This is a genomic window from Streptomyces sp. NPDC031111, assembly GCF_055570675.1.
Genome location: NZ_JBVIGS010000012.1, coordinates 146,711 through 260,019, shown reverse-complemented (window position 1 = coordinate 260,019; position 113,309 = coordinate 146,711). Strand labels below are relative to the sequence as shown.

General features: G+C 73.6%; 94 protein-coding genes and 1 pseudogene (1 of these 95 cut by a window edge). 28 read left to right on the top strand and 67 right to left on the bottom strand.

Annotated elements, in window-relative coordinates:
- The 5 genes from ACZ470_RS25185 to ACZ470_RS25165 form a co-directional block, all read right to left on the bottom strand.
- On the bottom strand, positions 1-1,132 hold the 5' portion of the coding sequence (locus ACZ470_RS25185; RefSeq protein WP_468430652.1) for a xanthine dehydrogenase family protein molybdopterin-binding subunit. It extends 968 nt beyond the left edge of the window; 1,132 of the gene's 2,100 nt are visible here — the first part of the coding sequence; it begins with the start codon at positions 1,130-1,132; the stop codon falls past the left edge of the window.
- A gap of 29 nt (positions 1,133-1,161) precedes the next feature.
- On the bottom strand, positions 1,162-2,157 hold the full coding sequence (locus ACZ470_RS25180; protein WP_468430650.1) for an FAD binding domain-containing protein: 996 nt from the start codon (positions 2,155-2,157) through the stop codon (positions 1,162-1,164).
- Complete coding sequence (locus ACZ470_RS25175; protein ID WP_468430648.1) at positions 2,154-2,693, bottom strand: (2Fe-2S)-binding protein; 540 nt, start codon at positions 2,691-2,693, stop codon at positions 2,154-2,156. Before ACZ470_RS25175 ends, ACZ470_RS25180 begins: the two co-directional genes overlap by 4 nt.
- Before the next feature lie 31 nt (positions 2,694-2,724).
- Positions 2,725-3,138, bottom strand: coding sequence for an SRPBCC family protein (locus ACZ470_RS25170; protein WP_468430646.1), 414 nt, complete (start codon positions 3,136-3,138; stop codon positions 2,725-2,727).
- Between the two features lie 71 nt (positions 3,139-3,209).
- Positions 3,210-3,404: a DUF2795 domain-containing protein gene (locus tag ACZ470_RS25165; protein ID WP_468430644.1), complete on the bottom strand. Its 195-nt coding sequence runs from the start codon at positions 3,402-3,404 to the stop codon at positions 3,210-3,212.
- Positions 3,405-3,608: 204 nt separating this feature from the next.
- Here ACZ470_RS25165 and ACZ470_RS25160 point away from each other — a divergent pair, with 204 nt between their 5' ends.
- The gene (locus tag ACZ470_RS25160; protein ID WP_468430642.1) at positions 3,609-4,268 is read left to right on the top strand and encodes a lysophospholipid acyltransferase family protein; all 660 of its coding nucleotides are present in this window, start codon (positions 3,609-3,611) and stop codon (positions 4,266-4,268) included.
- Positions 4,269-4,426: 158 nt separating this feature from the next.
- Here ACZ470_RS25160 and ACZ470_RS25155 read toward each other — a convergent pair whose 3' ends face one another.
- Complete coding sequence (locus ACZ470_RS25155; RefSeq protein WP_468430640.1) at positions 4,427-4,870, bottom strand: DNA-binding protein; 444 nt, start codon at positions 4,868-4,870, stop codon at positions 4,427-4,429.
- A 163-nt stretch (positions 4,871-5,033) separates the two neighbouring features.
- On the opposite strand from ACZ470_RS25155, the gene ACZ470_RS25150 reads away from it, so the two are divergent.
- Both ACZ470_RS25150 and ACZ470_RS25145 read left to right on the top strand, forming a co-directional pair.
- Positions 5,034-5,483 (top strand): SRPBCC family protein, encoded by a 450-nt coding sequence (locus ACZ470_RS25150; protein WP_468430638.1) that lies wholly within the window; start codon positions 5,034-5,036, stop codon positions 5,481-5,483.
- A gap of 82 nt (positions 5,484-5,565) precedes the next feature.
- Complete coding sequence (locus ACZ470_RS25145; protein ID WP_468430636.1) at positions 5,566-7,044, top strand: glutamate-cysteine ligase family protein; 1,479 nt, start codon at positions 5,566-5,568, stop codon at positions 7,042-7,044.
- Positions 7,045-7,050: 6 nt separating this feature from the next.
- Here the strand turns inward: ACZ470_RS25145 and ACZ470_RS25140 are convergent, their stop codons facing one another.
- Positions 7,051-7,335, bottom strand: a complete 285-nt coding sequence (locus ACZ470_RS25140) for a hypothetical protein (protein ID WP_468430635.1) — start codon at positions 7,333-7,335, stop codon at positions 7,051-7,053.
- Positions 7,336-7,497: 162 nt separating this feature from the next.
- Between ACZ470_RS25140 and ACZ470_RS25135 the strand changes: the two genes are divergently transcribed.
- Complete coding sequence (locus ACZ470_RS25135; protein ID WP_468430633.1) at positions 7,498-7,950, top strand: universal stress protein; 453 nt, start codon at positions 7,498-7,500, stop codon at positions 7,948-7,950.
- Positions 7,951-8,015: 65 nt separating this feature from the next.
- On the opposite strand, the gene ACZ470_RS25130 is transcribed toward ACZ470_RS25135, so the two are convergent.
- Complete coding sequence (locus ACZ470_RS25130) at positions 8,016-8,738, bottom strand: FAD binding domain-containing protein (protein ID WP_468430631.1); 723 nt, start codon at positions 8,736-8,738, stop codon at positions 8,016-8,018.
- Between the two features lie 253 nt (positions 8,739-8,991).
- Positions 8,992-10,443 carry a WGR domain-containing protein gene (locus tag ACZ470_RS25125; protein WP_468430629.1) on the bottom strand — a complete coding sequence of 484 codons (1,452 nt, stop codon included), beginning with the start codon at positions 10,441-10,443 and terminating at the stop codon, positions 8,992-8,994.
- Positions 10,444-10,574: 131 nt separating this feature from the next.
- Here ACZ470_RS25125 and ACZ470_RS25120 point away from each other — a divergent pair, with 131 nt between their 5' ends.
- Positions 10,575-22,388, top strand: coding sequence for an amino acid adenylation domain-containing protein (locus ACZ470_RS25120; protein ID WP_468430627.1), 11,814 nt, complete (start codon positions 10,575-10,577; stop codon positions 22,386-22,388).
- On the opposite strand, the gene ACZ470_RS25115 is transcribed toward ACZ470_RS25120, so the two are convergent.
- Positions 22,365-22,919, bottom strand: coding sequence for a tellurite resistance TerB family protein (locus tag ACZ470_RS25115; RefSeq protein WP_468430625.1), 555 nt, complete (start codon positions 22,917-22,919; stop codon positions 22,365-22,367). The genes ACZ470_RS25120 and ACZ470_RS25115 overlap by 24 nt on opposite strands.
- Before the next feature lie 158 nt (positions 22,920-23,077).
- On the opposite strand from ACZ470_RS25115, the gene ACZ470_RS25110 reads away from it, so the two are divergent.
- The gene (locus ACZ470_RS25110) at positions 23,078-24,208 is read left to right on the top strand and encodes an acyltransferase family protein (RefSeq protein WP_468430623.1); all 1,131 of its coding nucleotides are present in this window, start codon (positions 23,078-23,080) and stop codon (positions 24,206-24,208) included.
- A gap of 18 nt (positions 24,209-24,226) precedes the next feature.
- On the opposite strand, the gene ACZ470_RS25105 is transcribed toward ACZ470_RS25110, so the two are convergent.
- The 3 genes from ACZ470_RS25105 to ACZ470_RS25095 form a co-directional block, all read right to left on the bottom strand.
- Positions 24,227-24,607: a hypothetical protein gene (locus ACZ470_RS25105; protein WP_468430736.1), complete on the bottom strand. Its 381-nt coding sequence runs from the start codon at positions 24,605-24,607 to the stop codon at positions 24,227-24,229.
- 37 nt (positions 24,608-24,644) lie between these two features.
- Positions 24,645-25,877, bottom strand: a complete 1,233-nt coding sequence (locus ACZ470_RS25100) for a ricin-type beta-trefoil lectin domain protein (RefSeq protein WP_468430621.1) — start codon at positions 25,875-25,877, stop codon at positions 24,645-24,647.
- A gap of 165 nt (positions 25,878-26,042) precedes the next feature.
- Entirely contained in the window at positions 26,043-26,399 is a 357-nt protein-coding gene (locus tag ACZ470_RS25095; protein ID WP_468430619.1) for a hypothetical protein, read from the bottom strand.
- A gap of 161 nt (positions 26,400-26,560) precedes the next feature.
- On the opposite strand from ACZ470_RS25095, the gene ACZ470_RS25090 reads away from it, so the two are divergent.
- Positions 26,561-26,983: a DUF350 domain-containing protein gene (locus ACZ470_RS25090; RefSeq protein WP_468430617.1), complete on the top strand. Its 423-nt coding sequence runs from the start codon at positions 26,561-26,563 to the stop codon at positions 26,981-26,983.
- A 61-nt stretch (positions 26,984-27,044) separates the two neighbouring features.
- Here ACZ470_RS25090 and ACZ470_RS25085 read toward each other — a convergent pair.
- The 5 genes and pseudogenes from ACZ470_RS25085 to ACZ470_RS25065 all read right to left on the bottom strand — a co-directional run.
- A pseudogene (locus tag ACZ470_RS25085) lies at positions 27,045-27,329 on the bottom strand (cellulose binding domain-containing protein); the annotation flags it as partial.
- 232 nt (positions 27,330-27,561) lie between these two features.
- Positions 27,562-27,984 carry a hypothetical protein gene (locus ACZ470_RS25080; protein WP_468430615.1) on the bottom strand — a complete coding sequence of 141 codons (423 nt, stop codon included), beginning with the start codon at positions 27,982-27,984 and terminating at the stop codon, positions 27,562-27,564.
- Positions 27,985-28,157: 173 nt separating this feature from the next.
- Positions 28,158-30,389, bottom strand: coding sequence for a catalase/peroxidase HPI (gene katG / locus ACZ470_RS25075; RefSeq protein ID WP_468430613.1), 2,232 nt, complete (start codon positions 30,387-30,389; stop codon positions 28,158-28,160).
- A gap of 33 nt (positions 30,390-30,422) precedes the next feature.
- Positions 30,423-30,860: a Fur family transcriptional regulator gene (locus tag ACZ470_RS25070; protein ID WP_468430611.1), complete on the bottom strand. Its 438-nt coding sequence runs from the start codon at positions 30,858-30,860 to the stop codon at positions 30,423-30,425.
- Positions 30,861-31,043: 183 nt separating this feature from the next.
- Complete coding sequence (locus tag ACZ470_RS25065) at positions 31,044-31,727, bottom strand: helix-turn-helix transcriptional regulator (protein WP_468430734.1); 684 nt, start codon at positions 31,725-31,727, stop codon at positions 31,044-31,046.
- Between the two features lie 87 nt (positions 31,728-31,814).
- Here ACZ470_RS25065 and ACZ470_RS25060 point away from each other — a divergent pair, with 87 nt between their 5' ends.
- Positions 31,815-32,246 (top strand): hypothetical protein, encoded by a 432-nt coding sequence (locus ACZ470_RS25060; RefSeq protein WP_468430609.1) that lies wholly within the window; start codon positions 31,815-31,817, stop codon positions 32,244-32,246.
- 7 nt (positions 32,247-32,253) lie between these two features.
- Here ACZ470_RS25060 and ACZ470_RS25055 read toward each other — a convergent pair whose 3' ends face one another.
- Both ACZ470_RS25055 and ACZ470_RS25050 read right to left on the bottom strand, forming a co-directional pair.
- Complete coding sequence (locus ACZ470_RS25055) at positions 32,254-33,135, bottom strand: YegS/Rv2252/BmrU family lipid kinase (protein WP_468430606.1); 882 nt, start codon at positions 33,133-33,135, stop codon at positions 32,254-32,256.
- A gap of 56 nt (positions 33,136-33,191) precedes the next feature.
- Positions 33,192-34,784, bottom strand: a complete 1,593-nt coding sequence (locus tag ACZ470_RS25050; RefSeq protein ID WP_468430604.1) for an FAD-binding oxidoreductase — start codon at positions 34,782-34,784, stop codon at positions 33,192-33,194.
- A 73-nt stretch (positions 34,785-34,857) separates the two neighbouring features.
- Between ACZ470_RS25050 and ACZ470_RS25045 the strand changes: the two genes are divergently transcribed.
- Together ACZ470_RS25045 and ACZ470_RS25040 are read left to right on the top strand one after the other, a co-directional pair.
- Entirely contained in the window at positions 34,858-35,466 is a 609-nt protein-coding gene (locus ACZ470_RS25045) for a TetR/AcrR family transcriptional regulator (RefSeq protein ID WP_468430602.1), read from the top strand.
- Positions 35,463-37,037, top strand: coding sequence for a glycerol-3-phosphate dehydrogenase/oxidase (locus tag ACZ470_RS25040; RefSeq protein WP_468430600.1), 1,575 nt, complete (start codon positions 35,463-35,465; stop codon positions 37,035-37,037). Before ACZ470_RS25045 ends, ACZ470_RS25040 begins: the two co-directional genes overlap by 4 nt.
- A 4-nt stretch (positions 37,038-37,041) precedes the next feature.
- On the opposite strand, the gene ACZ470_RS25035 is transcribed toward ACZ470_RS25040, so the two are convergent.
- Together ACZ470_RS25035 and ACZ470_RS25030 are read right to left on the bottom strand one after the other, a co-directional pair.
- Positions 37,042-39,093 carry a galactose-binding domain-containing protein gene (locus tag ACZ470_RS25035; RefSeq protein ID WP_468430598.1) on the bottom strand — a complete coding sequence of 684 codons (2,052 nt, stop codon included), beginning with the start codon at positions 39,091-39,093 and terminating at the stop codon, positions 37,042-37,044.
- Between the two features lie 109 nt (positions 39,094-39,202).
- Positions 39,203-39,553: a hypothetical protein gene (locus ACZ470_RS25030; protein ID WP_468430596.1), complete on the bottom strand. Its 351-nt coding sequence runs from the start codon at positions 39,551-39,553 to the stop codon at positions 39,203-39,205.
- A 129-nt stretch (positions 39,554-39,682) separates the two neighbouring features.
- Between ACZ470_RS25030 and ACZ470_RS25025 the strand changes: the two genes are divergently transcribed.
- From ACZ470_RS25025 to ACZ470_RS25015, 3 genes are all read left to right on the top strand, one after another.
- Complete coding sequence (locus ACZ470_RS25025) at positions 39,683-40,513, top strand: PP2C family protein-serine/threonine phosphatase (RefSeq protein ID WP_468430594.1); 831 nt, start codon at positions 39,683-39,685, stop codon at positions 40,511-40,513.
- A 51-nt stretch (positions 40,514-40,564) separates the two neighbouring features.
- Positions 40,565-41,551 carry an MASE1 domain-containing protein gene (locus tag ACZ470_RS25020; RefSeq protein ID WP_468430592.1) on the top strand — a complete coding sequence of 329 codons (987 nt, stop codon included), beginning with the start codon at positions 40,565-40,567 and terminating at the stop codon, positions 41,549-41,551.
- A gap of 227 nt (positions 41,552-41,778) precedes the next feature.
- Positions 41,779-43,233 carry an alpha/beta hydrolase gene (locus tag ACZ470_RS25015; RefSeq protein WP_468430590.1) on the top strand — a complete coding sequence of 485 codons (1,455 nt, stop codon included), beginning with the start codon at positions 41,779-41,781 and terminating at the stop codon, positions 43,231-43,233.
- Between the two features lie 22 nt (positions 43,234-43,255).
- Here ACZ470_RS25015 and ACZ470_RS25010 read toward each other — a convergent pair whose 3' ends face one another.
- Complete coding sequence (locus ACZ470_RS25010; protein ID WP_468430588.1) at positions 43,256-44,131, bottom strand: L,D-transpeptidase family protein; 876 nt, start codon at positions 44,129-44,131, stop codon at positions 43,256-43,258.
- A 173-nt stretch (positions 44,132-44,304) separates the two neighbouring features.
- Positions 44,305-47,688, bottom strand: a complete 3,384-nt coding sequence (locus ACZ470_RS25005) for a CARDB domain-containing protein (protein ID WP_468430586.1) — start codon at positions 47,686-47,688, stop codon at positions 44,305-44,307.
- Positions 47,689-48,007: 319 nt separating this feature from the next.
- On the opposite strand from ACZ470_RS25005, the gene ACZ470_RS25000 reads away from it, so the two are divergent.
- Positions 48,008-48,763: a hypothetical protein gene (locus ACZ470_RS25000; RefSeq protein ID WP_468430584.1), complete on the top strand. Its 756-nt coding sequence runs from the start codon at positions 48,008-48,010 to the stop codon at positions 48,761-48,763.
- 14 nt (positions 48,764-48,777) lie between these two features.
- Here the strand turns inward: ACZ470_RS25000 and ACZ470_RS24995 are convergent, their stop codons facing one another.
- The 18 genes from ACZ470_RS24995 to ACZ470_RS24910 form a co-directional block, all read right to left on the bottom strand.
- A complete protein-coding gene (locus ACZ470_RS24995; protein ID WP_468430582.1) occupies positions 48,778-50,676 on the bottom strand; it encodes a DUF2264 domain-containing protein in 1,899 nt (632 codons plus the stop codon).
- Entirely contained in the window at positions 50,673-51,698 is a 1,026-nt protein-coding gene (locus tag ACZ470_RS24990; RefSeq protein WP_468430580.1) for a hydroxyacid dehydrogenase, read from the bottom strand. The genes ACZ470_RS24995 and ACZ470_RS24990 overlap by 4 nt, the downstream gene beginning before the upstream one ends.
- 31 nt (positions 51,699-51,729) lie before the next feature.
- A complete protein-coding gene (locus ACZ470_RS24985) occupies positions 51,730-52,593 on the bottom strand; it encodes a carbohydrate ABC transporter permease (RefSeq protein WP_468430578.1) in 864 nt (287 codons plus the stop codon).
- Positions 52,590-53,564 (bottom strand): carbohydrate ABC transporter permease, encoded by a 975-nt coding sequence (locus ACZ470_RS24980; RefSeq protein ID WP_468430576.1) that lies wholly within the window; start codon positions 53,562-53,564, stop codon positions 52,590-52,592. Before ACZ470_RS24980 ends, ACZ470_RS24985 begins: the two co-directional genes overlap by 4 nt.
- Before the next feature lie 27 nt (positions 53,565-53,591).
- Positions 53,592-54,932: an ABC transporter substrate-binding protein gene (locus ACZ470_RS24975; protein ID WP_468430574.1), complete on the bottom strand. Its 1,341-nt coding sequence runs from the start codon at positions 54,930-54,932 to the stop codon at positions 53,592-53,594.
- A 119-nt stretch (positions 54,933-55,051) separates the two neighbouring features.
- On the bottom strand, positions 55,052-56,161 hold the full coding sequence (locus tag ACZ470_RS24970) for a substrate-binding domain-containing protein (RefSeq protein ID WP_468430572.1): 1,110 nt from the start codon (positions 56,159-56,161) through the stop codon (positions 55,052-55,054).
- 97 nt (positions 56,162-56,258) lie between these two features.
- Positions 56,259-57,614: an NAD(P)/FAD-dependent oxidoreductase gene (locus ACZ470_RS24965; protein WP_468430570.1), complete on the bottom strand. Its 1,356-nt coding sequence runs from the start codon at positions 57,612-57,614 to the stop codon at positions 56,259-56,261.
- 118 nt (positions 57,615-57,732) lie between these two features.
- Positions 57,733-58,731, bottom strand: a complete 999-nt coding sequence (locus ACZ470_RS24960; protein ID WP_468430568.1) for a twin-arginine translocation signal domain-containing protein — start codon at positions 58,729-58,731, stop codon at positions 57,733-57,735.
- Positions 58,732-58,760: 29 nt separating this feature from the next.
- The gene (locus ACZ470_RS24955) at positions 58,761-60,041 is read right to left on the bottom strand and encodes a TRAP transporter large permease (protein WP_468430566.1); all 1,281 of its coding nucleotides are present in this window, start codon (positions 60,039-60,041) and stop codon (positions 58,761-58,763) included.
- A gap of 3 nt (positions 60,042-60,044) precedes the next feature.
- On the bottom strand, positions 60,045-60,632 hold the full coding sequence (locus ACZ470_RS24950) for a hypothetical protein (protein WP_468430564.1): 588 nt from the start codon (positions 60,630-60,632) through the stop codon (positions 60,045-60,047).
- Positions 60,629-62,758: a hydantoinase/oxoprolinase family protein gene (locus ACZ470_RS24945; RefSeq protein ID WP_468430562.1), complete on the bottom strand. Its 2,130-nt coding sequence runs from the start codon at positions 62,756-62,758 to the stop codon at positions 60,629-60,631. Before ACZ470_RS24945 ends, ACZ470_RS24950 begins: the two co-directional genes overlap by 4 nt.
- A gap of 100 nt (positions 62,759-62,858) precedes the next feature.
- Positions 62,859-64,457, bottom strand: a complete 1,599-nt coding sequence (locus ACZ470_RS24940; RefSeq protein ID WP_468430560.1) for an FAD-dependent oxidoreductase — start codon at positions 64,455-64,457, stop codon at positions 62,859-62,861.
- A 61-nt stretch (positions 64,458-64,518) separates the two neighbouring features.
- The gene (locus tag ACZ470_RS24935) at positions 64,519-65,640 is read right to left on the bottom strand and encodes a LacI family DNA-binding transcriptional regulator (protein ID WP_468430558.1); all 1,122 of its coding nucleotides are present in this window, start codon (positions 65,638-65,640) and stop codon (positions 64,519-64,521) included.
- A 132-nt stretch (positions 65,641-65,772) separates the two neighbouring features.
- A complete protein-coding gene (locus ACZ470_RS24930; RefSeq protein WP_468430556.1) occupies positions 65,773-66,570 on the bottom strand; it encodes a transferase in 798 nt (265 codons plus the stop codon).
- The gene (locus ACZ470_RS24925; protein ID WP_468430554.1) at positions 66,567-67,832 is read right to left on the bottom strand and encodes a glycosyltransferase family 4 protein; all 1,266 of its coding nucleotides are present in this window, start codon (positions 67,830-67,832) and stop codon (positions 66,567-66,569) included. Before ACZ470_RS24925 ends, ACZ470_RS24930 begins: the two co-directional genes overlap by 4 nt.
- Positions 67,833-67,896: 64 nt before the next feature.
- On the bottom strand, positions 67,897-68,307 hold the full coding sequence (locus ACZ470_RS24920; protein ID WP_468430552.1) for a hypothetical protein: 411 nt from the start codon (positions 68,305-68,307) through the stop codon (positions 67,897-67,899).
- Positions 68,308-68,400: 93 nt separating this feature from the next.
- On the bottom strand, positions 68,401-68,916 hold the full coding sequence (locus ACZ470_RS24915) for a MarR family winged helix-turn-helix transcriptional regulator (RefSeq protein WP_468430550.1): 516 nt from the start codon (positions 68,914-68,916) through the stop codon (positions 68,401-68,403).
- A gap of 34 nt (positions 68,917-68,950) precedes the next feature.
- Positions 68,951-70,039: a PP2C family protein-serine/threonine phosphatase gene (locus tag ACZ470_RS24910; RefSeq protein WP_468430548.1), complete on the bottom strand. Its 1,089-nt coding sequence runs from the start codon at positions 70,037-70,039 to the stop codon at positions 68,951-68,953.
- Positions 70,040-70,282: 243 nt separating this feature from the next.
- Here ACZ470_RS24910 and ACZ470_RS24905 point away from each other — a divergent pair, with 243 nt between their 5' ends.
- Entirely contained in the window at positions 70,283-70,780 is a 498-nt protein-coding gene (locus tag ACZ470_RS24905) for a hypothetical protein (protein WP_468430546.1), read from the top strand.
- Between the two features lie 56 nt (positions 70,781-70,836).
- Here the strand turns inward: ACZ470_RS24905 and pgm are convergent, their stop codons facing one another.
- From pgm to ACZ470_RS24865, 8 genes are all read right to left on the bottom strand, one after another.
- Positions 70,837-72,477: a phosphoglucomutase (alpha-D-glucose-1,6-bisphosphate-dependent) gene (gene pgm / locus ACZ470_RS24900; protein ID WP_468430544.1), complete on the bottom strand. Its 1,641-nt coding sequence runs from the start codon at positions 72,475-72,477 to the stop codon at positions 70,837-70,839.
- A gap of 105 nt (positions 72,478-72,582) precedes the next feature.
- Positions 72,583-73,017: a hypothetical protein gene (locus tag ACZ470_RS24895; RefSeq protein WP_468430542.1), complete on the bottom strand. Its 435-nt coding sequence runs from the start codon at positions 73,015-73,017 to the stop codon at positions 72,583-72,585.
- Positions 73,008-73,913, bottom strand: coding sequence for an STM4011 family radical SAM protein (locus ACZ470_RS24890; RefSeq protein WP_468430540.1), 906 nt, complete (start codon positions 73,911-73,913; stop codon positions 73,008-73,010). The genes ACZ470_RS24895 and ACZ470_RS24890 overlap by 10 nt, the downstream gene beginning before the upstream one ends.
- A gap of 11 nt (positions 73,914-73,924) precedes the next feature.
- A complete protein-coding gene (locus ACZ470_RS24885; protein ID WP_468430538.1) occupies positions 73,925-75,304 on the bottom strand; it encodes an STM4012 family radical SAM protein in 1,380 nt (459 codons plus the stop codon).
- Positions 75,301-76,119: an STM4013/SEN3800 family hydrolase gene (locus tag ACZ470_RS24880; protein WP_468430732.1), complete on the bottom strand. Its 819-nt coding sequence runs from the start codon at positions 76,117-76,119 to the stop codon at positions 75,301-75,303. The genes ACZ470_RS24885 and ACZ470_RS24880 overlap by 4 nt, the downstream gene beginning before the upstream one ends.
- Positions 76,120-76,180: 61 nt before the next feature.
- Complete coding sequence (locus ACZ470_RS24875; RefSeq protein ID WP_468430536.1) at positions 76,181-77,365, bottom strand: STM4014 family protein; 1,185 nt, start codon at positions 77,363-77,365, stop codon at positions 76,181-76,183.
- Positions 77,346-78,302, bottom strand: coding sequence for an STM4015 family protein (locus tag ACZ470_RS24870; RefSeq protein ID WP_468430534.1), 957 nt, complete (start codon positions 78,300-78,302; stop codon positions 77,346-77,348). The genes ACZ470_RS24875 and ACZ470_RS24870 overlap by 20 nt, the downstream gene beginning before the upstream one ends.
- A gap of 7 nt (positions 78,303-78,309) precedes the next feature.
- Complete coding sequence (locus ACZ470_RS24865) at positions 78,310-79,266, bottom strand: STM4015 family protein (RefSeq protein ID WP_468430532.1); 957 nt, start codon at positions 79,264-79,266, stop codon at positions 78,310-78,312.
- Positions 79,267-79,441: 175 nt separating this feature from the next.
- Here ACZ470_RS24865 and ACZ470_RS24860 point away from each other — a divergent pair, with 175 nt between their 5' ends.
- From ACZ470_RS24860 to ACZ470_RS24850, 3 genes are all read left to right on the top strand, one after another.
- Entirely contained in the window at positions 79,442-79,768 is a 327-nt protein-coding gene (locus ACZ470_RS24860; RefSeq protein WP_030228836.1) for a hypothetical protein, read from the top strand.
- 58 nt (positions 79,769-79,826) lie between these two features.
- Complete coding sequence (locus tag ACZ470_RS24855) at positions 79,827-80,891, top strand: DUF6745 domain-containing protein (RefSeq protein ID WP_468430530.1); 1,065 nt, start codon at positions 79,827-79,829, stop codon at positions 80,889-80,891.
- A gap of 94 nt (positions 80,892-80,985) precedes the next feature.
- The gene (locus ACZ470_RS24850) at positions 80,986-81,138 is read left to right on the top strand and encodes a hypothetical protein (protein ID WP_361033552.1); all 153 of its coding nucleotides are present in this window, start codon (positions 80,986-80,988) and stop codon (positions 81,136-81,138) included.
- Between the two features lie 58 nt (positions 81,139-81,196).
- Here ACZ470_RS24850 and ACZ470_RS24845 read toward each other — a convergent pair whose 3' ends face one another.
- The 6 genes from ACZ470_RS24845 to ACZ470_RS24820 all read right to left on the bottom strand — a co-directional run bounded on the left by ACZ470_RS24845 (position 81,197) and on the right by ACZ470_RS24820 (position 86,205).
- The gene (locus tag ACZ470_RS24845; protein ID WP_468430529.1) at positions 81,197-82,078 is read right to left on the bottom strand and encodes an SDR family oxidoreductase; all 882 of its coding nucleotides are present in this window, start codon (positions 82,076-82,078) and stop codon (positions 81,197-81,199) included.
- The gene (locus tag ACZ470_RS24840) at positions 82,075-82,548 is read right to left on the bottom strand and encodes a hypothetical protein (RefSeq protein ID WP_468430527.1); all 474 of its coding nucleotides are present in this window, start codon (positions 82,546-82,548) and stop codon (positions 82,075-82,077) included. The genes ACZ470_RS24845 and ACZ470_RS24840 overlap by 4 nt, the downstream gene beginning before the upstream one ends.
- 43 nt (positions 82,549-82,591) lie before the next feature.
- Positions 82,592-84,241: a phytoene desaturase family protein gene (locus ACZ470_RS24835; RefSeq protein WP_468430525.1), complete on the bottom strand. Its 1,650-nt coding sequence runs from the start codon at positions 84,239-84,241 to the stop codon at positions 82,592-82,594.
- Positions 84,234-84,746, bottom strand: coding sequence for an SRPBCC family protein (locus ACZ470_RS24830; protein WP_468430523.1), 513 nt, complete (start codon positions 84,744-84,746; stop codon positions 84,234-84,236). The genes ACZ470_RS24835 and ACZ470_RS24830 overlap by 8 nt, the downstream gene beginning before the upstream one ends.
- Before the next feature lie 215 nt (positions 84,747-84,961).
- The gene (locus ACZ470_RS24825; protein ID WP_468430521.1) at positions 84,962-85,834 is read right to left on the bottom strand and encodes an oxygenase MpaB family protein; all 873 of its coding nucleotides are present in this window, start codon (positions 85,832-85,834) and stop codon (positions 84,962-84,964) included.
- Between the two features lie 104 nt (positions 85,835-85,938).
- Positions 85,939-86,205, bottom strand: a complete 267-nt coding sequence (locus tag ACZ470_RS24820; protein ID WP_468430519.1) for a hypothetical protein — start codon at positions 86,203-86,205, stop codon at positions 85,939-85,941.
- Between the two features lie 155 nt (positions 86,206-86,360).
- Here ACZ470_RS24820 and ACZ470_RS24815 point away from each other — a divergent pair, with 155 nt between their 5' ends.
- Positions 86,361-87,035 carry a GAF and ANTAR domain-containing protein gene (locus ACZ470_RS24815; protein WP_468430730.1) on the top strand — a complete coding sequence of 225 codons (675 nt, stop codon included), beginning with the start codon at positions 86,361-86,363 and terminating at the stop codon, positions 87,033-87,035.
- Positions 87,036-87,053: 18 nt separating this feature from the next.
- On the opposite strand, the gene ACZ470_RS24810 is transcribed toward ACZ470_RS24815, so the two are convergent.
- Positions 87,054-87,653 (bottom strand): AMIN-like domain-containing (lipo)protein, encoded by a 600-nt coding sequence (locus ACZ470_RS24810; protein ID WP_468430517.1) that lies wholly within the window; start codon positions 87,651-87,653, stop codon positions 87,054-87,056.
- A gap of 152 nt (positions 87,654-87,805) precedes the next feature.
- Between ACZ470_RS24810 and ACZ470_RS24805 the strand changes: the two genes are divergently transcribed.
- Positions 87,806-90,406, top strand: coding sequence for a SpoIIE family protein phosphatase (locus ACZ470_RS24805; RefSeq protein ID WP_468430515.1), 2,601 nt, complete (start codon positions 87,806-87,808; stop codon positions 90,404-90,406).
- Between the two features lie 15 nt (positions 90,407-90,421).
- On the opposite strand, the gene ACZ470_RS24800 is transcribed toward ACZ470_RS24805, so the two are convergent.
- Positions 90,422-92,551, bottom strand: a complete 2,130-nt coding sequence (locus tag ACZ470_RS24800; RefSeq protein WP_468430513.1) for a SpoIIE family protein phosphatase — start codon at positions 92,549-92,551, stop codon at positions 90,422-90,424.
- Positions 92,552-92,729: 178 nt separating this feature from the next.
- Positions 92,730-92,918, bottom strand: coding sequence for a hypothetical protein (locus ACZ470_RS24795; protein ID WP_468430511.1), 189 nt, complete (start codon positions 92,916-92,918; stop codon positions 92,730-92,732).
- 122 nt (positions 92,919-93,040) lie between these two features.
- Between ACZ470_RS24795 and ACZ470_RS24790 the strand changes: the two genes are divergently transcribed.
- Positions 93,041-93,901, top strand: coding sequence for a DUF4232 domain-containing protein (locus ACZ470_RS24790; RefSeq protein WP_468430509.1), 861 nt, complete (start codon positions 93,041-93,043; stop codon positions 93,899-93,901).
- Between the two features lie 181 nt (positions 93,902-94,082).
- On the opposite strand, the gene ACZ470_RS24785 is transcribed toward ACZ470_RS24790, so the two are convergent.
- The 3 genes from ACZ470_RS24785 to ACZ470_RS24775 all read right to left on the bottom strand — a co-directional run bounded on the left by ACZ470_RS24785 (position 94,083) and on the right by ACZ470_RS24775 (position 97,892).
- Positions 94,083-96,122 carry a DUF1996 domain-containing protein gene (locus ACZ470_RS24785; protein ID WP_468430728.1) on the bottom strand — a complete coding sequence of 680 codons (2,040 nt, stop codon included), beginning with the start codon at positions 96,120-96,122 and terminating at the stop codon, positions 94,083-94,085.
- Positions 96,123-96,404: 282 nt separating this feature from the next.
- Positions 96,405-97,079, bottom strand: a complete 675-nt coding sequence (locus ACZ470_RS24780; RefSeq protein WP_468430507.1) for a lytic polysaccharide monooxygenase auxiliary activity family 9 protein — start codon at positions 97,077-97,079, stop codon at positions 96,405-96,407.
- A gap of 180 nt (positions 97,080-97,259) precedes the next feature.
- On the bottom strand, positions 97,260-97,892 hold the full coding sequence (locus tag ACZ470_RS24775; RefSeq protein ID WP_468430505.1) for a GNAT family N-acetyltransferase: 633 nt from the start codon (positions 97,890-97,892) through the stop codon (positions 97,260-97,262).
- Positions 97,893-98,023: 131 nt separating this feature from the next.
- On the opposite strand from ACZ470_RS24775, the gene ACZ470_RS24770 reads away from it, so the two are divergent.
- Positions 98,024-99,106 (top strand): YihY/virulence factor BrkB family protein, encoded by a 1,083-nt coding sequence (locus ACZ470_RS24770; RefSeq protein ID WP_468430503.1) that lies wholly within the window; start codon positions 98,024-98,026, stop codon positions 99,104-99,106.
- Between the two features lie 18 nt (positions 99,107-99,124).
- Here ACZ470_RS24770 and ACZ470_RS24765 read toward each other — a convergent pair whose 3' ends face one another.
- Positions 99,125-99,577, bottom strand: a complete 453-nt coding sequence (locus ACZ470_RS24765) for a flavodoxin family protein (protein ID WP_468430501.1) — start codon at positions 99,575-99,577, stop codon at positions 99,125-99,127.
- Between the two features lie 119 nt (positions 99,578-99,696).
- Between ACZ470_RS24765 and ACZ470_RS24760 the strand changes: the two genes are divergently transcribed.
- Positions 99,697-100,350 (top strand): class I SAM-dependent methyltransferase, encoded by a 654-nt coding sequence (locus ACZ470_RS24760; RefSeq protein WP_468430499.1) that lies wholly within the window; start codon positions 99,697-99,699, stop codon positions 100,348-100,350.
- Between the two features lie 11 nt (positions 100,351-100,361).
- Here the strand turns inward: ACZ470_RS24760 and ACZ470_RS24755 are convergent, their stop codons facing one another.
- The 4 genes from ACZ470_RS24755 to ACZ470_RS24740 all read right to left on the bottom strand — a co-directional run bounded on the left by ACZ470_RS24755 (position 100,362) and on the right by ACZ470_RS24740 (position 107,744).
- Entirely contained in the window at positions 100,362-100,958 is a 597-nt protein-coding gene (locus ACZ470_RS24755; RefSeq protein ID WP_468430498.1) for an Rv1733c family protein, read from the bottom strand.
- 136 nt (positions 100,959-101,094) lie between these two features.
- The gene (locus ACZ470_RS24750) at positions 101,095-102,168 is read right to left on the bottom strand and encodes a zinc-dependent alcohol dehydrogenase family protein (protein WP_468430496.1); all 1,074 of its coding nucleotides are present in this window, start codon (positions 102,166-102,168) and stop codon (positions 101,095-101,097) included.
- A 611-nt stretch (positions 102,169-102,779) separates the two neighbouring features.
- A complete protein-coding gene (locus ACZ470_RS24745; protein ID WP_468430494.1) occupies positions 102,780-107,123 on the bottom strand; it encodes an HAD-IC family P-type ATPase in 4,344 nt (1,447 codons plus the stop codon).
- A 24-nt stretch (positions 107,124-107,147) separates the two neighbouring features.
- Positions 107,148-107,744 (bottom strand): hypothetical protein, encoded by a 597-nt coding sequence (locus ACZ470_RS24740; RefSeq protein WP_468430493.1) that lies wholly within the window; start codon positions 107,742-107,744, stop codon positions 107,148-107,150.
- Positions 107,745-108,010: 266 nt separating this feature from the next.
- On the opposite strand from ACZ470_RS24740, the gene ACZ470_RS24735 reads away from it, so the two are divergent.
- The 5 genes from ACZ470_RS24735 to ACZ470_RS24715 all read left to right on the top strand — a co-directional run bounded on the left by ACZ470_RS24735 (position 108,011) and on the right by ACZ470_RS24715 (position 113,212).
- A complete protein-coding gene (locus ACZ470_RS24735; protein ID WP_468430491.1) occupies positions 108,011-108,700 on the top strand; it encodes a nucleotidyltransferase family protein in 690 nt (229 codons plus the stop codon).
- Between the two features lie 21 nt (positions 108,701-108,721).
- On the top strand, positions 108,722-108,985 hold the full coding sequence (locus ACZ470_RS24730; protein ID WP_468430489.1) for a BON domain-containing protein: 264 nt from the start codon (positions 108,722-108,724) through the stop codon (positions 108,983-108,985).
- Positions 108,982-109,749, top strand: a complete 768-nt coding sequence (locus tag ACZ470_RS24725) for a metallophosphoesterase family protein (RefSeq protein WP_468430487.1) — start codon at positions 108,982-108,984, stop codon at positions 109,747-109,749. The genes ACZ470_RS24730 and ACZ470_RS24725 overlap by 4 nt, the downstream gene beginning before the upstream one ends.
- A 258-nt stretch (positions 109,750-110,007) precedes the next feature.
- Positions 110,008-111,672, top strand: a complete 1,665-nt coding sequence (locus ACZ470_RS24720) for an alkaline phosphatase D family protein (protein WP_468430485.1) — start codon at positions 110,008-110,010, stop codon at positions 111,670-111,672.
- A 169-nt stretch (positions 111,673-111,841) separates the two neighbouring features.
- Positions 111,842-113,212, top strand: coding sequence for a trypsin-like serine protease (locus ACZ470_RS24715; protein WP_468430483.1), 1,371 nt, complete (start codon positions 111,842-111,844; stop codon positions 113,210-113,212).
- The last annotated feature ends 97 nt before the right edge of the window (positions 113,213-113,309 follow it).

Sequence of the window (113,309 nt, the reverse complement as noted above, 5' to 3'; positions counted from 1 at the left end):
GCTCGTTGCGGACGCGCAGCTCCACCGGGTCCATGCCGAGCGCGTCGGCGAGTTCGTCCATCGCGGACTCGAGGGCGTACATGCCGGGTGACTCGCCGGGTGCGCGCATCCAGGACGGGCTGGGTACGTCGAGACGGACCACCCGGTGGAGCGTACGGCTGCTGGGGGTGGCGTACATGACGCGGGCCGGGACCGCCGCCTGTTCGACGAACTCCTTGATGCGGGAGCTGTGCGTGACGATCTCGTGCGTCAGGCTGGTCAGCCTGCCGTCGTCGCCGGCGCCGAGCCGGAGCCGGTGCAGGGTGGGGGCCCGGTGGCCGACGACGGCCGGCATGAGGCGGCGGGGCAGCGCGACGGTGACCGGCCGGCCGGTCTCCCGGGCGCCCATGACGGCGAGTACGACGTCGGGGCGCGGGGTGCCCTTGGAGCCGAAGCCGCCTCCCACGTGGTCGGCGACGACGGTGATCCGGTCCTCGGGCAGCCGGAACAGCGCGGCGAGCGTGGCGCGCACCGCGGTGCCGCCCTGGCTGGAGGTGTGCACGACGAGGCGGTCGCCTTCCCAGCGGGCCGTACTGGTGTGGGGCTCCATGGGGTGGTTGTGCAGCGGCGGCACACGGTAGTCGACATCGACCCGGACGGGAGCGGCGGCGAAGGCGCCGTCGGGGTCCCCGTACTCGCGGCGGGCGGGATGGCCGGCGTTGGCGGTCTCCGGCTCGTACGCCTCGGGATGGTCCGCGGAGAGCGTCACGTCGTGCTCCTCCACGGCGTACTCCACCCGGACGGCAGAGGCGGCGGCCCGGGCCTCCTCGAGTGTCCGGGCCACGACGAGCGCCACGAACCAGCCCCGGTGGGGCACCCGGGGGTCCTGGAGCACGCCGAGGGTCGGGTCGTCGGGCTCGGCGAGCCGGGGGGCGTTCTCGTGGGTGAGCACGGTCAGCACGCCGGGCAGCTCCCGGGCGGCCGTGGTGTCGACGGCCGTCACCCGGCCCCGGGCGACCGCGGCCGCCACGGGCCAGGCGTGGGCGCGGTCCGGCAGGGGGTGCTCGGCGGCGTAGCGGGCGCCGCCGGTGACCTTCTGGTGCCCTTCGCTGCGTACGGCCGGGGCACCCGAGGCGGTACCGGTGCCGGTCATGAGTCCTCCTGGGGGATGCCGGACGGGGGTCAGGTCCGGGCGGCCGGCGTGAGACGGGTCAGGACGTCCACGGCGAGAGCGCGGGCGAGGGGCACCTTGTAGCCGTTGTCCCGCAGCGGGCGGGCCGCCCGGAGTTCCAGGTCCACGGCGTGCGCGAAGGCGTCCTCGGTGGCCGGGGCGCCCCGAAGCGCGGCCTCGGCGCGTTCCGCCCGCCACGGCTTGTGGGCGAGCGCGCCGAAGGCGAGCCCCACCCGGGCAACGGTGCCGTCGTCGGCCGTGTCCAGGACGGCGGCGACCGAGGCCAGGGCGAACGCGTACGAGGCGCGGTCGCGGGCCTTGCGGTAGGCGGAGGGCAGCGACGCCGTGGCGGCCGGGAGCACCACGCCGGTGATCAGCTCGCCGGGCCGGATCTCGGTGTCCCGCTCCGGATGGTCGCCGGGCAGCCGGTGGAACCGGTGCGCGGGGACGTCCCGGGCGCCGTCGGGGCCGAGCAGTTCCACGCGGGCGTCCAGGGCGGCCAGGGCGACGGCCATGTCCGAGGGGTGGGTGGCGATGCAGTGCTCGGAGTGGCCGAGCACCGCGTGGTCGCGGTGGGTGCCCTCCCGGGCGCCGCAGCCGCTGCCCGGTGCCCGCTTGTTGCACGGCTTGGACAGGTCCTGGAAGTGGGGGCAGCGGGTGCGTTGCAGGAGGTTGCCGCCGGTGGTGGCGGCGTTGCGCAGTTGCCCGGAGGCGCCGGCGAGCAGCGCCTGGGACAGCGCGGGGTAGCGGTCGCGGACCAGCGAGTGGGCGGCGAGGTCACTGTTGCGGACGGTGGCGCCCACCCGCACGGAGCCGTCCGGCAGTTCGTCCACCGTGTCCAGCGGGAGGCGGCTGACGTCGACTAGGACGTCGGGGCGTTCCACGCCCAGTTTCATCAGGTCGACCAGGTTGGTGCCGCCGCCGAGACAGCGGGCGCCGGGATGCGTGGCGAGGGCCTCGGTCGCCTCCTCGACGGTGCCGGCCCGTACGTATCCGAAGGGCTTCACGGGATCACGTCCTCGACGGCCTCGACGATGCGCGGATAGGCGCCGCAGCGGCACAGGTTGCCGCTGAGCCGTTCGCGGATCTCGGCGGCGTCCAGCGGGACGGGCCGTCCCGAGGGGGTGGCGGGGTCGGTGACGTGGGACGGGTGACCGTCCGCGGCCTCGGCGAGGGCACCGACGGCCGAGCAGATCTGCCCCGGTGTGCAGTAGCCGCACTGGAAGGCGTCCCGGTCGAGGAAGGCCCGTTGCAGCGGGTGCGGTTCGTCGCCGCCGTCGGTCAGGCCCTCGACGGTGGTGACCTCGCGGCCGTCCAGGGAGACGGCCAGGAGCAGACAGCTGTTGACGCGGCGGCCGTCGACCAGGACCGTACAGGCGCCGCACTGGCCGTGGTCGCAGCCCTTCTTGGAGCCGGTCAGGTCGAGGTCCTCGCGCAGGACGTCCAGCAGGACCCGCCGGTGGTCGAGGAGGAGGGTGTGCGGCTTGCCGTTGACCTCGAGGGTGGTTTCCGAGCGGTGTGCGTGGGTGGACTCGCTGCTCATGACGGGGATGGCCTTCCGGAGAGGCGGACGGTCAGCCGGCGGTGTCGTCGACGCGCAGCCGCACCTGCTCCTCCAGGCGCCGCAGGCTGGTGTCGAGGGCGTCGCCCACGGCCTTCTCGCCCGGGTCGTGGCTGTCGTCGAAGAAGGAGAGGTGGACCGTCACCTCGCTGGCCCCGCTGCCTATGCCGGCGACCTGGAGCCAGCCGGTGTAGCTGCCCTGCTCACGCGTTCCCCATTCGAGCCGCATCTGGTCCCGCCGGGCGCGGAGCAGGGCGGCGGTGTCCTCGTCGGAGCGGTCCTCGTGCACGGTGACGGCGGGCAGTTCCTCGGCGTGCACGTGCAGTGCCTCGGGCAGCCAGTCGCCCATCCGGTCGACGTTCGCGGCCTGGTCGAAGACGTGCTCGGGAAGCGCGGGCATCGTGTGTGAACGTTCGTACTCGGTCATCGCGGTACCGTCCCTCGGTTCGGGTGTCCGGCGGTCCGGGGCTGCCGCGCGGACAGCCCCGGGACACGGCGTCATTCGTTGCCGAAGACCGCCTTCTGCACGTCGTTGGGGCCGTCGAACTGCTTGCTCCCGGACTGCGTCAGCTTCTTCACGAGGTTGTCGTCCGCGCCGTTGCTCTTCGCCACCGAGACGAGGTCGTCACGGCTGGCGGGGTAGTCGGCGCCCTTCAGTGCCTTCTGGAGATCGATCGGGCTGAGGTCGGCCATGGCAGCCTCCCGTGGTGGGGCGGCGCGGCGAGTCCGCGCGAGGACCGGGCGAGTACCCCGGGCGCCGGGAGGTGATTCAGCCGCGCTCCACGGTCCGACCGAGTAGGCGGCGCCGTTGAACCGAGTACGCGTACTCAGGCGCCGGGGCCGGCCGCACACGAGGCTGACCGGCAGGAACAGTCCCGTCAGTCGGAAGGACGCCCCTTGCTCAGCCGTGCCGCCTCCGTTCTGCTGCCGTTGTTCGGGCGGCTCACCGTCACCCGCGAAGCCGACGGGCCCTTCCCTGCCGGCTGTGTGTTCGTCGCCAACCACGACTCGCCGGCCGATCCGGCGCTGGTGCTGGCCGCCCTGCGCCGGGTGGGCGTGACACCGGTCGTGATGGCGACGGCGGGACTGTGGCGGGTGCCGGTGCTGGGGCGGGCCCTGTCCCGGGAGGGGCATGTGCCGGTGCACCGGGGGTCGGCCCGCGCGGCGGACGCGCTCGGGGCAGCGGCGGAGGTGGTGCGGTCGGGACGCCATGTGCTCATCTACGCGGAGGGCGGCCTGCCGTCGCGCCTCGACGCGGCGAGTGCCGCGCCCCGGCCGTTCCGTACGGGCCTGGCACGGCTCTCGGCCGCCACCGGCGCGCCGGTCGTCCCCGTGGGCCAGGCGGGCGCCCGGCGGCTGGCCTCCGGACCGGTCGGGAAGCAGGTGGCCGGTGTGCTCACCGCCCCGCTGCGCCGGCCGCGTTTCCACGTCCACATCGGCCGTCCCGTGCGGCTGCCGTCCGGCACGGTGCCGGGGACGGCGACAGCGCACCGGGAGGTCAGCGCCGCCTGGCGGCGGGCCGCCCGAGCCTTGGGCGAACCGGCCCGCGAGGGCTGACCCCTGGTGGCCGGGGGTGTCAGCGCGTGATCTGGCCCCCTCAGCCGAAGGCTGGGAGTGCCGGGCGGACGCCCGCGTGCGAGGTCTCGGGCGTTCGCCCGGTGCGGCGACACGGTGCGCCAGGAGTCACGGCGCGGGCGCGACGTGGCGGGCCCCGTCTAGTGATCGTCCGTGTCGGTGCGGTCGGACAGGCGTTCGTAGCGCTGCCGGGCCGCCTGGGGGCTGCGCAGGCCGAGGCCGAAGGCGATCTCCGGCCAGGTCATACCGCGTCCCCGCGCCATCTGGAGGAGTCCGACCTCCAGCTCGTCCAGCTCCGCGCGGGCCCGCGGTACGAGGCTCAGCGCGGCGGTGATGTCCGCGTGGTCCACCTCCGGCTCGCCGTCCTCGGGCAACGCGGCGCCGCTGAGCAGGAACGCCACTAGCCTGACCGCCTCGTGCGGGCCGATCACTCCGGGGTGGACCTGTCGGCGGCGCTGTGCGTCGGTGGCCGCGTGCCGCTCGGCGATGCGGAACAGGGAGGCGTGCACCCGCTGCACCCGCGCCGCGTCGGAACTCGGCGGTGTGAAGGGGTCTTCGGGCTCGGTGGGGGTGTTCGAGGTCATGGCACGAGGATCACAGAGTGAACAGTTTGTTGTCAACGAAATATTTCCCCACCGGTGCCGATGACTTCGCACGCCCCCGCACGTCTACACACGCGAAAGGCCACCCACCGGCCGCGACACACGACGAGACACACGACGAGACACACGACGAGGGGACGACGCCATGAGCGCCGAGCAGACCACCACCGACAACGGCTTCTCCTACGACCTGACCCGCACGCTGGACGCCCCGGTGGGCCGCGTGTGGCAGGCGTGGACCACTCCCGACCAGTACGCCCGCTGGTCGTACGCGGCCCCCGGCTCCGTCGAGTTGGACGTACGGCCGGGCGGCGCCTGGAAGGCCACCATGGTCACGCCGGACGGCGCCCAGGTCCCCCTCACCGGGTCCTACCTGGAGGTCGACGAGAACCGCCTGCTGGTGGTGGGGATGGACGTGCCCGGGAAGCCGGAGCCGACGCGGATGACCGTGGAGCTCGACGAGGACGGCCCGCGGACGCGGATCGCCCTCCGCCAGACCTGCGACACGGTGGAGGAACGCGACATGGCCGAGCAGGGCAGCACCATGCTCCTCGACAGCCTGACCGCCTTCCTGGCCGAGGACACGCGGGCCTGACCGGACTCGCGTGGTCGGACTCGTCCCCTGGTGCGACGCTGGGGTGGACAGGTGCCCGAGGACGAGACCTGGAGGGAGACCGATGGGACGGGACGTCCCGGCGCTCACCTTCACCCGCGAGGACCGCCGCCGCTACCGGATCAAGATGCAGGAGTGCCTCGAGACGTTCGCACGGATGCTGCGCGAGTCACGGTTCGAGGCCGAGCGACCCCAGGTGGGGCTGGAGATCGAGCTGAACCTGGTGGACGACCGGGCCGAGCCCGCGATGCGCAACACCGACGTGCTGGAGGCGATCGCCGATCCGGCCTGGTCGACGGAGCTGGGCCGGTTCAACCTCGAGATCAACATTCCGCCGCGGCGTCTCACGGCGGGCGGCCCCGATTCCTGGGAGTCCGAGATCCGTGCCGCGCTGAACCACGCGGAGCAGCGCGCCAGGTCGATCGACGCGCGTCTGATCATGACGGGCATCCTCCCCACCCTGCGGCAGGAGGACGTCGGCGAGGGGGCGCTGTCGGAGAACCCGCGCTACCGGCTGCTGAACGACCAGATCTTCGCGGCGCGCGGGGAGGACCTGCACATCGAGGTGACCGGCATCGACCGGCTGCGGACCTACGCGGACAGCATCACCCCGGAGGCCGCCTGCACCAGCACCCAGTTCCATCTCCAGGTGTCCCCGGAGCAGTTCGCCGACTACTGGAACGCGGCGCAGGCGATCGCCGGGGTCCAGGTCGCGCTCGCCGCCAACTCGCCCTTCCTGTTCGGCAAGGAGCTGTGGCATGAGACCCGGGTCCCCCTGTTCGAGCAGGCCACGGACACCCGCCCGCAGGAGATCAAGGTGCAGGGCGTGCGGCCCCGGGTGTGGTTCGGGGAACGCTGGATCACCAGCGTCTTCGACCTCTTCGAGGAGAACCTGCGCTACTTCCCGGCGCTGCTCCCGCTGTGCGACGAGCAGAACCCCGCGGAGACGCTGGAGCGCGGCGACATCCCCGAACTCGGGGAGCTGACCCTGCACAACGGCACCATCTACCGCTGGAACCGCCCGATCTACGCCGTCGCCAACGACAAACCGCATGTGCGGGTGGAGAACCGGGTGCTGCCCGCCGGCCCGACCGTCGCCGACACCCTCGCCAACGGCGCGTTCTACTACGGGCTCACCCGCGCCCTGGTGGAGGAGGAGCGGCCGGTGTGGTCACGGATGTCCTTCGCGGCCGCCGAGGACAACCTGCGCACGGCGGCGCGGTACGGCATCGACGCCCGGCTGTACTGGCCCGGGATGGGCGAGGTGCCGGCGTCCGAACTGGTCCTGCGGCGGCTGCTGCCGCTGGCGCACCGCGGCCTCGAACGCTCGGGCATGGACGACGCCTGGCGGGAGCCGCTGCTCGGCGTCATCGAGCAGCGCTGTGTCACCGGGCGCAACGGAGCGGTGTGGCAGAAGGAGATGTTCCGTCACATCGAGACCTCCGCGCACTGCGGCCGCCACGAGGCGCTGCGGCGCATGACACAGCAGTACATCGACTACATGCACCTCAACGCCCCGGTCCACACCTGGCCCGTCGACTGACCCCGGTCAGCCCGGCCGGCGTCCGATGTGGGAGTCGTCGGGGTCGGCCCCGGCGAGGGACGACTCGTCCTTCGGGCGGGCGATGTCGCCCGGGACGGGGGTGCGCTCCTCCTCGACGTGTTTGCGGCCCGCTCCGCGCGACGGCGCGGTCTCCTCCGTGTGGAAGGAGCGGCGCGCGCTCGGGTTCTCCTCCTGCCGTCTCTCGTCGGCGTCCGGGGACCAGCCGTGGTGTCCGGTCCCGTGGTGACGACCGGCCCCGCGGCCCCGCGACGGCTTGCGTTCCTCGGGCATTCGTCGGCCCACCTGTCCGCTCTCGTGGGGGCACCGGACCCTTCGGTGCCCCGGCAGTAAAAGCCTCCCACTCATCGCACCGCCGGAGAACCCCGGCACGGGGCCGTCGCCCAGGCCGGGCTCATGGGTACCCGGGTGGTGGACCTGCCGAGGGAGGTAACCATGCATTCCACTGAACCGACACCGCGAGTGGTCGTGGGTGTGGACGGATCGCCGTCGTCGTACGAGGCGCTGCGCTGGGCCGTACGGTACGCCGGGACGGTCGGAGCGGTGGTGGAGGCCGTCCACGCGTGGGACACGCCGTCGTCCACCGGGTGGACCGGTCCCGCGATCGACCCCGCATTCGACGCGGAGCAGGCACGCCGGCGCTTCTCGGAGCAACTGGGCGCCGTGTTCCCGGACGAGCGGCCCGCCGGGCTGCGGGAGCGGCTGGTCGAGGGCGACCCCTCGGAGGTGCTGATCCGCGCCTCGGAGGGGGCGGACCTCCTGGTGGTGGGCCACCGCGGACGGGGCGGGTTCGCCCGGGCGATGCTGGGCTCGGTCAGCCAGCGCTGCGCCCAGCACGCGTCCTGCCCGGTCGTCGTGGTCCGGCACGGGCAGGGTTCCGGCCGCTGATCCCGCCCGCCGTTCCGGACGCGGTCCGGTGCGCCACCCGGGGCGGTCCGGGCGGCGCGCCGGCGTCAGCGGCCGGCGGTGCGGTCCAGGAGACCGGTCACCTCCCGGCGCACCTCGTCGCGCGCTTCCGCGGGGAGTGTTCCCAGGTCGGTGCGGTCCAGGGACTCCAGCACCTGCTCGGCGCCGGTGTCGCAGGGCGTGGTCTCGCTGATCACCTCGTAGCCGTCCCGGACGGCGACGAAGAGGCGGTGCCCGCCGTCGCTCCCGGCGTGCACGGCGGTGGCGACGACGAGGGGCGGCGGCCCGCCCACTTCGCCGGGCGCCTTGTAGTACCCGCTGGCCACGGGGTCGCTCCAGCGCAGGTCGAGCATCAGGTGACGTTTGGCCACCACTTCGGCCAGGTCGGTCTCGTAGGTGCCGTCCCGGTCCAGGACGGTCGCCCGCGCGTCCAGGACCAGCGCCGCGGGCAGCAGGCAGCGCAGTGTGCTGCCCACGATGTTGCCGCCGACGGTGGCCGTCCGGCGCACGGCGCCGGTCCCGACGGTGGAGGCGGCACGGCGCAGCACGTCCGGCACCCGGTCGTCCACCTGGTGCAGCAGGACGGCCGCGCCCAGCGCCTCCCGCTCTATCAGGTTGGCCTGGGGCAGCTTGCGCAGGGACATCGCCTGCTCGGGGAAGCCGTCCCGTTGCCAGAGGGCCCACACGAGGGTGGCTCCGCCGACGGGTACCGCTCCCTCGGCCAGACACCGCTGGGCTTCGGACAGGGATGTGGGCAGACGCAAGAGCACGACGGTCGACCTGCTTTCCTCAACAGGGGCGGGGAAACACGGCACTTGGCGGGGTGATCACGGGCACTGCATTGTCGGCGGGGATCCGGGGGCGCGTACAGGGCTCACGGGTTCGCCGTGTGCGCCCATGCCTGGCGACCTTGCGCTGGCGGGTCGCTCGCCCCATGGTCGACGCGCGTCAGCGGACGTGAGCGGGGTTCCCCGGCCGACGCCGGGGAACCCCCGGCGCGTCGGCGGGCGGCGGGGTGCCCGGTCACAGCAGCCGCCGGATCTCCCCGCGCACCCGGTAGAAGCCGCCGGCCGCCGGGTGCAGCGCGTCCACGACGTACCGCGCGCCGGGCACCCGTATCGCGCGCGGGAACTGCACGTTCCAGGAGTCGTCGTAGCCGTCGGACACGACATGGACGCGCAGCCTGCCGTTCTGCTGCACGCATTCGACGACGACCGCGCCGGAAGGCGCCTGCGCGACGGTGGCCACCGCGGTCGCGGCCGTGGCAGGCGCGTACGTCGGCAGGGCGGCGGCGAGCTTGACGTCCCGCACGACCGGCACCGTGCCCTGCTGCGCCGCGGTGACGGCCGCCTCGCTCGCGTCCACGCACACCAGCGAACCGTCCGTGGTCACCAGATAGAGCCGCTCGTCGCGGTACTGCATCGACAGGGCCGATCCGCCGCCCGTGCCGAGCTTCCACAGCCGGGTGCCGTCCCGGTCGAAGCAGTAGACGGACGACGCGGCGTCCCCGGCGAAGACGAACCGGCCGCCCGGTGAGGTGGCGCACGAGTACACGGCGCTGTCGCAGCCGTAGGTGGCCTCGATGGCGCCGGTCGCCTTGGACAGCCGCTGCACCACGCGGTGCGCCGTCCCGGCGTAGACGGTGTCGTCCTCCTGCCAGCCGAACAGCACCCCGCCCTTGGTGGGGGTGTGCCACAACTCGCCGCCGCCGTCGGGCGCGTACGCCGTGACGCCACGGTGGTGGCCGTGGTAGACGGCGCGGTCGTCGGCGCGGACCATCCAGGCGTGCTCACCTTGGCTGCGGCGGGTCCACTGGTGCTCGTCCTCGTGGTCGATGACGGTGAGGCGCCCGGCGCGGTCCGAGACGTTCAGCACGCCCTCGTGGATGTCGAGCCAGAAGATGTCGACGTCGGCGGCGATGTCGTAGGCGGCGAACGGCAGCTTCGAGGACAGGTCGTAGACCCGGCCGTCGTCGCAGCCCGCGTAGATCCAGAAGTCGTCGGCGACCAGGCACTTCACGCCGTCCGGCAGGCTGAAGCGGGCCAGTACGTCGCCCTCGTGGTCCAGGGTGTAGACGTCGCCGGCCTGATTGCCGACCCAGCAGCGCTCGTCGTCGACGTGGATGCCGAACGCCGAGGAACCGGTGCCGAACCGCCACAGCACGGGAGCGACGGCACGCGCGGTGGACGGGGCGGAGGCCACCTGACGCCGGGTCACCGCGCGCGGCGCCCGCTGACCCCGCACCGCCGGAGCGTAGCCCTTGCGGACCTTCTCCCCCACCTTCTTCGCCGCGGCGGCCTGCGCCTTCGCCGTGGAGGGGAACGTCGTCGTCTGGGTCTGGCCCTCCGCGCCGATCCTGCCGTAGCGCACGGTCACGGTCTGCCCGTCGACGGTCACTTCGTAGAACTTGTGCGCGCCGCCGCCCTCCTGCGACAGCTCCAGATACGTCGTCGACACCGCGGACCCGGCAGACATGGCGAACCCCTCCCCAGACGGAACCCGCGGCCTCTCCGCCGGGTCCTACTGATCACACAGTAGGCGCGGCCACTGACAATGGGGGCGGTCGCCCTCGCCGACCGGTCGCCCCCGCACGAACGAACGGACCCATGAACGCCGCAACGCTGCTGGACGTCCTGCTGGACGCCGCCCGCCGTGCCCCCGACCAGGTGATCGTCCATGTCCGGGGCGACGGCGGCGAAGTGCCCGTCACCTACCGGCGGCTTCTGGAGGAGTCCCTGCGCGTCGCGGGCGGTTTCCGGGACGCGGGGGTCGGGCCGGGCACCTGCGTGCCGGTGCTCGCGGACCGCGGTGAGGACTTCCAGCCCTTGTTCTGGGGCGCGCTCGCGGCCGGTCTGGTGCCGGTGCCGCTGGCGCCCGACGTGCGGCGGGTACGCCCGGTGTGGGAGCACCTGGGCCGGCCCCCGGTCGCGGTGGACGAGGCCTGCGCCATGGTGGCGGGCCAACTCCCGGAGGGTGCGGGCGTGTTGCGGCTGGCGACGCTGCGGCGGTCGGCCGCCGTCGAGTCGCCGGCCGCGCCCGACCCGGACGATCCCGCGTTCCTCCAGTTCTCCTCCGGCAGCACCGGGGCGCCCAAGGGCGTGGAGCTGACCCATGCCGCCGTGCTGGCCAATCTGCGGCAGCTGACCGAGGCCGCCGCGCTCACGGACCGGGACGTGGTGGTCGGCTGGATGCCGTACTTCCACGACATGGGTCTCATCGGCACCCATCTGGCGCCGCTCGCCGCGCGGGCCAGGCAGGTGAGGATCGCTCCGCTGTCCTTCGCGAAGAACCCCCGGCTGTGGTTCGACGTGGCCGCCGCGCACCGGGCCACGGTCCTGTCCGCCGCCAACTTCGCGCTGGCGCTGACCGTGCGCCGGGTCCCCGAGGAGGTGTTCGCCGGGCTCGACCTGAGCGCGGTCCGGCTGCTCCTGGTGGGCGCGGAGCCCATCTCGGCGACGGTGTGGCGGGACTTCGCCGCGAGGACCCGGCCGTCCGGGCTGGACCCCCGGGCGGCGACACCGGTGTACGGACTGGCCGAGGCGACGCTGGCGGTCGCGTTCCCGCCGCCGGGCGAGGTGGCCGTGCCCGTGTCGCTGGAGCGTGCCGCGCTCAGCCGTGGGCGGGTGGTCGAGCGGGAACCGGGCGGTGACGCCGTGGAGTTGATGGACGTGGGGCTGCCGGTGCCCGGCTGCGAGGTGCGGATCACCGACGACGGCGGCCGTCCGCTGGGCGACCGGCGGGTGGGGCACATCGAGGTGCGGGGGCCGCAGCTGGCCCGCGGGTACCACGGACTGCCGGAGGCGACGGCGGCCGCCTTCGCGGACGGCTGGCTGCGCACCGGTGACCTGGGCTTCCTCCGGGACGGCCGGCTGTGTGTCAGCGGCCGGCACAAGGACGTCCTCTTCGTCAACGGCCGTACGTTCCATGCCCCGGACATGGAGGAGGTCGCGGCGGCCACACCCGGGGTGCCGGCCGGGACGACGGTGGTGGTCGGGTCGACGGACCCGGTGACCGGCGGGGAGCGGGTGGTGGTGTTCGTCGCCTGGGCGCGGCCGCCGCGTACCGCTGCCGCCGTGCTGGACCGGGTCGCGGGGCGGGTCCGCGCGGCGCTGGGCCACGACGACGTGCGGGTGTTCGCGCTGCCGCCGTCCGCCTTCCCCCGGACGACCAGCGGGAAGGTACGGCGGCAGCGGATGCGGTCACGGTTCGAGGCGGGGGCGTACCGGCCCGCGGCCTCCTCCGGTACCGGGGCGGGCACCACGGGCTCGGCGTCGCCGCGGCCGTCCGGGGATCCGGTGCCGGCGCCCCGCTCCCGCGCGGAGGTGCGGGGCGTGGTGCGGGACGTCTGGGCGAGGGTGCTGGGAGTGCCAGAACCGTCGTTCGGGGACGGGGACCGGTTCGCCGACCTGGGCGGCGGCTCGCTCAAGGCGATGGAGGCGCTCGCGGAACTGGAGCGGGCGCTGGACGTGACGCTCGGCCCGGCCGTCATGCGCGACGACACGGTGGCCGCGCTCACCGACCGTCTCCTGGACGCGGTCGAGGGCACGCCGGCACCACCACGACCGGCACCCGAACGCCGGCCGTCACCGGGCCCGGAGACCGCCGTGGTGGGGCTGGCGTGCCGGTTCCCCGGCGCCGGTACGCCGGAGGAGTTCTGGGAGCTGCTCATGGCGGGCCGTGACGTCGTGACGGCGGTGCCACCGGGCCGTTGGAGCACGGACGCGGCGGCGGAGAGCGGACGATGGGGCGGCTTCCTGGACGAACCCGCCGCCTTCGACGCCGATCACTTCGGGATCGGCGCCGAGGAGGCTCGGGCGCTCGACCCGCAGGCCCGTGTCTTCCTCGAACTCGCCCACGAGGCACTGGAACGCGCCGGATACGCCGGGCCGCGCCGCCGCGGCCTGCGGATCGGTGTGTTCGCCGCCGTCGGCGACAGCGGCTACCGGCAGATCCTCGCCGAGGCCGCGCCCGCCGGCGCGCCGCCCGCCGAGGCGGCCCTGACCGGCAACCTCCCCAACCTCGTCGCCGCCCGCGTGGCGCACTGTCTCGACCTGGACGGCCCGGCGCTGGCCGTCGACACCGCCTGCTCCTCGGGTCTGGTGGCCCTGCACCTGGCCCGGCGCAGCCTCGCCGAAGGCGAGTGCGACATCGCCGTCGTGGGCGGCGTCAACCTGCATCTCACCCCGGCCGCGCACCAGTCCCTGGAGGCATCGCGGGCCCTGTCACCGACCGGGCGCGGCCGTGCCTTCGACGCGGCGGCCGACGGGTTCGTGCCGGGGGAGGGCGGGGCGGCCCTCGTCGTACGACGCCTGGCCGAGGCCCGGCGGGACGACGACGCGGTGCTGGCCGTCGTACGCGGCACGGCGGTCAACAACGACGGTACGTCGCTGAGTCTGCTGGCGCCCAACCCGCTGCGCCAGCGGGAAGTGATCGGCCTGGCCTACCGGGACTGCGGCGTCGACCCTGCGTCCGTGACGTACGTCGAGGCGCACGGCACCGGCACGCCCGTCGGCGACCCGATCGAACTGCGCTCCCTCGCGCACGCCTTCCCGCCCCGCCCGGACGGCCGGCCCCGGCTGCTCGGCTCGGTGAAGACGAACGTCGGGCATCTGCTGAACGCGGCGGCACTGCCCTCGCTGGTGAAGGTCGTCCTCGCCCTGGGCCACGGCCGGCTGCCCGCTTCCCTGCATCACTCGACGCCCTCCCCCGCACTCGAGGGGTCCGGGTTCGCCCTGATCACCGAGCCGACCGACTGGGAGTCGTCCGGGCCGCGCAGGGCGGGCGTCAATGCCTTCGGCTTCGGCGGCACCAACGCGCACGCCGTCCTGGAAGAGGCCCCGCCCGCCCCGACGGTCGCCCGGGGCCCGGCGGACGGCGGCCCTCGTCTGCTCACCCTCTCGGCGGGCAGCGCGGAGGGGCTGGAGGCGTGGGTGTCGCGGCTCGCGGAGCATCTGCGGGACCATCCGGAACTCGACGAGGCCGATGTGTGCGCGACGGCCGGCACGGCACGTGACGAGCGGCCCCACCGCCTCGCGATCGTGGCCGAGGGGGACCTGCGGGAGCGGCTCGCCACGCGGCGGGGCGCGATCGGCGGGACGGTGACGAAGCGCCCCCGGACCGTGTTCGTCCTGCCCGGTCAGGGAGTACTGCGGCCGGGTCCGGGCCGGGCGCTGTACGCCACGGCACCGGTGTACCGCGCCACCCTCGACGAGGCGTCGGCGTCCATCGGGAAGGTGCGCGGGCGGGAACTGGCCGACTGGTGCACCGACGAAGGGGTGTCCGAGGACGACCTGGCCGCGACGGAGGTGGCACAGCCGCTGCTCGTCGCGCACGGTGTCGGCCTCGTCCGCCAGCTGACCGCCTGGGGCGTACGGCCCGACGCGCTCCTCGGGCACGGCGTCGGTGAAGTCGCGGCCGCCTGCGCGGGCGGGATGCTGTCGCTGCGCGAGGCGGTGACGTTCGCGGCGGAACGGGGGCGCCTCATGGGCGAGTCGACCGCGCCGGGCGCCATAGCGGCCGTACGGGGCGCCGGGGAACGGGAGGTGACCGCCTTGGTGGAGGCGGCCGGCGGTGACCTCGCGGTCGCCGCGTACGACGGGCCGGGGCGGATGGTGCTCTCCGGTGCCCCCGACGCGGTGCGCGAGGCGACGCGTCGGCTCACCGAACTGGGTGCGACCGTACGTCCGTTGCCGGTGTCGCGCGCCCTCCACTCCCCGCTGATGGAGCCGGTCGCGCACGCCCTGACGGACGCGGCACGCGAACTGGCGCCGACGGCGCCCTCGACACCGGTGATGAGCACGCTCACCGCCGCGTGGCAGCCGTCGATGGACCCGGACCACCTGCGCGAACACGCCCTGCGGCCGGTGCAGTTCGGCCGTGCCGTGGCACGTCTGGTGGAGGAGGGCTACGACACCTTCGTGGAGCTGGGTTCTACGGGAACGGTCGCGGCCGACGGCGACACCTTCGTGGTCCCCGTGCCCGCGGCACCGGGCGGAGCAAGGGAGTTGATGGAGACCGTGGCCCGCCTCTGGGCCCACGGCGTACCGCTGAACCGCACGTCACTCGACGCAGGCCACCGCCGAGCACCACTACCCCCGTACCCGTATCAACACCGCACCTACTGGCCGCGACCCGACTCACAGGCTCTCCTCCACGACATCGCGTGGCACCCAACCGCGGGCAGTCGTGCCGCTGGGGCGATGGGGGTCCCCCCGCTCGAGCGGAGCCGAGAGCGGGGGAGGGTGGGCGCGACGGCACCCCGCGAGCGCCGGGCCGCGCAAACCGCCCCCCGGCCCACCCCGACGGGCGGCCACATCGTGGTGACCGGAGCGGACCCCGCCTCCGTGCGCCGACTGGCGAACCAACTCACCGCCCACGGCGTGCACGCGGTCCCGGACACGGAAACCGTAGAGGCCCCGGAAACCCTCATCCTGCTCGGCGCCCCGACCCACCCCGACACACCCGCGGACTTCGACCGACACCAGCACCACGCGATCACGGCACTGCGCACCGCCCTCGCCCTCCTCGACCGCACCCACGCCCACCGCCTCCTGGTGGTGACCCATGACGCCCACACCACAGGCCGCACCCCGGAGTGTCCGAACCCCGCGCAGGCGATCCTCGGCGGCCTGACCCCGGCCGTGCGACAGGAGTCGACGGAGGTGATCGCCAACTGGATCGACCTCTCCTCCCTCGACGAAGAGGAGCAGCGCCTGCGGGCACTGGTCGCCGAGACGACGGCGCCCCAGGCGGAAGGCCCCATCGCCTGGCGCGCCGGTCACCGTCTGCAACGGCTGGTCGTGCCACGCGCCGCGCAGGGAACAGCCGGCCCGGACCGACTCCCCGCCAACGGTACGTACCTGATCACAGGCGGCACCGGAGGCATCGGCTCCGCCCTGGCCCGTGACCTCGCGACCCGGGTCCGCCCCGTCCTCGTACTGGCGGGACGTTCCCCCCACCCGCCCGAGGGCCTGCTGGAGGAGCTCACCGCGCTGGGCGCCGACGCCCGCCACGTCGGCGCCGACCTCACCGTCCCTGAGGACGTCGACCGGCTCGTCGCCGAACTGCCGCCGCTGGACGCCGTCTTCCACGCGGCCGGAGTCGCCCGGCCCGGCACCCTGCGCGGCACGGACGTGCGGGAGACGGTGAACGCGCTGGGCGCGAAGACGCTCGGCACCGTCCTGCTGGCCGAGGCACTGGACCGGCACGGGCAGCGCCCCGGGGTGTGCGTCGCGTTCTCCTCCGTGGCGTCGGTGCTTCCCGGCCTGGCCGGCGGCCTGGGCGCGTACGCGGCGGCGAACGCCTTCCTCGACTCCTTCGCCGGGGCCGGGCGGCCGGCGGGCCGGCCGTGGCTGTCGGTGAACCTCGGTCCGTTCCGCGAGACGGGCCTCGCCGCCGGAAGGGCCGCCGCGCTCGCGGGTGCCGCGGGCCGGCCACTGGCGACGGCGCCCGCTCTGGCGGCGCTGCGGTCGGCCTGCGGCACGGACGCGGCCCAGTTGGTCCTCGCCGATCTGACACCCGCTCCCGCACCGGACGCGCCCCCGCCCACGGCCGTCGAGCGGTCCGAGGAGGGGATGGTCCGCCCCTCGGCCCCGTCCGGTACGGCCGCCCTCCTGCGGGAGCTGCTGGCGCAGTCCCTGGCGGTCCCGGTATCGGCGGTCGACGACGACACGCCGTTCCTGACCCTCGGTCTGGACTCGCTGGGCGCCGTCGATCTCGTCAAACGGCTGGAGCGGACGCTGGGACGGGACCTGCCCACCACGCTCTTCTTCGAGCACCGCACGGTCCGCGAACTCGCCGCCCACCTCGACGAGCGAACCCCCGGCGGCACGGAGGGCGAGCCCTTCGCGCTGACCCCCGTCCAGCTGGCGCTGTACACCAGCAGCCGGCTCCACCCGGACGTCCCGGCACGTGGTCATCTGCGGCTGACGGCCCGCGGGCCGCTCGACCCCGACCTCCTGGGCCGGGCGCTGTCGTCACTGGCCGAACGGCACGGCATGCTGCGCCTGCGGGTGGAGGACACCGGCGCACGGCCGGCCCAGCGCGTGACACCGCCCGTTCCGGTGACGGACTGGTACGAGGTGCTGGACTGCGCCGCCGAGGACGTGACCGGCATCGAGTCGGAGGTGTGCAACCGGCCCTTCGATCTGTCGGCGGAGCCGCCCGTACGCGCCGTGCTGCTGCGTCAGGGGCCGGAGCTCGCCCAGCTGCTGCTGGTCGTGCACCACGCGGCGGTCGACGGGTACAGCCTCAACCTCCTCGCCGAGGAGTTGTGGGCCTCGTACACCGCGCTGTGGCACGGAGGGCCCGCACCGCGACTGCCTCGCGCGCCCGAGTTCGCGCGGTACGCCGCGGACACGCGCGGCACCGGCATGCCGCAGGCCGTACGGCGCTACTGGGCGGAACGTCTCGCCGGGCGCGGTGAACCCCTGCGGCTGCCCTACGACGGTGATCCGGACGCGCCCGCGACCGGGCCGATCGCGCAGCACCAGGGCGAGCTCGACGCGGAGTCGAGTGCCGGTCTCGAACGGCTGGCCGCCGCGCACGGCGTGTCCCTGTTCCATGTGCTGCTCGCGGCGTACGTGCGCTGCCTGGCGCGGTGGACGGGGCGCCGGGACGTCGCCGTGAACGTGGCGAGGGCCGGGCGTGACGACCGCTTCGACGGGGTGGAGCGGCTGGTCGGCCCGCTCGCCGACACCCTTCCGCTGCTGTGCGAGGTGGCGGGCGGGGAGCCGGTCCTGGCGCTGGCGGAGCGGTTGCGCGAGCTGTGGCTGGAGACCGAGCGGCATGCCGGGGTGAGCAGCCTGGACCTGGCCGCGCTGCTGCCCAGTGCCGGTGCCGGTCCCCGCACGGTGAGCCCCGCGGGTTTCAGCTTCGCCCGCTTCCCGGCCGCGCCGGCCACCGGCTGCCCCGTGGAGGTGCGGGCGACAGCGGCCGGAACCGGGTCGGCCACGACCCGGCTGTCGCTGCTGTGCTGGGCGGACGGTCCGGTGCTGCGCATGTCGTGGAACTTCCCGGCCCCGCTGTTCGAGCGGGCGACCGTGGCGCGTCTGGACGGCGAGTTCCGCGCGGAGCTGGCGGACGTCCTGCGCACGCCCGCCGAACCGGCACCGTCCCCGCGAACCGGCGGTGACGTTCCCCTGGTCGCCCGGCTGCTCGAACGGTTCCGTACGCACTCCGGCGCGATCGCCGTCGAGGCCGGGGAGGCGTCCCTCACCTATGGGGCGCTCGACCGTGCCTCCGCCGCCCTCGCGGCGCGGCTGCGCGCGCACGGCGTGCGCCCGGGTGACCTGGTCGGGCTGCTCACCGAGCCCGGTGCGGACACCGTGGTGGGGGTGGTGGGCGTGCTGCGGGCCGGGGCAGGCTGGGTCCCGCTGGATCCGGAGCATCCCCGGGCGCGGCTCACCGATCAGCTGACCCGTACGGGCGCCGCCACGGTGGTGCACCACTCCCCCACCCGGCACCTCGCCGACGGGCTGAGCGGCGTACGGGCGGTGGCGGCCGACGATCCGTCGGACCACACCGGTCCGCCCGCCGCCGCCGTGCCCCACGACCCGGAGGCGATCGCGTACGTCATCTTCACCTCGGGGTCGACGGGGCGCCCGAAGGCGGTTCCGGTCACCCACCGGGCGATGGAGAACTATCTCGGCTGGGCCGTGGACACCTTCGGTTACGGTGCCGACGACCGGCTCGCGCAGACCGCGTCGCCGTGCTTCGACGCCTCGGTGCGCCAGTTGCTCGCTCCGCTGATGGTCGGCGGGACGGTGGTGACCGTGCCGCGGCACCTGCTGCGGGACCCCGAGCTGTTGCTGGCACACGTGGAGCGGGCGCGGGTGACCGTGTGGAGTTCCGTTCCGACGCTGTGGGAGCAGTTGCTGTCCGCCGCCGAGGCGCGGGCGGCGCGAGGCGTGGATCCGGTGGATCTGTCGGCGCTGCGCTGGGTGCACGTCGGGGGTGAGGCGCTGCCGGTGGAGCACGTACGCCGCTGGTTCGACCTGTTCGGTGGCGGCGCCCGCGTCGCGAACCTCTACGGGCCGACCGAGACCACCGTCAACGCCGCCTGTCACATCGTCGAGTCCCGTCCCGGGGACGACGTACGGCAGGTGCCGATCGGGCGGCCGGCGGCCGGTGCCCTGCTGGAGGTGGTCGGTGCCGACGGTGCGGTGTGCGGGGTGGGCGAGACCGGGGAACTGCTCATCGCGGGCCCCGGTCTGACACCCGGCTACCTGGGCGAACCGGAGCTGAACGCACGGGCGTTCACGCTGCGCGCGGGACGGCGCTGGTACCGCAGCGGGGACCGGGTGCGCCGGTCGGCGGACGGCGTCCTGGAGTTCCTGGGCCGAGTCGACGACCAGGTGAAGATCCGCGGAAACCGGGTGGAGCCGGGAGAGGTCGAGGCGGCGCTCCAGAGCTGTCCCGGTGTCGCGCGGGCCGTGGTGCTCGCGCACGAGGGGCGGCTGCTCGCCTTCGTCACCACCCTGGTCGGATCCGGGCGGCCCGGCGCCGGTGAGGTGCGCCGGCGGCTGGCCGAGCTGCTGCCGTCGTACATGGTCCCGGCGCGGATCACGTTCGTCGACGAACTGCCGCTGACCGGGACCGGCAAGGTCGACCGGTCGGCGCTGCCGACGGCGGACGCCGGTGTCGCCCCCGGCGCTCCGGTCACGGCGTCCGGTGACGGGAGGACTGCCCCGGCCACGGGGACCGAACGGCGGCTGGCGGCGATCTGGCGCGATGCGCTGGGGGTGGCCTCCGTGTGCCGGGAGGACGACTTCTTCGAGCTGGGCGGCGACTCGCTGCTCGTGCTCCAGGTGTTCGCCCGGCTCGCGGACGGGGCGGGGCCGCTGCCCCGGCCGACGGTGATCTACCGTCATCGCACCCTCGCCGCGCTCGCGGAGGCCGTGGACGCCGCCGTCGCGCAGGACTCCACGGTCACGGCCGCCCCGCCCGCTCCGGACGGGGACGGGGACCCGGGCCCATTCCCCGTCACCCCCGGCCAGCGCGGATTCCTCCTCGCCGAGGCGCTGTCGCCGGGCGGTGGAACGTGGCTGGCGCGGCTCCGGCTGTCCGGGGCGCTGGACCCCGGGCTGTTCCAGCGGGCGGTGGATCTGCTGGTGGAGCGCCACGGCATGCTGCGTACCGTCTTCCCCGCCGGTGCCCGGCCGCCCGTTCAGCAGGAGTTGCCCCGGTCGCTGCGTCTGCCGGTCGACTTCGAGTCGGTCGCCGGTCCGGCCGAGGTGGACGAGCGTGCCGCGACCGAGGCGGAGCGGCGGCTGGAGCCCTGGGCCTGGCCGCTGCTGCGGCTGCGGGTGCTCACCCTGGACCCGCGCGAGCACGTCCTGCTGGTGCACGCGCACCATCTCATCGGCGACGGATACAGTTCGGCGCTGCTGATACGCGAACTCACGGAGACGTACGACCGGTTGGCCGCCGGTGCCGATCCCGGGCCGCCCGCGCCACGGAGCGGGTTCCGGGATCACGCGCCGGCGCTGTCCCGGTCCGCCTCCGGGGTCGGGAGCGGCGACGACACGCCGGCCGCGGTGGAGCGCCGGGCCCGGGCGGCACGGCTGAGCGCCCCGTACCGGCCGCCGGTGCTGCGGACCGGCGCGGAGGGCGGGTTCGGGTCGGTGGAGTTCACGCTCGACGCGGATCTGACGGCCGCCCTGCGCACGGTCGCCGCGTCGGCGGGGGCGACGCTGTACGCGCCGCTGCTGACCGCCTACTACCAGGAGTTGGCGACGGTGACGGGCCTGCCCGATCCGGTCGTGGGCCTGGCGGTGAGCGGACGCGACCGTGCGCTGCCCGACGCGCACCGGGTCTTCGGGCCGTTCGCCACCGCCGTACCGGTGCGGCCGGCCGGTGCGGCCGACGAGCCCCTCACCGACGGGGACTTCACGGACGCCCTGCGCCGGATCGCGGCGGAGGCGGAGGAGGCGCGCACCCACGAGGACGTGGTGCCCCGGTACGCCGACGGTCTGCCCATGACGTCGCAGTTCTTCTTCACCTACCTCGACTTCGCGGCGCTGGCCCCGCGGGGCGACGGCGCGCTGCGGGTGTCGTGGGAGGCGGGGGACAGCATGTTCCTGCCGCCGTCGTCCGCTACGGACCTGTTCATGGCGGTGCGGCCCGCGGATGAGGGGCTGCGGGTCACGGTCCGTGGCGCGGCCGCCGCGTTCTCGCCGGCCGCGCTCGACGGCTTCGCCCGCGCGGTGCGCGGCCGGCTGGAGCGGGCCGTCGAGGGCCGCCGGGTCCTCCCGGTGCCCTCCCCGGGGAGGAGGCGGGAGACGATGGACGCGGCCCTCGTCGGCTATCTGCCCGCGCCGGAGCATCTCGCACGGCTCGCGGGGATGCCCGAGGGGGCGCTGCCCCGGAACGAGGTGCGCGAGACGCTGTTCCCCGACGGCCGTCCGCGGCTGCTGGAGACGGTGCGGACGCCGCTGGGCCGGTCCGGATTCGTGTGCGTGCCGCTCTTCGCCGACGAACTCGGCCGGGACACCGGTCTGGTGGACCACACCGCTCGCGCGGTGTCGCTGGCCGCTTCGCTGGGCGCGCGCTGTGTGTCCCTCGCCGGGATGATCCCCTCGCTCACCGGGTACGGCTTCGACGTGCTGCGGCACCAGCGGTACGCGACGACGGTGACGACGGGTCACGCGGCGACGGTGGTGTCGGTGGTCAGGACCGTGCACGCGGCGCTCGCCGCCACCGGCCGGGATCTCGCGGATCTGGAGGTGGCGTTCGCCGGGCTCGGGTCGATCGGCGCGTCGTCACTCGAGCTGCTGCTGTCGCTGGCCGCCCGTCCGCCACGGCGTCTGCTGCTGTGCGATGTGCGCGGCAGCCGGCCACGGCTGACGGAACTCGGGCGTCGGCTGCGGGAGCGCGGGCTGGCCGGCGAGGTGGAGATCGCCGAGGCGCGGCGGATGCTGCCGGACGCCGTCCACTCCGCGGATCTGCTGGTGACGGCGGTGAGCGGGGCGACGGCGGTGCTCGACGTCGACCGGCTGCGGACCGGTGCCGTCGTGGTCGACGATTCCTTCCCGCACTGCTTCGACACCGGGCGGGCCCTCGCCCGGATGCGGGAACGGAACGACGTCCTGGTCCTGGGCGGCGGGCTGCTGCATGTCGGCCGGACCGGCCGGGAGGCCGCCGCCGGCCTCCCGGCAGCGGCGGCGGCCGCTCATCTCGCCCAGCCCTGGATCGACGGGACCCTGGCCTCCTGCCGTACCGAGTCCCTGCTGCGCGCCGCGGACGACCGACTGCCGCTGGTGCACGGCCTGGTGGACGCGGCGGTGGCACGGGCGTACTGGGACGCCATGGAGGCGGCCGGGGTCACGGCGGCGCCGCTGCACCTGCTCGGTCACACCGTGGGCCCGGCGAGGGGCGCCGGTCTGCCCCCGTCGTCGTCAGACGCCGAACTCCGTCGGTGAGAGGTTGAGGGCCGAGCAGGCTTCGCGAATGGCGTACTGCTCGGCCGGCTCGAAGCTGCCGTCCGCGCCGGCGACGACCATGCCGGTCTGCACGACGGCCCGGGCCTCGACCGGCTTCTTCGCCGCCTTGGCGATGTCCTCCAGGGCTCGCGCCTTACCCAGTTCGAAGTTGGCCGTGAGCCGGTCCACGTGCTCGTTGAACCGCTTGCGGAGCTGGTCCGGCGGGAAGTTCTGCAGCACCTCGTTGGAGACGATCAGTTCCTCCACGCGCTGCCGCTCGGCCGGGTCGACACGTCCGTCGGCCGCGGCGACGAGCGCGCACATCGCCATGCTGGCGTCCCGGTAGGCGCCGCTCTTGAGCTCCGTCTTGGCCGAGGCGAGCTGGGACTTGAACAGCCCCATCAGCTGGGCCTTGGAGCCGCCCGAGGAGGAGCCGTGTCCCTGCTGGTGCGCGCCGCCGCCTCCCGTCCGCGCGCCCTGGGACTGCTGGAGAGTCCTGGCCTGTTCCTTGAGCCGGTCCCACATCGCCACTTGGTGCCACCTCTTCTGTCGCTGTACGGTCCGTCCGGTCAAACGGACGCGGCCGCAGCCATGTTCCCGCACGGCAAAAGAAAGGCAAAATCCAGCCGGTAGCAGCGGCTGAACGGATCACAGGTTTAGCCACCCTCGGTACGGGTGAGGCGGCTGGGATGTCGTCGTCGCCCCACCTCCCCGCCGCCGCATCCCGTACCGGACGTCTCGTCGCGTCACGCTTGGACGGCGCGTCCGGCGCGAAAGGGACGGAGCGGGAGGCGCCCGCCGCAGGGGACGACACGTCGCGGCGGGCGCCACAACGCGACGCGTTCTTCGACAACGCCAAGTACCTGGCGATCGTGCTGGTCGCGGTGGGGCACGCCTGGGAACCGCTGCGTGACGGCAGCCGGGCCGTCAGCGCGCTGTACATGTTCGTCTACGCGTTCCACATGCCCGCGTTCATCGTGGTCGCCGGGTACCACTCGCGGGGTTTCGACGGCAGTCCGGCGCGCGTCAAGCGGCTGGTCACCGGCGTCGTACTGCCGTACGTGGTGTTCGAGACGGCGTACACCCTCTTCACCCGCTGGACCGACGGTGTGCCCGACCGTCCGGTCACGCTGCTGGAGCCGCTGTATCTGACCTGGTTCCTGGCCGCGTTGTTCGTGTGGCGGCTCACCACGCCGCTGTGGAAGCTCGTACGGTGGCCCGTTCCCCTCGCCCTCGTCGTCGCGATGCTGGCGACGGTGTCCCCTTCCCTCGGCGAGGACCTGGACGTGCAGCGCATGCTCCAGTTCCTGCCGTACTTCGTGCTCGGTCTCGTCCTGCGGCCCGAGCACTTCCGGATGGTGCGACGGCGCCGGGTGCGGATCCTGGCCGTACCGGTCTTCGCCGTGGCGCTGGTCACGGCCTACTGGGCGGTCCCCCGGGTGTCGTCCGCCTGGCTCTACCACCGGGACAGCGCGCAGGAGTTGTCCGCGCCCGCCTGGTACGGCCCCGCCATGACCCTGCTGCTGTTCGGCTGTTCGCTCCTGCTCGTCGCCTGCTTCCTGGCCTGGGTGCCGGGGCGGCGCACCTGGTTCACGGCCCTGGGAGCGGCCACCCTGTACGGCTATCTCCTGCACGGTTTCGTCGCGCAGGTCAGCAAGTACTGGGGCTGGTACGACCCGGACTGGCTGTACCGGCCGCTCGGCCAGATCACCGTCACCCTGGTCGCCGCCGTGATCGTGACGGCTCTGTGCACACCGCCCGTACGACGTGTCTTCCGCTGGGCGGTGGAGCCGAGGACGGACTGGGCGTTCAAGCGCTGACCGGGGCGGAGCCGGCGGTCAGCGGGCGGGGTCGCCGCCCCGCCGTTCGTGCCGGAGCGCCGCGCCCGTGGCGACGGCGCCGAGGCCCTCCCAGACCCCGACGCCGATGAACGCCTCCGGTGCCCGTCCGCCGATCACGGCGACCGTGAAGACGGTGCAGGTCAGCAGCCTGAACGGCACCGTCCAGCGGAAGAAGGCCCGCCAGTCGGCGAGGGCGGCCAGCACGTAGTAGACGCCCATGTTGAGCGCCGCCATCGACGACGCCGTCACGAAGGCCGATGTGTGGTCACCGCTCCCCCGCTCGCCGGGTGTGGCCAGGCCCAGCAGCGACAGCTGCGCGGCCGGCGAGACCAGGCCCACCGCGCCGAGGATGGCGGCGAGCACGCCGAACACGGCCATGGTCCAGCCCGAGAGCGAGCGGGGACGTCTCACGGGTTCAGCCCACCGTCCACTTCTGGTTGGCGCCACCCGTGCAGGTCCAGATCTGCAGCCGGGTGCCGTTGGCGGAGTTGTTGCCGGTCACGTCCAGGCACTTGTCGGCCTGGGGGTTGACGATGTCGCGGGCGGCGGTGACGACCCATCTCTGGGCGGCGGTGCCGTTGCAGTCCCACAACTGTACGGGGGTGCCATCGGCCGTACCGCCCGAGGCGACGTCCAGACACTTGCCGAGCGCTCGGATCGTGCCGTCGGAGCCCACGGTCCAGTTCTGGGCGGCGGTGCCGTTGCAGTCGTAGAGCTGTACGGGCGTGCCGTTGGCGGTGTTGGCCCCCGCGACGTCGACGCACTTGCCGGCCAGGCCGCGGATCGCGCCGCCGGTCGAGGAGTCGCTCGTCGTCACCGACACGTGGTCCACGACGAGTTGCTGCGGGAAGACGGTGGAGCCGTCCGGGTCGCCCGGCCAGTAGCCGCCCACCGCGAGGTTGAGGATCAGGAAGTACGGTTTGTTGAACACCCACTGCTTTCCGCCGAGGTCGGCGGGGGTGCGTCGCTGGTAGACGTTCCCGTCCACGGACCAGGTGATCGAGTCCGGTGCCCAGTCGACGGCGAAGGTGTGGAAGGCGTCCGCGAAGGCCTGGCCGCCCGGCAGCGTGTAGCCGGCGCCGATGCCGCCCGAGCCGGAGTAGCCGGGGCCGTGGATGGTGCCGTGCACCGTGGAGGGTTCGAAGCCGACGTTCTCCATGATGTCGATCTCGCCCGAGTCCGGCCAGTTGACGGGTGTGCCGAGCATCCAGAACGCGGGCCACATGCCCTGCCCGCGCGGGATCTTCATCCGTGCCTCGACGTGCCCGTACTGGGCGGTGAACTTGCCGGAGGTGTTGAGCCGGGCCGAGGTGTACTGGCAGGTGCCGTACCAGCACTGGTAGTTGGCCGGGTTTTCCTTGCGGGCCGTGATCACCAGATGGCCCTGGCCGTCGAGGGCGGCGTTCTTGTTGCCGGACGTGTAGTACTGCCGCTCGTGGTTGTTGACGTTGTCGCCGGTCTCGATCTGCCACTTCGAGGAGTCGACGGCGGCGCCGGCGGGCCCGTCGAAGGTGTCCGAGAACGTCACGGCCGCCGCGGCGGTGGTGTCCGCCGGTTCCGCCCGCGCGGTGCCGACGGCACCGGACGCGACCAGGGCGGCGGACACGGCGGCGATCAGCCATCTGCGGAGTCTGCGCGGAGAGGACATGGCTCTCCCTTCCGTACGGCGACCCGGGTGTGCGGGTGCGCCGACCGAGGTTGTGGGGGTGAATGTGCAACCACTTGATTTAAGAAGTGAGATAAGAGGGCGTCAAGACCCTGGTACGGACCAGGAGTTGCCGGTGTGACGCCCGGGTCCGACCCGGGCGTCCGTTCACGCCGTTGTGCCCCAGGAGGTCCGGTGTGCGCAGCCGGGGTCGTGCTCGGTCGCGCACGACGTCCACCAGCGTTCGCAGCACGCCGCCTCCACCTCGGCCTGCGCGAGCGCGGCGGCCGCCGCGTCGCGCCACGCCGCCCGGCGTCCCTCGCGTTCCCGCAGGACGGCGACCGCGCGCCGTTCGTCGGCGATGACGGTCTCGCGGACGACACCGATCACGGGGGTGAGGGAGGCGACGGCCAGGGCGAGGGTGGTCCAGGCGGGGACCGTGCCCCAGGTGCGTACGGCGCAGAAGGAGAGCCAGAGGGCGACGGCGATGTACATGGCGGTGAGAGTGCGACTGCACCTGCTCATGGCTGGTTCCCCTTCGCGGTCCGTCCGATGGACTTCTGATGCCCCGGATGCGCCCGGGCATGACAGGGCGCCGGACCAGAGGGTCGAAAGGGTGCGCTACATTTTGCTCGCCCTTGACCGCGATCATTCACGATCCCCAACGCTACGGAGCCGGCAACCCCATGAGCGACATCGTCAACGGACTCGGCCGGGCCACCGCCTACGGCGCCCTCGGACTGGTCCTGCTGGTCCTCGGCATCTTCCTGGTCGACGTCCTGTTGCCCGGCAAGCTGGGCCGGCAGATCTGGCAGGAGCGCAACCGCAACGCCGCGGTGGTGCTCAGTTCCGCGCTGCTCGGCATCGGCGGGATCGTGTTCACGTCGATCTGGACGACGTACGAGGACTTCGGCAAGGGCCTGGCGTCGACCGCGGCGTTCGGTGTGCTGGGGCTGGTGATGATGGCCGTGGCGTTCCTGGTGGTGGATGTCATCACCCCGGGGCGCCTGGGTGCCACGCTGGTCGAGCCCGAACCCCACCCGGCGGTCTGGGTGACGGCGTCCTGCAATCTCGCGGTGTCGGCCATCATCTCGGCGTCCATCGCCTGACATCCGCGCCCCGGACTGCCCGGCCCCCGCGTCGTACGACGCGGGGGCCGGGCAGTGCCGTTCAGGAACCGGTGCGGGTGAGCGTGTGCGGTGCCGTCGACGAACTGCCGGTCGCGGTGAAGCCGAAGGCGGTCGTGCCGCCCGGTGCGAGGGCGCCGTTCCACTCGGCGTCGCGCACCGTGACCGCTCCGCCGGTCCCGGTGTTCCGGCCGTTCCAGACGCTGCTGATGGACTGGCCCGACGCGAGCGTCATGCCGACGGTCCAGCCGGCGAGGGCGTCACCGCCGTAGTTGCGTACGGTCACCTCGCCCTGGAAGCCGCCGGACCAGCTGTTGACCGTACGGTAGGTGGCGGTGCAGCCGTCGCCCGGCGTACCGGGGCCGCCGCCGGTGTCACCTCCCGTGTCACCGCCGGTGCCGCCTCCGGCGCCCTCCCGAAAGCCCTATACGCGCGGCTATCTGCCAGGACGAGGAGATCCTCGCCCCGAAACACCACGTCCCAACGCTCCAATGGGGGAGAAACTTTCTCCCTGATTGCGATCCACGCCTGCCGCCACTGGGCCGAGGCACCAGAACCAGTCAGGCCACGCGGGCCCCGCCCCGAGGCGGGCGCACCGGCTCCGGCTGGACGCGCGGTGCGGCCTGAACGCGGGCCGCCGTGCGGACGCGGTACGTCGTGCGGTTGGGGTCGATCACGGGGTCGCCGAGTGTGATGCGGCCGGCCTCGTGCAGGGCGTCGCAGTCGGGGGTGGGCAGGGCGGCGTAGCAACCGCCCGTGCCGGTGGTGGAGTCGAGCGGGCGCCAGTAGCTGTACCGGCGGCGGCCGCCCGCGTACACCGTGACGTAGGTGGGGGTGCGCGGGTCGGCGATGATGCGCAGCACCTCGGCGGCGGTGCCCGACGGCCGGGCGGACGCGACCGGGCCGGGGCCCGTCCGGGTGCGTCGGCCGGGTGGGGTCGGCAGTGCGACGAGGTTCGGGGTGCGGTCGACGGTGGCGAGCATCAGCAGGACCTTTCCGGAGCCGGGACACGAGACCGTCTACCCAGCGCGGCGCCGGAGTTGATCTCCTTTTCCGATCATTGTGCAACCTCGCACCGACAACGCCGAGGCGGCGCGCCCCGAAGCACGTCCGGGCCGGCCCCCGCGGGCCGGCCCGGATCAGCGGAACGAGGAGATCAGACGAGGTCGAACCGGTCGAGGTTCATGACCTTGTCCCACGCCTTGACGAAGTCCCGCACGAACTTCTCCTTCGCGTCGTCGCTCGCGTAGACCTCGGCGAGCGCGCGCAGTTCGGAGTTCGATCCGAACACGAGGTCGGCGCGGGTGCCGGTCCACTTGACCTCGCCGGTGGCCGCGTCGCGGCCCTCGAACGTGGTCTGGTCCTCCGACGTCGACTTCCACGCCGTGCCCAGGTCGAGCAGGTTGACGAAGAAGTCGTTGGTCAGGGTGCCGGGGGCCGTGGTGAACACGCCGTGCGACGTCTGCTGGTGGTTCGCGCCCAGCACCCGCAGGCCGCCCACGAGGACGGTCATCTCGGGGGCGCTCAGCGTCAGCAGGTTGGCCTTGTCCAGCAGCAGGAACTCGGCCGGCAGGCGGTTGCCCTTGCCGAGGTAGTTGCGGAAGCCGTCGGCGGTCGGCTCCAGCGCGGCGAACGACTCCGCGTCGGTCTGCTCCTGCGACGCGTCCACGCGGCCCGGCGTGAACGGGACCTCGATGTCGACGCCGCCGTCCTTGGCGGCCTTCTCGACACCCGCGACACCGGCCAGCACGATCAGGTCGGCGAGCGAGACCCGCTTGCCGCCGGTCTGGGCGGCGTTGAAGGACTCCTGGATGCCCTCCAGGGTGCGCAGCACCGTCGCGAGCCGGCCGGGGTCGTTGGCCTCCCAGTCGCGCTGCGGCTCCAGGCGGATGCGCGCGCCGTTGGCGCCGCCGCGCTTGTCGCTGCCGCGGAAGGAGGAGGCCGAGGCCCACGCCGTCGACACCAGGTCGGACACCGTGAGGCCCGAGGCGAGGACCTGCTCCTTCAGGCCGGCGATGTCCGCCGCGTCGACCAGGTCGTACGTCCGCTCCGGCAGCGGGTCCTGCCACAGCAGCGTCTCCTCGGGGACCTCCGGGCCGAGGTACAGCGACTTGGGGCCCATGTCGCGGTGGGTCAGCTTGTACCAGGCGCGGGCGAAGGCGTCCGCGAACTCGTCCGGGTTCTCCAGGAAGCGCCGCGAGATAGGGCCGTAGACCGGGTCGAAGCGGAGCGCGAGGTCCGTGGTGAGCATCGTCGGCTGGTGGCTCTTCGACGGGTCGTGGGCGTCGGGCACGGTGCCGGCGCCGGCGCCGTCCTTCGGCCGCCACTGGTTGGCGCCGGCGGGGCTCTTGAACAGCTCCCACTCGTAGCCGAAGAGGATCTCGAAGAAGCTGTTGTCCCAGGTGGTCGGCGTGTTGGTCCACGTCACCTCGAGACCGCTGGTGATCGTGTCGCCGCCCTTGCCGGTGCCGAAGGTGTTCCTCCAGCCCAGGCCCTGCTCCTCGAACGAGGCGGCCTCGGGGTCGGGGCCGACGTGGTCGGCCGGGCCCGCGCCGTGGGTCTTGCCGAAGGTGTGGCCGCCCGCGATCAGGGCGACCGTCTCCTCGTCGTTCATCGCCATCCGGCGGAACGTCTCGCGGATGTCGCGGGCGGAGGCGATCGGGTCCGGGTTGCCGTTGGGGCCCTCCGGGTTGACGTAGATGAGGCCCATCTGGACCGCGCCGAGCGGGTTCTCCAGCTCCCGGTCACCGGTGTAGCGCTCGTCGCCGAGCCAGGTGGACTCGGGGCCCCAGTAGACGTCCTCCTCCGGCTCCCAGACGTCCGCGCGGCCGCCGGCGAAGCCGAAGGTCTTGAAGCCCATCGACTCCAGGGCGACGTTGCCGGAGAGGATCAGCAGGTCGGCCCACGACAGGCTCTTGCCGTACTTCTTCTTCACCGGCCAGAGCAGGCGGCGGGCCTTGTCGAGGTTCGCGTTGTCGGGCCAGCTGTTGAGCGGCGCGAAGCGCTGCTGCCCGGCCCCGGCGCCGCCGCGGCCGTCGCTGATGCGGTAGGTGCCGGCGCTGTGCCAGGCCATCCGGATGATGAGCGGGCCGTAGTGGCCGAAGTCGGCGGGCCACCAGTCCTGCGAGGTGGTGAGGACCTCGGCGATGTCCCGCTTCACCGCCGGGAGGTCGAGGGACTGGAACGCCTCGGCGTAGTCGAAGTCGTCGCCGAGCGGGTTCGCCACGGCCGGGTTCTTGGCGAGGATCTTCAGGTTGAGGCGCTCGGGCCACCACTGGCGGTTTCCACCGCCCTGCGTGGGGTGCGGGGCACGCCCGTGCGCGACCGGGCAGCCACCTGCCTCCTCCGCCTTGGGTTCGGTGACGATCGCGTCGTGGTTCTCGGTCATGGGGGTCCTTCCGGGCGAAACGGTTCGCGCAGTTCAGGTACTGCGGGAGGTGGAACAGTCGGGGCACAGGCCCCAGTAGATGACCTCGGCCTCGTCGATCACGAAACCGTGACCGTCGGGCGCGGCCAGACAGGGCGCGTCGCCGACCGCGCAGTCGACGTCGGTGACGGCACCGCAGGAACGGCACACCAGGTGGTGGTGGTTGTCCCCGACCCGGCCCTCGTAGCGGGCGGGGCTGCCGGCCGGTTCGATCCGGCGTACGAGCCCCGCCTCGGTGAGTGCGTTGAGCGCCTCGTAGACCGCTTGGAGGGAGACATGTCCTATGCGCCGGCGCACTTCGGAGGCGAGGGCCTCGACTCCGAGGTGGCCGCCCTGGCGGACGGTGTCGAGGAGGGCGACGCGCGCGGCCGTCGCACGGAGGCCGGCACCGCGGAGCTCCTCGGCGCTGGTCGGCGGCCGGGATGCGGTCATGGGGGGAGCCTATGACTCCAGACGCGAATAATTCCAGAGAACGAACGGGTCCAGTCTTGGGTCGCGTCCGGTAACTGCGGGTGGCTCCCGAGTTGCGTCCCGCGTTCAGGCCCCGCGTACGGGCACGTCAAGGCCCGGGCCCGCCCGCGCCGTCAGGGCGGGGCGCGCCGTATCCCGGCCGGTTCAGGCGACGACGGGCTCCAGGATGACGCAGCACCGGCCCGGTTCCGGCGACAGACGGGCCTCGAAGCGCGTGTCGCCGAGTCCTTCGAGGACTCCGCGCATCAGGTGCAGGTTCATGCCGCACACCGTCCGGGTGTGCTCGCGGGCCAGCGCGTGGAAGGGGCAGTTGCCCAGGACGACGGACTCGTCCTCGCGGCGCGGCTCGAAGCCGTACCGCTCCAGCAGGCCCACGACCTCCCGCCCGTCGCCGTCCGCGCCCATCCGGACGCCCTGCTCCCGCGCCCTGCGGTCCAGCACGTCGCGCACGGGTTCACCGGTGGCGCCGGACTCCTCCACGGCCTGGGCGAGCAGCCGGCCGGCGAGCTCGTAGCGGCGGTCCGGGAGGCTGACGCTGATCTGCTCGGCGGAGCGGCGGTAGAGCTTCGCCGGACGGCCGGCGCCCGGTCCGGTGCGTCCGCTGCGGCGCACGTGGAGGACTTCGAGCAGGTGCTCGGCGGCCAGCCGGTCCAGGTGGAACGCCGCGGTCTGCCGCGCCAGCCCCAGGGCCTGGGCCGCCTCGTCCCGGCCGACCGGGTGCCGCCGGCCCACGACGTAGTCGTACAGCCTCCGGCGGGTGGGCTCGTCCAGGGCGGCGATGGCGGAGACGTCCTTGTCGCGTACTTCTTCCGTGTCGTCCACGAACACCAGTGTAAAAGCAACAGCCATTGACTAAAGAGAGGAAGCGCGCTTCTATCGACAATAGAAGTTGTCGATAGAAGAAGGGTGCAGGTCATGACCTCCACAACCACGGGCGGCACCTCGGTCGCGCCGCGACGGGCCGCGCTCGCCGACCCCGGCTACCAGGCGTTCGTCATCCTGCGCACGGGCTTCACCGTGGCGCCGATCCTGTTCGGACTGGACAAGTTCGCCAACCTCCTCGTCGACTGGCCGGCCTATCTCGCGCCGTGGATCGACGACGTCGTCCCGGGCAGCGCCCAGGCGGCCATGTACGCGGTGGGGGTGATCGAGATCGTGGCCGGCGTCGTCGTGGGTGTCGCGCCGCGCTTCGGGGGCTGGCTGGTCGCCGGCTGGCTCGCGGGCATCATCGTCAACCTGCTCACGATCCCCGGCCACTACGACGTCGCCCTGCGCGACTTCGGGCTGCTGCTCGGCGCGGTGGCGCTCGCCCGGCTGGCGCAGCGGTACCACGGTTCCCGGACCTGACGGGCGGTCAGTACAGCAGGCGCAGCGCTCCGGGCAGCACCTTGACCGTGACGGGGAGGGCGGCGTCGACCTCGCCGTCGGCGCCGTAGGGGACGTCGCGGTCGGCCGCGATGCGGATCTCGCCGCCCCGCAGGATCCGCACCTGGGGCCGGTGGACGTGGGCGCCGGTCCTGAGTTCGTTCATCAGGGCGAAGAACAGCCTCCGTGGCGCCTCCCGGATCAGGACGACGTCCAGCAGGCCGTCGTCGACGCGGGCGTCGGGGGCGATCAGGCGGCCGGATCCGTAGTAGCCGGAGTTGGCCGCCACCACCGTGTACCCGGTGTGGGTGTGCTCCTCGCCGTCGACGGTGACGCGGTAGCGGGCCGGCCGCCAGGTCGTGACGGCCCGCAGGCCGCCCGCGTAGTAGGACGCGGAGCCGCGCAGCAACCGCGACCGGTTGGCGTGCCGGTTGGCGAGGGCGTCCACCCCCGCGTAGACGCTGCCGAGGACGACGGTGCGGTCGTGGACGGCCGAGCGGACCTCGATGGTGTCCACCGGACGCGGTTCGCCGTGGAGCAGGATGCGGGCCAGGGCCGCGGGGTCCTCGGGCAGCCCGAGCGCGCGGGCGAAGTCGTTGCCGCGGCCCGCCGGGACGAGGCCGAGTGTCGCGCCGGTCCCGCTGAGGGCGCCGCCGACGCCGCCCGCGATGCCGTCCCCGCCGACGGCGAGGACGATCCGCCCCCGACTTCCGGCGTCGCGGGCCAGTTCGCGTGCGTGGGCCAGGCTGCGGCTGTACTCGGTCCGCAGGTCGGCCCCCTCCTCCCGCAGGTGCCGGGCCAGGGCGAGCAGCGCGGCCGCTCCGGCGGCCGCTCCGGCGGTGGGGTTGACGACGGCGGTGAACTGTCGCATCGGGGTGCCTCCGGGCGGGCCGACGGGTTTGGGGACGGGCGGTCAGGGGTTCCGGGTCAGTCGGCGGGCAGCAGGACTCCGGGGTTGAGCAGCCCCGCCGGGTCGAGTCGCCGCTTCACGGCGCGCAGGGCGTCGACACCGAGCGGGCCGGCCTCGCGGACGTACCAGTCCCGGTGGTCGGTGCCGACCCCGTGGTGGTGGCTGATGGTGCCGCCGGCGGTGAGGATCGCCTCGTTGGCGGCGTGCTTGGCGCGGGTCCAGTGCGCCACCGGGTCCTCGCCCTGGGCCGAGACGACGGTGAAGTAGAGGGAGGCGCCGTTCTCGTAGACGTGCGAGATGTGGCACATGACCAGGGGCGGGGTGCCGGCCCCGGTGAGGGTCCCGGTGAGCGCGTCACGGACGGAGGCGTACAGCCCGGGGACGCGGGACCAGAACGTCGCCGTCTCCAGCGTCTCCGCGAACGCCCCGGCGTCGAGGAGAGCGTCGCGCAGGTACGGGGCCGAGTAGCGGCCGTGCGCCCAGCGGCGGCCGGGCTCCTCGCCCAGGGGCGTGCCGCCGCAGTCGCGCAGCACGGCCGCGGCCCGTTCCCTGCGGTGGGCGGTGTCCTCGGCCGTGCCCTCGTATCCGGCGACGGCCGTGCAGCCGGCCGGCTGCGGGGTGCCGGAGCCGATCGCGTCGGGGTGCGCCAGGCCGATCAGCGTCTCGGTCTCGTCGGACAGGCGCAACACGGTCGGCCGCGGCCCGTCCTGGGCGAGCCGGCGCAGCGCCGTGGCCCCCTCCTCGAACGTCGGGAAGCTCCAGCCCTCGTACACGCGGGTCTGCGGGACGGGGCGGATCCGTACGGTCACCGAGGTGATGACGCCGAAAGCCCCCTCCGATCCGAGGACCAGCTGGCGCAGGTCGGGCCCGGCGGCGGAGCGCGGGGCGCGGCCGGTGTCGAGGGTGCCCTCGGGGGTGGCGAGGGTGAGGGACAGCACCATGTCGTCGAAGCGGCCGTAGCCGGCGGAGGCCTGGCCGCTGGAGCGGGTGGCGGCGAAGCCGCCGATGGTGGCCCACTCGTAGGACTGGGGGAAGTGGCCGAGGGTGAAGCCGTGTTCGGCGAGCAGCGCCTCGGCCCGCGGGGCGCGCAGCCCGGCTTGCAGGGTGGCGGTGCGGGAGACCGGGTCGAGGGCGAGCAAGCCGTCCATGCGCCGCAGGTCCAGGGCGACGAAGGCACCGCTCCGTGCGGGGGCGAGGCCGCCGACGACGGAGGTGCCGCCGCCGAACGGCACCAGCGGCAGGCCGTGTTCCGCGCACACCCGCAGCACGGCCAGCACCTCGTCGTGGTCGGCGGGAAGGAGTACGGCGGCCGGGACGGCGGCGACGTCGCCCTGCCGGATGCGCAGCAGGTCGGGGGTGGACTTGCCGCGGGTGTGCCGGACGCGCGTCTCGGCGTCGGTGCGCACCTGGGCCGCGTCACCCAGGGCGGCGGCCAGGGCGCGGTGCGCGGCGGGCGCCAGCGGGCTCTCCGGGACGGCCAGGTCCTCGAGGGCGACGGGGCCGGTCTCGCGCGGTCGCACGCCGAGCAGATCCCGCAACAGTCCGATCACCGTGTCGGGCAGCGGCGTCGCCTTGGCCGGGTCGCCCCAGCCGCTCCACAGCATGTCCATGGCTGTCGTCCTCACCGGTCGGTATGAGCGATGCCGTCGACCGACGGCCTCACGTGGCGTTACACTGTGACACATGACGCCTATTCGTCACAACGCTTCCGGCGGTTCGGACAACGACGCGGTGCTCGACGCGGTGCGGGACTGCGTCCTCGCCGTCGGTGTCCGCCGCACCACGCTCACCGACGTGGCCCGCCGCGCCGGGGTCTCCCGGATGACGCTGTACCGGAGGTGGCCCGATGTGCGGTCGCTGGTCGGCGATCTGATGACCCGGGAGTGGATCGGCGTGGCCACCGGGGCCATGCCGGAGCGCCGTCCGGGGCAGCCCACACGCGAGGTGCTCACCGAAGGGCTGGTCACGGGGGTGCGTGCGCTGCGCGCCCACCCGCTGTTCCGGAAGATCCTCGACGTGGACCCCGAACTGCTCCTGCCCTATGTGCTGGACCGGCGCGGGGCGAGCCAGGAGGCCCTGCTCGGGCTGCTGGCCGACGCCCTGCGCGAGGGGCACGCCGACGGCTCGGTGCGCGTGAGCCACCCCGAACGGCAGGCGCGTGCGGTCCTGCTGATCGTGCAGTCCTTCGCCCTGTCCCTGCGGACCATGGCCGACGAGGACGACGCCGAGCTCGCCGCCGAGGCCTTCCTCGGCGAGCTGCGCGGCATCCTGGAGAGGACCCTCACGCCATGAACTCCCCCGGCCCGGACCCCTCCTCGTCCCTGTCCGCCGCGCGGCGCGCGCGGGAACTGACCGACTCCGTGGGCGGCCCCGTCATCGACGTGCTGGTCGTCGGGCTCGGTGCCACGGGCGCCGGGGCGGCGCTGGACGCGGCGGCACGCGGGCTGAGCGTGGTCGCCGTCGACGCCCACGACCTGGCCTTCGGCACCTCCCGTTTCAGCAGCAAGCTCATCCACGGCGGGCTGCGCTATCTCGCCTCCGGGCGGCTCGGCGTGGCCCACGAGAGCGCGGTCGAACGCGGGGTGCTGATGGAGCGCACCGCGCCCCACCTGGTACAGGCCCAGCCGTTCGTGCTGCCCCTCACCCCACTGGTCCCGCGCGGTCAGGCCGCCCTGGCGCGGGCCGGTTTCCGGGCCGGTGACACGCTGCGGCTGGCCGCCCGCACGGCCAGGGCCACCCTGCCCCCGCCGCGCCGGCTCTCCGCCGTGGAGACCCTGCACCTCGCTCCCGTCCTGCGGCGCGACGGCCTGCGCGGCGGCCTGCTGTCCTGGGACGGCCGGCTCACCGACGACGCCCGTCTGGTGACCGCCCTCGCCCGCACGGCCGCCGCGCGCGGGGCACGGATCCTGACCCGGGTCCGGGCCCTGGAGCTCGGCCCGACGGGCGCCCGGGTCCGCGACGAACTCACCGGCGAGGAGGGCGAGATCCGCGCCCGCGCGGTGATCAACGCCTGCGGTGTCTGGGCGGGCGGACTCGTCGACGGCGTCCGCATACGGCCCTCCCGCGGCACCCACCTCGTGCTGCGCCCCGAGAGCCTCGGTCCGCTCACCGCGGGCCTGCACATCCCGATCCCCGGGGAGAGCAACCGCTTCGTCCTGGTCCTGCCCCAGGACGACGGCCGGGTCTACGTCGGCCTCACCGACGAACCCGTGGACGGCGACATCCCCGATGTCCCGCAGGCACCCGAGACCGACATCGGCTTCCTCCTCGACGTGCTGTGCTCCGTCCTGCACGCACCGGTCCACCGTGACGACGTGGTCGGCGCCTTCGCCGGGCTGCGGCCCCTGCTGGACACGACGGCGCACTCGGGCACGGAGCCCAGGACAGCCGATCTCTCACGGCGTCACGCGGTCCTCACCTCCTCCGAGGGTGTCGTCACCGTCGTCGGCGGCAAGCTCACCACCTACCGGCGCATGGCCGAGGACGCCGTCAACACCGCCGTACGCCTCCGCGGGCTGCCGGCGGGCCCGTCCCCCACCGCGTCGTCGCCCCTCGTGGGCGCCGCGCCGCCGCGCGTCCTCGCCGAACTGCCCGCGCCCCGCCGCCTCGTGAGGCGCTACGGCACCGAGGCGCCGGCCGTGCACGCGCTCGGCGCGCGGGACCCGCGGCTGGGCGAGCCGGTGCTGGCCGGATACCCGGTCACCGGCGCCGAGCTGCTCTGGGCCCTGCGCCACGAGGGAGCGCTCGACGAGGAGGACGTCCTCGACCGCCGCACCCGCATCGGCCTCGTCCCGGCCGACCGGGCGACGGCCCTGGACGCGGTCCGCGACATCCTGGACGGGGCCTTGTCACAGGGCGGTTGAAGGCTCATCGGCCGTACACGCCCACCTCGCGGAGCGAGTAGCCCCACTCGGTACCCCGGGCCAGGAACTGGACGCGGAGGTACCGGGCCGGTGCGGCGCTGAACGTGGCCGTGTCCAGGCCGCCGTCGCCCGAGGTCGTGGACCAGGCGGTGTGCCAGTTCGTACCGTCGGTGGAGAGGTCGACGCGGTACGACCTCCCGTACGCGCGTTCCCAGTCCAGGGTGACGCGCCCGACCCGGTGGGTGGCGCCGAGGTCGATCCGGAGCCACTGGTCGTCGCTCCAGTCACTGGCCCAGCGGGTGCCCCGGTCGCCGTCGACGGCACGGCCGGGCGCGTAGCTGGTGAACGGGTTCCACTCCGCCGAACTGGCCGTGGCGGCGGCGCCCTTGGCGAGGTCGACCGCGGGCCGGTGCCGCTCGGAGGCTCCCCAGGTGCCGAGGTAGGACTCGGCGCCCTTGAAGAGGTCGTCCACAACGTGCTGCCCGCCGACGCGCCGGATGTCCTCGATCCAGTCGGGGACGAGCCCGTAGTGCGCGGCCCCGTCGGTGTTCAGGTCCCAGGTGCGCTCGCCGGTCGTCTGCCGGTCGAGGACGGAGCCGCCGTCGGCACTGCGGAACGGATACGTGACGGGGTCGGGGGCGTCCGCGCCGCGCGGGGCCGGCCAGCCGCCGACGCCGTTCATGTCCGTGCCGTAGCCGTAGCCCACGCCGTACTTGTCGCGCAGCGCCTCGGTGCGGTCCGCCTCCGCGACGAAGCCCTCCGAGCCGTGCATGTACTGGGCGACGAACCCGCCGAGGCCGTAGACCCGTTCGGTCCAGTTCAGGTCCATCCAGCTGTGCGACGAGAGGACACCGGGGTACGCCTCGGCCTCGAAGATGTCGAGCACCCTGCCGGTGGCCTTGACGCTCATGTGGTCGATCTCGAGCATCATGTTGCGCTTCATCATGCCGCGCACGGCGTACTCGCCGAGTTCGGTGAGCCCGCGGACGTTGCACCGGGCGTCCTCGTCGTACGAGGGGACCGCGACGCCCGCGGGGAGCCTCTTCTCGGCCTCCGGCGCGGAGGCCAGGCCGATGGGGTTGTCGTGCTGGGGGCCGGTGCACCGCTCCGTCCGCCAGAAGGTGCCGGTGGACAGGAACTGCCCGACGTTGATGGCCGTACCGAGCGCGCCCTCGTCGAACCGCACGCCGCACAGCGCGTTGTCGAACTTGTGGCACAGGAACATGCTGCGCACGCCCAGCGCGTACAGCTCGTCCAGTCCCGCGTCGATGTCGGCCCTGTCGCACTGCGCGACGTCCAGGACCTGCTTGCAGCCGAACGGTTCGGAGGTCTCGACGCCGAGGACGACCGCGAGCTTGCCCTGCTCGACGACCTCGCGGGCCCGGGCGCTGTCGGTGACGATCCGGAACCAGCCCTTGCCCGGCCCGCCGTACATCCCGTCGATGTACGCCTGCATGTCGTACGTCAGTTTCGCCTGGAGCCGGATGGACGTCATCTCGTCGCAGTCGCGGTCCTTGAAGAAGTACACGGAGCAGATCACGCCGTTGGTGACGAGGTCGTTGACCAGCACCCGCTGCCCGCCGCGCCAGGCGCGCTCGATCCAGGCGTAGTAGTTCTGCTGGTGGGTCAGGGAGTCGTGCGCGGGCCAGTCCGCGAAGGTGGGCCAGCCGACCGGGTCGTGTCTGCCGTCACCGCCGTTGGTGATGAAGTCGAAGATGGCGAGCGAACCGTCGGGATAGTGCTCGGGGCAGTCCTTGAGCGCGTCGGCGATGCCCTTCGCGGAGAACGGCCTGCCGCAGATGAGCCGGCCGCCGAAGGCCTCGTTGGACATGATGTGGTTGTGCGCGTCGACGAACCCGCGTACGTCGCCGGCGGCGTCGGTGCCCTTGAAGGGCTCCCCGGTGACGTCGATCCCGGAGTCGGGCGTGGGCCGGGCGACCGGATCCCACCAGCCGCCGTCGGCGGCGGCACCGGGGGTGGGCCCGAGGGCCGCGGCCAGCACGAGGAGCAGCAACGACACGACGGCGACGTGCCGCCGTCCGCGAGAGGTGGCCATTACGCACGTCCCTCCGTCGACGGAGTTGTCATGAGCGCGCGGAACATGGCCCGAGAATCGCTACTGGCGCGTACGGCGTCAAGGGTTCCGGGAGGGGTGAAAACCGGCCCTAACGACCGGTGTCCCTCTCGTAGTGGAGGGAGATGGAGCGCAGGACGTCGGCGGAGGAGACGTCGGTGCGGCCCTCGTCGTGGATCTCGGCGAGCTGGACGAAGGCGAAGGTGAGCGCGGAGGTGATCTGCACGATGGCGGGACCCAGCTTCGCGGTGACGATCTCCGCCACCTCCCGCGCGCTCGCGTCGGCCGGCAGCTGGATGCGCGGCAGCATCTCCTCCAGGAGCTGGGCGACGGCCCCGTTCCCCGCCACGTCCGCGTCCGGGTCCGCACGGAGTCGCCGCCGCATCTCCAGGGCCTCGGTCAGGATCCCGACGCCCCGCTGCATGATCTCCCGCTGCTCCATGGGCCCAGCCTAGACACGGACTGGCCCGCCCGAACCGCTTCTGACTATCATCCTTTTCATATGTGAATGAGCGTTTTGTCCCTCGAGGGCGGCTGCCGGGCGCGGCCTCCTCGACCGAGTGAGTGATCCATGTCCCGCAGCGGCTCCACGGACGACGGCGACGAGCTTCTGATCAGGCTCGGGACGCTGACGGCTCAGGCACGCGCCCAGGCGGAGGTGCAGCGCTCCCGGGTCGAACTGGCCATCGCCCTCCAGCGCGGCATGCTGCCGAGGGGGCTGCCGGTCGCCGACGGTGTACAGCTGGCCGTGCGGTACTCGCCCGCCTACCAGGGACTCAATGTCGGGGGCGACTGGTACGACGCCTTCACCATGCCCGACGGCCGTATCGGCCTGTCGATCGGCGACGTGCAGGGACACAACATCGAGGCGGCCGCCTTCATGGGGCAGGTACGGGTCGGGCTGCGGGCTCTCGCCTCCGTCGACAGCGAACCGGGCGAGCTCCTCGCCCGTACCAATGAACTGCTGCTGTCCCTGAGCTCGGATCTCTTCGCCACCTGCACCTTCATGCGGCTCGACCCGGTCACCCGGCTGCTGGAGAGCGCCCGGGCCGGACATCTGCCGTGCGTGTGGGCCACCGCGGACGGCCGGTCCGGGGTGACCGAGGACGAGGGGGGTCCGCCGCTGGGGGTCCTGTCCGGGGCGGTCTATCCCGTCACCCGGTACAGGCTCGACACGGGCGGGGTGTTCGTGATGCTCACCGACGGGGTGGTGGAGGGACCGTCCATGCGCCTCGACGAGGGGCTGGAGCAAGTGGTGCGGCTGGCGGGCATCGCCGCGGTCGCGCGCATGGACACCCACGCGCTCGCGGCCGCCGTGATCAAACAGGCGGAGCGGGTGGGGCACGACGACGACGCGGCCGTGCTGGTGATAGGCCACGAACGGCCGACCGCTCAGCCATAGGGCCGCAGGTCCGCCCGTCTCGCCTCGCCGACCCGGCGGCCTCGGTGTCTGATGGCTTGTGTGGTGGCTCGCCAGGACCTTCGTGCACCGGCCGTCTTCCTGATCGAGACGCTGGCCGTCGCCGCCTGCTACTACGCGGGGGGACGGCTGGGGCTGCTGCGCGAGCTCCACGTCGGCGGCGCGGTGGTCTCACCCATCTGGTCGCCGACGGGAGTGGCGGTGGCCTGTCTGCTGGTCCTCGGGCTGCGCGCCTGGGTGGGAATCGCACTCGGCGCCCTGCTGATCCTTATGCACCTCACCACGCTCCGGCTGTCCTCACTGGGCGTCCTCGTCGGCAGCACCGCCGCGCCGGTGTGCGGCTACCTCCTGCTCCGCAGGGTGGGCTTCCGCAGCGATCTCACCCGATTACGGGACTGTCTCTACCTGGTGTTCCTCGGCGCCTTCTCGGCGATGCTGATCAGCGCCACCACCGGCGCCGCCCTCCTCGTCGCCACGGGCGACCTCCCGGCGCGGAACGTCTGGGCGGTGTGGCTGGCGTGGTGGGTGGGCGACGCGATGGGCGTCCTGCTCGTCGCCCCGCTGCTGCTCATGCTGTACCGCCGGCGTGCGCCGCCGCTCTGGTCGAGGTGGAAGGAGGCGCTGGCGCTGGCGGCGATGGCGGTCGTCCTCGTACCACTGGCGACGCACAGCCGGGCCAGTCTGCTGTTCGCCATCTATCCGCTGCTGATCTGGGCGGCGCTGCGGTTCGAGCTCCCGGGCAGCATGCTGTGCGCCCTGTTCGCGTCCATCATGGCCACCATCGCGGCGACCGATCGCCGCGGACCGTTCAGCGGGCTGACCGAGTTGGAGGTCCTGACCAACCTGCACACGTTCAACGGGGCGTTGGCCCTGACCGCCCTGCTGCTGTCGGCGGTGATCGCGGAGCAGCGTGCGACGAGGCGCTCCGTGGAGCGGGCGTGTCAGGAGCTGGTGGAAGTGCTGGAACACCTGACGGCGGGAGAGTCCTCCGCGGGCCGGCCCCCACGGGAACGGGACTGATCAGGTCCCGTCCCTGGGGGCTGCGCCCCCAGACCCCCCGTCGGCCCTTCGGGCCTCGTCCTCAAACGCCGGACGGGCTGGGTGTCAGCCCCTCCGGCGTTTGAGGAGCGGGGTCCGGGGGCGGAGCCCCCGGGGACGGGACGGGAAGGGGCGGCGGGGGCGAACACTATGAACGCAAAGCCGGGTTCCATGGTCATCGCGGGCCGCCGTTCCTAGCATCCGGGCCCATGCCTCAAGCAACCCGCGTTCCCCGACCGTCCCGTTCCCGCCGAGTCCGCCGGCGGGCGGTGACCCTGTGCCTCGCCTTCGCGGCCATCGGCACCCTCACCCAGGCCCCGGCCGCCACGGCCGAGGACACCCGCCCCACCCCCGTCGACTGCCCCGCGGGCCTGGCCGCGAAGGCCACCTGCTACACCGGCCGGGACACCAACGGCGCGTACTACGCGATCGCCGTCCCCGAGCACTGGAACAACAAGCTCGTCGTCCACGCCCACGGCGGGCCCGACCTCGGTGAGGGGTCGGACCCCCAGCGCAGCACCGAGGACCTGGAGCGCTGGCAGGTCATGGTGGACCAGGGCTACGCCTGGGCCGGTTCCTCGTACCGCCGGGGCGGCTACGGCACCCGGATGGCCGCGACCGACACCGAGAACCTCCGCCGGCTGTTCACCGAGGAGTTCGGCCGGCCGCAGCGGACGTACCTCCACGGGCAGTCCTGGGGCGGCAACGTGGCCGCCAAGACCGTCGAGATGTACGGCGGGGCAAGCGGCCCGTACGACGGGGCGCTGCTCACCAACGGCGTCCTCGCCGGCGGCTCCCGCGGCTACGACTACCGGGTCGACCTGCGCGTCGTCTACCAGTACTACTGCCGGAACCTGCCGCGTCCCGGCGAGCCCCAGTACCCGCTGTGGCAGGGGCTGCGCCCCACGTCGACGCTGACGACGACCGGGATGCGCGCCCGGCTGGAGGAGTGCACCGGCTACGCGTCCCCGCCCGAGGAGCGCACCGCGCTCCAGCAGCGCAACCTGGACGACATCCTCGCCGTCACCGGGATCCCCGAGCGCACGCTGGAGTCGCATCTGCGCTTCTCGGTGTTCACGTTCCGCGACATCGTGCACGAGCGGCTGGGTGACCGGAACCCGTTCACCAACGAGGGCGTGCGGTACTCCGGTTCGCACGACGACGAAGCGCTCAACGCGGGTGTGGAACGGTTCACCGCCGACCCGACGGCCGTACGCGACCTGTCGTACGACAGCGACCTCACCGGCAGGGTGAGGATCCCGGTGCTCACGCTGCACGCAATCGACGATCCCACGGCGTTCGTCGAGCACGAGGCGGCCTACCGCGATACGCTCGCCGGCGCCCACCGGGACCGGAACCTGGTGCAGACGTTCACCGACGAGCGGGAGCACAGCGGGCTGAGCACCTCGGAGTACGCCAACTCCGTCGCCGCCCTGGACCGTTGGGTGCGCACCGGGGACAGGCCGACGCCCCGGGCGGTCGCCGCGTCCTGCGCCGCGTTCGACCGTACGTACGGCACCGGATGCCTCTACGAGCCGGAGTACCGGCCGTCGTCGTACTCCTCGCGCGTCAGGCCGCGCGCGGGCGGTACGAGCTGGCCGGCCATGACGGCCGCGCGGGAGAAGTCCTGGAGCCGGATCGAGGGCGTCGGCATCGCCCCCTGACTCCAGTGGCCCGGGTGCCGCCTCACTCACGCAGGGAGGCGGCGTCGCCCATCACGATCACCGGGTGCAGGTCCGGGTCGAGGGCGCGCAGGAGTTCCTTCATATGACGCTCCTCCAGGCTGACGCAGCCCTGGGTGGGCCCCTGGTGGTCGACGTGCAGCCAGATGCCGCCGCCCCTGTCGGCGCCCAGCGGACGGGTCAGGTCCAGCGGTGACGTGCCCGGCTCGCGGTTGTAGTCGATGGCGATGACGTAGTCGAAGGAGCCCTCCAGCGGCTCCCCCTCGAAGCCTGTGCCGTCCACGCCGAACCCCTCCGACTGGTCGTACGGCAGCTCGGTGCCGGGGTCCGGCAGGAGCCCTCCGGCGTCGGTGAGGGTGAACACGCCGACGGGCGAGCGGAGGTCGCCCGCCCAGTGGTCCGCGGTCCAGCCCTTGAGGGCGTTGCGCGCGGGCCATGCCGGGCCTCCTTCCCACCCGGAGCCGGTGTGCTGGTGGAGTACGACCTCGGAGTGGCTGGCGTCCTTGTCCCGGCCGGTGACGACGACGACCTGGCGGGCGTTCCCGGGGATCCAGGCCAGGGTCCGGGGGCCGAGGCCGGGGATCCGGGCCGGCGGTCGTGCTCCGGCGTCGGACCGGCCCTGTGCGGTGTTGGTGGTGCCCGGCGCGCCGTCGGCGGTTCCGGGTGGGGTGTGGGCCGTGCCCGGTGCCCCGCCCGCGGGGAGGTCCCGCGCCGTGCCGCCGCCGTCCGTGCCGCACCCGCTCAGCGCCGCCAGCACGGCGAGGACGACGACCGGCGCCGCCACCCCGCCACGCACGCGGGCAAGGGCGCCGGACCGCCGCCCGGTGCGGTACGGGGGGCGGGGGCGCGGACGGTGCGGGCAGTCGATCGATGAAGCCATGCTCACAGCCTGACTTCGACTTCCCGGAAACGCGTCAGCTCCCCGCGCGAGTCCGGCGAAGTCCCCCATCTGCCCTGCCCCCGGAGAGCCCCGACCGGGGTCCGTACGGGTGACGGGCCCGCACCCCGAGTGGAGTACGGGCCCGCCGGACGGAGTACCGCGCAGGGGTGGCGCTACCGGTTGATCACGAACTGCGAGCCGGGTTCGATCAGTACGTCCCCTTCGGCCGAATCGGTGATGGTGACGTCCGTCAGCGTGGCGCTGCCCCGGGCGCCGCCCATGGCGAGGATGCCGGACCCGTTGTTCGACTTGTCGATGGTGACGCCGGTGATCCGGGCGTCCGGCACCGCGCCCCCGCCCGACTTGAACTGGATGCCGTCGTAGGTCGAGTCGTGGATGTCGGTGTCGCGGATCTCCACGCCCGGGATGTCGAGCCCCTGGGCGAAGAGGGTGATCGCGCCGAACTCCTGGTCCTCGTTCCAGAAGGCGCCGCCGGTGCGGTACAGGCCGTTGTTGGCGATGAGTGTCCGCCCGGAGAAGGGCAGGGGGTCGTGGTCGGTCGCCAGCATGATGCCGGGGTAGTTCATCGTGTCGTGGACGAGATTGTTCTCGATGGTGTTGCCGTAGCCGCCGTAGATCGCAATGCCGTTGGCGCGCCAGGGCAGTTGGACGGTGTTGTTGCGGAAGTGGTTGTCATGGCCGATGTCGACCGACGGGTCCTTGACGTACTTGCTCGCCCACACCGCCAGCGCGTCGTCGCCGGTGTTGCGGAACGACGAGTTCTCCACCGTCGAATTGCGCGTGCCGTTGGCGAAGTTGATGCCGTCCGCGTAGGTGTCGCGGATCCGCATCCCGCTGAACTCCAGTCCGTCGGCCGGATTCCACAGTTCGGGGATGTTGCTGTGGTCGCGGCCCACCCAGACACCGACGTTGGCGTGCTCGATCCACACATTGCTGATCTTCGTGTTCTTGCCGAACCGGCCGTTGAGGCCGACTCCGCCCTCCGCTCCCCCGTCGCCGCCGCGGATCGTGCCCGAGCCGAAGATGGCGATGTCAGAGATCCTGGTGTTGTCGTCGATGTCGAAGCCGAAGTTGCCCTCGTGCGGGTGGTTGATGCCCCCGGCCTGGTGCGGCGGTGTCAGTGTGTGGAGCTGGGAGTGCCACATGCCGGCGCCCCGGACGGTGACGTCGCGGATGCCGACCTGGTTGTACTGGCCGCGGTTCTGCGGGTCGTCGGTGAGGATCTTCTGCTCCTGGCGCCACTGGCCCGCCGGGATCCACACACAGTCGATCCGTCCGTTCTGGTCGGCGGTCACGGCGCGCTGGAGGGCGTCGGTGTCGTCGATGCCGTCGTTGGGCACGGCGCCGTACTCGGTGATGGAGACGCAGCCGGCGGGCTTGGCGGCGGGCGGGGCGACCTGTTCCAGGTCGACGAGGTCGACGATGTAGAAGGCGGCGGTGTCGTCGGTGTCGCGCTGGAGCCGGAACACCGTGCCCGCCGGGTAGGTGGAGCCGAGCAGTGCGTGGGACTCGTCGAACAGTCGACGGGCGTCGCTCCCCGGGGTGTTGGTGAGTCCCTCGGGGGCGTCGGTGTTGCCGTACAGCCAGCTGTGCTTGGAGCTGAGGCCGATCTTCTGCACGAACTCGCCGTCCGCGTAGAGACTCAGGGTGGCCTCGGTGCCGCCTCCGCCCGGCGCGTCGGGGATGGAGTTGCGTACGACGATCGAGTTGGTCGGGTTGGTGGAGGTGAACTGCACGTACTGGCCGGTGGAGTTGAGGCGGACCGACTGGCGTCCGGATGACTCGGTGGCGAAGTTGGTGTGCCCGAAGGTCCGTTTGGCGTCGGCGGTCAGGAGGGTGCCCTGGTAGGTGCCGTCCTCCGCCTCGTACTCGGTGTACGGCACCGCGGCGCCCCGGCCGACCACGATGGAGCGGGTGAGGATGTTGTTGTCCTCGTTGGTCTCGTCGACGGTGTCCGTGGCGTCCGCGGTCGCGGTGAGGACACTGGCGCCGCCGGTGGCGGTCCAGGTGCCGCTGATCGCGACCTCGGCGGTGGCGCCCGCGGCGATGGTCCCGGTGGCTCCGTCGAGGGTCCGGTCCCCCACGGCGAGCCGGGTCACGGAGCCCGCGGCGGCGGGTGAGGTGCCCCGGTTGTGCACGGACACGGTGAAGGACACCGACGCGCCCGTGGCGGGGCTCGCGGGGTCGGTCCTGATGCCCCGGACCTCCAGGTCGGGGCCCGGACTCCGGTCGACGGTCAGCCTGTCGGTCGCGGTGCGGCTGTTGTTGGTGTCGTCCTGCTCGGGGACGGTGTCCGTGGGGTCGACCACGGCGGACACGGTGTAGCTGCCCTGGGGGCGCCTGCCCACGTCCACGGAGACGGTGGTGGAGGCGCCGGCGGCGAGCGCGCCGACGGGAGCGCTGCCCGCGACGGTGCCCTCCAGGCTGACCTGGACGGTGGCGGCGGCGGACGCGGCCGTCCCGGCGTTGCGCACGGTCGCGCGGACGGTGACGGCGTCCGACTCGGTGGGCGACGCGGGCGTCCAGGAGAGGTCGGGGACGACGAGGTCCGGGTTGGGGGCGGCGGTGCCCATCACCTGCAACTCGGCCACCTGCGCGCCGTATCCGCTGGAGTTGTGCGTGAACCTCAGCCGCACGTCGGCGTAGCGGCCGGTGACCGGGATGGTGACGGTGTTGCCGCCGGCGCCGGGGTCGAAGGTGTAGTCGGCGCGGGCCTTGAGCGTGGTGAAGCCGTCCGACGCCTGTTCGCGGCCGAGGACCTCGATGCTCTGGGTCCGCTTCGCCCACGCGGCGTCGGGGTTCAGTTTGACGACGACGCCGCTGAGGTCGGCGTTGGCTCCCAGCCCGACCGTGAGGGTGGCGGGGTGACCGTTGGACTCCCAGTACGTGCCCACCTGCCCGTCGTTGGCGTTGGTCGCCACGAACGAGTGAATTGTGGAGGACGCTTCGATCGGTTTGCCGAGCGACAGGTTGCTGCCGTCGACGGGCGGCTGCCCGGGGTCGCCGCCGTCGTCGTCGCCGTAGACCTCGATCTCGGACAACTGGGCGGCGTTCCAGCCGGTGTTGGCGCTCACCCGGACGCGGATGTGGCGTACGTCGCGGGCGGTGAAGTCCACGGTGACGGTGTTGCCGCCGTCGGGGTCGAAGCGGTGCGCGGCGGAGCCGGACAGGCCGGTGAAGGAGGCGCCGTCGGTGCTGCCCTCGACGGAGAGGGTCTGGGTACGGGCCTCCCAGCCGGTGGGCAGCTTCAGGACGACCTGTTCGGCCTCGACGGTACCGCCGAGGTCGACGCCGATCCACTGCGGGAAGGCGCCCGCCGGGCCCTCCCAGTAGCTCAGCTGGCTGCCGTCGGTCACGTTGACGGCGGGGTAACCGGCGTGCGAGCCACCGGCCGTGACGCTCTTTCCGAGCGCCAGATTGGGGCCACCGACCGCCTTCGCCGCGGCGGTGGCCGTACCAGGTGGGAGACCGACGGCGACCAGGCCGGCGAGGAGCAGGCCGGTGATCGTCCGTGGGCCGAAGCGTTTCCGTCTCATCAAGTCCTCGTTCCGCGGCGGGTGCTGGGGAGGGTGGCCACCCGGGCAGTCCGTGCTTCTGCCATGGATTGCCATCTACTCGTAGAGCTTTTGCAGTGCCCCGTTCATTTCTTGCGACTCATGGAGTGAAGTTTCCGGCTCGCGCCCCTCTTGTCAATGGCATGGACACAACGTTCCGGAGGGTGACCGGGGCGCCTCGCGCCCCGGCGGGACGGCACGGGAACGTCAACAGGTGGCCACTCAGAAGAAACGGTCAACCGCTTGCGGCCGTACCATGGCTGGCCACCGCGGGAACCAACAGGCAGAAAGAGGCACCGCCATGTCCGAGAACTCGACCGCCGCCACCGACCTCACATCGCAGTACGTCGCTCAGGTCGCCGGCGATCTGGAGCGCAACGTCAAGGAGCAGGAGCGGGTCACGGCGGAAATCGCCGCGTTGCAGGAGCAGTTGACCGTGCTTCAGCACGACCACACGATTCTGGTGAACATGCAGCAGGCGCTGGGCCTGGCCTCGGCACCGGCCGAGGGGGCGGTGACACCCGAAGCCGCGGTGACACCCGAGGCCGCGCCGGAGACCGTGTCGCAGCCCGGTGACGCGCCGGAGGCCGGCCCGGCCTCGGGCGGTGCCACCGTGCCGGCGCCGCGTCGCAGGAGCGGCGCCAAGTCGGGCGCCGCGAAGCCGAAGCGGGCGAGGAAGGCGGCCGCGCGCCCCGCGTCCGGCAGGTCCGAGTCCACCGCGTCGGGGAAGGCCGTGCGCAAGCCGTCCGCGGCGAAGGCGGCGAAGGCGGAGCGGACCGGGAAGCAGGAGGCCAAGGCGGACGGGCCCAAGCTGGTCGAGCTCGTCCGCCGGCATCTGGCGGAGCAGAGCGAGCCGCGTTCGGCGGCGGAGGTCGCCGGTGCGCTCGGAGAGGCTCACCCCGGGCGCACCATCAGGACGACGGTCGTGCGCAGCACGCTGGAGGGCCTGGTCGCCCGCAACCAGGCCCAGCGCACCAAGCAGGGTTCGTCGGTCTTCTACACGGCGCCCGACAGCGCCGCGGGGACCGCGGCGGGCGACGGCGACGCGCGGTCCTGACGCCGCCTCACCCGTTACGGCCGGGTGTGAGTCACCTCCACCGGCGCGAAGGTGATCCGGGTACGGGCCGTGCCGCCGGCCCAGACGACGTCGACCGACGCGTCGTCCACCCGGACCTCCTCGACGGCCTCCGGAAGGGGCGCCGCGCCGGGGTCCGCGGTGAGGGACGCGAGGCCGACGTGCACGGAGGTGCCGCCGCACCCGCCGGTGAGGCGCGGCACCCGGGCCCAGGGGGTCCAGGCCGTGCCCTGCGGCGCGCGGACCGGGTCCGGGGCGGGGTCGTCCCAGCCGTGCAGTCCGTACAGGGCGGAGACCAGGGGTTCCTCGGGGCCGGTGGCCCAGCCGGTGAGGGTGACACGGGACCCCTCCGGCGCCCCCACCACCCGGTGCACGCGGAGTTCGTACGGGCCGTGTGCCACCGTCACGCTCTCCACGCGCAGACCCGGCACCATCGGCGGACCGCCGGCGAAGACGGGCCGGTGCCAGGAGGCGGCCCAGCCCCACCCGTCGCCGTGTCCCGCGCCCAGCGGGTGAATGCGGCGCCGCACACCGCGCCGGCCGCCGGTCTCCACCGACAGGTGGTTGTCGGCGACGTTCCCGGGCGCGGTGGGCCCGGTGCGGGTGGAGTACGCCTGACGTCCGTAGTGCGGGTCGTCCTCGGCCGCCGACTCGCCCTCGTGCGGGCGCACATGGTCGCTGCCGTGGTTGTGGAGCCGTACGATCCCGTCGGCCCGGGTCGCCTGGACGAGCAGCCCCGGTGCGGGCAGCGCCAGCACCCTGTCGGACTCCTCCACGGGTGCCGGCTCCTCGGGAGCCGTCCAGAAGGCGTGGTCGGCGGGGGCGAGCAGGGCGACGAAGGCCTTCGACGCCCAGTACGGTGACGCCGGGCCCGAGTAGCCCTGGAGGCTTGCCTCGTGCGGGCCGTACCAGCCCAGGCTCAGCAGCCCGTCGTCGGTCAGGGCGCCCCGGTCGAGGAAGTGGCGCAGGCTGCCGCTGGCGATGCGGCGCGAGGCGCCCGGTGCCAGCGGGGTGTGGCCGGTGACCGCGCCCAGCGCGACGGCCGCCGAGGCGGCGAAGCGGTAGGTCAGCGAGCGGCCGAAGTGCAGCGGCGCCCCGTCCGCGCCGAACATGAGGGAGTAGCCCTCCAGATGGGCGCGCAGTCTCGCGCCGTGGTGGGCCAACGCCTCGCCGTCACCGGCGAGATGGGCGTCGAGGACCGGGTACAGGTGCAGGGCCCAGCCGTTGTAGTGGTCGAAGGCGCGCCCGTCCCCGTCGGCGTACCAGCCGTCGCCCCGGTACCAGCTCTCCAGCAGGTCCAGGGCCCGCCGGCGGGCCGCCGCGGTCTCGGCGTCGCCCCGGCCGACGGACTCCAGGAACCCGGCGACGGTGTACGGGAAGAGGTACCAGTTGTTGGGTGCCGGGGTGTGCCGCAGCGCGCCCCGCAGCCACTCCTCCGCGCGGTCCTGCACACCGGGGTCGAGCTGCTTCCACAGCCAGGGCGCGGTCAGCCGCAGTCCGAGCGCCACCGACGCCGACTCGACCATGGGCTGACCCTGGACGTCGTGGTCGAGGATGAGCGGCCAGGACTCGGTGTCGTCGCGGCCGGGGGTGCGGGTGCCGGCGGCGAGTCCGCTCGCGTACCGCTCCAGCAGGCCGTGCGGGTCGTCCCCGCCCGAGCCGGCGACGCGGAAGGCGGCGGCGAGGAACGTCCGGGCGTAGCCTTCGAGGCCGTCGGAGCGCACTCCCGATCGGGACGGGCGTCCCGGCAGGTCCAGCAGGGCGCGGCCGGGGGTGCTCCAGCGCCAGGCCGCCGTGAGGAGGCCGTCCGCCACGGCTTCCCAGTGGGCCCGGGTGTAGCCGGTGCGGGGGCTGACATGGTGGTCGTCGGCGGGCAGTTCGAACGGGATGCTCATGCCAGGAAGGCCAGCCTTTCGCGTCGTACGGGGTGGAGGAAGCCCTCTCCGGAGGTCCAGCGCGCGATCTCGGAGAGGGCGAGGTCGGCCAGCCGGCGCCACTCGTTGCCCTGGGAGCCGGCGAGGTGGGGGGTGAGGAGAACGTTGTCGCAGCTCCACAGGGGGTGCTCGGGCGGCAGGACCTCGGGGTCCGTCACGTCGAGCACGGCGCGGACGCGGCCGGCCAGGGCGGCGTCGGTGAGCGCGTCCTGGTCGAGGACGGCGCCGCGCGCGGTGTTGATCAGTACGGCGTCGGGGCGCATGGAGTCGATCAGTTCACGGCCGACCAGTCCGCGGGTCTCGGGCAGCAGCGGGGTGTGCACGCTCACGGTGTCGCTGCGCCGGAACAGTTCCGCCAGCCCTACGCGTTCCACGCCGAGTTCCTTCGCCTCGGCCTCGTCGACGAACGGGTCGTGGAGCAGTACGTCGACGTCGTGCGGGCGCAACAGGTCGATCACCCGGCGGCCGATGAGCGACGCCGACAGGATGCCGACGGTGCGGCGGTGGTTGCCGACCGTGCGGGAGGTGCGCAGCCAGTCCGCCCGGGTGCGGGTGGCGCGGTAGTCGCGTGCGGACTCCAGGGCCCGCTTGCCGGTGAGCAGGATCATGGCGAGGGTGTACTCGGCGACCGGGACGGCGTTGGCCGCGGCGGCCGAGGACACCTCGATGCCGCGTGTCCAGCAGGCGTCGGTGACATGGCCGCGCACGCTGCCCGCGGTGTGCACGACGGCCCGCAGCCGTGGCGCCGTCCCCAGCACCTCCGCGTCCAGGGGCGGGCAGCCCCAGCCGGTGACCAGCAGCTCGACGTCGGCGAGCACGGTGCGGGCGCGGGGCGTGGTCAGGTCGTCGAGCACCGGGAGCGGCGCGAGGTCGCACAGCGCGGCGAGGGCCGTGAGGGACTCGGCGTCGAGGACGGCCGAGGCGACGTCCGGGGACATGGCCAGTGCGGCGCGGGGCCGGGGGCCGGGCGTGGACTCGGTCATGGTGGCGGGGGAACTCCTTGTGCGAGCGGGGTCACTTCACGGCGCCGGCGGTCAGACCGCTGCGCCAGAAGCGCTGGAGCAGGGTGAAGGCGAGGATGAGCGGCAGTACGGCGAGCAGTGACCCCATGATGACCACGGGGTAGTACTCCGGCGAGACCGACGCGGAGCTGTTCCACGTGTAGAGGCCGAGGCTGACCGGGTACAGGCTCTGGTCGGACAGCATCACCATGGGCAGGAAGAAGTTGTTCCAGATGGCGGTGAGCTGGAACAGGAAGACGGTGACCAGGCCGGGGCCGAGCATCCGCAGCGCCACCCTGACGTAGGTGGTCAGTTCCCCGGCGCCGTCGATGCGGGCGGCCTCCAGCACCTCGTCGGGCACGTAGCCCTGGCTGAAGATCCGGCCCAGGTAGACGCCGAACGGGTTGAACAGGACGGGGATGAACACCGCCCAGAAGGTGTTGACGACCCCGGCCTCGGAGGCCATCAGGTACAGCGGCAGGGCGAGGACGGTCTGCGGCACCATGACGGCGGCGAGGACCAGTCCGAACAGCTTCTCCTTGTGCCGGAAGCGGTACTTGTCGAAGGCGTAGCCGCAGGCGACGCTCACCAGCGAGCCGACGGCGGCGCCGAGCACGGCGTACAGCAGGCTGTTGACGTACCAGCGTCCGTACTGGCCGCCGTCCATGGCGAACAGGTCGCTCAGGTTCTGTACGAAGGAGAAGTCGCCGAAGGACAGCAGGTCGCTGCCGAACAGGGCGTCCCGGTTCTTGGCGGCGGCGAGCACCAGCCACAGCACGGGCAGCAGGGTGTACAGGACGGAGATCGCGACGACGGCGTTGACGGTGGCGCGGCCCAGCAGGCGGGGACGCTGGAGGGTGCTGTCGGTGGCGCTCATCGGGCCTCCTCGGCGGCGGCGTTGCGGCTGGTGAAGCGGGTGACGCCGTAGGACAGCGCGATGGTGCACAGCAGGAGCACCACCGAGGCGGCCGCGGCCAGGCCGTAGTTGTTGCGGGTGAAGGCCGCGTCGTAGATGTACATGCTGGGCGAGAACCGGGAGTTGATCATCGGTGAGGACTGGCTGAGCAGCATCGGCTCGGTGAACAGTTGCAGCGCCCAGATCAGGGTGAACATGGCGACCATCACGATCGAGGCCCGTACCAGCGGCGTCTTGACCTGGAGTGCGGTGCGGACGGGGCCGGCGCCGTCGACGACGGAGGCCTCGATCACCTCGCGGGGCACGGCCTGGAGGGCGGCGTAGAAGATCACCATGTTGTAGCCGAGGTTGCTCCACAGGGCGATGTTGACGATGGACGGCAGGACGGTGTGCACGCCCAGGAAGTCGATGGTGATGTCGGCCCGTGCGAAGAGGTCGATGACCGGGCTGATGCCGGGGGTGTAGAGGTACAGCCAGATCAGGGCGGCGATGATGCCGGGCACCGCGTGCGGCAGGAACAGTCCGAGCTGGGCCCAGGCGCGCAGCCGGACGACCCCGGAGTCCAGCAGCAGGGCGAGGACGAGGGCGCCGACGACCATGAGCGGGATGTAGATCAGGCAGTACAGGGCGACGGTGCCGAGGCCGCCGAGGAAGGTGGGGTCGGTCAGGACGGCGGTGTAGCTGCGCAGTCCGACGAAGACGGTGCGCTCGGGGCCGAAGCCGAGTCCGGGCTGGTCGTCGCTGTAGAAGCTCAGGTACACCGCCGTGCCGACGGGGATCAGGAAGACGGTGACCAGCAGGAGGAAGAACGGCGTCATCAGCACGCCGCAGGCGCCCAGTTGGCGGCGGCGTGCGGTCCTGCGCGCCTGGCCGGCGGGGGCGGCGGCGGGTGGGGCGGGGGCCCGCACGGTGTGCTCGGTGGTCGCGGTCATGAGGGTGTCACCTGCCTTTCGGGCGGCTCAGGTGCTGTGCTGGGTGGTGGACAGGCCGAGGGCCCTGAGGTCGGGCATGGTGCCGTCCTGGGCGGTGCGCATCGAGTCGATGAGGGAGCCGCGGCCCGCGCTGACGCGTGCGAAGGAGTCCTGCATGACCTCGCCGGTGGCGGTCATCCGCGGGCCCCAGACCCAGCCGTCGCGGATCTTCTCCGCCTCCTGCTGGAAGAGGGTGTAGATGTCCTGGCCGCCGTAGTAGGACCGGTCGAAGGCGTCCCGGCCGACCGGGACGAGGGCGGAGGCCGCCGGGTACTGGCTGCTGGTGCCGCTGGACAGGCGGGCGCGCAGGGCGTCGGGGTGGGAGACCTGCCAGGCGATGAACTCCATCGCGGCCTCGGGGTGGCGGCTGTCCTTGGTGACGGCGAAGGTGGAGCCGCCGTGGGTGCCGACGGCGGGGCGGCCGGGGTCCCACTGCGGCAGCGGGGCGATGCGCCACTGGTTCTTCTGTCCGGGGCGGGCGTTCATCTGCGCGCCGGCGTCCCAGGCGCCGCTCAGCCGGGTGAGGACCAGGCCGTTGCCGATCTGGGCGTCGGACTGTCTGCTCTCGACGGCGTTCATGAAGACGTCGTCGCGGTCGATGAGGTCCTGCCAGTACGCGGCCACGCGCCGGGTGGGCGCGTCGGCGAGCGAGACGTTCCAGGCGCCGTCACGGGTGTCGAACCACTGGGCGCCCGCCTGCCAGGAGTAGGCGGCGAACTGGGTGGCGCCGTCGGTGGGGAACAGCGCGATCCGCCGGTCGGGCGCCTTGCGGCGCACCACGGGTGCGAGGGCGGCGAACTCCTCCCAGGTGCGGGGCACTTCGAGGCCGTACCGGTCGAAGAGGTCGGCGCGGTAGTGCAGGACCATCGGCTCGACGTCGAGCGGGACGCTGAACACCCGGCCCTGGAAGGTGGTCAGGCCGAAGGCCTGGGGCAGCAGCTTCGCCCGCAGTTCCGCGCCGACGAGGTCGGTGATGTCGCGGGCGACGCCGTCGATGGCGAAGCCCGGGACCTGCGGGTACTCGATGGTGGCGACATCGGGGGCGTTGCCGGCGCGGGCGGCGTTGCTGAGTTTGGCGTAGCCGCCCTGCCCGCCGGAGGGGATCTGCTGGAAGTCGACCTGGATGCGGTCGTGTGTGCGGTTGAAGGCGTCGACCACCTCCTGGCTGCCGCGCAGGGCGGACCAGAAGGTGATGCGCGTGGCCTTGCCGGCACGTGTCGTGCTGCGTGATGCGTCGTCCGTGCCTCCGCTACAGGCGCCGAGGGCTCCTGTCAGCGGCACGGCGGCCATCGCGGCGAGCACGGATCGACGGGGGTGTCGATCGGGCATGGCGCCTCCCGCGGCTCCTGCGTGTCGGGGGACACGGCTGTTCGGGACACGGGAATCCTCAACGCTCGACCAACAAGCGGTCAATAGATCGATCAGAAGAAAATAAAACGTTCAAACGCTCATTTTGTTGACGAACCGGTGACCGAGTACGCCCGGGTCGACCCGCGCACGCTCAGCGCCGGCAGCAGTTCGACCCGCCGCACCGGTCCCCCGCCGCCCCTGGACGCGTCGAGCCGCTGGAGCAGCAGCTCGGCCGCCGCCCGTCCGACCTCGGCCTTGGGCGGGGCGACGGCCGTCAGCGGCGTGGTCCCGAGCCCGGCCACCACGTCGTCGTACGCCACGACCGAGCAGTCCTCCGGCACCCGTACGCCGTTGTCCGCGAGCTGCTGCACGAGCATCAGCGCGTCCACGTCGCCGTGCAGCACCGCCGCCGTCGCCCCGACCTTGCGCAGCAGCGCGGACAGCTCCGCCGTCTCCTCCGCCGTGTACGGCCCGTCCTGGCCGGCCTCCGGCGCGCACAGCGTCCACGCCCACTCCTCCACCAGCGGATGCGCGCCCGCGATCCGCGCGCACGCGGCCCTCAGGGTGCGCGCGGTGGGACTGTCGTCGCGGGTGGCGAACACGATCCGCCGGTGACCCAGGCCCACCAGGTGCTCCACCGCGAGATGGACGCCGTGGGTGTGGTCGGAGCAGACCGAGTCCATCGCGTGCAGGGCGCTGCCGGGCCGGGGCCGCCGCTCCATCAGCACCGCGGGCACGTCCAGCGCGGCCAGCCAGCCGTAGTCGCCCTCCTCGTCGGCCCGGGTGCGCCAGCGGGGGGCGAGCAGCAGGCCCGCGGCGCCGTCGGCGAGGGCCCGCTCGACCAGCGGCCGCTCGGCGCCGGACACCTGGGGCGCGATGTGCAGCGCGATCCGCTTGCCGGCCGCCTCGAGCACCGAGCGGGCGCCGTGCAGGGACTCGTACAGATAGCTGTGCCGCTCCGGGACGACGACGGCCACCGCGTCGCCGTCCGGTGCCGGGGCGGTGGGCAGGTCCTGGGCGGCGAGGGCGGAGCGGACGACGCCGTGGCCGCGCCGCAGCCGGCCCTCCTGGGCGAGTTCCTCCACGTCCCGCCGTACCGTCACCACCGACACCTGGAGTTCGGCGGCGAGGTCGCTCACCCGCGCCGAACCCCGTGACTCGACGGCCGCCAGGATCCGCTGCCTCCTGAGCTCGACCGGCTCCCGCATGAGGCCCCTCCCCGCACCTGGATGTTCGTTTGAACGGTACGGGCATCATAACGATCGTTCCGGGCGGGGGGAGCCGGTCGGAGCGGACCGGCGGCGGTCAGGCCGCGCGGTCGGTGACCGGGTCCTGCCGCGCCGCCCGCGGGGCGGCTCCGGCGAGGAAGGCGTCGCGCGGACGCTGCACGGACGCCAGGGAGACGAGGTCCCTGCCGAAGAGGGCGGCGGTGAGCCAGACCGCGAGGACACGGACCTTCCGCTCCCAGGTGGGCACCGCCAGCACGTGGTAGCCCCGGTGCATCAGCCAGGCCGGGAAGCCCTTGATGACGATGCCCCGGAACTCGAAGATCCCACGGCCCAGCCCCAGCGTGGCCACCACGCCGAGACTGCCGTGCCGGTACGGGCGTACCCGGCGCCCGCGCAGGTCGGCGACGAGGTTCTTCGCCAGCCGCTTGCCCTGCCGCACCGCGTGCTGGGCGTTCGGCACGGTCCGGGCGCCCGGTCGGGGTGAGGCCAGGTCGGGCACGGCCGCGTCGTCACCGGCCGCCCAGGCGTCCGGCACCGGGGCCTCGTCCGTGCCGACGCGCAGATCGGGCCGCACGACCAGCAGTCCGCGTGCGTCGACCGGCAGGTCGGTGTGGTTGTGCACCACGGGGTTGGCCGCGTTGCCGGCGGTCCACACGACGAGTTCGGAGTCGTACTCCTCCCCGCTGGAGAGGACGACGTGACCGTCGACGGCCGAGAGCAGCCGGGTGTTCAGGTGCACCCGGGCACCGCGCCTCTCCAGCTCCCGCACGACCCAGGCACCGGGCCGGTCCGTCACCTCGGGCAGGATCCGGTCGCGTGCCTCGACCAGATGGAAGGAGAGTTCGTCCAGGCGCAGTTCGGGATAGCGCCGGAGCAGCGCGGCGGCAAGGGACAGCAGTTCGCCGAAGCCCTCGACCCCGGAGAAGCCGCCGCCCACGAAGGTGACCGTGAGCAGCCCGGCCCGCTCGGGGTCCCCGGCGGGCAGGGAGGCCGCCTGGTCGAACGCGGTCAGCAGCCGGTCCCGGACGGCGACCGCCTCCTCGACGTGCTTGAGGCCGATGGCCTGCTGGGCCAGTCCCGGCACGGGGAACGTACGGGTGACCGCGCCCGCGGTGACCACCAGGACGTCGTAGGTCAGTTGGTACTCGTCGCCGCGCGCCGACCGCACGGTGACCGTGCGGTCGGCGTGGCGGATGGCGGTCACGGTGCCCGCGACGATCCGGGTGCGGCGCAGATGCCGGCGCAGCGACACGGCCGCGTGCCGCGCCTCCACGGAACCGGCGGTGACCTCCGGCAGGAACGGCTGGTACGTCATGTACGGACGCGGGTCGACGACCGTGACCCGCGCCTCGCCCTTGCGCAACGTCTTCTCCAGGCCCCAGGCGGTGTAGAAGCCCGCGTAGCCGCCGCCGACGATCAGGATCTCTCGCATGGTGTCCTCTGTTCCTCGTCCGTCACTGATACGACCGGACAGGGCACCGGGGTGTGACATGCGCGGGCCGCCGGAGCGTGTGCGGCCGGTCACAGGGGCCTGGAGACGGCGTCGGCGGTCAGCCGCGGGCCACCGCGATGGAGCCGGCCAGCCGGTCCCCGGCCTCGTAGACCATGTACGGGACGCCCCGGTCCGTGCCGAAGGAGGGCGCCGCCGCGCGGCCGTTCTCCGGGGCGGCGGAGCGGGAGTTGTAGAAGACGCCGAGGTGGTTGCGGCGGGTGAAGTCGTTGCCGACCTCGGTGATCATGATGTCGCCGCCGCTGCTCTTGTCCTTGTTGTAGACCACGTAGGTGCTGCCTGCCCGGTGCAGCAGGTGCGGGCCGCCCACGTTGACCGCGCCGACGTCGCTGTGCCGGATCAGCGGCTGCTGGGCGAACGTCCAGGTGCGGCCGTCGGCGGACCAGCCCCAGCCGATGTCACGGTGGTTGGTGGTGTTGTTCAGCATGAAGACCATGACGTAGCGGGCGCCGCGCGAGGGCAGGTCGTGCCGGAAGACGCGGGCGTAGGAGCTCTCGGTGGTGCCGGCCGGGAGCATCGCGGTGGTCAGGACCACCTTGTCGTAGGTGAAGTGGATGCCGTCGGACGAGCGGGCGAGGCGGGTGGTGGTGTTCTCGCCGTGGAAGTACAGCCACATCTCCTTGGCGTCGGCGTTCCACATCACGTGCGGCGAGGAGACATGGCTGACGGAGTAGTGCGGGGCCCAGGACCTGCCGACGATCGGGTTGCCCGGGTACTCGGTGAACGGGCCCTCCAGGGAGTCGCCGTAGGCGAGGCAGATGCCGCCGGGGGCGTCGTGCGGGGCGTAGTACAGGTAGTAGCGGCCGAGCGGGGAGCGCAGCCGGTCGTACACCCCGCGCACCGTGGGGAAGATGATCTCCCCGGTGGGGTTGTAGCGGAGCTGGGACGGGGTCAGCAGGGTGCGGACGTAGGTGTAGTCGGGGAATCCGCCGGGCGCCGCGGCGGCGGTCGGGGCGGCGGCGGTGCCCAGGGTCAGGGCGGCCCCGGTGGCGGCGGTGCCCTTCAGGAACAGCCGGCGGTCGACGTGCGGCTCACGCATGATCAGCTCCAGGGGTGAGGGGGAGGGTCTCAGAGGTACAGGGAGGCGGTGACGCACAGGCCGCCGCAGGCGACGGCCCACACGTACGGCAGGGTGCGCAGCATGACCTGCTGCGGACTCACGCCCGCGTACTGGGCGCTCCACACGGTCTGGGTGCTGGTCGGGTCGGCGACGCCGAAGACCTGGTTGTAGGAGGTGGCCATGCCGAGGACGGCGGCGGCCGGGTAGATGCCGGTGGCGATGAGGACACCGGCGATGCCCGCGCCCAGACCGAACACGTTGAGCGGACCCCGGTACAGGCACAGCGGCACCAGCAGGGTGAAGACGAGGACGAACAGCACCGGGTTGTGCGGGCTGACCGCCTTCATCAGGGGCTCCAGCGCCTCGACGGCGCCGGGGAGTTTGACGGCGGCGAGCAGGATGCCGATCGCCACGAACAGCGCGAGCGGCGGGGCGGCCACCTCGAATCCGCCGTACAGGGTGCGCAGCAGGCGCTTGTTCATCGCGCCGGGCCGGGTGGTGGTGACCAGGGCGTAGAGGACGCCGGCCAGCATGGAGGGGATGATGGCCACTTCGAAGCCCAGGGCCAGCACCAGCGGGACCACCGGGGCGAGCAGTGCGTACCAGGGGGCGTCGCCCAGCCGTTCGCGGCGCGAACTCGGTCGCGCGGACACGGACTTCAGGGACCAGGCGTGCTCGGTGCCGCGCCGCCGGGTCTCGATCACGACATAGGCGAGGGCGGCGGCCAGGGCGAACGGGAACAGCTTCACCATGAAGCCGCGCACCGTGGGGATCGGCAGGTCCAGGGCGGTGGAGAAGAACTGCCAGACGGGCAGCTCGAAGGGGACCCCGACCGCGATGCCCATGAGCACGGTGCCGGCGGCGGTCACCTTCGGCACACCGACGGCGACCATGGCGGGGATGCCGATGATGCCGGCGAGCATGGCGGCGGGCGCCGAGCCGGTCACCGTGCCGACGAGCGCGGAGACACCGAGGACGCCGAGCGCGACCACGGTGGGCCGGTCGCCGCCGAACTCCACGATCTTGCGGACGAGCGTGCCGGCGATGCCGGTCTCGTCGAGGAGCTTGCCCAGCCACGAACCGAGGATGATCGCGACCATGGTGGCGGCGAGCGCGGGCGCGCCCTCCTGGAGGACGGTGTCCAGGACGCTGTTCTCGCCGGTGAGCGGCGCCCCGGCGACCAGGGCGATGACCACGGCGAGGAGCACGAGCGCGAAGGCCGTGGGCAGCTTGCGGGTGAGCATCGCGGCGACGCCGGCCGCCATGACGAGGAGGATGACGACACCCATGGGTCAGTTCTCTCTTCTTGCGGGACGGGGGCGGTCCGGAGCGGTGGCCGCTTCGGCGAGCGCGGCGGTCAGCAGCAGCGGGCTGCGGCCGAGCCCGCAGACGGTGCGGGCGTGGGCGTGCGCGGCGATCTCCTCCGCCCCGGCGACATGGCCGGGCACGCGGAGGCGCCCGAGGCGCAGGGCGGTGTGGCCGAGCGCCCGTTTGAGTCCGGCCCGTGCGGGGCCGTGGTGGAGGTGGACGTGCACGGTCTCGTGGGCGAGGGCGGCCGCCCGCACCGAGCCGGGCGGGTACCAGGCGCGCCAGCCGCGCTCGTCGACGACGTCCTCGGCGAGGGCGAGGGTGTCGGTGTACAGCTCGACGGTCGGCGGGCGGGACAGGTAGCGGGCCAGCAGGCCCTGTTCGAGGCCGTCGTCCCGCTCGACGATCCGGGCCGCGCAGGGCACGGGCGCGAGGCCGGCGCCGAACTCGTCGGCGGCGCGGGCCCATTGGCGCAGCAGCTCCGGGTCCCGGCCCTCGTGGGTGGGGGTGCCGGCCAGTAGCCGTACCGCCCACTCGATGTCGTCGACCTCTTCCAGGACGGTGACGGTCATGTCCGTACCTCCAGGACGGCGACCACCGGCTCGTCCGCCGCCCGGGAGCGCAGTTCGCTGCGGGCCAGCGCCAGCAGCGGCTGCGGGTCCAGGACACCGGAGAGGTCGGCGATGCGGGAACCGAGCAGCAGCCGCAGGGCGGGTGCGCGGACCCCGCCGTCGCCGTAGGAGGTGGTCTCGGCGACGAGGCGGGCCAGGACCTCGGGGGCGGCGGCCACGGTGGTGGTCTCCACCCGTGCGTCGGGGGCGTGGTGGCGTACGACGCCGTCGGCGTCCACCACCCGGACCGGGTGCCGGGCGGGCCGGAAGCGGCGGCGGGTCTCGGTGCCGTACACGGTGTGCGCGGGGGTGCCGGCGAGCACCTCGACCCTGGCGGGGTCGGTCTTCAGGCTGGTGGCCGCGAGGCGGAGCCGTTCGGTGTCGTCGGCGCGGTGCGCCCGGTCCTGGGTGCGCAGTTCGGTGGCGCCGGTGGCGACGGCGCGCACCGCGTTGGTCTGCGGATCCACCGTCACCTCGACCTCCACCCCGTCGGGGGCGGCGCCTTGGGCGACGACGGCTGCCTCGGCCTCGGCACGCACCGCGAGGATCTGCTCCTGGGTGGCGCCGGGCACGATCCGCTCGACCTGTTCCCGGACCAGGGCCAGGGCCACGCCGATGGGGCTGATCACCTCGTTGTGGCGGGCGATCCGGCCGGTCATGCCGACGCGGTCCGCGAGGTGCGGGGTGACGGAGGCCGCGCCGCCGCCCCCGCCGACGAGCACCGCGGTGTCGGTGTCGAGACGGTACTCGCGGATCAGACCGTCGACGACGGACTTCACCTGGTCGACTCCGGCGTCCAGGAAACGTGCGGCGGCCGTGGCGACGTCGACACCGAGCGCGGCGGCGAGCGGGGCGAGCGCGGTGCGGGCGGTCTCCGGGTCGGCGTGTGCGAAGTCCCCCTCGGGGACCCGGCCGAGCGCGTTGGCGGCGCAGGTCATGGTGAGGGCGTAGCGGCCGCCGGCCGCGTCGAGCACGGCGTAGTCGTCCGGGTCGCCGGGGAGCGGGCGGGCGGTGGTGAGCGTGGCGTCGCGCAGTTCGTCGGGCGTGGCGAAGCAGGCGTACGGCAGGCCCGCGATGTGGGCGCTGCGCGGGCCGGCGCCGGTGATCCGTCCGCCCGCGATCCGCACCATGGAGCCGCCGCCGACGCCGACGGTGCGCACGTCCAGGGCGTTGAGGTAGGAGGTGCGGCCGAGGATCGTGGCGTGGCGCACGGCTACCTTGCCGCGCCGGACCACGCTGATGTCGGTCGAGGTGCCGCCGGTCTCCAGGAAGACGCCCTCGCTGACGCGTTCCCGCATCAGCGCGCCGGCGACCCCGGCCGCCGGTCCGGACAGCACCGTCAGCAGGGGCCGGCGGCGCATCTCGTCCAGGGACATCACTCCCCCGTCGCAACGCATCACCATCAGCGGCGCGGTGACGCCCGCCTTGGTGATGGAGGCGTCGACGAGGTCGGCGGTGGCGAGCATGCGGGGCAGGATCGCCGCGTTGACGACGGCGGTCCGGGTGCGCTTGTGCAGCCCGTACAGCGAGGTGATCTCGTGGGCGGCGGTCGTCGGCAGTCCGGAGGCGCGGGCGGCCTCGGCGACGGCCCGTTCGCCCTCGGGCCGGTCGACGGCGAAGGGCTCGGTGGCGACGAGGGCCTGGGCTCCGGCCTCGGTCAGCCGGTCGACGGCGGCGCGTGCGGCGGGGGCGTCGTCCGGGTCGGCGATGTGCTCGTAGATCAGGGGGAGCCGTTTGCCGGGGGTGAGTTCGAGCCGGTCGAGCGCGGCGAGGCGGCGGGTGAGCACCGCCGAGAAGCCGGTGCCGATGCCGAGGAGTCCGACGGTGGCGACGTCGCCCTCCAGCAGGGCGTTGGTAGCCTGGGTCGTGCCGTGTGCCAGGAAGGCGACGTCGGCGGGCGCGTGTCCGGTCTGCTTCAGCAGCCGGTCGAGCGCCTCGACGATGCCGTGGGCGACACCGTCCTCGTGATGGTGGCTCGTGGGGACCTTCACCTGGCCCACGAGTTCGAGTGTCGTGGCGTCGACCGCCACGGCGTCGGTGAAGGTTCCGCCCACGTCGATGCCGACGCGGATGCGGTGGGTGGTCATGTCCGGGCACCTCCTTGTGCTGGGTCGGTCCGCGCGCGGGCGGTCACCGGGCGGGGCAGCTCCACCTGCCCCGCCCGACTCCCGTGGGCCGCGCGGGAGTTCAGTAGCCGCGTACGTCGGGCCAGTGGCGCTGTACGCCGGTGCGGTCGAGCAGCGCGGCGAACTCCTCGAACCGCTTGTCCTCGGCCTGCACCTCGTGCGGCTGGACGTTCTCGGTGAGGCAGTGCGCGGCGAGGGCACCGGCCACCTCGCCGACGTTCCACTCCACCGGGTGCAGTCGGTAGCAGCCGTTGGTGATGTGGGTGGTGCCGATGTTCTTGCCGGCCGGCAGCAGGTTGCGCACCCGGCGGGGCAGCAGCGCGCCGAGGGGGATCTCGAAGGGGACCGAGCCGATGTCGATGTAGGTGTCGCCGCCGGTGGACGGGTGCAGGTCGATGCGGTAGCCGCCCACCCCGACGGAGTCCCGGTGGCGGGTGCCGCCGTAGGGGCCGACCAGGTCGATGGCCACGTCGTGCTCGGTGACGGTGGTGACCGCCTTGATGCGCCGGGACTCACGGACGTACGCCGCCTTGGCGAGGCCGTCCGCGGTGCCGGTCACGTCGGGGCGGAGCCGCAGGCCGGGGAAGCCGGTGCCGCCGTCGGGGCGGGGGGCCTCGGTCTGCAGCCAGTACAGCACCGACAGGGACAACTGCCGTGCCTCGCGGAGCGCTTCGGCCTCCTGGCCGATGTAGGGCTTCAGCCAGTAGTCGTTGAGGGGCCAGTTGACGAGGGTGATGTCGGAGTCGAAGGCGCCGTCGGTGTGCAGTTTGCGGGCGAGGATGCGGCGGAAGCCCCAGAGTTCCTTGTCGCCGGCGTCGGCGCTCTGGTCGGCGCTGACGGCGAGCGGGTCGAGGTCCGGGTTGGGGACGAAGGTGCGCGGCACCGGTTCGAGGGTGCGCGGGTCGGGGGCCTCGAAGCCGAGGAGGGGGCCGGGCCAGAAGTCGGGGCGGTAGGCGCGCCAGAAGTCGTAGTCGGCGGGCCGGTCGATGGTGTGGTCCTCGCCCTCGTGGTGGGAGAGGGCGAAGCAGACGGTGATGCCCTGCTGATTGTCCGGCTGGGCGTGCTCGGGGGCGTGCGGTTCGTCGAACTCCGCCCTGGATTCGGCCCCGTTGGCGTGCTCCACACCGGCGAGGTGCAGCAGTTCGCCGGTCTCGGTGGCGTCCAGGACATAGCGGCCGGTGAGGGTGCGGCGGGTGCCGTCGCGCAGGTCCTCCACGGTCACGGCGCGTACGACATCGTTGTCGGTCTCGGCGGCCACCGGCCGGTGCTCGGTGAGGACGGTGAGGCGTCCGGCGGCCCGGTGCGGGGCGAGCATGGCCTCCAACACCGCGAGGGCGACCCGTGGTTCGTGGCAGAGCTTGCTCACCCGGCCCGCGCCCGGGTTGAGTTCGGTGAGCGCGAGGGCCTCGGCGCGCAGCGGGTACCACTGCCGGTAGTGGCTGCGGATGCCCTCGCGCAGTCGGCGGTAGCTCGCGGTGGTGCCGAACTGCTCGACCCACGGGTGCTCGTCGGGCGGGACGGCCTGGCTGGTGAGCTGGCCGCCGATCCAGTCCGTCTCCTCGGTCAGCAGGACGCTGCGCCCCGCCCGGCAGGCGGCGAGAGCGGCGGCGACACCGCCGAGTCCGCCGCCCACGATGAGGATGTCGGCTTCCGGTATCACGCTTCTCCTTGCGGTTCGTTCGGTGGAGCCGGCCGCCAACTGGGGGCGGCCCGCCGTCGGTTCAGGCATCGGCCGGTCGCGCGGGCGGCGGGCCCGCCGTCCGTCCCGGCCGGAAGGTGCAGGTGACGAGCTTCTTCTCGGCCGGTTCGCCCGAGATGAGGGCCGACAGCAGCCGGACCGCCTCGGCGCCCAGCTCCGGGCGGGGGATGTCGAAGCCCAGCGGCAGGGGTTCGGCCGCCAGGTCCGGGGGCGGGCTGCCCAGCAGGGCGAGCGAGACCTCGTCGGGGCAGCTCGCTCCGGCCTTCTCCACGGCGGCGCGCAACGCCCGCCAGGCGGCGCCGGTGTCGGTCTCCTCGGCCACGAAGGCGGTGATGCCCTCGTCGAGCCAGGCGCGCACCCGCTCGGCCGTGATGTCCCGGCCGGGGTCGGCGGACCGGCACACCGCGCCGGGGCCGTCGGGCAGTCCCGCCGCCCGCAGCCCCTCGCGGAAGCCGCGTTCACGGTCGGTGGAGGCGGGGGCGTCGTCGTCCTCGCGGACCAGCAGCACCCTCCGGTGCCCGAGCCCGGCCAGCGCGGTGACGACGTCCCGGCTGGCGCTGACGTAGTCGGCACCCACCCAGGCCAGGCCCTCCGGCTCCTCCCGGCGGCCCAGATGGACGGCGGGGAACCCGTCCGCGACCAGGCGGCGCAGCTCCTCCGAGGGGGCGTGACGGCCCAGGAAGAGGCAGCCGTCGGCCAGTCGTACGCGGTTCAGCGCGGCGGACTCCCCGGCGCCCGCTCCCCCGCTGCTCGACCCGGTGAACAGCACCAGGTCGTAGCCCTGGGCGGCGGCCTCCTGCTCGACGCCCACCAGGAACGGGTAGTACGAGTGCCGGACGTCCGTCGGGAAGGTCGCGGTGAAGCTGAACACGCCGAGCAGGTTGTTGCGGGCCGCCGCCAGCCGGCTCGCCGCCGGGTCGGGGACGTAGCCGAGGCTGCGCGCCGCGTCCAGCACCTTGCGGCGGGTCTCCTGTGAGATCGCCCTGCCGGTCGCGTTGTCCCGGCCCGACAGCACCAGCGACACCGTCGCCTGGGAGACCCCGGCGAGCTGCGCCACCTCGGCCTGCCTCGGCCGTGACCGGCGTCCCGCCGGGGCCGGGGTCCTCCCCGGTCTGGCCCGCCCCGCGGCAGCGTCCTTGGCCACCTCTGCTCCTTCCAGCCACTGTTAATACGCATTAGGTAATGCGCATTAACGAGTAATCTGAGGGAGCGGGCGCACGGCGTCAAGGCCTGTGCGCCAATTGACGCTGCGTCAGGGGATGAGGGGTGGGGCCGGTCAGCGGCGGGCGGTCACCTCGACGGCGAGGTCGTTGTCGACCGTGTAATAGGGGCGCACCGCGGACCCGCCCACGGTGACCTGCGGATACACGAACACCCCCTTGCGGTCCGCCACATCGTCCAGAAGGCGGCCGACCCGGGTCAGCGGCGCGCCGGGGGCGGGCCGGAGGAACACGTCCCACATCCTGCTGTCGGAGGCGACGAGGTCCGCGTAGGCGACGGTGAAGGAGAAGCCGCCGTCCCGGTCGGGCCGTACCGGGACGCCGTGCAGGGTGTCCCTGGTGCCCCGCAGGCGCAGCACCGCCTCGGCCTCCGGGGAGAGTTCGGCGCCGTGCAGACGGGCACGGACCGTCATCGCCCCGTCGGCGATGTCGACGGGGCCGGCCTCCGCGTGGGCGGTGCGCAGCCAGGTCCGTATCGCGAGGAAGCCGTCCTTGGTGGTGTACGGCACCCTGACGGCCACCGGTGACGGCCGGTCGGGCCGGCCGCCGTCGACGAGCGCGCGCACGTCGCGCAGGCCGGGGCGCAGCCGCTCCCGTTCGGCGTCGGGGCCGGGCAGCAGGTACGCGTCCCAGCGGCCCTCCGCGAGCCGGGGCAGCGGCTCCAGCACGGCGCGCGACTCGCCGTCGCCGCCGTGGGGTTCGAGGTCGAGGGTGTGGGTGGTCTCCTCGGGGCGGCCCTTCTTGGGTCGCAGCACCAGCACGAGCCGCGGCCGCGTGGCGGTCGGCGGGCGCAGACGGAAGGTGATCCGGCCATCGGCGTCGAGGGAACAGTGGATGCGTGGGGCCGTGTTCATCGGCGTCCCTTCCGTACGGTGCGCAGCGCGTTCGACGCGGCGGCGTGGGCGAGGTCGCGGGCTGCGTGCCCCCGGCTGACGAGGGAGTGGTGCGTCCCGCCGTGTTCCGGTGTGCCGCGCCGTCCGCCGCTTCGGGCCTCGATCGCGTCCTGGAGCAGGCGTTCCGCCTGGGCCACGACCGGGCCCGGGGCGAACCGGCGCGCGTTGTCCACGGCCGCCGTGCCCATGCGGCGGCGGCGCTCGTCGTCGCGGACCAGGTCGAGGAGGGCCGCGCCGAAGGCCGCGCCGTCCCCGACCGGCACCAGCCGGCCGTCCTCGCCGTCCTTGATGATCTCGCCGGGCCCGTAGGGGCAGTCGGTGCTCACCACGGGCAGTCCGCAGCGCATCGCCTCGACCAGGGTCATGCCGAACGGCTCGAAGTTGGACGCCGCCGCGCCGATGGAGCCCTTGACCCACTCGGCCTCCATGGGGGTCGCCGCGCCCATGAGGAACACGTTGTTCCACAGACCGAGCCGCTCGATCAGCCCACGCAGCCGGTCCTGCTCCTCACCCTTGCCGTAGATGCGCAGCTGCCAGTCGGGGAACTCGGCGACGACGCGGGCGAACGCCTCGATGATCAGGTCGAACCGCTTCACGGGGACGAGCCGGCCGGCCGCGACCACGACCTTGGCGCTGCCGTCGGCGGCGGGCAGCACGGGGTCGGGGACGCTGTTCGGGAGGGCCTCCACACGCACTCCGGGCAACCGCATCTTGCGCCGGTAGGAGTCCGCGTCGGCCTCGGTCACGGTGGTGAGCACGTCGAGCCGGCGGTAGGCGCGGCGCAGCACGGTGCGCAGCGCGGGCGGGTGGTTGTCCAGGGTGAGGTGTTCCTGGCCGATGCGTACGACGTGCTCGGGGGCCTGGAGGGCGAGGTGCACGTTGAGCCCCGGCCGGGTGCCGATGACGGCGTCGGCGTCGATGTCCGCCAGGCACTCGGCGATCCGCCGGTCGGTCAGCTCGCTGTACTGGTGGTGGCGGTACTCGGCGGTGGGGAAGACCTTGGCGGGTCTGCCGTGCAGGGGGTCGTCCTTGTCCCGCCGCAGATCCACCAGAGCCCGCAGCCGCACATCGGGGTGCGGAGTGAGATTGGGGTGCTCGCGGTGCCGCAGCACCGAGACGATCTCCACGTCGTGCCGTTCGGCCAGCGCGGCCGCCAGATTGAACGTGGTGGTGATCGTGCCTCCGATCCCATAGGCGTTGTGGATCAGAAAAGAGATCTTCATAGCGGTCTAGACCGCTTGAGGCGTACGGGAGTTGTCTGCTGTTATCAGTTTGTGGCCGCGATGATCACGGGTGTTGAACTTCCGTTTCCCTGCGCCGGATGCGCATTCCCGGGCGGCGGCGGTGCACCGTGAGGTACGTCAGGCCCTCGGGTCCGGCGGCGAGGCTCCGGGTGGAGCCGTGCGGGAGCCAGGTGAGGGTGCCGGTGGCGAGGGCGTGGGGGCCGTCGGGGGCCGTGAGGGTGCCGTCGCCCGCGAGGACCAGCAGGAGGACGTCGAGGTCGGGTTCGCGATGGGTGTCGACCCGGTGTCCGGGCGGGATGCGCACGACGTTGGCGTCGAGTTGCCGCCCGGACTCGGCGAGCCGCCACAGGGCGCCGGCGGACGCGTCGCCGAGGGCGGCCAGGGCGGCCGTGTCGCACAGGACGCGCGGGAGCGGGACGTCGTCGCCGGGGGTGTCTCCACTGTCCGACGTCATGAGGTGTCACCGTCCCGGATGGGTGGACGGGCCGGCCCGTCCGCGATCGCCTTTCAAATGCGAACTTAACATGCGCATTTGACGGGTGCCGTGTCACGGCCCGCCGTCCACCGCCCATCCGAGCGGGTACGGCTGCGGGTCGGCGGCGGGCGGTTCGCCGCCGGCCTCGTTGAACGCGGTGAGGGCGCCGACCAGCGCCGCCCGCTGCCGCGGGTCCAGCCGCTCGACGATCGCGGCGATCTCGGCGCGGCGCCGCGCGGTGACGTCCTCGACCGTGCGCCGACCCTCCCCGGTGAGCCGCAGCAGTGTCTCCCTGCGGTTGGCCGGGTTGGTCTGCCGGTCGGCGAGGCCGGCCGCGATCAGCCGGTCGACCATGCGCATCGCGGTGGACGGGGCGACGTGGAGCAGATCGGCGAGGACGACCAGCTTGGTGGCGCCGCGGGTGGAGAGCACCATCAGCATCCGGAACTGCGGCAGCGTCACCCGGTCCTCGACCGCGGCGAGGGACCGCGCGGAGACCGCCACCAGCAGCCGTGACGCGGTCAGCACCGCGCGGGTGACCGCTTCGACATCGTCCCTGGCCCCGGTGGGGGGCTCGTCCTCCGGCATGTGTCCTTTGTACCTCGCGGGGGCCGTCGCCCCCTCACCCGGTGGGTGCGGGCTCCGCGTCCTGGTGCCGGTGGTAGCGCAGCAGGAGCATCGCGGCGTCGTCACCGGGCGGCCCTCCGGCATGCTGCACCAGGTCCTCGCGCAGGGCCTCCAGGGCGCGGTGCGCGTCGGGTTCCTTCAGCAGGTGGGTGCGTTCGTCCAGCGGGTAGAAGCGCCCGTCCCGGTCGCGGGCCTCGGTGACGCCGTCGGTGTAGAGCAGCAGTTGCTCGCCCGGGGCGAACGCCACCCGGAAGGGCTCCGGCCCCTCCGCGCCGTGCCCGGACAGGCCCAGCGGCAGCGCGAACGCCGGGGGTTCCGGGAAATCGGTGCTGCCGTCGCGGCGCACGAGCATCGGCGCCGGATGGCCGTAGTTGAGGAGGACGACCTCGTGGCCGGCGCCGATCTCCGCGAGGATCGCGGTGACGAAGCGCTCGCCCTCCAGGTCCCGGGCCACGCTGCGTTCCACCCGCTCGCCCAGCCCGACGAGGTCCGGCTCGTCGTAGGCGGCCTCCCGGAAGGCGCCCAGGACCACGGCGGCCGTCTCCACCGCGGCCAGGCCCTTGCCCTGCACATCGCCCAGGATGACGCGGACGCCGTGCGGCGAGGCGACCACCTCGTACAGGTCCCCGCCGATCCGGGCCTCGGCGACGGCGGACGTGTACGACACCGCCACCTGCACCGGACCCGCGGTCAGCGGCACCGGACGCAGCAGCACCCGCTGGGCGACCTCGGCGATCGACCGCACGCTGGCCAGTTCCGCCTCCCGGCGCGAGCGCATCACCGCGGCGGCGATGCCGACACCGGTGACTCCGGCGACCGACGCCATGGCGGTGTAGCCGCGACGCGCCGGGAACTGCTCGTTGTACAGGCCCAGTCCGACGCAGAGCAGCAGCGCCAGCGCGCCGATCACCGCCGTGCGGCGCCAGCCGCCGACCAGACCGGCGAAGGCGGGCCCCAGCGACACCAGCGGCAGCAGTCCGACTCCCGGGCCGGCCACGACGTCGGCGACCGCGATCACCGCCATCACCACGACCGGCATCCAGAACAGCGCCCGCTGGGCCGACGGCGGCTTATCTTCGGTCATCTCCTGCTCCAGCGGTGTCGAGGCACGGAGAGCCGCCCGATTCCTCCGCAGACGCCCCTCCCCCACCTTTAGACTATGCAAAGGTCGGCCCGCGTCATGAGCCCCGCCGCGGACCTTTATCCGATCGAGTCCACTCGCGGGCCGTCCCGTGTTTCAGTCGTGTGTTCGGCGCGCGGGCCGCTGTTGTGGCGATTTCAGGCTGTGCCATGATCCTTGCGGGATCCTCGAAGGGAATGAACGGACGTGACCGCGCAGAGGCCGGACGACGGCGGAACGCCGGAGGAGCGGGACGGTACGCCCTCGCTGCCCGAGGACGTCTGGCAGCGGTTCCTCACCGACAACGAGCGCGCCATCCGGGCCACCGCTCCCAAGGAGCCGTCAGCGGCGCAGCGGACACGGCCGCGCGGCGACGGCGGCACGCCCCGGGAGGACGCCGGCATCGAGGCGGTCGGCGATCTGTGGCGTCCGGACGACCCGTGGGATGGCCCGTCCTGGCGGGATCTGGACCGGCGCGCCAGGGTGCGCCGAGTCGGCCGGGTGGTCGGCACGGCCGCCGCGATCGCCCTGGCGCTGGGCGCGTGGTCACAGCTGTCCACCGGTGCGGGGACACCCGAGGAGGCGCCCGGCGACACCGTTCTCCAGCAGTCGGAGGAGGCTCCCGCGGACCTGCCCACGGCGACGTCCGGGCCGGCCGGGCCCATCTCCCCGTCGCCGTCCGCCCCCGCCGTCCAGGCCGGTTGAGGCGCCCCCGGCCACCACGGAAGGTGACCGGGGACGTTCCCCGTGCGGGGCGCGGTTCAGTCGCTCAGTGCCGCGAGGACCACGGCCTTGGCCTCCTCCTGCACACGGCGGAGGTGGTCGGGTCCCTGGAAGGACTCGGCGTAGATCTTGTACACGTCCTCGGTGCCCGAGGGACGCGCGGCGAACCAGGCGCTGTCCGTGGTGACCTTGATGCCCCCGATGGAGGCGCCGTTGCCCGGTGCCTCGGTGAGCACCGCGGTGACCGCCTCCCCGGCGAGGGTGTCCGCGGTGACCTGGGCGGGGGACAGCTTCGCCAGACGGGCCTTCTCCTCACGGGTCGCCGGGGCGTCGATCCGCTCGTAGGCAGGCTCGCCGAAGCGGGAGGTGAGGGCGGCGTAGTGCGCGGAGGGCGTCTTCCCGGTGACCGCCGTGATCTCGGACGCGAGCAGCGCCAGGATGATGCCGTCCTTGTCGGTGGTCCACACCGAGCCGTCCCGGCGCAGGAAGGACGCCCCGGCCGACTCCTCGCCGCCGAAGCCGATGGTGCCGCCGGCCAGTCCGTCCACGAACCACTTGAACCCGACGGGGACCTCGACCAGTTCGCGCTTCAGATCGGCGGCGACCCGGTCGATCATCGCGGAGGACACCAGGGTCTTGCCGACGCCCGCTCCGGCCGGCCACCGGTCGCGGTGGGCGTAGAGGTAGCCGATCGCCGTGGCGAGGTAGTGGTTGGGGTTCATCAGCCCGGCGTCCGGGGTGACGATGCCGTGCCGGTCGGCGTCCGCGTCGTTGCCGGTGGCGATGTCGAAGCGGTCGCGCTGCCCGATGAGGGACGCCATGGCGTGCGGCGAGGAGCAGTCCATCCGGATTTTGCCGTCCCAGTCCAGGGTCATGAACCGCCAGGTGGGGTCGGTGAGCGGGTTGACCACGGTGAGGTCGAGACGGTGCCGCTCGGCGATCCGGCCCCAGTAGGCGACGGACGCCCCGCCCAGCGGGTCGGCGCCGATCCGTACGCCGGCCGCCCGGATCGCGTCCAGGTCCAGCACGCTCGGCAGGTCCTCGACATAGGTGCCGAGGAAGTCGTAACGGCCCGTTCCGGGGGCGGCGAGGGCGCGGGCGTACGGGATGCGGCGGACGTCCTTGAGGCCGTCCCGGATGATGTCGTTGGCCCGGTCCTGGATCCAGCCGGTCGCGTCCGAACCCGCCGGGCCGCCGCTCGGCGGGTTGTACTTGAACCCGCCGTCGGCGGGCGGGTTGTGGGACGGCGTGACGACGACGCCGTCCGCGAGGCCGGTGGTGCGGCCGCGGTTGTGGGTGAGGATGGCGTGCGAGACGGCGGGGGTCGGGGTGTAGCCGTCGGCGCTGTCGATGAGCACCGTCACCCCGTTGGCCGCGAACACCTCCAGGGCGGTGACCCGGGCGGGCTCGGACAGCGCGTGGGTGTCGGCGCCGAGGAAGAGCGGGCCGTCGGTGCCCTGGTCGGCGCGGTACTCGCAGATGGCCTGGCTGGTCGCGGCGATGTGGTCCTCGTTGAACGCGGCCACCAGGGACGAGCCGCGGTGCCCCGACGTCCCGAAGGCGACGCGCTGCCCCGGGTCGTCGGGGTCGGGGCGCAGTGCGTAGTACGCCGTGACCAGCCGAGCGACGTCGACGAGATCCTCGGGGCCGGCCGGGCCGCCCGCTCGCTCGTGCTGCATGTGCCCACTCCTCCGCATGGGTTGATTCTTCGCTTGCGGAGACATCTTTCCTCTTCGGGGCCGCACCGCGCGAGTGGGGCCCCGATCCGCCCTGCCGCCCCGGTGTCAGATCCGGCCGCCGGTCATCCGGGTGAGGGGGCCGTGGGTGTGGCGTCCCGCGCGGCGGCCCACCGCGTAGGAGGCGGCGGTCAGCGCGGTCAGGCCGGCCGCGGCACCGGCGGCGGCGAGCCGGCGGTTGGCGATGACGGTCCAGGCGGTCTTGGCGCCCGCGGCGACCTGCCCCGAGGTGGCGACGACCGCGCGGCGGCCCGCCTCGACCCCCTTGGCCGCGGTCTGCGCGGCGCCGCTCGCGGCCTGCGCCGCGCGCTCGGCCCCCGACGCGGCGGCTGACGCCGCGTCACTCGCCGTGCCGGCCGCCTTGCCGGCCGCCCGCTCGGCGGGGGCGGTCGCCCGGTCGGCGGTCTCCCGGGCCTTGGCGGCGGTGGACCGGGAGGACGTGGTCTTCCGGTTCGGATTGCTGTTCTGTTCGCTCATGGACATCGGCTTGCCGCTGACTCCAGGGGCAAACCCGTCCGTGGCGCGGGCGGCTGTCCGGCCGGCGCCGGTATCCGTTCCAGCACACCGCCCGCGAACACGTCGTACAGGGGAAGCGTTTCGAGGTGGACGTAGCCGATGTGGCAGTCGCAGGTGGTGAGGGGGCAGGGGCGGGGTCGCAGGGCCTCGCGGTAGCTGCCGTCGTAGAGGTTGCCGAGTGGGGTGCGGACGAAGTGGCAGCGGCGGACCGTGCCCTCGCCGTCGACCGAGATCACCGACTCCCCCGTGCGGCAGGGCAGGCCCGCGCTGGCGTGGGGGCGGCGGCTGTAGGGGAAGAGCGGGTCCAGGGCGGTCCAGGTGGCGGCGTCGGCGTCGTCGTAGGTGTGGCCCTCGGCGGCGTTGACCCACAGGTACACCTGCTCGGGCAGGTCGGCGCGCAGCCGCCGGGCGGCGTCGAGGTGCTCGGGCAGTCCGACGACGCCGACGCTGAACCGGACGCCGAGCCGGTGCAGTTCACGGCACTTGGCCAGGAAGCGGTCGTAGGGGGTCTGGCCGGGGTGGTACGTGCACCACAGGGCGAGGGTGTCCAGGTCGGCGCCGGCGAGCCAGTCGGTGCGGCAGCTGAGGTTGGTCTGGATGGCGACGCGGCGGATGTGCGGCTGGTGGGACAGGTCGGACAGGGCGCGCCGGTACCAGGAGCGGACCAGGCCCTCGCCCCAGGGGGTGAACAGGAGGGAGAGCCGGTCGGTGGTCTGCCCGGTGGCCCAGCCGGTGAATCGCTCCAGGCAGGCGCGGTCCGCGCGGAGCTGCTCACGGCTGTCGCGGCGCTTGGCGAAGGGGCAGTACGGGCAGTCGTAGTCGCAGGAGGCCAGCGGGCCCCGGTAGAGGAGGGTCAGATCCATCGGGCCGGGTCTCACTTCCGCTCGTATGCGGCCATGGCGGCCCGCACGGCCGGGGAGAACAGCTCCGGGCCGATGGCGTCGGAGTGGGCCAGGCCCTCGGGGGTGAGGCGCAGGAGTGCGGCGCCGGGGCCGGGGTCCTCCAGCCAGCCGCGGTCGGTGAAACGGGACAGCTCGGCCGGGAAGTCGTCCAGCGGGGTACGGCCGCCGAACCGGGCGCGGTAGTCGGCGACTTCCAGGCCCTCCGTCTGGAGCAGGGACTGGAGGAGGTGCCGGCGGCGGGCCTCCTCGGTGTCGATGCGGCGGCCGTACTCGGCGTGGGCGAAGTCCGCGGCCGGGCGGGAGACGTAGTCGTCGACGATGCCGCGGATCTCGTGCATGCCGACGGCGTAGTCGAAGGAGTAGTGCAGGCCCGCGGTGTACGAGCGGGCACCGCAGCCGAGACCGATCATGCCGTCGGTCTGGCAGGCGTAGTCGTCCGCGCCCTGCGGCGGGGCGTCCGCGCGGCGGAACATGCGCATGGACCGCTGCTCGTAGCCGTGGGCGAGGAGGTGGTCGCGGCCCTGCCGGTACAGGCGCAGCCGCTGCGCGTCCCAGGCGGGGTCGGGGGCGCCGGCGCGGCGGCCGAGTCCGGTGAGGGGGCGGATGTAGAGGGGGTAGAGGTACAGCTCCTCGGGGTGCCAGGCGAGGGCGGCGTCCAGGGAGCGCAGCCAGGTCTGCTCCGTCTGTCCGTCGATGCCGTAGATCAGGTCGATGTTGAGGACGGGGATGCGGGCGTCGCGGACGCGGCCGAGGGCCGCCTCCACGTCGGCGCGGCGCTGCGGGCGTACGGCGGCGCGGGCCTCGGTGTCGTCGAAGCTCTGCACGCCGAGGCTGAGGCGGGTGGTGCCGCGCGCGGCCAGGACGTCGAGGCGGTCGGTGGTGGCCGTGGCGGGCGAGGCCTCCACGGACAGCGGGACCGCGCGCAGGTCGGCGCCCATGCGGTGCTCGGCGATGTCGCACAGCCGTTCCAGTTCGGCGGCGGTGAGGAAGGTGGGGGTGCCGCCGCCGAAGGCCGCGGTGGCGAACCGTACCGGCGCCCGCTCGCCGAGCGCCTCCCGGACCGCCGTCGCCTGCCGGTCCAGGGCGTCCAGATAGGCGCCGGTGAGGCCGTCGGGGGCGCCGACGCGGGTGAACAGGTTGCAGAAGCCGCAGCGGACCTCGCAGAACGGGATGTGCAGATAGAGGGAGAGGGCGTCCTTGGGTTCGCCGGCCCAGAGGGTGTCGAGGCGGGGCCGGTCGTCGAGTCTGCGGTAGGCGGTCTTGTGCGGATAGGCGTAGACGTAGCTCTGGTACGGGCTCTCCGGGACGGAGGGGCCGGTGCCGGGCCGGGGGTGACGGGTGGCGGTGGTCATCGGGCGGCCTCGGGGGTGTGGTCCAGGAAGAAGTGGGCGTAGGGCACGGTCCACACGGACTCGTGGCCGATGCGGTGGCCGGTGTAGCCGTCGTCGCCGTAGGCGGTGCCGTGGTCGGAGCAGACGATGGCGAAGCAGCGGCGTCTGCTGCTCACGGCGGCGAACAGCCGGCCGATGTGCCGGTCCACGTACTCCAGGGCGGCGGCGTGGGTGGCGCGGGTGTCGCCGTCCTCGCGGGTGGCGCCGGGCCGGTGGAACCAGTTGGGCTGGTGCAGTGCGGCCACGTTGACGAAGAGGAACAGGCGCTGTTCGCGGGGCAGTTCGCGTACGACCTGTTCGGCGCGGGTGACCTGGGCCTCGAACGAGGTGGGTGAGGCCACGCCGAACTCCGGTTCCCAGTGGGACTCCTGGAACAGTCCGGGCAGCACCGAGCCGAGCGGGCCCTGCTTGTTGAAGAAGCCGACCCCGCCGACGCACACGGTGCGGTAGCCCTCCTCCGCCAGGCCGGACACCAGGTCGGGGGTGTCGTGGACGAAGGTGCCCTCGGCGGTGGTCTCGCTGCCGGCGAAGCGGGCCGCGAACAGGCGTGGATGGGGGCCGGGCGCGGCGGGTGTCGGCAGGAACCCGGCGAAGATCGCCTGGTGGGAGGCGTAGGTGAAGCTGCCGGGCGCGTGCCGGCGCTCCCAGCGGCCGTCGGGCAGATGGCGGGCCAGGTTGGGGATGCGTCCCTCGGCGGCGAGTTCGGCGGCGACGTCGAAGCGCAGGGTGTCGAGGGTGACGAGCAGGATGTCGTGGCTGCCGACGATCTCGTTCATGTCCGGGTGGCCCGGTGCGGCGGCCCCTTGGGCGGGGTGCGCCCGGGGCGCGGGCGTCGGTTCAGGCGCTGACATGGGTGGTTCCCGTTCTGTGCTGGTGGTGCTGGTGGTGCGGGTGGGACGGGTCGGCGGTGCGGCGCAGGGCGGCCACGACCTGGGCCGCGTAGGTGTCCAGGCCCTCCGCTCCGCTGCCGGGCAGTCCGGTGAGGCGGGGCAGCAGGTCGCCGAAGGCGTTGGCCTCGCCGACCGCGAACCGGCGCCAGCCGACGGCCGGGAGCAGGTCGACGCCGACGCAGAGGGTGCGCGGGAAGCAGGCCGCCGCGCGCTCGCACACGGCGAGGACGTCCGCCCAGCGGCCGCCGGACGTCCCGACGGCGTCGCGCACCGCGTCGAGGTCGCCGCGGGTGCCGCCCAGATGGAGGTTGGTCAGCGGCGAGGTGCTGGTGCGCACGACGGCGTGGGTGGCGCGGCCGTCGACCACCACGACCCGCAGATCGGCGGCGCGGCCCCGCTGGGAGGCCTTGGGCAGCCAGCGCTCGAGGTGCAGACCGTCGGGGGCGAGGGCGTCCACGATGGCGGCGATGTCCCGCTCCCGTTCGTAGCGGCGCACCTTCAGGGAGTTGAACAGCCTGCCGTCCTCGGTGAGTTCGACGGAGGTGGTGGCCCGGACTCGGCCGCTGCCCGACGCCTCGACGGCGAGCACCCCGGAGGCCGACGAGCCGTGTGCGAGCTTGACGAAGAGCCTGGGCATACGGTGCTCGCGCATGACGGTGCGTACGTCGTCCCAGCCGGTGACCCGTACGGCGTCCGGGCCGGAGGTGGGTGACCAGGGCACGGGGACGTCCGCCGCGTCGAGGACGGTGTGACAGCGCCGTTTGTCGAACAGGACGGCCAGTTCGCCGGCGTCGTCGAGCCGGAGCCCGCCGCGCAGTCCGGCGACGGCCTCGGTGAACCGCGCGTACCAGCGTGCCGAGCCCTCCACGCGGGTGGGGTCGTCGACTCCCCTCAGCAGCCGGTCGACGTCGGGGTTCTCGCCGGGCGAGTCGAGCCGGACGGTCTCGTCGGGGGCGAAGTCGGCTCCGCCCTCGCGCAGGACCCGCTCCCACGGCACGACGCGCGGTGCGGGCAGTCCGGCGGCGCGGGCGGCGGCGGTGAAGAGGGCCGTCCTGCGGTTCTCGGGGTTGCCCACGACGGCGAGGCGCACGGATGCCTCGGCCTGCCCCGGATCATTCCCCGACCGCGACATAACGCGCCTCCGGGCGGTACTCGCTGCGGCGGGCCGGCGTGAGGCCGAGGTCCTGGATGTGCGGTCCCAGCACCTCGCGCACGCGACGGGTCATCTCCGCGCTCATGTAGTGGTGCCCGAGGTCCAGCGCCCGCAGATGGGTCAGCGGCTGCCCCGAGAGCAGCGCGGCACCCCCTTCGTCGCTGAGCGTGCCCATGCTCAGGTCGAGGGAGTCCAGACCCGCGACGACGGGCGCGGCGGCCACGGCGGCGGCGATCTCGTCCTGGATCTCACTGTTGCACAGGCCCAGATGGGCGAGCCGGGTGCCGCGGCCCAGCATGGTGAGGAGTGCCTCGACGTCGGCGGCGGTGCAGTCGCCGCCGTACCAGCTGGTCCCCAGCCACAGTTCCAGGTGGTGCAGGGCGGGGAAGTCGCACGCTGCCAGGCCGCGCACCGGCGCGGGCGGCAGACCGCCGGACTCGACGCGCAGTCTGCGCAGCGCCTCGTGCCGCAGCGGCTCGATCGTCAGCTCCTCGGCGCCGCGCAGCCCGAGTTCGTACAGGCCGGGCCAGGCGCGCAGCACGCGGCCGACGTCGCCCTGTTTGATCCAGGAGATCTCCGACTCCTCGGACTCGACGTCCCCGAGGAAGACGGCCCGCAGCCGGGGGAACCGGTGCGCCTCCGCCGTCAGCAGGTCGAGCAGGGGGTTGATGCCGTGCTCGTCCCACTCCTGCCACCAGGCGCCGATGACGAGGGCCACGACCTCGTCGGTGCGGACCCGGTCCAGGAACGAGCCCCACCGGTCCTCGAACGGCACCTCCCAGTCGGCCGCCAGCCGCCAGGCGACGGACGCGGGGGCCGGGAGGTCCGGGCCGGGGCCCTCCTCGTGTCCGGCGCCGTCGAAGTGGCGCACGGGCAGTCCGTGGAAGTGGGTCAGGTGCGAGGGGTAGTAGCCCACGGCGTGCTCACTCCCCCACGGAGACGTAGCGGTGGACGGTGCCGTCGTCGTCCCTGTCCCAGTCGGCGTCGTCCGGGTCGAGGTCCAGCTCGACGCCGGCGGGTTCGAGCGTGTCGCGCAGGCGCTGCCTCATCGGCTCGCTCAGGTAGTTGTGGTTCAGGTCCAGCTTCTTGAGATGGGTCAGTGGCTGCCCGCCGAGGAGGGCGGTGGCGCCTTCGTCGCCGAGCGTGCCCATGGACAGGTCGAGCACCTCGAGCCGGGCGACCACGGGGGCGGACGCCAGGGCGGCGGCGATCTCGTCCTGGATCTCGCTGTTGCGCAGGGCCAGGTGTCGCAGCCGGGGCAGCCGGGCTCCGGAGAGGATCGGCGCGAGGTCGGCGGCCTCGCTGTCGGCGCCGTACCAGGAGGTGCCGAGCCACAGGTCGAGGTGTTCCAGTGCGGGCAGTTCGCTCGCCGCGACCCCGCGGACGACCCCCACCGGGAGGCCTCCGGTCTCCACGACCAGCTTCCGCAGCCGGTCGTGGCGCACGGCGGGGAACTCCAGGTTCTGGCCTCCGCGCACGCGGAGTTCCTCCAGTGCGGGGAAGCCTGCCAGCAGGGGGGTGACGTCGGTCTGGTTGATCCAGGAGATCTCGCACTGCTCGCTGTCGATGTCCCCGAGGAACACCGCTCGCAGGGCGGGCAGCCGGTCACGCGCGGCCACCAGCGCCTCGATGACGTGGTCGGGGCCGGAGTCGTACGCGTCCTCCCAGATGCCGACGATCAGCGCCCGGACCCGTGTGGTGTCGACCTCGGAGCAGAAGCGCTGGAAGGTCTCCACCCACCCTTCCACCTCGCTGTACTCCCGGGCGGCGATCCCCCAGGCCACGGCGTCGGGCTCGGGCAGCTCCGCCGACTCGTCACGCCCGGGGAAGACGAAGGCGGGGAGGCCGTAGAGCTGATCGAGGTGGCTGGCGAAGGTCATCCGGGCGCTCCTGTCGTGCGGGCATGGGAAGAGGGCGGCGATGCGTGCAGCAGTTCTACCAACAGCGACTGACAACGCCCGGCGGCGGGGCTGGTGACGGTCCGTTGTCAGTGCCGGCTCGTACTGTCTGCGCGTGGACTCCGGAGCACGGTGCGCCGGAGCGGAGGGGAGAGTCATGTACCGGCAGGGAGACGTGCTGATCGTGCCCGTCGCGGACGAGGCGGTGCCGTCCCATGTCCCGGACGCGCCCAAGGAGCCGCGCGACGCCCGGGGCCGGCTGGTGCTGGCCCTGGGAGAGGTCACCGGTCACGCGCACGCGGTCGTCGGCCGGGGTGAACTCGTCCGCGAGCCCGGCCCGTACGGGCCGTTCCTGCTGCATCTGCCCGAGGGCGGCCGGGTGGTCCACGAGGAGCATGCCGCGATCGCGCTGCCGAAGGGGTGGTTCCGCGTGATCCGGCAGCGGGAGTACGTCCCGGGTTCGGTGCGGCTCGTGGCCGACTGACGGACACGGCGACGGTACGGGAACACGACGACACGGCAGGGCAGAGGGGACGTTGACGATGACGATCACGCGGGAGAGCGGGACGGCGGCCGTGCTGCCGGAGGGCACCGGGGGCGGGGCGGACGGGACGGCGCGCTGGCGCGCGTGGGCCGCTGCCGCCGTGCCCGCGGACCGGGCCGCGGCGGAGGAGGGTGTCCGGTTGGCCTACCGGAGTGCCGGACTGGCGGAGCCGGAGCGTGTGATCTGGGCCGGATCGCCGCGCGAGGGCGTGACGTTGGTGCGGCGGGGGACGGACTTCGGGGCGAGCGTGCGCGAGGCGGTGCGCACCGCGCCGTGGGCGGCCGAACGCGGCCGGAGGTACGCGGAGTTGGGTGCCGTGGGCTGGTCCCGGCACTGGTCGGTGACCGGTGGTGCGCTGTGGGACGCCACGCAGGCCCTGGTCGACCGGATCCGCGCCGGAGTGCTCGACGAACTCACCGCCGACGACGCGGCCGCCGGCACGGAGATACGGCTGATCCTGCTGGACGCGCTGCTCGGACAGCACGACGCGCCGTGGCTGGCCGCCCTGCACACCGAGGGGTCCGCGCTCGACGGGCCGGCCCTGGTGTGCCGCAGTGCCGGCTGGTGGTGGCCGTTCGAGAAGGTGGCGGTGGTGTGCGAACGTCCGGTGGCGCTGCACCGGGACGAGGCCGGCCGGCTCGACCACGGCGAGGGGCCGGCCCTGGAGTTCCCCGACGGCTTCGCCCTGTGCGCCTGGCGCGGCATGCCGGTGACGCGCGCCTTCCTGGACGAGCTGCGCACCCTCACCCCGGAGCGGATACGGGAGGAGGAGAACGCGGAACTGCGGCGGGTGATGCTCGAGTACTACGGCTACGACCGCTACCTGGCCGACTCCGGGGCGCAGCCCGTGCACCGGGACGACACGGGCACGCTGTGGCGCGTCGAGCTGGACGGCGACGAACCGGTCGTCATGGTCGAGGTCCTGAACTCCACTCCCGAACCGGACGGCACCCACCGCACGTACTGGCTCCGCGTGCCGCCCGCGACCAGGACGGCCCGGGAGGGAGTGGCGTGGACGTTCGGGCTGGGGGCCGAGGTGTACGAGCCACTGAAGGAGACGTGAGCGCGTCGGGTCCGGCCGTGGGGCTGACTCCGCCCGCGGGGGGTAGGCGGAGTACGGCGGGCACCGCAGCGGAGACCCGCGGAAAGGAGCACCCATGCCGAGCATGATGGAGCGCATCAAACAGTTCGCCAGGAGTCCTCAGGGACGGCGTACGGCCGAGCAGGTGCGGCGCGCCGCGGCCGACCCCCGGCGCCGGGCGCAGGCCCAGCGTCTGCTGGGCAAACTCCGCGGCGGTGGCCACCGCTGAGCCTCGGCCCTCCGCCGCGCGGCCCGGGACCGACCGGGCCGCGCGACCGCGGGCCGTCTCAGCGAGGGGTGCGGGTGGCGAGGTCGTCCGCCGTGCCGCCGGCGCCCAGGAGGCCCGTCTGGTCGAGGGGGGTGTCCGCCTCGACGCGGGGCAGGGCGCGGCGGGTCGCCCGCAGGACCACGGGGGGCAGGGCGGCGCGTGCCGCTTGGGCGAGACAGAGCCAGCGGGGGAGGTAGACGGCGGTGCTGCGGTGTTCGACGGCTGTCGCGAGGCGGGCGGCGGCCCGCTCCACCGGGTGTACGCGCCGGACCGGCGACGGCAGGTGGCCACGCAGCTCGCGCAGTACGGGATGGCGGTCCGCGTCGCGGATCATGTCCGTGTCGATCCAGTTCAGGTAGCCGAGTCCGACGGCCACACCCCGGTGCGCCACCTCGGCGCGCAGGCAGTGGGCGAACGCCTCCGCGCCGGCCTTGGAGGCGCAGTACGCGCTCATCATGGGCGCGGCACCGATCGAGGCCAGCGAGGCGACCTGGAGGTAGTAGCCCCGCGTCGCCAGCAGGTCCGGGAGGAAGGCGCGGGCCGTCGCCGCGCTGCCGGTCAGGTTGACGTCGACGACGCGCCGCCAGCGGGCCGGGACGGAGGTGGCGAACGGGCCGCCGTCCGCGACACCGGCGTTGGCCACGACGACGGAGGGCGGGCCGAGGCGCGTTCTGACCAGCTCCGCGGCGTCCTCCAGCGCGGCCTCGTCGGTGATGTCCACCTCGTGGGCCAGTGCCGGTACGGGCAGGCCGGCCGCCACCGCCTCCAGCTCCGCCCGCTCGTGGCCGAGCAGCGCCGGGCGCGCGCCGCGCCGGGCGAGGTCGCGGGCCAGTGCGGCGCCGATCCCGCGAGCGGCACCCGTGATCACGACGGTGCGGCCGCGCAGCGGACCGTCCCTCATCGGCCGTTCCCCTCGCCGGGCGCCGGGTCGGAGTCGGGGCGGGCGGTGTGGTCGGGGTGGCCGACGGTCCGGCGGGCCTCCTTCATCTCGGCCTCGTAGAGGTGGTCACGGCCCTCGGCGAGTTCCTCGACGGCGTCCTGTTCGATCTCCTTGAACGGCTGGTAGTAGGTGGCGTCGTAGGCCTCGACGATCTGGAACGTCCAGTGTCCGGGGATCACGTTGCGGCCCAGCACCTGGGTACGCACGGTCTCCGCCCACTCCGGATGACCGGCCCTGTGCAGCAGTTCGACCGCCCGGTCGAGTTCGAGGTCGGCGGTGCCGGTGAGCTGGTGGAAGCTGTAGAGGTGGCCTCGCGCCCGCTCGGTCGTCTCCAGCGCCTTCGACAGGGATCCGAGCGCCTCCACCGTCGCGTCGCCGACGCCCTCGGGGCGCCGGTGGGCGAGGTCGGGGCCGTCGTCGCGTCCGGTCATCGTCCCGCCTCCGTCCGTGGTCGATGGGGTTCCGGCACAGCGCTCATCCGCCACCGTCCCGGCCGCCGGGCTCCGGCCGGCTGCGGCCGGTGCGGTCGCGGCGGGCCAGCAGCCGCTGCGCCCCGGCCAGGCCGGGCGCCAGGACCCGGCGCAGTGCGGCGCGGGCGGCGTTGGCGCCCGGCGCCCCGTGCACCCCGCCGCCCGGATGGGCTCCGGCGGACGCCAGGTACAGGCCCCTGACGGGGGTCTCGGGCCGCCCGGTGCCGGGGAGGGGCCGGAAGAACAGCTGCTGGTGCATGGCCGCGGTGCCGCCGTTGATGGCGCCGCCACGCAGGTTCCGGTCGTGGAACTGGAGCGTGGGCGGGGCGAGGACGCGCCGGGCCCGGATCCCGGCCCGGAAGCCGGGCGCGAAGCGTTCCACCTGACGTTCGACGCGATCGGCCATGCGTTCCCCCTCCGCGGCGTCCCAGGCGCCGGTGAGCGACTCCCCGCCCGCGTCGCCGGTGACCTCGTGGGGCACATGGGTGTACGCCCATGCGGACTCGGTACCGCGCGGTGAACGGGACGGGTCGGACGTCGTCATCTGGCCGAACAGGCAGAAGGGGCGGTCGGGGACGCTGCCCGTGGCGAGCTGGGCGGCGAAGCGGGTGAGTTCGTCGAGGCCGTCCGCGAGGTGGACGGTCCCGGCTCCGGCGGCCTGCTCGCACCGCCAGGGCACGGGACCGTCCAGCGCCCAGTCGACCTTGAACGTGGCGAAGTCCCACTGGAAGCGCCGCAGATCGGCCAGCAACTGGGCGGGAACGTGCTCGGGGGCGAGGAGTTCGCCGTACAGCGCGGGCACGGCCACGTCGGCGAGGACGGCACGGCCGGCCGCGACCGTCTCGCCGCCGGCCGTGCGCACCCCGGTGGCCCTACCACCGCGTACGAGGATCCGGTCGACGCGGCTGCCGCAGCGCAGCACCCCGCCGCGCGTCTCCAGACGGCGCGCCAGGGCCCGGGTGAGCTCCCCGGCGCCGCCGGCCGGCACGGGGAAGCCGTAGGTCTGTCCGAGCATCGACATCAGCCAGCCGAAGCCGCCGCTGCCGGCGGCCTCCGGGGCCAGGTCGGCGTGGAGCGCGTTCCCGGCCAGCAGCATCCCTCCTCCCTCGCCGCGGAACTCCTCCTCCCCCAGCCGGCGGACCGGCAGGACCAGGGTGCGGGCCATGCGCAGGCCGCCCGTGCCGCGCAGCCGGACGGCCAGCCGGGCCGCGGGCAGGACCGGCGGGAAGGGGGTGAACAGGGCGTCGAGGAGCGCCGGGCGCAGCGTCTCCCACACGTCGTGCAGGCGGCGCCAGGCGGCTCCGTCGCCGGGTGCGAAGGCGTCCAGGGAGTGGGCGGTGACGTCGAGACGGCGGTCGAGCACCGCGCACCTGCCGTCGGTCAGCGGGTGGGCGAGGACCTGCGGGGCGTGGCTCCAGCGCAGCCCGTGGTCCTCCAGGCGGAGGCCGGCGAGGACCGGGGAGGCGGCGGCGAGCGGGTAGAAGGAGCTGCACAGGTCGCTGACGAAGTCGGGCTCGACGTCGCGGTCGTGGCGTACGGCGCCGCCGGGCACGGGCTGTTCCTCCAGCACCTCGACGCTCCAGCCGGCGTCGGCGAGCAGGTTCGCCGCGACCAGTCCGTTGGGGCCGGCCCCGATCACCACGGCGTCAGGCACGGGCGCCGCCCTGGTTCGGGTTCGGGTTCGCCGGCGCGACCTGGCCGAGGGGGCGGTGGCGCTCCGCCTCGGCGGCCTCGGTCTCGCAGATCTTCGCCAGCCTGGAGAGCATGGCGCGGTGGCGAAGCTGGATCAGTGCCTCCACGCCCACGTTGTGCACCAGGCCGCCGGCTCCTCGCAGGGGGTGTTCGTCCACGATGACCAGGCAGTGGTCGCCCCAGGGGCGCAGTTCGATGGCGATGCGGGCGGTGCCGAGGTGTCCGGCCTGGGCCTCGAGTTCCAGGGCCTCGCCCGGGACGCAGCGGCGGACTACCGTCTCGTTGGACAGGGACAGGGGGCCGAGGCGTACCTCGTAGGCGATCGCCGAGCCGAGTTGCGGCCAGTGGCCGTGGACGGGTTCGGACGATGACGTGCCGACGACCCATTCCGCGTAGCGGGTGCCGTCCTCGAGGACGGTCCAGACGGACCTCGGGCTCGTTTGGATCAGACGATGACGGATCGCCACATCGACCTCCCGGGTGGGTGCGCGAGCGGTGTCGGTCAGCACTGAGTGCCCCGTCTGGGGCGGGTCAACCGGTGAGGTGCGTTGGTGTGGGGCGGGGGGTGGTCGCGCTGCCCGGCGCCGGCGGGGTGCCGTCGCGCCCACCCGTGCCGCCCCAGCGGCACGACTGCCCGCGGAGTGCGGGGCATGCGGCGGCGGCTGCCCGCGGATCACGGGGGTCAGGTTGGTTCGCGGGTTGGGGCCAGGGCCCAGCGGATGGCTGTGGTTACTGCTGTGCCCAGCGGGCGTATGCAGATGTTCTCGGCCGGGGGGACGCGGGGCAGGCGCAGTTCGTGGGAGGCCCAGGGTGGGAGGAGGGAGACGGCATTGGCGGCGAGGACGCCGTACGGGAGCCGGGCGAGCAGGGGGACGGGCGGGTTGAGCAGCAGGAAGCGGGCGGTGGCGCGCGCCTCGGGGGTGGCACGCAGTTCACCGCGGTAGGCGGCCAGCCGCTCGGCGAGTCCGGCGCGGTCGGTCGGCGGGTCGGGGACGCCGAGCGCGGCGGCGATGCGCGCCATGTCGGCGACGTACGCGTCGCAGCCCTCCTCGTCCAGGGGGTGGGCGCCGTAGCGCTGGTGGGCGCGCAGGAAGCTGTCGACCTCGGCGATGTGCACCCAGCACAGCAGATGGGGGTCGGACGCCCGGTACTCCTCACCGTCGGCGGTGGTGCCGCGCACCGTCTCGTGGACGGCGCGCACCCGGTCGACGGCCCGCTGGGCGCTGTCGGCGGTGCCGTAGGTGGTGACGGCGAGGAAGGTGCTGGTCCGCTGGAGGCGCCCCCAGGGGTCGCCGCGGAACCCGGAGTGCCCGGCGACGGCTGCCATGGCCAGCGGGTGGAGCGACTGGAGCAGCAGGGCGGACAGTCCTCCGATGAACATGGAGGCGTCCCCGTGCACCCGCCGGACCGGCCGCTCGGGGCCGAACCAGCGCGGTCCGGGCGTGCCGTGGATGCGCGCGCGGTTGTCCGGTCCGTCCGGTCCGGCCACCCGGGAGAAGATCGCGTGACCGATCCGGCCGCGCAGCGCCGAGCGGCCCTCCACCAGCAGTCCCATGGTTCGCTCCGCCTCCTCGCGCCCACGCCGACCGGTCGGCCGCTACGGCTACACCTGCCCCGTACCCCCGCCCCATACCCCCGCCGGGTGGCCGGCGGACACCCCTAGGGGATGTCGCCCCGCCAGTCGTACACCCGGCCGTCGGCGTCGCGGGGTACGTACAGGGCGCGTCCCCCCGCGCCGTAGCGGCCTATCTCGGTGGGCAGGCCCACCCCGTGCCTGAGTTCGGTGTCGCCGTGGTCGGTGACGTCCAGCAGCAGGCCGTCCAACGGGCCGCCGGCCAGCTCCACGTACGTCCGCCCGTCGCGCGGGCCGGGGTCGTCGTGGTCCGCCCCGTACACCCTGCCCCGCATGAACTCGAGTTCGTCCATACCGGCAGGGTGGCATCCCCCACTGACAATCGGCCCGCGCGCACGGCCACGGCATGGACGGGTGCGGGCGGGGCATGCGTGCCACGATGGACGGTACGGGCCGATGACGTCGACCAGGGAGGCGGGCCGTGGACTGGCGGGCTTTCGCGCAGCAGATGGCTTCGATGGCCCGTGACCTGCTGGCCGAGCACACCCTCGACGCGACCCTGGAACAGATCACGACCTCGGCGGTGGAACTCGTGGACGGCTGCGACGCCTCCGGGATCCTCGTCCTGCGGGGGGACCGGGTCAGTTCGCTGGCGCCCACCGAGCAGCTGGTGACCGACAGCGACCACCTCCAGGGGCGCCTGCGGGAGGGGCCCTGCTTCGACGCGGCCCGGCCCGACCGCACCGAACGGGTCTTCCGCATCCCCGACTTCACCGACTCCGCCGAGCACACCGGCCGCTGGCCGTCCTTCGTGCCCCAGTGCCGGGAGCTCGGGGTGGGCAGCATGATGGGCTTCCTGCTGTACACGCGGGAGGAGGAGCTGGGGGCCCTCAACATGTACTCGTTCAAGCCGGGGATGTTCACCGAGGACAGTGAGACGGCGGGCTGGCTGCTGGCGTCCCACGCGGCGGTCGCCTTCTCGACCGCCAAGACCGACGCGCAGTTGCAGGAGGCCATCGCCACGCGGCATCTGATCGGCGAGGCGATGGGCATCCTGATGGGCCGCCACCAGATCACGGAGGACCAGGCCTTCGCCATCCTGCGCACCCGGTCCCAGCGCACCAACACCAAACTGCGTGACGTGGCGCGCCGGGTCTGCGACACGGGCACCGTGGAGCGGTGACCGCCGGACGGCGGGCGCTCAGCGGCTGCCGGTCCAGTTGTGGGCGACGTCGATCACGAGCCGGCCGTCGAGCTGGAGCACCCGGAACGGCAGCCGTGCCCGTACCCCGAGCCCGATCTGGGTCTCGCCCTCGAAGCTGCCGGCGAACCGCGCGTCCCTGAAGGTGCGGTACCCGGTCAGGTCCACGCCCGGCAGGGGGCGTCCGGCGCGCGCCGGGTAGGTGGGCTCGCCGCTCTCGGGGGCGTAGGAGGGCGCCGCCACCCGCACCTCGAGGACGGCGCCGCCGGCGACGGGGACGGGCCGGCCCGATCCGTCCTGGTGGAGGCGGTCGACGTAGCGGACGGAGTAGCCGAGGCCGCTGCGCGCGGCGCCGGGCACGTCGACGACCATGCGGTCGTAGCAGGCGTGCCGTCCGGTCCGGACGTTCCGTACCGGCGTGATCGTGCTGTCGGAGTCGGTCCTGGGGAGGCTGCCCCAGCCGGTCGGGCACGCCGTGGCCGCCCGGGGCGCCGCCGACGGGGCGGCGACGGCCGGGACCGTCGCCGTGGCCAGCGTGGCGCCCACGAGCACGAGAGTCGCGCAGACGGTGCGTGTGCGAATTGTTCTTGTTCGAAGCATTTTCGGCCCCCTGGGCTGACATCCTTCTGGTATCGGGTGAGACGACCGGGATGACCGGAAGGTTGCGGCTCCGCCGCGCCGGACCGTGCGGGATGGCACATGCTGGTGAAGAGCGAACGAATGTCCCGTGCGTCCGCACCGGGAGGCTCGACATGGATGACGCAGCCGACGCATCGCGCGGGGAGCGGCCGGCAGGCGTGCTCGGCCGGAGCACGGAGGAGAGCCCGGGTGTGGCGGAGATCCGGACCGCCGCCCATCCGGCGGCCCGGATCGAGGACGCGCTGGCGGAGCCGGTGGTCGCGGCGGTCCAGGACATCGGCGGCTACGGCGGGCTGGTGTATCTGCGCTCGCGGGACCGGCGCTCGCTGGTGCTCTGCGTGGTGGCCGGCGTCCCGCGGTCGCTGCTGAGCTCCTGGTGGCGGGTGCCCGTGGGGGGCGCGCTGCCCATGTCCGAGGCGTACCGCAGGAGCGAGAGCCTGTGGCTGCCGGACGAGCGGGCCACGATGCTGCGCTTCCCGCAGTTCACCGCCGCGCTGCCGTACTCGTTCAGCTCCGCCTTCCACCCGGTGCACGTCGACGGCGAACCCGTGGGCGTCCTGGCCGTGCTGCGTTCGGCGGCCCGGGAGCCGATGGACGAGGACGCGGTGCGTGCGGCGCTGCACGACGCGGGACGAGACATGGAGGAACGGCTCACCGAGTTCGCCCGCCGGATGCCCGGAGCGGAGGGCCCGGAGGCCGTGGCGTACGGCATCGACTACGACGACCAGCCGGTCAGCGTGCGGCTGCCCACCCCGCCCGCGCGGGCCGTGTCGGTCGGCATGATCGAGTGGGACCTGGACAGCGACCGGTGGTCCGGGGACGACGACGCGCTGTCCCTCCTGGGCGTCGTCCGGGGGAAGTTCGGCGGCACCATGGCGGAGGTGGAGGACCGGGTGTGCCCCGACGACCTGTACGAGCTGCGGGCGAGCCGGCGGGAGGCGGCGGACACCGGGCAGGTCAGGTCCCGGCACTTCAGGGTGCTGGAGGAGTCCGAGGCCGGCGGGGAGGTCCGCTACCGGCCGGTCGAGCTGTGGGGGCACGTCGTACGGGCGGAGGGGGCCTCCCGGCTCCTGGTCGGCGCCCTCGTCGACGCGGCAGGCGGCGTCACCGCGGCGGAGGCCGCCGAGCGGCTGCCCGACGGGGTGTTCTCCCTGGATCAGGACGGCCGGGTCGTCTACGCCAACCGCCGCTGTCAGGAACTGCTGGGCTACGACCTGGAACGCATGCTCGGCCACTACCCGTGGGAGGTGCTCACCTGGCTGCGCGATCCGGCCTACGAGGACCGGTACCGGGCGGCCATGCTGTCGCAGGAGCCGGTGTCGTACCTGGTGCACGACCCGGACGGCGGCTGGCTGGGGTTCGTGCTCTACCCCGGGGTGCACGGGCTGACCGGTCGAGTCTTCCGCACCAGCGCCCCGGCCGGGGCGGAGCCCGGCCGGTCCCTGGCGCCGACCGGCGGGGACACCTCGGCGGCTCCCTCCGAGCTGGTCGCGACGGCCCGCGCGGGAGCCCTGTACCACGTCGTGCAGATGGCGAGTGTGCTGACCGAGGCCGTCACCGTCAGGGATGTGTGCCGGGCCGTCGCGGAGCAGCTGCTGCCCGCGTTCGGCGCGCAGGAGATCGCCCTGTACACGATCCGGGACAGCCGGATGTACCTGCTGTGGGAGTCCGGCTACCCGGAGCACTTCCTCGAGGGTTTCGAGGGGGTCCCGCTCAACGCGAACCTGCCCGGTGTGCACGCCCTGACCACCCGGCTCCCGCTCTTCTTCGAGTCGCCGGAGGCGCTGGTCAACGCCTACCCCCAGCTCGTCCTCGACCCGATGAACGCCTGGTCGTTCCTGCCGTTGATCGCCTCCGGGCATCCGGTCGGCTCCTGCATCCTCGGCTGGAACGCACCCCATCGGTTCACCCCGGAGGAGCGCACGGCGCTGACGGCGCTGGGCGGTCTGACCGCGCAGGCGATGGAGCGGGCCCGGCTGTACGACGCGGAGTCCGCCGTGGCGCGCGGCCTCCAGGAGGGGCTGCTGCCGCACCGGCTGCCGGCCATCGACAGGATGGTCACCACCGGCCGCTATCTGCCCGGCACCCAGGGCATGGCCATCGGGGGCGACTGGTACGACGTGATCAGGACGGGGCGGGGGGTGGCGCTGGTCATCGGTGACGTCGAGGGGCACAGCGTCGGGGCCGCGGCCGTCATGGGGCAGCTGCGCAGCGCGGTGCACGCCTTCGCGGCCAGCGGCCGGCCGCCGCAGGAGGTGATCACCCACACCAACCGGCTGCTGGCCGAGCTGGAGACGGATCTCTTCGCCACCTGCTGCTACGTCGAACTCGAATCGGCCACCGGACGGGCCCTGGCCGTCCGGGCGGGTCACCCGCCGCCCCTGCTGCGCCACCCCGACGGGCACACGGAGACCCTGGACCTGCCGGGGGGCGTGCTGCTCGGGGTGCAGCCGGAGGCCGTCTACCCGGTCACGACGCTCACCCTGGCGCCCGGCAGTGTCCTCGCGCTGTACACGGACGGGCTCGTGGAGACGCCCGGCGGTGACATCGAGTCGGGCATCGAGGTGATCCGCCGCTGTCTGGCCCGCAGCCGTACCGAGTCGGTCGAGGAACTCGCCGACCAGCTGATCAGAACGGCCCGCCGGACCGAGGACCGCCCGGACGACGTGGCGCTGCTGCTGACGGCGTACGACTGGCGGAGGGGCCGCCGCTGACCCGGGGCCCCGCCGTCAGGCGGGTGGTGCGCCCGTGGCGCGGAGCAGGAGGACGGTGATGTCGTCGGCCTGCTGGACCTTCCGGCGGGCCGGGTGCAGCAGGCGGTCGGCGAGACGGTGCGGGTCCGGGTCGTCGGCGTCGGCCAGGTGTTCGGCGAGGTCCCGGGTGGTCCGTGCGGCGTCGGTGCCGGGGGCCTCCACCAGGCCGTCCGTGTAGAGGGCGAGGACGGCGCCCGGGGGCAGGTCGACGGTGGTCACCGGGTAGCGGGCACTCAGGTCGATGCCGAGCAGTGGTCCCGGCTCGACGTCCAGCACCTCGGCGCGGCCGGGCGCGTGCCGCAGCAGCGGGGGCACATGGCCCGCGCTGGACAGGGTGATCCGGTGGCGGGCCAGGTCGATGTGGGCGTAGAGGCAGGACACCAGCAGTCCGGAGTCCAGGTCCGACAGCAGCCGGTTGGTGCAGGCGAGCACCTCGTCGGGGGCCGCGCCGGCGGTGGCGTGGGCGTGGATGGCGGTACGGACCCGGCCGGTGAAGGCGGCGGAGGCGACGCTGTGGCCCTCCACGTCCCCGATGACGGCGGCGGCGGTCGTGTCGTCGAGGCGCAGGACGTCGTAGAAGTCGCCGCCCACGTCGAGGCCGTGTCCGGCGGGCAGGTAGCGGGCGGCGACGTCGAGTCCGGGGAGGGCGGGCAGGGCGCGGGGCAGCAGGGCCCGCTGGAGTTCGTCGACCAGGCGGTGCTGGGTGTCGTACAGGCGGGCGCGGTCCAGGGCCTGGGCGATCAGTCCGGCCAGCGAGGTGAGGACGGCCCGCTCGTCGGCGCTGAAGGTGTGCGGACGGTCGTACGACAGCACGCAACAGCCCACCGGACGGCCCGAGATGACCAGCGGCAGGAAGGCCCAGGCCTGCTTGTCGCTCAGGAGCGGTGCCTTGGGGTAGCGGACGCCGATCTCGGCCCGGTCGGAGAAGAAGGCCGGGGCGCCGGCGGCCAGGATGTCACCGGCGGGCGTGAGATCGGTGTCCAGGTTCAGGGCGTCCAGGCGCTCCACGACGTCGGGGGCGTAGCCGTGATGGCCGGTGATCGTCAGCCGGCCGGCCTCGGCGGCGGACAGCACCAGGCCCTGGGCCTGGAAGGCGGGCAGGATCTGATGGCTGATCAGGTCGACGAGGTCCCGCACGGTGACCGTCTCGGTGAGCGCGGCGGCGAGGTGGACGAGTTGGTACAGGCGCCCGGTGGGCGCCGGCGCGGGGCGTCGCGGGGTGACGGGGGCGGGGTCGTCGCCCGGGTTCCCGGGGCGCGGGGAGACGCGGACGCTGATGCCGCTGGTGTCCGGGTGGAGCTCGAAGACCAGCCACTGGTCGGGCGGGCGGCGGGCGGTGAACGCGAGGGGCGAGCGGCTGACCAGCGCCGTGCGGTAGTGGTCCTCGTAGACCGGGTCGTCCAGCCAGTCGAGGGCCTCCCAGGGGCGGGTGCCGAGGAGCCGTTCGGCGCCGCGGCCGAGGAGCCGTGCGGCGGTGGTGCTGAGGAAGGTGATCCGTCCCTCGAGGTCGAGGGAGACGGCGCCCTCGGGCAGGCGTTCCACGTAGTCGGAGGCGGCCAGGTCGGTCTGGGCGGGCCGGGTCACGGCGTTCGGCGGGACGATCCGGGTCCGGTCGGACAGGGTGGGCGACTGGTCGGAGTCGTCGAGGATCCGCGCGAAGCGGCGGGCGCTGGTGGTGATGGTGTGCCGTTCGCGGGCGGTGACCCGCTGCCGGCGGTCGGCGGGCCACATCAGCACCAGGCCGCCCCAGGTGCGCCGCACCCCGGTCACCGGCAGCGCGGCCAGGGCGTACGGGTAGGGCAGCACGGCGGCGGCGCGGGGGTACCGGCGGGCCATCTCGTCGTGGCCGCCGATCCAGACCAGCCGGTCGTCGCGGACGGCGTCGGCGACGGGCAGCGGGCTGGCGGGGCTGAGGTGCTGCCACGGGGCGAAGAACTCGGCCGGCAGGCCGCACAGCCACACCAGGCGCAGGAAGCCGGTCGTCCCCTCGGACAGGTAGAGCGCCCCGACCGAGGCGCCCGTACCGCGCACCGTGTCGGCGAGCGCCGCCCCCAGGGCGTCGTCCAGCGATCCGTGGCTCAGGAGCGGCTCGTCGATCCCGGACATGGTGTCCTCCGGTCCGGTGACGGGAGGGCCGGCCGCCCGCCAGAGGGTACGTACACGCCTCCCGCACCGGCAGAGGCGTACGGCGCTCCTACCCCGCACGGCACACCTGACGCACACGGCGGGCACATTCCCCCCACACGAGGGCGTGGCGTCGGGGCCCGGCGTCGCCGGGGCGGTCTCACAGGCAGTAGCGCACGAGCCACTCGTCGGGGTTGTAGGCGTTGCGGGCCGGGTCCGGCGCGACGGCCGGGCGCTCCTCGACCGTGTCCTCCACCCGGACCGGCTCCGGGAGGCGTCCGAAGCGGGCGTGGCGGGCGACCGCCGCCGCGTCCGTGTCCTCGCGCTCGCGCACCGTCCTCGTGTCCACGGCAACTCCCCTCTGCGGCCGGCGGACAGCCCCGCGGCCTCCGCGCCAAGTGTCACACACCGATGGCCGGAAGCATGGCTTCCGTCATAGCCGTCAGCGAACGGTAATGATCGACTCTCCGTATGCGCAGCAGCCTCCTCCCCCTTCCCGTCGTCCTCGTCGGCGCCCTGTTGACGACCGCGTGCGACACCCGTGCCGAGCCGCCGTCGTCCAACGCCGCCTGTGCGGGGCCGTCCTCCGACACCGACACCGCCCTGCCGGAGCGGGACGGGGTCCGGGTCACCGCGTTCGACGGAATCCGCGGCTGCGTCCTGTTCGAGGTCACCCACAGGGGGTCCGAGCCCTTCACCTACACGGTCACGCTGGACCTCCTCTCCGACGCGGGGACCGTGCTGGACCACACCGAGCAGACGGTCGAGGACGTCAGTCCGGGCCGTACGGTCCGGGGCAGGATCTCGCTGAGCGAGTCGATGGCGGGCCCGCGGGAGGTGGGCGGGGTGCGGATCGCCAAGGTGCGCGCCGTCCCCGCCGACGAGGCGCCGTCCGACCGGGGCCCGTGCCCGGACTCGGGCCTTCGCGTCCACGCGGACGACGGCGACGCCGCGATGGGCCTGCGGGTGGTCTCCGTGCACCTGGAGAACTGCGGCACCCGGCCCTACCCCCTGCACGGCTACCCCGACGTCCAACTCCTCGACGAGGACCACGAACCGGTGGACGGCATCCGGATCCTGCACGACGGCGGCTCGATCGCCGCCGGCACGGGCGCGGACGGCCCGGCCCTGCCGCTCGTGCTGAAGCCCGGCGAGGGCGCCCGGGCCGGACTGGTGTGGCGCAACACCGTCGAGGGCGGTACGCCGGTCGACGTCCCCTATGTACGGGTGCGGGCGAAGACCGGCGCGCACCCGGTGATGGTCGTCCCCGAACTCGACCTCGGGACGACGGGAAAGCTGGGCGTCGGCCCCTGGAAGAAGAAGGAGCAGTAGCACCGCCCGCATTGGCCCGCGAGAACGGGACGGGTATGGACCCCTCGGCGGACCGCCGGGCTCCCTGGCGTCGATGCCATGAACGCCGCCCACCACGCGCGGGGCCCTGGGGGCGGCCGTACGCCGGCGCCGGTCCCGTGGTGGGATGCCGGCGCCGGCGGGGTGCGTGGGCAGCGCGGGATCAGGCCCCGCGCCGCACGCTCCGCAGGACGAAGAATCCGAAGATCACCAGCACTCCGCCGATCGCGGCGGGCCAGAGCTGGGCCCCGGTCTCGGCCAGGCTGCCGGTCCCGGCCTGCGGCTCGGTCCGGTCCTCGGCCCCGAGCTCCGGGAGACTGCCGGGCGTGTCGGCGGCCTGCGCCGCCTGGCCGGCATCGTCCTTGGCGCCCGTGTCGCCGCCCTGGTCTCCAGTGCCCGCGCCGTCCTCGGCCGGGATCGATGCCTTGACGTCGGGCTGCTCGGGCCGGTCGGTGGCGTCGCCGTCCGCGGGCTCCTCGGTGGCCGGGGGCTCCGACGGCTGCTCCTGTCCGCCGTCACCCTGGTCGCCGCCGTCGCCGGGCTTGTCACCGCCGTCGTCCTGGTTGCCGCCGTCGCCGGGCTTGTCACCGCCGTCGTCCTGGTTGCCGCCGTCGTCACCGTCGCCGCCCTGGCCCGGGTCGTCGGGGGTGGCCGTGGGCTGCTCCGGCTCCTCCGGCTGCTCCGGCTGCTGGGGCTCCTCGCCCGGCTCGCCGCCGCCGTCACCGTTGCCGTCGCCGCCGTCGTCGCCACCACCGGCGCCGGCACCGCAGGTGCGGCCCTCGTTGATGCAGTCGACCATCTCGTTCATCAGGTCCTCGTCGAAGACGTTGATGAAGTCGCCGTGGTCCGTGATCGGCTTGTGCAGCTGCTCCGGGAAGGAGTCCACCGCGAACAGGGGCGTGGTCTTCCCGCCGTCCTCGAGGCTCGGCGCGTCCACGTCGTAGACGATGCGCTGCACCAGCTGCGGCACCGGCTTGAAGCCGGAGGGGCAGTTGCCGGCCTCGTCGGCGAACGCCATGTGCGTACGGTGGTTGGCGCTGTCGATGTTGCGGCCGTCCCAGCAGCTCTGGAAGTCGAACGTGCGCACCACGTCACTGCCCTGCGGGCACAGCGGGTACTTGTCCGTCAGCTGCCGGTCCTCGAAGCCGGTGCAGCTCCAGGAGGCGTTGGCGTTGGCGGGGCCGTTGAGGAACGACTTGGCGTCGCCGGTGATGATGCGCAGCAGCCAGGGCATGGCGGTGACCTCGCCCCGCGGGTTGCCCTCGAAGGTCAGCGTGACCTCCTTGGGCGTGACGATCTCGCCGGCGTTGCCCTCGATACCGCCGCCCGGGGAGTTGGCGTCCTGCTCCTGGGTGCCGTTCTGGAGCCGCAGCACGGGCCAGTAGTACGACGACTTGTCGCGCTGGTCCGCACAACTGGTGTCCGCTCCTGCCAGTTCCTCGTCACTGGAGAAGGCGTTGGTGGCCTGGTTGCCGATGTAGTCGTGGAAGTGGTGGGCGCCGTTGCTCACACCCGGGGCGGCGATCACGTTGTCCGAGTTGAACAGGCCGTTCTCGTTGACGCCGCACTCGCTGGTGAAGGTGCCGCGGGAGGCGTTCGGCGTCTGCTCCGGCTCGGAGACATTGGGCTGGACGCTCTCGATGTCGACGTAGTCGCCGGCGACGGGCCCGTTGCCGGCCTGACCGCCGTTTCCGCCCTGGTCCTGGCCCTGTTGGTCCTGGTCCGCCTGGTCCTGGCCTTCCTCGTCCTGGCCCTGCTGTTGCTCGCCGTCGCCCGCCTGCTCGCCCTCGTCGCCGGCGCCTTCCTGACCGGCCTCCTGCCCGGCGTTGCCGGACTCGCGCACGGCACAGGCCGCGAGTTCCTCGAGGCCCTCGGGACGGTCGCCCACCCGGTCGATGGCGGTGGCGATGCGGGCGAGGGTCGCGGAACGCTTCTCCTCCAGCGGCCCGGCGATCGCGTTCTCCGCGAAGGCCGGGTCCTGCCGGAGGGCGTCGGCCGACTCGCCCAGCCGCTTGTAGGCGTCGGCGATCTGGGCGTCGAGAGCGGCGAGTTCCTTGTCCACCTCCGCCCGCGCCTCCTCGGGCACCGACGTCAACCGGGTGGCGACGTCCGGGCAGTCGATCGTGGCGGCCGAGAGGACCTGCGCCTGGCCGTCGCCCGTCCCGCCGTCCTCCGTCGCGGAAGCGTAGACGTTGGCCGCCATCATCCCGCCTCCGCCCAGGATCAGGGCGAACGCGGCGAGAGTCGCGCGCTGTTTGGGGCGTCTGCGTGTGTTGCGTGCCAAGGCAGTACTCCTACGCTTCTGTCGCGGGGGGTGGGCAGAGGATTCCCACGCCCCATACGCAGGCGGGCCCCAGAGTGTTCAACGGACTCACGGCTTCTTCGCGAATCCCCGAGAATTCGCACCCCCGCACATGCCGAGTCCCCGCCGGACCTGGCCGGTGCGGCGGGGACTCGGGAACGGGAGCGGCGAAGTGCCCTGGGCTCAGGAGAAGTTCACGTCACTGCACAGGAAGTACGTCTGGTCCATGTGCGAGGCCTGCCAGATCGTGTAGACGACGTGGTGGCCGCTGAGGCCGGAAGTGCTCACCGGGATCGAGTAGTTCTGGCCGGGCGCGTACCTCCCGGTGCGGGTCACCAGCTGGAGGTCGTCCCAGCCCAGTGACTCGGTGGCCGGGTTGAACCCCTGCCGGGTGACGTAGACCAGGATGTAGTCCGCGCCGTGGCTGGCCTGGTCGTGCAGCTTGACGGTGAAGTCGTCGTTCACGTTCGTGGTCTTCCAGGCGCCCGCCGTGTCCAGGGAGTTGTAGCGGCCGCTCTCGGTGTGCCCGCCGCTGCACAGCCGGCCGTCGGGGATGACGGCCTGGAAGTTGCCGCCGGAGCCGTTGCGGTAGAGGCCGTTCCAGTTCCACATGGCGTTGGGGTCGTCCTGCCACGCCTGCCAGCACATCGGGTCCTGCTGGGCCATCGCCGGGTTCTGGAAGTCGCTGCCCCAGCGCTGCCAGCAGCCGTAGTTGCGGGACGCGGGGTCGACCACCGAACCGTGGGCGACGGCGGTACCACTCCAGGGGATCAGAGAGAGCAGCGCGGCTACGACCACGGTCAGGGCGAGCGACAGACGGGACCGGAACGGTGATAGGTCATGCCCATGCCAATTCATGGTTCCTGCTTTCCACTGTGGGGGTTGTGGGGTCGCGGGCATGCGCCCCCACGGTCACCATGGGAGCGCTCCCAATGCACAGGCTGCGCCCGCCGGCGCGAAGCGGCAACGTGCATTTCCGCCACTTCCGCACCGGCCGTGGCGCGTTCGACGCGTTCGACGCGGCCGGGCAGCGACCCCTCAGAGCCCGTCGAGGTCATGCGTCGTACGGCCGAGGCAGACCACCGAGTCGTCCATCGGCGCCTCGATCTCCTCGAAGCCCATGCGGTCGTAGAAGGCCCGGGCGGGCTTGTTGGCCGTCGCCATGACGAGATGGACGGACGGCACTCCCCGGTCCCGCAGCGCCTCGAGGAAGGTGCGCATGAGCCGTCGGCCGTATCCGCGACCCTGCCACTCCGGCAGCAGGTCGATGTGCAGATGGGCGGGCCAGGGGGCCAGTTCCGGGACGATCATCCGCTCGGGGTGGTGCAGCAGCCAGGCGATCGTCTCGTCGGGGGTGGCCGGCGGCCCTTCCGGCTCGGGGTGGCGGTCGCCGACCAGGGGCAGCCACGCGGCCCGGAAGGTCTTGGCGAACCGGACCGTGTCGGCGGTGCCGACGATGTAGCCGACCGCCCGGCCCCGGCCGTCGTCCAGCACGAAGGCCAGCTCCGGCTCCAAATGGACGTAGGGGGCCGCGAAGGTGTCGGGGAAGACACTCGGGTCGGTGTAATGGGGGCGGCTGTCCTGGCCGTTGTGCGCGGTGCGGACGCAGATGTCGTCGAGGGCCGGCCGGTCCTGGCGGTGGTACGGGCGGATCCTGGGGGACTCGGTCATGTCAGGCATCCTGCATCTCTTGGGAGCGCTCCCACAACGTCTTTTTCCAGCCAGGACCGACGCCCGGCGCGAGCTCGGGCAGATGTCCGGGCGCGGGCGTAGGCGGCCGGGACCTGGTTACCCGTCACCCCATGAAGCTGCATATTCCGGGGCGAAACGACCAGCGGACCCACGACGGCGCGCCGGACGAGCCCCGTCCGGGTTACGGGACCGACGCGGCGGCCGACGAGCCGGGGCCCCGCGACGAGGTGGAACAGGCGTCGCCGGACACACCGGCCAAGCTGCCCAAGGGCGCCTGGGGTGCCGCGTTCAAGGGGAGTCTGCGCGAGTTCAAGGACGACGAACTCACCGACCGGGCCGCCGCCCTGACGTACTACGGTGTGCTGTCGCTGTTCCCGGCGCTGCTGGCCCTGGTGTCGCTGCTGGGCCTCACCGGCAGGTCCACCACGGACAGGGTGCTGGAGGAGGTGCAGGACCTCGCCCCCGGAGCGGTGCGGGACATCCTCACCCAGGCGGTGGGGCAGCTCCAGGGCAACGCGGGGGTCGGCTCGATCATGGCGGTCGTCGGTCTGGTGCTGGCGATCTGGTCCGCGTCGGGCTATGTGGCGGCGTTCATCCGCTCGGCGAACGCGGTCTACGACGTTCCCGAGGGGCGCCCGGTCTGGAAGGTGCTGCCGGTGCGGTTCGGGGTCACGGTCGCCCTCATGGTGATGGCCCTGATCAGTGCGCTGATCGTGGTCTTCAGCGGCGGGCTGGCCCGCCGCGTGGGCGACATGCTCGGACTGGGCGACACCGCGCTGACCGTGTGGTCGATCGCCAAGTGGCCGGTACTGGTCCTGCTGGTCGTCATCATGATCGCGCTGCTGTACTGGGCGGCGCCGAACGCCAAGGTCAGGGGGTTCCGGTGGGTCACGCCGGGCAGCTTCCTGGCGCTGGTGATCTGGCTCGTGGCGTCCGCCGGGTTCGCCTTCTACGTCGCCAACTTCGGCTCGTACAACAAGACCTACGGCACGATGGCCGGCGTCATCATCTTCCTGATCTGGCTGTGGATCACCAACCTGGCCATTCTGCTGGGGCTGGAGTTCGACGCGGAGATCGCCCGGCAGCGGGCCATCGCCGGGGGCCATCCGCCGGAGGCGGAGCCGTACACACAGCCGCGCGACACCCGCGCCTGGGACGAACAGGACCGGCGGCGCATGGACGACGGGACCTGACGGCGGCGCCCGCCGCTCTCAGTCCATCAGACCCGCGGCGACCGTGGCGCCGAGCTCCCAGCACCGCTCGACGGCGGCCTTGTCGGGCTCGCCGGTCACGGTCACCGCGTCCGCGGCGCGGCGCCAGCCCAGCCCCGTCGTGATCGCCTCGATGCCCCGCACGGCGCCCGTCACGTCGTTCCCGCCGTGCACGTAGTAGCCGAAGGGCCGCCCCCGGGTGGTGTCCAGACACGGGTAGTAGACCTGGTCGAAGAAGTGCTTGAGCGCCCCCGACATGTAGCCGAGGTTCGCCGGGGTGCCGAGGAGGTAGCCGTCGGCGTCCAGGACGTCGGCGGCCGTCGCGGACAGCGCCGCCCGCCGCACCACCTTCACGCCCTCGATCTCCGGGTCGGTGGCACCGGAGAGGACGGCCTCGAACATCGCCTGGCAGTTCGGCGAGGGCGTGTGATGGACGATCAGCAGAGTCGGCACCCCCCGACCCTGCCGTGCCGGTCCGCGCGCCCGCAAGCCGACACCGGTGGTGTCCCGTTGTAACGGCGGGACGGGGGTGGCACGATGCCCCGCATCGGTACGCGGAGACGGGGTGCGTCTTGGTCGACGAGGATCACGGGTCACCGGCGGCGGCGGTGTTCGACGCGCTGGGCGCCGAGTACGAGCAGGCGTTCGCCTCCTCACCGGCCCACCGGGCGTCCCTGGAGTGGCTGCTCGGACGGCTGGCGCCCGGCAGCTCGGTGCTGGACGTGGGCAGCGGGACGGGCCGTCCCACGGCCGCCGCGCTCACCGGGGCCGGCCACCGCGTGCTGGGCGTGGACGTCTCCCCGGTGATGGTGGAGATCGCCTCCCGGCAGGTGCCCGGCGCCGAGTTCCGGTGTGCCGACGTTCGCCGCATGACGCTGGAGGACGGGTCGTTCGACGCGGTGTGCGTGTACTTCGCGCTGCTCCAGATGTCCCGGGCGGAGCAGTCGGAGCTCCTGCGCCGGCTGACGCGGGCGCTGCGGCCGGGCGGCCTGCTCGTACTGGCCACCGTGCCGCTGGACGTCGAGGGGTTCGACGGGGTGTTCATGGGTCAGCCGGTGCGCGTCACCAGCTTCACGGCCGACGGCGTCGTCGCCGTCGTGCGTGAGGCCGGGCTGACGGTGGAGTCGCAGGAGAGCGTGATGTTCACCCCGACCCACCCCGACGCCCGCCCGGAGCCCCAGCTCTTCCTGCACTGCCGCCGCGCGGAGACGGACCCCGAGGACTGAGCCCCGCGCGGTCAGCCCGTCATCCGCTTCCGCCAGGACGGTTCCACCCGGGTCCACTCCGCCTCCCACTCGGCGAGGCGGCGCAGATGCAGCCGGGCCCGGACGAGCCACCCGCCGAGCAGGACCACGCCCCCGGCGGCGACGGCCACCGTGAGACCGGCCATGACGGTCTGGAACCGTGCCTCCGCGCCCTCGGGCGGTGCCGCGACCAGCCGGCCCTCGGGATCCGTCCACACGGTGACCTCGGTGCCCTCCGGGCTGCCGGCGTCGACCTCGGCCCGGCCCGTGCGGTCGGTGCCGTCCGCGTCGGTCCACCGCACCTTGGCCCACACGCCGCCTTCCCCGTTCTCCGTCACCGGCGCGGACAGTTCGGCGGCGTCCTCGGCCAGTACGGCCGGGACGGCGCTGGTCCGCTCGCGGCGCTCGGCGAGCGACCCCTCCACGGCCCCGGCCGCCGCCAGACCGGACGCCAGCCCGAGCAGCAGGGCGAGCACGAGCGTCCCGAGCAGCAGCCAGCCCTCGACCAGATCGCAGCGGCGGCGCAGCGGGTTCCTCCGCCACCGCCACAGCCGCGTCCCGCGAGTCCTCGCACCATGCGTCCTCGCCATGGGAGGTCACCTCCTCGCGGGGGTACCGAACGCGTCCCCCCTCCAGGGTGGACCCTGACGCCCCGGTCCCGCATGGGCCGGACGGCCCGTTCCGACGGGACGCCGGCCCGGTGGCGCCGGGCCGGCGGCGGACCCGTCAGACCGTCGGGTGGACGGGGACCACCTCGTGCTGCGGAACGCCGAGGACGACCTTGAGCGCCCCGGTCTCCGCAGCGTTGCCGAAGACGTCGTACGCCTCCTGCATGTGGTCGAGCGGGAAGGTGTGGCTGACCATCCGGCGGGTGGGCAGCCGGCCGGCGGCCGCCATCCGCAGCAGGGTGGGCGTGGAGTGGGTGTCGACGAGTCCGGTGGTGATGGTGACGTTCTTGATCCACAGGTCCTCGAGGTGCAGCGTGGCGGGGCCGCCGTGCACTCCGATGTTGGCCAGGTGGCCGCCGGGCCGGACCATGCGGGCGCACAGCTCGAAGGTCTCCGGGACCCCGACCGCCTCCATGACCACGTCCGCGCCGAGCCCGCCCGTGAGATCGTCGATCAGTTGCTCGGGGCCCTCGCTCGCGTCGGCCACGGCCTCGGCGCCGAACTCCTTCGCGGCCTGGAGCCGGGAGGCCGCCAGGTCGACGGCGACGATGCGCTCGGGCGCGAACAGCCGGGCGGTGGCGATCGCGGCGAGCCCGACGGGCCCGGCGCCGACCACGACGACCGTGTCACCGGGGCGCACCCGCCCGTTGAGGACGCCCACCTCGTAGGCGGTGGGGAAGATGTCGGCGAGCAGCACGGCGTCCTCGTCGTCGACCGCGCCGGGCAGCGGGTACACCGAGAGGTCGGCGTACGGGACGCGGACGTACTCGGCCTGGGTGCCGTCGACGAGGTGTCCGAGGATCCAGCCCCCGCCGCCCCGGCACTGCCCGTACATGCCCTCGCGGCAGTAGCGGCAGCGGCCGCAGGCGGAGATGCAGGACACCAGGACCCGGTCCCCCGGGCGCACGGTGCGGACGTCGCCGCCGGTCTCGACGATCTCGCCGACGGCCTCGTGGCCGAGCACCGTCCCCGGCCGGACCTCGGGCACGTCGCCCTTCAGGATGTGCAGGTCCGTCCCGCAGATGGTGACGGCGTCGACGCGCACGATGGCGTCGCCGGGTTCCTTGACGGCCGGGTCGGGAACCTCCTCCCAGGCGGACTGCCCGGGGCCGTGGAAGACGTAACCCTTCATGCCGATCCTCACCCTTCTCACTCGGCGGCGGGCCTCGGTGCCGGGCGCGCCCGAGCCCGCCTGCGGCGGCGGAGCCCGGGTGGGTGCCGGGGCCCGCCCTGCCCTTCCAGTCTGGGCGCGCGGAGGCGAAACCGCCGGGCAGCGACCGCCGTCAGGCCACCGGGCGGGCCACGCCGGTGTGCAGGAGATGGCGGGCCGGCTGAGGCGGGCCCCGGCGCCGAGCGCGCCCACGGCGGCCGAACCCAGGTGGGCGCCCCTCCCAGTCCGAGGGCGCCGAGGTGAAACCGCCGGACAGCGACCGGCCGTCAGGCCACCGGGCGGGCCACGCCGGTGTGCAGGAGATGGCGGGCCGGCTGAGGCGGACCCCGGCGCCGAGCGCGCCCGCGGCGGCCGAACCCGGCTGGGCGCCCTTCCAGTCCGAGGGCGCCGAGGCGAAACCGCCGGACAGCGACCGGCCGTCAGGCCACCGGGCGGGCCACGCGGTGTGCAGGAGATGGCGGGCCGGCTGAGGCGGGCCCCGGCGCCGAGCGCGCCCGCGGCGGCCGAACCCGGGTGGGCGCCCCTTCCAGTCCGGGGGCGCCGAGGTGAATCCGCCTGGCAGCGACCGGCCGTCAGGCCACCGGGCGGGCGATGCCGGTGTGCAGGAGATGCCGGGTCCGGTGGGTGAGGGCGGCGAGGTGGAGGGCGAGGCGGGTGGCGGTGTCGTAGAGGTGCCGTACCGGTTCGAGGCGTTCCAGCCGGGGGGCGAGGGCCGACAGGGTGATGGCCAGGGCGACGCCCGCCCAGGCGACGGGACCGAGCGGGGTGCAGCCGAAGAAGTGGCTGACGCCCGGGGTCTGGACCAGGGCGGCGAGCACGGCCGCGGAGCCCAGGGCCGTCACCCACACCAGGGGGCTGTGGCGGCGCCCGGAGAGGGTCTGCACCAGTTGGGCGCCGACCACTCCGCACAGCGCCATGGTGGTGGACCGGCGTTCGGTGCCGGGCGTGAGGCGGCCGATCAGATAGGCCGTGACCGCGCCGAGGCAGGTGGTCACGCCGCGGCGCCGGATGGAGCGCAGCAGGGGCGCGCCGAGGACGTCGAGGCCCATCGGGCCGGTCGCGGCGTGCACGGCCGTCGACGGGTCGTCGCTCGGTGTCACCGCCACCGCCATGGCCGGGAACATGTCGGTGAGCAGGTTGACCAGGAGCAGTTGCCGGGTCGACAGCGGTGAGGACCCGGCGAGCAGGGTGCCCAGCACGCTGAAGCCGACCTCGCCCGCGTTGCCGCCGATGAGGATGCTCACCGCGTCGGCGACGCTGCGCCACAGCGCGCGGCCCTCCGCGACGGCGTCCACCAGGACGGACAGGTCGCCGGTGGTGAGCACCAGGTCGGCGGCGTTGCGGGCGGCGGCGGAGCCGCGGGCCTCGATGCCGACGCCCACGTCGGCGGCGCGGATGGCGGCGGCGTCGTTGGCGCCGTCACCGGCCATCGCCACCACCCGGCCGGCCCGTTGCAGGGCCTCGACGACGTGGAGCTTCTGCTCGGGTGCGACGCGGGCGACGACTCCGGCGCCGTGCAGCGCGCGCACCCGGTCCGAGCGGCCCATGGCGAGCAGGTCGTCCCCGGTGACCACCTCCGTCTCCTCGGGCCAGCCGAGTTGCAGGGCGATGGCGCGGGCGGTCTCCGGATGGTCACCGGTGAGCATGACGGGCAGGATGCCGGTCCGGCGCAGTTCCGTGAGCAGTTCCTGCGAGGTGTCGCGGGGGACGTCCGCCAGGGCGATCAGCCCGGCGAACTCCAGGTCCGCGAGGTCCGCGAGGTCCGCGTCGAGTTCGGCGCCGATGTCGGCCCGCAGGCGCGGGCGCCGGGCGACGGCGAGGACGCGCAGCCCCTGCCCGGCGAGGGTGTGGGCGGTGCCGGCCGCCTCGTCGGGGAGGTCGCGGCAGGCGGGGAGCACCGTCTCGGGGGCGCCCTTGACGACGAGGAGTGCGGCGTCGCCGTCCCGGCCGACGGCCGCCGCGTAGCCGCGGCTGGCCTCGAAGGCCAGTTCGCCCTCGGCGGTCCAGCCGTCGTCGGGCGGGGCGACGTCGAGGACGGCCTCGTCGGTGGCGTGCGCGACCCGGCGCCCGTCACCGGTCTCCTCCTGCGGGCAGGCCCGCGCGGCGAGCCGGACGACCGGTACGGCGTCCTCGGCGTCCGGGGCGAGGACGGTGCCGTCGGCGGTGGCCACCCGGACCAGGCGGAGCCGGTTCTCGGTGAGGGTGCCGGTCTTGTCGAAGCAGACGGTGTCGACCCGGCCGAGCGCCTCCAGGGTGCGTGGGGTGCGCACCAGCACACCTCGCCGGGAGAGCCGGCGGGCGGCGGCCATCTGGGCGACGGTCGCGACGAGCGGCAGCCCCTCCGGTACGGCGGCGACGGCCACCGCGACACCGCCGCTGACGGCACGCCGCAGCGGGCTGCCGCGCAGCAGGGACAGCCCGGTCACCAGCGCGCCGCCGGTGAGGGTCACCGGGAGGGCCTTGCGGGTCAGTTCCTGGAGGCGTGCCTGGACACCGGCGGGCGGCGGGGTGCGGGCGGCCAGGGCGACGGCACGGCCGGCCTCGGTGCGGTCGCCGGTGTCCACCACGAGCGCTTCGGCGCGGCCGGCCACGACGGTGGTGCCCTCGAAGACCATGCAGGTCCGCCGGGCGACCGGCGCGCCCGGGGTCGGGTCCACGTCCTTGGTCACGGGCAGGGACTCGCCGGTGAGCGCGGACTCGTCGACCTCCAGCCCGTCCACCTCCAGCAGCCGCGCGTCCGCCGGTACGACGTCGCCGGCGCCGAGGCCGATCCGGTCCCCCGGCCGCAGCCGGGCGGCGTCGACGGTGACCGTGCGCCGGGGGCCGACCTGCCGGCGTGCCTTGGGCTGCTGGCGGGCGGCGAGCCGGGCGAGGGCCCGTTCGGCGCGCAGCCGCTGGAGACCGCCGGCCACCGCGTTGAGGTCCATGGCGCCGACGACGAGCAGCGCGTCGACGACCGAGCCGAGCAGCGCGGAGGCGACCGCTCCGGTGGCCAGGACGGGGGTGAGGGGGTCGTCGAGTTCGCGGCGGACGGCACCGACGGCCTGCCAGGACCAGCGGACGGGGGCGGCCGGGGCCGTACGGGTGAGCCGTGCCGCCCGCTGCCGGACCTGGCCGGCGAGGAGGGCGAGTCCCTGGGGTTCGTCGTCGGTGCGGGCGTCCCGCAGCAGGCGGCGCGCCTCGTGCGGTTCCAGGGCGTGCCAGGGCACGTGCAGCCGGGGTTCGGGCGGCGCAGCGCGGGCCACGCGTACGGCCTCGGTCCAGCCGGTGAGCAGGGCGCCCGCCGCGGCGATGTTCACCGGGGCGTGCCGGGTGAGCCGCCGCCACATGCGGCCGCCGGGTGTGCCCCCGCGGGCCACCATGAGGCCGGACAGGGCGGCGCCCGCGCGGGCCAGGGTCTGGGAGCGGCGGCCGACCCGGCGGGCCGCAGGGATGGCCGTCAGCAGGCGCCAGACGTCGTCCAGTCCGCCCGGGGCGAGCGCGTCGACGCCCCAGGCGATCGCCGAACGCGCGTCCGTGAGGGCGATGGCCACGTCCCCGGCGGGCAGTCCGGCGGCCACGTCGCCGTCCCCGTGCGCGGGGACGCGGGCGACGCCGACCACGATGTGCCCGTCGATCTGGAGCGCCCGTACGACGTCGCCGAACGGCAGGTCCGCGGGGGCGACCTCGTCGGCGAGGCGGGTGATGTCCTTGAGGTCGGAGCCGCCGGTGATCACGACGTGGAGCCCCGCCCGGCGGGCCGCGTCGAGGACGGCCTCGGCGCAGGGGTCGATGGGGTCGTGGAACAGCGCGGGCCCGTCGTCGGTGTGCGGGGCGGGACTGCGCAGGGCGTCGGCGTGCAGGACGAGGGAGTCGGCGATCTCCAGTTGCCGCAGCCGTTCGGCGCTGCGGACCAGGACGCCGGTGCGGGCGAGATGGGTGCCGAGGACCGCGTCGAAGGCGGCGGGGCCGTAGCGGGCCGCCTTGGGGGATCCGGCGAGGACGGCCTCGGCCGCCTCCGTGGAGTCGTGCGTGACGAGGAGGGTGGCGGCGGCGCCGGCGACGCTGCCGGTACCGGCGTGGGCGGCGTACGCCTGGGCGGGCGTCACCCGCAGCGGCGGTCGGGTGTCGGCGGGGCAGGGGATGCTGGCGCGCCGTTCGTGGCAGACGTCGTCGTGCAGCGCCTCGAAGGCGGCGGCCCGGGCGGTCGCCTCGGTCAGCTGGCCGGTGCGCAGCAGTCCGTCGAGCACCAGGGACACCGGGGACTGTCCGGCGCCGTGCGCGGCGGCGTTGGCGGCGGCGAGGAGGAGTTCCATGCCGCTGCGGCCGAACCGCTGCCGCAGCAGGGCGCGGAAGCGGGGGTTCTCGCGCAGCAGGGTGACGGCGGCGGTGACCGCCTTGGGGGCGGCCGGCAGGCGCAGTGAACGGCCCGCCAGGGCGCCGGCCGCGCCGGCGGCGTCCAGCAGCAGCGCCGCGGCGGCGATCCGCACCTCGCGGGGGTCGCCGGGGTGGGCGGTCCCGTCCCCGTCGTCGGGCTCCTCGGGGCCGGCGTCCTCGGTCAGTCCGAGGGTCCGGGCGATGTCGACGGCGCGGTCGGTGACGCGGTCGCCGGCGGCGTCCGCCACGGCGGTCACCACGAGCCGGGACAGTCCCTCGTCCCAGTACGCGGTGAGCACGTCGGGGTGGTCGAGGAGTTCGGCGGCGACCTTGCGGGCGAGGGGGGCGGCGGAGGCGCCGTCCGGGTGGCGCAGGGCCAGGTGGACGCGGTGTCCGGCCCGCCAGTGCCGGCCGCCGCCGAGGGCGTTGCCGGCGACGTGGCGCAGGCGGCGCGTCGTGTCGTGGACGGACGTCATGCCCTGTGCGGTGCCGCGGGCGGCGCCTGCGGCGGCTCCCGCCACGGCCCCGGCGAGGGGGGCGACGTCGAAGCGTGTGAGCATCTGTGGGGGTCCCGTGATCGTGGCTCAGCCGGTGTGCCGGGCGTCGCGGGGCTGCCCGGGTGGGGCGTCCCGGTCCGGGTGGGGGGTGGTGTGCGGGGCGTGGTGCCCGGTGGCCTCGGCGACCTGTTTGAGGGCCGAGGCGGTGGCGGTGTCGCCCACCTTGGCGGGCTGTTCGTGCACGTGCGGTTCCGTCCGGCCATTGCGGTGACGGGAGGGGGCGAGCCGGTCGCCGGGACCCGCGGGCTGCCGGTCGGTGGGCGTGGCGTTGCCGGCCGGTGTCCCGCCGTTCCCGGCCGGTGTCTCGCGGTGTCCGTCGCCGCCGTCCGGGGACGGGGCGCCGGGTTCGCCGTCGGGCCGCTGCGTCGGGCGCGGCTGGGTCAGCCAGGCGACGGCCGCGCCGGTCAGCGCGACCGGCCACTCGACGACACCGGCCACACCGAGCACACCGGCTCCGGTGTAGACGGCGATGCGGCGTCCGCGCGGGGAGACCGCGCCGATCGCGTCGAGGGCGCCGCCCGCCACCCTGCCCACCTGCCCGGCGCCCGGCAGATGCCGCAGGCGCGAGGCGACGGCCCGCAAGGGCTGCGGAAGATCCGGCGGACGGGACGTGTCCTGCTCCATGTCGACCTCCACGAGCGCGTCCCTGAGGGGGCACTCATCGGCTTCCCTACCTTTTGCCCCATATTCAGCCGTGACCGGCCCGAGCGCTTTTCTTGTACGCCCGCGGTGACGAGACGGCCTCCGCGGCGGGCCCGGCTCGGGGCAGGCGCGTTTCCCCGCGCGGCCGTGTCGGAAGGGACGCGCCGGGTACTAGGTGCAGGCACACGGGACCGCCCCCGGCGGGGAGGCGGACGTACGGGCCGGCCCGGTCGGCGAAGGGAGTGGTCATGACGGAGAACGGCGAGGACGCCACGCTCGCCCGGCGCCCGGGAACCCGGGAGCTCCGTCTGGCCACGGACGCCCCGGGACAGGTCCCGGCGCGCGACCCGAGGAGCGAGGCGCGGACCGAGGGGGACGACCCGGAACTGCCCCTCGACCGCAACCAGGCCATCCTGGAGGCGGCGAAGCAGGTCGGGGCGGTGCTGAAACGGGGCGGGCACCTGTTCGCGCTGGCCGGCAGCGTCGCCGTCCACGCCCACGGCGGCAGCGGGAACCTCCAGCACGACGTCGACTTCTGCGTCCGTCCGGAGGACGCCGAAGCGGTGGCGGCCACACTGGGCGAGGCCGGGCTGCCGGTGTACACGCCGCCCGAGGACTGGCTGCTCAAGGCGACGTGCTTCGGCCAGGACGTCGACCTGATCTTCGAACTGGCGCACCGGCCGGTCTCCACCGAGATGCTCCAGCGGGCGCAGGAACTCCCGGTGGAGTCCGTGCGGATGCCGGTCCTGGCACCCACCGATCTGCTGTCCGGGCTGGTGGCCGCCTTCTCGGAACACCACTGCGACTTCGGGGCCGTCCTGCCGATCGCCCGGGCCCTGCGCGAGAAGGTCGACTGGGAGCGGGTGCGGCGCGACTGCGGGGACGAGCCCATGCCGGCCGCCTTCTTCTTCCTCCTGGAACGCCTGAACGTCATCTGACCGTCCGTGGAAGGAACGCTCATGAACACCCACGACGCGGCGCGGAGCGCGGAGTACCGCGTCGCCCACCTCCAGGACCGCCTCGCCTCCGGCGAACTGGGCGAGCTCGGTGTGCGGGCCGAGGTCCGCGGCGGGACCGTACTGGTCACCGGGACCGTCCCGTCGGTCCGCTGCCGCGACGACGTCCTGGGCGCCGTACGGGAGGAACTCGCCGGGCTCGAGGTGTACTGCGATCTCGTGGTCACCGAGAACTCGTCGCCCGATCACGCCGAGGAGCTGTCATGATCCGGATCGCCGCCGTCGGCGACATCCACATGGGACCCGACACCCGGGGCACGCTCCGCCCCGCGTTCGACACCCTGCCCGAGTGCGCGGACCTCCTTCTGCTGGCCGGGGACCTGACCCGGCACGGCACGGTCGAGGAGGCGCGCGTGGTGGCCGACGAGATCCGGGACCTGGGCGTCCCGGTGGTCGCCGTGCTCGGCAACCACGACCACCACGACGACCGGCAGGACGAGGTCACGGCCGTCCTGCGGGACGCCGGCGCCGAGGTCCTGGAGGGTGAGTCGACGGTGGTCCGGGCCGGGGACACCCGGGTCGGGGTGGCCGGCACCAAGGGGTTCGGCGGCGGGTTCGTCGGGGCGAGCGCCGGGGAGTTCGGCGAGCCGGTGATGAAGGAGTTCGTCCGGCTGTCCCGCCGGTGCGCCGACGGCCTGCGGTCCGCGCTGGAGCGGCTGGACGGGGAGGAGTGCGACGTCCGTGTCGCACTCACGCACTACTCCCCCGTGCCGGAGACCCTGGCCGGGGAGCCGCTGGAGATCTATCCGTTCCTGGGCAGCTATCTGCTGGCCGAGGCGATCGACACGGCGGGTGCCGACCTCGCCGTGCACGGACACGCGCACGCCGGCAGCGAGCACGGCATGACCACGGGCGGTGTGAAGGTGCGCAATGTCGCCCAGCCGGTGATCGGCCGCGCCTTCCACGTCTACCACCTGCCGGTCCGCGACCGCGCGGTCGCCGCCTTCGGCTCGGGGACCACGACCGCCTGACGGCCCCTCCCCCGGGCGCCGCCGGTCCGCACCGGCGGCGCTTCTCCCTGTCCGGAACCCGGTCCGCGTTCGGCCTCCGGTGTGAACACCCCGCAAGCCGCGCCCTTTTTAGACATTTTGTCTGCTTAGCATGCAGCTCCGCGCCCCGAGGCCGGCGTCGCCACACACCGGCCCGGGGCGCGGACCGCGCTCGCCTGCCCGCGTCGCCGCCGGCCTGCGCCGCCGTCCATCCGCCTGCCCCGTACGAGAGGACACCCGATGGCGCTGTCGGGCCGTACCGGACCGCTGTCCGGACCCGCCTCCACCCCGCACGACGCCGAACTGCGCGCCGCCGCACGGCATCCGGCCCGCCGTCGCTTCCTGACCCTCACCGCCGCGGCGGCCGCCCTCGCCTTCACCACCAACCTGCCCGCGCGCGGCGCCTTCGCCGCGCCCCGGCTCGACGCGGCCCGCATCACCGAGGACCCGTTCACGCTCGGCGTCGCCTCCGGGGACCCGCTGCCCGACTCGGTGCTCATCTGGACCCGGCTCGCCCCGGCCCCCTTCGAACCCGACGGGGGACTCGGGCAGCAGCGGGTCGAGGTCTCCTGGGAGGTCTCCCTCGACGAGTCCTTCGTCGTGGTCGTGGGGCGGGGCACCGCCCTCGCCCTGCCCGAGTACGGGCACAGTGTGCGCGTCGACGTGCGGGGCCTGGCGCCGGGCGGCCACTACTACTACCGGTTCCGCACCGGCACCTGGATCAGCCCCGCCGGCCGCACCCGTACCGCTCCCCCGGCCGGCGACGACACCTCCGGCCTGCGGCTGGCGGCGGTCGCCTGCCAGGCGTACCACGACGGCTACTACACGGCGCACCGGCACCTGGCGCGGGAGGACGTCGACGTGGTGTTCCACCTCGGCGACTACCTGTACGAGTACGCCGTCGACTCCGCGGGCGGCGCCCGCGCCTACACGGACGTCGTCCTGCCGGACGTGTTCAACCGGGAGACGACGACCCTGGCGGACTACCGGATGCGGTACGCGCTCTACAAGAGCGACCCCGATCTGCGGGCCGCCCACGCCGCCCATCCGTTCGTCGTCACCTGGGACGACCACGAGACCGAGAACAACTACGCGGGCGCCGTCGACGAGAACGGCAGCGCCCCGGAGCTGTTCCTGCCCCGCCGCGCCGCCGCCTACCGCGCCTACTGGGAGAACCAGCCGCTGCGCGCCGACCAGCTCCCCGAGGGCCCCGACGCCCGGCTGTTCCGCCGGCTGCACTGGGGCACCCTCGCCCAGTTCGACGTCCTCGACACCCGCCAGTACCGCTCCGACCAGGCCTACGGCGACACCCCGCACGTTCCCGGGCCCGAGTCGGACGACCCGGCGCGCACCCTCACCGGGGACGCCCAGGAGCGCTGGCTGCTCGACGGGTGGGGGTCCTCGACCGCTCTGTGGAACGTGATGCCCCAACAGGTCTGCTTCTCCCAGCGCAGGTTGGACCTGAACGCCGAGGCGAAGGTCTCGATGGACGCCTGGGACGGCTACCGCGCGAGCCGCGGCCGTCTCGTCGAGGGCGCGAAGGCGGCAGGCGTCGACAACTGGCTGGTCCTCACCGGTGACGTGCACGTGGCGTACGGCTTCGACATCAAGGACGACTTCGACGACCCCGCGTCCGCCACCCTGGGCACGGAGCTGACGTGCACCTCCGTGGCCAGCGGCCGGAACGGGGCGGAGCGGCCGGCCAACTGGGACACGTACCTGCGGGCCAACCCGCATCTGAGGTTCTACGACGGGCGGCGCGGCTATCTGCGCGTCGAGCTGGACCGGGAGAGCGCCCGGGCCGACTACCGGGTCGTTCCGTTCGTGACGACCGAGGGAGCCGGTGTTTCCACGGCCGCCTCCTTCGTCACCGAGGCAGGCGCGCCGGGTCTGACGCCGGTGTGACCCTTCCGGGTGACCGCGGGCGTGCACCTGTGCGCACCTGTACTGCACTTGGGTCGGTTCGGTTCCCCATCGCGGTGAATCCGGCGTGTCCTGACATCGTGCCGGGTGTCACGGGCAAGGCCTAAGTCTCCTCCGCAGCCTCGCACCACGAACGAAGGAGACGTACCGCATGGTCCTCAGACACGCCCGGACAGTGCGCCGTTCGGCCCTCACCGCGCTCGGCGCGCTCGTCCTCGCCGGACTCCCCGTTGCCGCGGCGGCCGACCCCACGCCCGCGGCGGGGCCGACGCCCGGCGCCGCCCAGACCGTCGGCGCCGACCGGCCGTCGCCCCACCTGCTCGCCGCGCTCCAGCGCGATCTGGGACTGGACGAGACCCAGGCCTCCGAACGGCTGGTCAACGAGGCGGAGGCGGGCACCCGGGCGGGCCGGCTGCGCATCGCGCTCGGCGAGCGGTTCGCCGGTGCCTGGGTGAACGGCACGACCTCCGAGGAGCTCACGGTCGCCACCACCGACGCCGACGACGCGACGGCCATCGAGGCGCAGGGCGCCACCGCCAAGGTGGTGAAGCGGACGCTGGCCGGCCTGGAGGCGGCCAAGGCGAAGCTGGACGCGGCCGCCGAGCGGACCAAGACCCTCGACACGCCCGTCTGGTACGTCGACGTGCCGGAGAACCGGGTCATGGTGCAGGCGACGAGCCAGGAGGCCGGCACCGCCTTCGTCGAGGCCGCGGGGCTCGAAGGGGAGGACGTCGGCATCCGGATGACCACGGAACGGCCGCGCCTGCTCCAGGACATCACCGGCGGCGACGCCTTCTACATCAACGACTCCGCGCGCTGCTCCGTCGGCTTCTCCGTCACCAGGGGCGAGCAGGGCGGCTTCGCCACCGCCGGTCACTGCGGCCGGGCCGGCGCGACGACGACCGGATACGACCGCACCGCGCAGGGCACCTTCCAGGCCTCCACGTTCCCCGGCGAGGACATGGCGTGGGTCGCCACCAACGACCAGTGGACGCCCACTCCGGACGTCAAGGCCCAGGCGGGCCAGGAGGTACAGGTCACCGGCTCGGTCCAGGCGGTCGTCGGGGCGTCGGTGTGCCGTTCCGGCTCCACCACCGGCTGGCACTGCGGGACCATCCAGCAGCACAACACCAGCGTCAGCTATCCCGAGGGCAGGGTCGACGGGCTGACCCGCACGACGGTGTGCGCCGAGCCGGGCGACTCGGGCGGCCCGTACCTCGCGGGTTCCCAGGCGCAGGGTGTCACCTCCGGTGGCTCCGGTGACTGCACCAGCGGCGGTACGACGTTCTACCAGCCGGTCAACCCGATCCTCGGCGACTTCGGGCTCGTGCTGACCACGGCGAACGCGCAGACCGCGCCCGACCAGCAGGACGACGGCGCGGAGGCGTGGACCGCGGGCCGGGTCTACGAGGCCGGCACCACGGTGACCCGTGACGGTGTGCGGTACCAGTGCCTCCAGACCCACCAGGCCCAGGGCGCGTGGACGCCCGCCGGCACTCCGGCGCTGTGGCAGCGGCTGTGACGCCGTGACCGGTACGGGGGGGGGGGGGGGGGGGGGGGGGGGGGGGGGGGGGGGGTTTTTTTTTTTTTTTTTTTTGTGGGGGTGGGGGGGGGGTCCG

Excerpts from the sequence above, each read along its gene's own strand:
- ACZ470_RS24945 (WP_468430562.1), bottom strand. The coding sequence starts at position 62,758 with ATGACCACCCACCGCATCCGCGTCGGCATCGACGTGGGCGGAACCTTC.
- ACZ470_RS24745 (WP_468430494.1), bottom strand. The coding sequence starts at position 107,123 with ATGCTCACACGCTTCGACGTCGCCCCCCTCGCCGGGGCCGTGGCGGGA.
- ACZ470_RS24725 (WP_468430487.1), top strand. The coding sequence starts at position 108,982 with ATGATCCGGATCGCCGCCGTCGGCGACATCCACATGGGACCCGACACC.
- ACZ470_RS25165 (WP_468430644.1), bottom strand. The coding sequence starts at position 3,404 with ATGGCCGACCTCAGCCCGATCGATCTCCAGAAGGCACTGAAGGGCGCC.
- ACZ470_RS24925 (WP_468430554.1), bottom strand. The coding sequence starts at position 67,832 with ATGAAGATCTCTTTTCTGATCCACAACGCCTATGGGATCGGAGGCACG.
- ACZ470_RS24790 (WP_468430509.1), top strand. The coding sequence starts at position 93,041 with ATGCGCAGCAGCCTCCTCCCCCTTCCCGTCGTCCTCGTCGGCGCCCTG.
- ACZ470_RS24880 (WP_468430732.1), bottom strand. The coding sequence starts at position 76,119 with ATGAACGAGATCGTCGGCAGCCACGACATCCTGCTCGTCACCCTCGAC.
- ACZ470_RS25105 (WP_468430736.1), bottom strand. The coding sequence starts at position 24,607 with ATGGCCGTGTTCGGCGTGCTCGCCGCCATCCTCGGCGCGGTGGGCCTG.
- ACZ470_RS24885 (WP_468430538.1), bottom strand. The coding sequence starts at position 75,304 with ATGACCACCGCCACCCGTCACCCCCGGCCCGGCACCGGCCCCTCCGTC.
- ACZ470_RS25080 (WP_468430615.1), bottom strand. The coding sequence starts at position 27,984 with ATGCTCGCCACCGTCGACCGCACCCCGAACCTCGTCGCACTGCCGACC.
- ACZ470_RS24955 (WP_468430566.1), bottom strand. The coding sequence starts at position 60,041 with ATGGGTGTCGTCATCCTCCTCGTCATGGCGGCCGGCGTCGCCGCGATG.
- ACZ470_RS24915 (WP_468430550.1), bottom strand. The coding sequence starts at position 68,916 with ATGCCGGAGGACGAGCCCCCCACCGGGGCCAGGGACGATGTCGAAGCG.
- ACZ470_RS24980 (WP_468430576.1), bottom strand. The coding sequence starts at position 53,564 with ATGACCGCGACCACCGAGCACACCGTGCGGGCCCCCGCCCCACCCGCC.
- ACZ470_RS25125 (WP_468430629.1), bottom strand. The coding sequence starts at position 10,443 with ATGTCTGCCGGGTCCGCGGTGTCGACGACGTATCTGGAGCTGTCGCAG.
- ACZ470_RS24985 (WP_468430578.1), bottom strand. The coding sequence starts at position 52,593 with ATGAGCGCCACCGACAGCACCCTCCAGCGTCCCCGCCTGCTGGGCCGC.
- ACZ470_RS24910 (WP_468430548.1), bottom strand. The coding sequence starts at position 70,039 with ATGACCGAAGATAAGCCGCCGTCGGCCCAGCGGGCGCTGTTCTGGATG.
- ACZ470_RS25055 (WP_468430606.1), bottom strand. The coding sequence starts at position 33,135 with ATGCGACAGTTCACCGCCGTCGTCAACCCCACCGCCGGAGCGGCCGCC.
- ACZ470_RS24785 (WP_468430728.1), bottom strand. The coding sequence starts at position 96,122 with ATGGCGGCCAACGTCTACGCTTCCGCGACGGAGGACGGCGGGACGGGC.
- ACZ470_RS25135 (WP_468430633.1), top strand. The coding sequence starts at position 7,498 with ATGCATTCCACTGAACCGACACCGCGAGTGGTCGTGGGTGTGGACGGA.
- ACZ470_RS25035 (WP_468430598.1), bottom strand. The coding sequence starts at position 39,093 with ATGGCCACCTCTCGCGGACGGCGGCACGTCGCCGTCGTGTCGTTGCTG.
- ACZ470_RS25110 (WP_468430623.1), top strand. The coding sequence starts at position 23,078 with ATGTCGTCGTCGCCCCACCTCCCCGCCGCCGCATCCCGTACCGGACGT.
- ACZ470_RS24845 (WP_468430529.1), bottom strand. The coding sequence starts at position 82,078 with ATGAGGGACGGTCCGCTGCGCGGCCGCACCGTCGTGATCACGGGTGCC.
- ACZ470_RS25060 (WP_468430609.1), top strand. The coding sequence starts at position 31,815 with ATGACCTCCACAACCACGGGCGGCACCTCGGTCGCGCCGCGACGGGCC.
- ACZ470_RS25090 (WP_468430617.1), top strand. The coding sequence starts at position 26,561 with ATGAGCGACATCGTCAACGGACTCGGCCGGGCCACCGCCTACGGCGCC.
- ACZ470_RS25100 (WP_468430621.1), bottom strand. The coding sequence starts at position 25,877 with ATGTCCTCTCCGCGCAGACTCCGCAGATGGCTGATCGCCGCCGTGTCC.
- ACZ470_RS24805 (WP_468430515.1), top strand. The coding sequence starts at position 87,806 with ATGGATGACGCAGCCGACGCATCGCGCGGGGAGCGGCCGGCAGGCGTG.
- ACZ470_RS24755 (WP_468430498.1), bottom strand. The coding sequence starts at position 100,958 with ATGGCGAGGACGCATGGTGCGAGGACTCGCGGGACGCGGCTGTGGCGG.
- ACZ470_RS25145 (WP_468430636.1), top strand. The coding sequence starts at position 5,566 with ATGGGACGGGACGTCCCGGCGCTCACCTTCACCCGCGAGGACCGCCGC.
- ACZ470_RS24770 (WP_468430503.1), top strand. The coding sequence starts at position 98,024 with ATGAAGCTGCATATTCCGGGGCGAAACGACCAGCGGACCCACGACGGC.
- ACZ470_RS25140 (WP_468430635.1), bottom strand. The coding sequence starts at position 7,335 with ATGCCCGAGGAACGCAAGCCGTCGCGGGGCCGCGGGGCCGGTCGTCAC.
- ACZ470_RS24920 (WP_468430552.1), bottom strand. The coding sequence starts at position 68,307 with ATGACGTCGGACAGTGGAGACACCCCCGGCGACGACGTCCCGCTCCCG.
- ACZ470_RS25120 (WP_468430627.1), top strand. The coding sequence starts at position 10,575 with ATGAACGCCGCAACGCTGCTGGACGTCCTGCTGGACGCCGCCCGCCGT.
- ACZ470_RS25010 (WP_468430588.1), bottom strand. The coding sequence starts at position 44,131 with ATGGCTTCATCGATCGACTGCCCGCACCGTCCGCGCCCCCGCCCCCCG.
- ACZ470_RS24875 (WP_468430536.1), bottom strand. The coding sequence starts at position 77,365 with ATGTCGCGGTCGGGGAATGATCCGGGGCAGGCCGAGGCATCCGTGCGC.
- ACZ470_RS24960 (WP_468430568.1), bottom strand. The coding sequence starts at position 58,731 with ATGCGTGAGCCGCACGTCGACCGCCGGCTGTTCCTGAAGGGCACCGCC.
- ACZ470_RS24975 (WP_468430574.1), bottom strand. The coding sequence starts at position 54,932 with ATGCCCGATCGACACCCCCGTCGATCCGTGCTCGCCGCGATGGCCGCC.
- ACZ470_RS25045 (WP_468430602.1), top strand. The coding sequence starts at position 34,858 with ATGACGCCTATTCGTCACAACGCTTCCGGCGGTTCGGACAACGACGCG.
- ACZ470_RS24990 (WP_468430580.1), bottom strand. The coding sequence starts at position 51,698 with ATGACCGAGTCCACGCCCGGCCCCCGGCCCCGCGCCGCACTGGCCATG.
- ACZ470_RS24720 (WP_468430485.1), top strand. The coding sequence starts at position 110,008 with ATGGCGCTGTCGGGCCGTACCGGACCGCTGTCCGGACCCGCCTCCACC.
- ACZ470_RS24735 (WP_468430491.1), top strand. The coding sequence starts at position 108,011 with ATGACGGAGAACGGCGAGGACGCCACGCTCGCCCGGCGCCCGGGAACC.
- ACZ470_RS25150 (WP_468430638.1), top strand. The coding sequence starts at position 5,034 with ATGAGCGCCGAGCAGACCACCACCGACAACGGCTTCTCCTACGACCTG.
- ACZ470_RS25040 (WP_468430600.1), top strand. The coding sequence starts at position 35,463 with ATGAACTCCCCCGGCCCGGACCCCTCCTCGTCCCTGTCCGCCGCGCGG.
- ACZ470_RS25095 (WP_468430619.1), bottom strand. The coding sequence starts at position 26,399 with ATGAGCAGGTGCAGTCGCACTCTCACCGCCATGTACATCGCCGTCGCC.
- ACZ470_RS24850 (WP_361033552.1), top strand. The coding sequence starts at position 80,986 with ATGCCGAGCATGATGGAGCGCATCAAACAGTTCGCCAGGAGTCCTCAG.
- ACZ470_RS25070 (WP_468430611.1), bottom strand. The coding sequence starts at position 30,860 with ATGACCGCATCCCGGCCGCCGACCAGCGCCGAGGAGCTCCGCGGTGCC.
- ACZ470_RS24930 (WP_468430556.1), bottom strand. The coding sequence starts at position 66,570 with ATGAACACGGCCCCACGCATCCACTGTTCCCTCGACGCCGATGGCCGG.
- ACZ470_RS24855 (WP_468430530.1), top strand. The coding sequence starts at position 79,827 with ATGACGATCACGCGGGAGAGCGGGACGGCGGCCGTGCTGCCGGAGGGC.
- ACZ470_RS24840 (WP_468430527.1), bottom strand. The coding sequence starts at position 82,548 with ATGACCGGACGCGACGACGGCCCCGACCTCGCCCACCGGCGCCCCGAG.
- ACZ470_RS25005 (WP_468430586.1), bottom strand. The coding sequence starts at position 47,688 with ATGAGACGGAAACGCTTCGGCCCACGGACGATCACCGGCCTGCTCCTC.
- ACZ470_RS24750 (WP_468430496.1), bottom strand. The coding sequence starts at position 102,168 with ATGAAGGGTTACGTCTTCCACGGCCCCGGGCAGTCCGCCTGGGAGGAG.
- ACZ470_RS24740 (WP_468430493.1), bottom strand. The coding sequence starts at position 107,744 with ATGGAGCAGGACACGTCCCGTCCGCCGGATCTTCCGCAGCCCTTGCGG.
- ACZ470_RS25015 (WP_468430590.1), top strand. The coding sequence starts at position 41,779 with ATGCCTCAAGCAACCCGCGTTCCCCGACCGTCCCGTTCCCGCCGAGTC.
- ACZ470_RS24965 (WP_468430570.1), bottom strand. The coding sequence starts at position 57,614 with ATGCGAGAGATCCTGATCGTCGGCGGCGGCTACGCGGGCTTCTACACC.
- ACZ470_RS24995 (WP_468430582.1), bottom strand. The coding sequence starts at position 50,676 with ATGAGCATCCCGTTCGAACTGCCCGCCGACGACCACCATGTCAGCCCC.
- ACZ470_RS25020 (WP_468430592.1), top strand. The coding sequence starts at position 40,565 with ATGGCTTGTGTGGTGGCTCGCCAGGACCTTCGTGCACCGGCCGTCTTC.
- ACZ470_RS25170 (WP_468430646.1), bottom strand. The coding sequence starts at position 3,138 with ATGACCGAGTACGAACGTTCACACACGATGCCCGCGCTTCCCGAGCAC.
- ACZ470_RS25155 (WP_468430640.1), bottom strand. The coding sequence starts at position 4,870 with ATGACCTCGAACACCCCCACCGAGCCCGAAGACCCCTTCACACCGCCG.
- ACZ470_RS25000 (WP_468430584.1), top strand. The coding sequence starts at position 48,008 with ATGTCCGAGAACTCGACCGCCGCCACCGACCTCACATCGCAGTACGTC.
- ACZ470_RS24780 (WP_468430507.1), bottom strand. The coding sequence starts at position 97,079 with ATGAATTGGCATGGGCATGACCTATCACCGTTCCGGTCCCGTCTGTCG.
- ACZ470_RS24950 (WP_468430564.1), bottom strand. The coding sequence starts at position 60,632 with ATGACCGTCACCGTCCTGGAAGAGGTCGACGACATCGAGTGGGCGGTA.
- ACZ470_RS24825 (WP_468430521.1), bottom strand. The coding sequence starts at position 85,834 with ATGGGACTGCTGGTGGAGGGCCGCTCGGCGCTGCGCGGCCGGATCGGT.
- ACZ470_RS25175 (WP_468430648.1), bottom strand. The coding sequence starts at position 2,693 with ATGAGCAGCGAGTCCACCCACGCACACCGCTCGGAAACCACCCTCGAG.
- ACZ470_RS24820 (WP_468430519.1), bottom strand. The coding sequence starts at position 86,205 with ATGGACGAACTCGAGTTCATGCGGGGCAGGGTGTACGGGGCGGACCAC.
- ACZ470_RS24730 (WP_468430489.1), top strand. The coding sequence starts at position 108,722 with ATGAACACCCACGACGCGGCGCGGAGCGCGGAGTACCGCGTCGCCCAC.
- ACZ470_RS25025 (WP_468430594.1), top strand. The coding sequence starts at position 39,683 with ATGTCCCGCAGCGGCTCCACGGACGACGGCGACGAGCTTCTGATCAGG.
- ACZ470_RS24970 (WP_468430572.1), bottom strand. The coding sequence starts at position 56,161 with ATGCGGGAGCCGGTCGAGCTCAGGAGGCAGCGGATCCTGGCGGCCGTC.
- ACZ470_RS24800 (WP_468430513.1), bottom strand. The coding sequence starts at position 92,551 with ATGTCCGGGATCGACGAGCCGCTCCTGAGCCACGGATCGCTGGACGAC.
- pgm (WP_468430544.1), bottom strand. The coding sequence starts at position 72,477 with ATGCAGCACGAGCGAGCGGGCGGCCCGGCCGGCCCCGAGGATCTCGTC.
- ACZ470_RS24810 (WP_468430517.1), bottom strand. The coding sequence starts at position 87,653 with ATGCTTCGAACAAGAACAATTCGCACACGCACCGTCTGCGCGACTCTC.
- ACZ470_RS24865 (WP_468430532.1), bottom strand. The coding sequence starts at position 79,266 with ATGACCTTCGCCAGCCACCTCGATCAGCTCTACGGCCTCCCCGCCTTC.
- ACZ470_RS24860 (WP_030228836.1), top strand. The coding sequence starts at position 79,442 with ATGTACCGGCAGGGAGACGTGCTGATCGTGCCCGTCGCGGACGAGGCG.
- ACZ470_RS24815 (WP_468430730.1), top strand. The coding sequence starts at position 86,361 with ATGGCTTCGATGGCCCGTGACCTGCTGGCCGAGCACACCCTCGACGCG.
- ACZ470_RS24890 (WP_468430540.1), bottom strand. The coding sequence starts at position 73,913 with ATGGATCTGACCCTCCTCTACCGGGGCCCGCTGGCCTCCTGCGACTAC.
- ACZ470_RS24775 (WP_468430505.1), bottom strand. The coding sequence starts at position 97,892 with ATGACCGAGTCCCCCAGGATCCGCCCGTACCACCGCCAGGACCGGCCG.
- ACZ470_RS24715 (WP_468430483.1), top strand. The coding sequence starts at position 111,842 with ATGGTCCTCAGACACGCCCGGACAGTGCGCCGTTCGGCCCTCACCGCG.
- ACZ470_RS25050 (WP_468430604.1), bottom strand. The coding sequence starts at position 34,784 with ATGGACATGCTGTGGAGCGGCTGGGGCGACCCGGCCAAGGCGACGCCG.
- katG (WP_468430613.1), bottom strand. The coding sequence starts at position 30,389 with ATGACCGAGAACCACGACGCGATCGTCACCGAACCCAAGGCGGAGGAG.
- ACZ470_RS24895 (WP_468430542.1), bottom strand. The coding sequence starts at position 73,017 with ATGTCCATGAGCGAACAGAACAGCAATCCGAACCGGAAGACCACGTCC.
- ACZ470_RS25030 (WP_468430596.1), bottom strand. The coding sequence starts at position 39,553 with ATGGAGCAGCGGGAGATCATGCAGCGGGGCGTCGGGATCCTGACCGAG.